Below are 115,343 nucleotides of genomic sequence, written 5' to 3' on the forward strand. Positions count from 1 at the left end.
AGCCCTCAAGAACCTTTTACTTGGGCATCGGGCTGGAAATCACCAATATATTGTGATAACCGTATTATTTTATCCTTTCCGCCAATTCGTAATTACATTCGTGAAATCATGGGTAAACATATTGAAAAAGAATATGGAAAACCTGATGTTATTGCTGGTGTTGCCACAGGCGCTATTGGTATAGGGATGTTGGTCGCTGAATATTTAGGTCTCCCTTTTATTTATGTAAGACCAGATGCTAAAGGTCACGGACGTAAAAACCAAATTGAAGGTTTTATTGAAAGAGGACAAAGTGTTGTTGTAGTTGAAGACTTAATTAGTACTGGAAAAAGCAGCTTGAATGCCGTAAAAGCATTAAAAGAAGCAGGAATTAATGTAAAAGGCATGGTAGCCATTTTTACTTATGGTTTTGATGTATCTGCCAAAAATTTTGAAAAAGAAAATATACGCTTAAATACATTAAGTAATTACAAAAACTTACTTGAAAAAGCTTTAGAAACCAATTATATTTCTGAAAAAGAATTAAAAACATTATTAGAGTGGAACACCAACCCAAGTGAATGGAACACTAATTGATATACTAAACGTAAAGTTGTTTGAGTTGTTAAGACTTTTAGTCGAAAACAACTCAAACAACTTAACAATATATAACTTAACAACATTATGAATTTAGAATCCCCAAAAATTAGCGTTAGTAAATCGCCACAAGACGTTTTTAATTTTTTAGCCGATATAAAAAACTTTGAATCTTTAATGCCTGAAAACATAAGTAAATTTGAAGTTTTAGGCGATGACACATTTCTTTTTGCATTAAAAGGCATGCCTGAAATCATCTTAAAAAAGAAAGAAGTACTACCTCCAAACAAAATTATTTTGGGTGCAGCTGGCGGAAAAATTGATTTTTCGCTTATCGCAAATATTACAGAAATAAACGAGGCTTCAAGCGACGTACAACTTGATTTCACAGGTGATTTCAACCCTATGATGGCCATGATGATAAAAGGTCCAATAACAAAATTTATTGAAACCCTAGCTACTAGTATTCCTAAAGCAATTTAATAAAGTAATGTAATTTCTTTTAAATCGAATGATTTTATAATATTATCTTCCAGTAAAACAAGAAGTTTTCCTGAATCGGAAATCCCCTTTATAAAACCTGAAAACATCAAACCTTCGACATCTTTAAATGTTGAAGGTTTATTTTTTCTAAAAAGATGTGTTTCATATTCCGCTTTTATCAGATCATACTTTCCATCCTTCAATAGTAAAAAATAACCCTTTAAATTGTTTAAAATAACCATTACCAATTCATCCAAATTATAAACTTTTCCAGATAGTATACTTAATGATGATGCTTTAGGCAGATTTTTAAATTCGGTTTGATTCACATTTAAACCAATACCTATAATAGAGGCATTAATCGAGTTCTGTTTTATGACATTTTCGATTAAAATACCACAAATCTTCTTGTCTGCTGACAAAATGTCGTTAGGCCATTTTACACGTAATCGAGAAATTGAAAAAAATTGAAGTGTTTTCAATACAGACAAAGCCGCAACCATACTGATATAAAAAGGGGAATCTAACTGAAAGCCAGATACATCCTTATAAACACTAAACGTTAGGTTTTTAGATGTTTCAGCGTCCCAAACCGTGCCCATTTGCCCCCTGCCCTGGGTTTGTTTTTTTGCAACAACCGTTGTATAATCCTCCACATTTTCTCTAGCACTCAAGGTTCTCAAATAACTATTTGTGGAATCAGTGGCATTAAGTTTGATTATAGACATATTAGAGTTATTGCTGGTCTTTAAAATCTTATGATTATTTTAAAGTATAAAGAACTAAAAAAATAATAACTTTGCACAAATTAAATATAATTAATGGCGAAAGAAAAAATAAGCGCAGACCAACTAATATCTGTTATAATCAGTGGGATTGAAGATGTTAAAGGTAATGAAATAAATATTCTAGATTTAAGAGAGATTGAAAACACGGTTTGTGATTACTTTATTATTTGCGAAGGAACTTCAAACACACAGGTAAATGCCATTGTTAACTCCATACAAAAAAAGGTAAGCAAAACGCTTAAAGACAATCCTTGGCACACTGAAGGTTTAGATAATTCAGAATGGGTATTAATAGATTATGTTAATGTTGTAGTGCATGTGTTTCAAAAACACATTAGAGAATATTACGATATTGAAAGCCTTTGGGGCGATGCAAAAACAACAGTTATAGAAACGAGTTACTAAAAAAACAAAATGGCAAACGATAAAAAGAATATAAAAGATAAAAAACCAAAATTTAGTCCATACTGGATCTATGGTATATTAATAGCAATTTTCTTAGGCTTTCAATTATTTAGTAGCGGAAGTTATCAAGAAGGTAATTTAACTACGCCCTCAGACTTTTTTAAGTATTTGGAAGATGGTGATGTTGAAAAAGTTGATATTGTAAAAAACACCCGTGTTGCAAAAGTATATTTAACAAGAGATGCTGAGGCCAAAGAGATTCATAAAAACTCAAAACCTCAAACATTTATACCTTCTACTACAAAATTACCTAATTATAAATTTGAATTTGGTGACCTTCAAAATTTTGAAAACCAACTCAATGAAACCACTAAAGATTTAGATGTTAAACCTATAGTTAAGTTTGATACTGAGACCAATGATTGGGGGAATTTATTGATGGGAATCTTACCATTTGTACTGTTAATTGGTGTTTGGATTTTTATTATGCGAAGAATGTCTGGAGGTGCTGGCGGTGGTGCTGGAGGACAAATATTTAATATAGGAAAGTCCAAAGCAAAGCTTTTTGACCAAAATACGGAGGTTAAAACAAGTTTTAAAGATGTTGCAGGACTTGAAGGTGCTAAAGAAGAAGTTCAAGAAATAGTTGATTTCCTTAAATTTCCAGAAAAATACACCACCTTAGGTGGAAAGATTCCTAAAGGAGCTTTACTTGTAGGCCCTCCTGGAACCGGTAAAACCTTATTAGCAAAAGCAGTAGCTGGTGAAGCAAAAGTACCTTTCTTTTCATTGTCTGGTTCAGATTTTGTTGAAATGTTTGTTGGTGTGGGTGCTTCGCGTGTTAGGGATTTATTCAAACAAGCAAAAGAAAAATCCCCATCCATCATCTTTATTGATGAAATTGATGCCATTGGTCGCGCTAGAGGTAAAAATGCTATGTCTGGTAGTAATGACGAACGTGAAAACACATTAAATCAATTATTAACTGAAATGGATGGTTTTGGTACAAATACAAACGTTATCGTGATTGCTGCAACCAATAGAGCCGATATTTTAGATAAGGCTTTAATGCGTGCAGGACGTTTTGATAGACAAATTTATGTAGACCTACCCGATGTTCGTGAACGTGAAGAAATATTTGAAGTCCACTTAAGACCGCTTAAAAAAGCTGAAAATTTAGATTTAGATTTCTTATCTAAGCAAACGCCAGGTTTCTCTGGTGCCGATATTGCTAATGTATGTAACGAAGCCGCTTTGATTGCTGCTAGAAATGGAAAAAAGGCAGTTGACAAACAAGATTTTCTCGATGCTGTTGATAGAATTATTGGAGGCTTAGAAAAGAAAAATAAAATTATTACACCAAGCGAGAAAAAAGCTGTTGCTTTTCACGAAGCTGGCCATGCCACTGTAAGTTGGATGTTAGAACATGCTGCACCACTCGTAAAAGTTACCATTGTACCTCGTGGGCGTTCATTAGGAGCTGCATGGTATTTACCTGAAGAACGGCTAATTGTAAGACCCGAACAAATGCTAGACGAAATGTGTGCTGCTCTTGGTGGTCGTGCTGCTGAAAAAGTGATTTTTGATAAAATATCTACTGGGGCATTAAGCGATTTAGAAAAAGTAACTAAACAAGCTAGAGCCATGGTCACTATTTATGGACTTAGTGATAAAATTGGTAATTTAACATATTATGATTCTGGACAAAGTGAATACGGTTTTACTAAACCTTATAGTGAACAAACAGCAGAGTTAATTGATAAGGAAATATCAGATATTATTGAAGAACAATATCAACGTGCAATCAAATTACTTGAAGCCAATAAAGATAAATTAACCCAGCTAGCAGAAGTCCTTCTTGAAAAAGAAGTTATTTTTAAAGATAATCTTGAAAAAATATTCGGTAAACGCGCTTTTGAAAAAGAAGAAGTAGAAAAACCAAAGGAGTCAAGCGAAACTATCGACGAATAAATCTGAAAAGCATATAATTTGTTAAGCTTTTAGTAAAAATCTTAAATTAGTAACAAGGTTAATTTAAGATTTTTTATATTTGATAAAACGCAAAAGAATTCTGTTAATAGCTATAACTTAAATGAGCCTTTTTAGAAAACTATTTGGTTCTAAATCTGTACATTCAGGTAAAGAATTAAAATCTGATGATAGAGGCAAATATATGCCAGAAGTAAAACTGCCAATAGACGAAAGGTTTACTATAAACTTTAAGGCTAATGGTGGTAAATTCTTGTACTGCGAAAACCTAAATGAGGTTTACACAAATTTAAATCATATTATAGACGAAAACAATTGGGAAGAAGAGCAAGTTTTATTACTTGATGATAATTTACAAGATAAATTTAAAAATTCTGATTTATTACCTACTAGAAAGATAAGTGAAGCTACTTTTTTCTTAACCACTTGTGAAAATTTAATTGCTAATGATGGATCCTTGCTAATTTCATCAAAACAAATCTTTGAAAAAAAACTACCGGAACTACCTTTCAACTTTATTGTATTTGCAACAACAAGTCAAATTGTTGAAAACATAGGCGAAGGTTTGCGCGGTATAAAATCTAAAAACAGGCAAAAAATCCCAACTAATATTACAACCATAAAACATTTTAAATCTGGTGATGAAAAAGATTTTCTAAGTTATGGAAGTAGCGCAAAAAACCTATATCTATTACTTTTTGAAGATTTATAGAATGAAAGAAACGTTTATCCGATCACTTTCTGGCTTAGTCTATATTTCATTATTACTTGTTTGTCTATATTTTGAACACTTACTTTTAGCAATTTTTCTTGTGTTTGGCTTAATATGCATGAGTGAATTCAAAAAACTCATTCAACTTAAAAGTAATATCCCTTATTTAATTTTTATTGTATTATATGCCGTTTTTGGCTATTGGCAAACTGTTTTAAACACAAATGCGGGTTTAAGTGAAGCGATACAAATACTTATGGTAATCTCTATTTTTGTAAAGCTATTTTTAGTGAAAGATCTATTTTCAGAAAAGACCATTCCGCTTTTTGTTACTAAACGGTTTTTACTAACAACATTCTATCTATCAAGTGCTTTTGTTTTTTTAATCTTGATAGCTAATTATTATGAAAACTATAATCCTTCTATATTACTCGGTACTTTCATCTTAGTTTGGGTAAATGACTCTTTTGCTTATTTAGTTGGTAAAAACTTTGGTAAACAAAAACTTTTTGAAAAAATTTCACCTAAAAAAACCGTTGAAGGATTCCTTGGCGGTTTGTTTTTTTCATGTATAGCCAGCTATTTTATTGCTACCTTTACTGAAACTTTAAACTTTACGAGCTGGTTAATACTAAGTATTATTATTACTGTTTTTGGTACTTTAGGAGATTTAATCGAATCTAAGTTTAAAAGACAAGCAAATGTTAAAGATAGTGGTGTTATTATGCCAGGTCATGGTGGTTTATTAGATAGACTAGATAGCATTATTTTTGCAGCACCATTTATATATTTATTTTTAAGAATTTTACATTATGTTTCATAAAGAAGGTCATAAAATTATAGTCATAACATTTATTATTGTTGTTGCTGGTATTTTATTAGCTGAAAGTTTTATTAGTATCGTATGGTTAAAAACCGTTATTCTAATTGCTTTATTGGCTTTTTTAATACTTATTCTCCAATTCTTCAGAAATCCAAAACGCCATACCGTTTTAAATAACAAACAAGTCCTATCTCCTGTAGATGGCAAAGTGGTTGTTATTGAAGAAGTTTTTGAAAAAGAATATTTTAAGGAAAAACGTTTGCAAGTTAGCGTATTTATGTCGCCACTAAATGTACATGTTACGCGCTACCCTATTTCTGGAAATGTTATTTTTAGTAAATACCACCCAGGAAAATATTTAGTAGCTTGGCATCCAAAAGCGAGTGAAGAAAACGAACGCACCACCGTTGTTGTAGAAAACGAAACTTACGGCAAGGTGTTACATAGACAAATTGCCGGTGCATTAGCAAAACGTATTGTAAACTATGCAAAGCTTAATGATAAAGCCTCTCAAGGTGGTGAGTCTGGGTTTATAAAATTTGGCTCAAGGGTCGATTTATTCTTACCTTTAGATACTAATATAAAAGTAGCGCTGAATCAAAAAGTTCGTGGAGGCGAAAGTATTATTGCTGAAAATAACAATGGGTAAAAGCAACTTAGACATAGAATTTCAAAAAGCTGTTAATCGGGTAAACGCATACACCGAACCTTTTCCTGCCGATACACTTTTAAAACTTTATGCTTACTATAAAAAAGCAACTAACGATTATAGCAAACCAAAAAGCAAGAAGCCCATTATAAACGCTTTTAAAACCAATGCTTTATTTCAAGTAGAAAATATTAGCGAAGACGGTGCTAAACAAGCTTATATAGACTTGGTCAATAATTACTTTTTATACAGAAAATAATTTTAAATAGTCTGTCACTATTGGTATTACAAGAAAGACACAATGCCTAATTATATCAACTAATCCATATCAAAGCGCACGCCTATAGAAATATTATTTTGATCTACAATTTGGTCTTTAAAAATAGGAGACAAATCATATTTAATATACAGTGCTGTACTATCAAATGCTAAATAGGCACTTAAACCATAAACTAAATTAGAGGTGTTGAAGCCACGCTTTTGTTTATCCTTTATATCTTCACCATCCAATTTGTATTTTAGTTTTTGCCGTGTACCAATATTAAACCCAGCATAACCTCCAATACCAATCTTAAATTTATTATCTGTTGAATACCTAAAATGGGTATCTTTATCAATGCGTTTTGATGGCCCAAATTCAAAATGAATAGGAAGCACCAAATTGGTAATTGAAAGTTTTGATTTTTTAAGATTTTCAGGGAACTCCTCTAAAACCGTTTGATCACCTTGTTGCACAAAATAAGCGTTATTATCAGGCTTTAATCCATTTATTTGAATGGAATACCCATACTTAAAACGTAAAAAATTAGAGTTCTTAAAAACCCGTGTTTTCCAAGCCCATCCTATTTCAAAAAAACGTGAGCCTCCAAATTTGTATGGAGAATCGTCAAATTTTTCACCTTCAATAATGGCATTATTAAAACCAAAGGCTAAAACAAAATCACTTGTAGTTCGTAAATCGTACTTTTTGGGTTTGTTTTTATCTTTAATCTTTATTCCGGCAAAACTACCTTCATCGCCTCCTATACTAAAACCTATTTTAGATAGATCTTCATCGTCAGTATGGTACCCATCTTCATTGCGTTCTAAAAGTGAAATTTTGTTATTAATAATCACTATGCGATTCTCAATATTTAAAGCTCTTTTTTTAGCAACTTCTTTTTTAAGTTTTTCCGCTTCCTCATTTGTTATTTCACCATTTTCTAAACGGAGATTTATAGCCTCTACTTCAGCTTTCAGAAAAGCTTTTTCTTGGTTTTTTATATCTTCTCGCAACTTACTTAACTCTTCTACCTTGTGCTTATTATTTACATTTTGAATGGTGTCTTGTGCACGGATTAATTGCACACTTAAAGCTATTATTAATAGCACTAAATACTTTATAATTGTTTGCATAATTGTTCGTTTTGCCCATAACAGGCTTGATTAATTGATTTGATGATGAATTTATTATTAGTTTTATTCAGTTACCTTAATCTCTAATGGATTTAATCATTACGTTGGACTACTGCTATTTTTACAGAATTATAACTTGCTTTTATCGCTTCAAAAACCTTATTTCTAAAGGATTGGTCTAAATCGGATTCTACCTCTTGTAGCAATATATTTGCATCAACTACTCCTGTAGTTTCATTAATTAATCTATTTAATTGTATTTCTTTTTGCGCTTCAATCAATAAAGCATCGATGTCTTCATCTGTTACATCTTTTTTATCTGCTCTCAATGCTTGTACTTGTGCAACAATATTTTGGATTTCTTGATTTTCGAACGTTAGGTTTTCTTTTGGTAATTCAGGTGAATTCATCTGAATATGTTCTTCTTTTGGATTTGATTTTTCATTAGCAACTATAGCTAGAGGCTTATTTATTCTATTTGTCCTCAGTAATTTTTCTGCTTTAGGGTTGTCTAATGTTTTATCTTTATAAATAACACGTTCATTCTTATTTAAAACTTTGTTTTCAATATCTACAGAAGCAACTTTAATGGTTTCCTTTTTTTCTTGCTGAATAGCTTCTGGCGTTATTACTATTTTTGGGGCCTCTTCAACCACCTTATTAGTATCTGAAAATTGGGTAACCACAAACAAAATTCCAATAACACTGGCTGCTATACCTAACCACCAATAAGGCGTGTTGTTTTTATTTTTGCCTTGATTATCTAATCGCTCTGACAATCTATTCCAAGCATCTGCTGATGGTTGCAAAGTCCTTTTATCAAGCTTTTCCTTTATATGTTCTTCAACTTTAATGGGTTCCATTGCTTGTGATTTTATTTAATTGTTTTAATTTTTCCTGAAGCATTTTGCGTGCTTTAAATAATTGCGATTTTGAGGTTCCTTCATTAATATTGAGAATCTCCGCAATTTCATAATGCTTATACCCTTCAATGGCATACATTACAAATACCATTTTATAACCTTCAGGTAAGGTATCAATTAACTGTTGTATTTCGGCAACTTCAATATTGGTGTTGATATTGTTTACGTAATCCTGGTTAATCGTTATATCTTCAACAGAAAACTCAATATATTTTTGCTGCCTTAAGAACGAAATGGATTCCCTGACCATGATTCGCCTTATCCAACCTTCAAAACAACCTTCATTTTTAAAATGCTTCAAATTTAAAAACACCTTAAAAAACCCATTTAGCATAGCTTCTTCAGCATGATGTAAATCTTTAATATAATATCTACACACACTTAGCATTTTTGGCGCATGCATTTCAAATAACACATGCTGCGCTTCACGATTATTTTTAATCGCTTTTTTTATTAATGCACTTTCGTTTTTATGCAGTTGAATAACTTTCAAAAATGGATTCATTTAAGCTTCTATTTATAAAGACGCAAATTATATGCAAATGGTTGCTTAAGGGGGCATTTATTTTACAACTCCCTTTTAAAAAGTAATACATGAGTGGTGTTTAAAATTAAGGTAACATCCACGTTAAAGTTAAACGGTTATAAAAACCCACTTTATTTCTTCCTATCTATCACATAATTCACCATAAGTTCTAGCGAATTTTTATACTTAGAATCTGGGTAAGTTTTAATGAGCTCTAATGCTTCGGTTTGAAACTCCTTCATTTTAGCAACAGCATAATCTAGACCACCATTATGCTTTACAAAGGCTATCACTTCTTTAACACGTTTGGTATTTTTATTATGGTTTTTAATAGAGTTTATCAACCAGTTTTTATCTTTTTTTGAAGCTTGATTTAACACATAAATTAATGGCAAAGTCATTTTTTGTTCTTTGATATCAATACCTGTTGGTTTTCCTATTTGCGCATCGCCATAATCAAACAAATCATCTTTTATTTGAAATGCCATACCGATAAGCTCACCAAATTTTCGCATAGTTTCAACATGCTGAGATTCAGGTTTTACTGAAGCTGCCCCTAAACTACAACAGGCAGCAATTAGAGTTGCTGTTTTCTGGCGAATAATCTCATAATAAACAACTTCGGTAATATCGAGCTTTCTAGCTTTTTCAATTTGAAGCAACTCACCTTCACTCATTTCCCTTACTGCAATGGATATGATTTTAAGCAAATCAAAATCATTATTATCAATGGATAACAACAAACCTTTTGATAACAAATAATCGCCAATTAAAACCGCTATTTTATTTTTCCAAAGCGCGTTTACTGAAAAGAATCCACGTCGGCGGTTACTATCATCTACCACATCATCATGAACCAATGTTGCTGTATGGATTAATTCGATAACAGATGCGCCTCTGTATGTACGTTCGCTAACCTCCCCATTAGACACCATTTTTGCAACCAAAAACACAAACATAGGTCGCATTTGCTTCCCTTTTCGGTTTACTATATAATGCGTAATCCTATTAAGCAAGGCTACTTTACTCGCCATAGAAAGCTGAAACTTTTGCTCGAAAAGATCCATTTCATAAGCGATGGGTTGCTTTATTTGCTCTACTACTTTCAATTGATTTGTTTAAAGTAATTCAAATATACTATTTCAAGCGGGTTCTATTAAAATTAATCACTATTTAATAAATGGATTTTCTTTACAGAAAAACACTTAAAATGAAACTAAATAAAAATTGTCAAGCCGTCTTTAACTCTTGTTAGCCAACTGCCCACATGCAGCATCAATATCTTTACCTCGGCTTCGTCTAACTGTAACGGTAATATTATTGCTTTCTAGAACTTTAACATACATATCTATTGCTTTTGAATGAGCTTGTTGGAACTCGCCATCATCAATAGGATTATACTCAATAAGATTTACTTTACTAGGTGCAAATTTGCAGAATTCGACTAAGGCATCAACATCTTTTCTTTTATCGTTTATACCATCCCAAACCACATACTCATAGGTTATTCTGTTTTTTGTTTTAACATACCAATGTTGAAGCGCCTCTCTTAAATCGTTAAGTGGGAAGGTGGCGTTGAATGGCATAATAGACGTTCGAACCTCATCTATTGCTGAATGTAATGACACAGCAAGTTTAAATTTAACATCATCATCGGCCATTTTCTTAATCATTTTTGGCACTCCTGATGTGGACACTACTATACGCTTAGGCGACATGCCTAAACCTTCTGGTGATGTTATTTTATCTATGGCTTTAATAACATTATTATAGTTCATAAGCGGTTCGCCCATACCCATAAAAACGATATTACTTAATGGTCTGTTATAGTATAATCTACTTTCATTATCTATGGCTACCACTTGGTCGTAAATCTCGTCAGGATTTAAATTACGCATACGTTTTAAACGTGCCGTTGCACAAAACTTACAATCTAAACTACATCCTACTTGACTGGATACACAGGCGGTAGTTCTGGTTTTGGTTGGAATTAAAACCGATTCTACTATTAAATCATCATGAAGCCTTACTGCATTTTTAATAGTCCCATCACTACTACGTTGCATGGTATCTACTTTTATATGGTTGATAACGAAGTGGTTTTTCAGCATTTGACGTGTTTCTTTTGAAACATTGGTCATATCTTCAAAAGTATGCGCCGATTTTTGCCAAAGCCATTCATAAACTTGATTGCCTCTAAATGCTTTATCGCCTTGCTCTACAAAGAACGCTCTCAATTGCTCTTTGGTTAATGCGCGTATATCTTTTTTTTTGATTTCCATTTGAATGCAGAAAAACAACTAATAAAAAAGCCTCTAATAAAAGAGGCTTATTATTTAAAATATTATATTTATATGATTAGCATGGCATCACCATAACTATAAAACTTGTATCCTTCTTTAATAGCTTCATCATAGGCACGTTTTATGAAGTCGTGACCTGCAAATGCAGAAACCATCATTAACAAAGTTGATTTTGGTGTATGGAAATTGGTAATCATTGAGTTTGCTATACTGAAATCGTAAGGAGGGAAAATAAATTTATTGGTCCATCCATCAATTTCATTTAGTTTTCCGCTTGTTGATACGGCACTTTCTATGGCGCGCATTGCAGTGGTTCCAACAGCACATACTCGCCTTTTTTCCTTTAGGCCTGTATTAACAATCCCTACTGCCTTTTCATCAATTTTTAGCTCTTCGCTATCCATTTTATGCTTAGATAAATCTTCAACCTCAACAGGGTTAAAAGTCCCTAATCCAACATGCAATGTTACTTCTGCAAAATTTACACCTTTTATTTCTAAACGTTTTAATAAATGTTTTGAAAAGTGAAGTCCTGCTGTTGGAGCTGCTACTGCACCTTCATTTTTAGCAAAAATAGTTTGGTAACGATCTTCATCTTCTGGCTCCACATCTCTTTTAATGTATTTAGGAAGTGGTGTTTCGCCTAGCTCATTTAATTTTATACGGAATTCTCTATATGATCCATCGTACAAGAAACGCAATGTACGTCCTCTTGAAGTTGTATTATCTATAACTTCTGCTACTAAAGTATCATCATCGCCAAAATATAATTTGTTACCAATTCTTATTTTACGAGCTGGGTCAACTAAAACATCCCAAAGACGTTGTTCTTCGTTTAATTCTCTTAACAAAAACACTTCAATTCTTGCACCCGTTTTTTCTTTGTTACCGTATAATCTGGCTGGAAAAACTTTGGTATTGTTAAGCACCAAAACATCATCTTCATTAAAATAGTCAATAACGTCCTTAAACATTTTATGCTCGATGGTCTGCTCTTTTCTGTTTAAAACCATTAAGCGAGACTCATCTCTATTTTCTGCTGGGTACTCTGCTAATAATTCTTCTGGTAATTCGAAGCCGAAGTGTGATAATTTCATTTATAGGAGTTTAGTTATTTTTAGAAAGTTGCAAATATACAATCTGCGCATAGGGGTTGTCAAGTAAATACGTGATTATTATTTCTTATACCTAAATAAATCTTAAAATAATCGATGGTTAATTTGATGTTATTTCAAAACCTATGGATTTTAAGTCATCCCAAAAGGTTGGGTAGGACTTTGAAACGACCATAGCATCTTCTATAATTATTGACGTTTTAAGTGCTAACGGCGCAAAGGCCATAGCCATTCTGTGATCGTTATATGTTGCAATAGAAACTAATTCGTTTATTGAATTTGAAGCTGCCAAGTGTAACGATTTATCAGTGATATTGACGTCTCCTCCTAACTTTTCAATTTCTGTTTTTAATGCAACGAGTCTATCTGTTTCTTTAATTTTTAATGTATGAAGCCCTGTTAAATCACATGAAATCCCTAAAGCAAAGCAGGTTACCGCAATGGTTTGAGCAATATCTGGTGCGTTTTTTAAGTCTAGAGATAAGGGGTTTAAACGTAATGTGTCCTTCTTTAAAGTCAGTGCATTATCCTTAAAAACCGTAGACACACCAAAATGCTTATAAATATCCACCAAAGCTGAATCCCCTTGTAATGAATTTTCTTTGTATGATGTTAAGGTGATTTCCGTTCCTATGTCACTTAAAGCTGCTATACTAAAATAATAAGATGCTGAAGACCAATCGGATTCAACTGTAAATGTTGCTGGTTGTTTGTCACGATAGCTATCGGGATTGGTTGTTGGCTTTATTGTAATGGTATTATTTTCAAAAGATGTTTCTACGCCTATTTCGTCCAATAAACTTAAAGTCATATTAATGTACGGAACAGATGTTATTTCGCCTTCCAAAGATAATTCTAAACCGTTTTCAAGTGTTGAAGCTATTAATAGCAAAGCGGAAATATACTGACTACTTACATTCGCTTTTAACGATACTTTATTTTTTGTTAGTTTCTTCCCTTTTATTTTTATTGGCGGAAAACCCTCATGGTCTTCATATTCAATTTCAGCGCCTAAATCTTGTAACGCTTCTACTAAAATTTTAATAGGACGTTCTTTCATGCGCTTTGAACCTGTTAGCGTTACTGTTCTACCTTCTTGAATTGAAAAATAAGCGGTTAGAAACCGCATGGCGGTACCTGCATGATGAATATCTACAATATCAGCTTGAGTGTTTAAGGCATTAGCCATTAAGTTACTATCATCTGAATTTGAAACATTTTCTAGTTTTAAATCTGGATATAGCGCTTGAAGTAATAACAAACGATTGGATTCACTTTTTGAACCTGTTATTGTAACTTTTGATTTACGGTTTACTATTTGTGATTTGTGAAGTGTGATATTCATTGTAAAATTGTCTTGCTTCTTAAAGCATGCAAATTTACTTTAATTTTTCGTTATTATGATGCCTATCGTGGTCTCGTTTTCCTTTCTTATCCATTCTTTTATCAAAAGCTTTTTTCAAATCCACCCCTGTTTGGTTTGCTAAACATAATACTACAAATAGTACATCGGCCAATTCTTCGCCTAAATCTTTATCCTTATCGCTTTCTTTTTCGCTTTGTTCGCCATATCGTCTGGCTATAATTCGAGCCACCTCGCCTACCTCTTCAGTAAGTTGAGCCATATTGGTAAGTTCATTAAAATAACGTACGCCGTGGTCTTTAATCCACTTATCTACTTCTTTTTGTGCGTTTTGAATGTCCATTATATTCTGGTTAAAACAATTTGTTCGGCTTCTTTTTCTATCATTTGATTAAAAAATTCTTTAAGAGCTTCATAATAAACAGGAGAAACTACAGCGCTATTTAAAGTTGAACTTAATGTAAATTGAATCTTGTTTTCTGAGGCAACAATATTATATTTAAACGTCCCTAAATTATCTGGTAAAGATACCACTTTTGGTTTTGGAACCGATTCTATATTATATCCTTCTGGAATACTAATTATAATTCTATTCTGTCCTGATAATGGGTAACCAAAATCTACAGGAAATTCACGCTTTTCTAACTTAAAAGGGTTTTCATTAGTTCTTAAATAAAATAGTGGCGAAAAGTATATTTTATCTCCTATTATATCTGCCTGACTTTCTTTAAAAAATTTATAAGACTCCATAATGGGTTTAGAGAGATTTAACGCATTTGTTACTTTAAAATCTGAAATTTCTAAGCCTTCGTATTTGTTTTCCAGTTTTTCTAAAAAATCATCTTCATTTGCGGTATTGTATTTTTGTCTATACCGCAAAGCATCATGATTGGTTTTTACACTTCTAAATCCGCCTTCAATATCACCATTTTCCAATAAATTTATCATCATTGAAGTTGTGTTTTTTGATTGTTGTTTAGGGTACAAATCTATTGTGGAAAAACTTCCTGATTCTCTAATAATCCTACCTTTCCAATTTAATGTTCTAAAAGGCAAAACATTAATGGTACTGTATGTACTTGTGGCATCCAATAAAATAACATCATCTTTTACTTCTATACCGGTTATGACATAGTTATACCCTTCTCTGGTTGGAAATAGTGGAATTCCGTTATGTCTGGTGCTCACTAAAATAGGGTTAGCATTTAAGCCTGCATATCGTAACATTGAGGTTAACATTAAATTAATTTCCGCAACATTCCCTACTTGGTCTTTATAGGCTTTTTTTACACCATCATTTGTGTATTTACTGTAATACCCATTCCATTTTACTCTTGACTTTACATGATCAAAAATCAAAAACGCTTTTTTCATAGGGTCTGAAACCGAACTTATTAAAGCATCAATATCATTTTCATAATATCCCGATTTTTTCAATTCTCCTCCAAAATTGGAATTTTTGTATATGGTTTTTACAACATCTTCCCATGTTGATGAATAATGCTTGAATGTTGAATTTGGAAACTTTGTGTATGATAACTCATATCTAACAGCTAATCGGTAATTGTTAATATTATTTACATAAGGCTCTTCAATAAGTGCTGGTATGTTTGTTAATTTGTACTCGTAGCATTCCTTGATAAAATCTATTTTATCATTACCTAGATTAAAACTACCGTTTTTATTTACCTTTTTTTGGTTCATTTTTAAAAAACCTCTAACATTTAACTTAAAACTGAAATACTCAGGCGCCTCAAATATTGCTATTAGCTTTTTAATTGGAATATCATTTTGAAAAATAAAATCATCAACATTTGAGAAAAAAGGTGAATATATTTTATATCTGTATTCAATAATTGACCCTTCACTTATTTTAGGCATTGTAAACTTTTCTTCATTTCTATACTTAGATTTTTCTGTTTTAAATATGCCTTGTTTTTCAAGTTTAGTATCTTCTATTTTTCCACCAACTAGATTATAAGTATATGCTTTTAAATTACTCACTTCTTCGTCAGTGCTTCCATTTTTATAAAGACTGATTGTTTTTGTTGCATATTCAAACCCTTCCTGATTATAAATTTTGATGCGTTCATGGATTTCCGTTATTAACTGAAATCCTTCTTGTTCTGAATATTCAAAATGAGTCTTCCTATATTTATATAAATATGTTGCTGATGCTGATGAGTCTATTGGGTTATAGGTTTCCTGCAATTCTTCTTTTGATATTTTTCCAAATTTATAATCTTGGGCTAGTACATTTAAGGAAATACTTAAACTAAGTAATATTGTAACTATTCTCATTCTACTTTTTTTGTATTAATGCTATTTTTGCATGGTCTTGTTTAGACACTTCTTTATAAAAATTTCTGAAACTACTATAATCTTCTTTAGGGAATTCGCCATCGTTAATTATAAATTCTCGTGTATAAACAAGTGTATGTTCATCTTTAACAATAACTTCTGTTTTATAGGTTCCAAACTTATTTTCTATGGTTATGTTTTTTGGCAAAGCTTCGACTTTATAATCTGTTGGTAATTTAATTTCTACTTCATCAAAATCTTTAAACCCCCTCTTTACTTTAAGGGGCAACTTTCTATTTCTGTACCTATCTGGCACGTGTGTGTTTCTATTTAAAACGTTTATGGGTAGCAGCATTCTATTTCCAACTTTTTTAGCATAATGTGTTGCTTGAAAACTCACATCTTCTATAAACTCAATATCGTTTTTATTATTATCAATATGCATAGAGTTAACTGTTATACTGTTAATATATCCCCAACGGTTTTTATAATGTTTATCTAAATCGCGTTCTGTTTCGGTTTCTAACCAATATTTATTATCATATTGAATGCCTTTTGAATTCACATTTACATGAACACTTATATTCCCATCATTTGAAACCTTATAATTACCTTTATTGACTTGTAAGCTTTCTTCTGCGCTATACTTTTTTGTATGCTGGATTTTGCCTCCTTCTGGTGTAATGACCAACACATCTCTATCATCTGTAAAATCGCCAATAAAACCGAAAGGTAATTTTTGACTTGTACATTCTAGCCATATGTTTTCTTCATCAGATGGTATATTGAGGATAACATGGTTACCTTGCACTGCTGCAAAATCTTTTTCTAAATTTCTTTGTGATTTACCAGCATAAACCACAGTGTAATTAGATTCTATATCAGCAGCTTTTAAAAGCGACATCGTATAATTTGTTAACGCTTTACAATCTCCGTATCCTAATTTATCAACTTCGGAAGCATTAAAAGGTTTCCAACCACCAATACCGACTTGCACACTTATATATCTTACTTTATCTTGAACATATTGATATATTTTTTTTGCTTTTGCAATATCATTTGGTTCATCTTTAACCAAATTTTTAATCATATTTATAGTTGTAACTGGTAAATCGTGCGTATTTTTTATTAAATCATGATACATCCATTTTCCAAAATCGTTCCAGTTTTCAACTTTAGATTGTACGCCTTCCAATGTAAACTCATTTGGCACTAGCATAACTTTAGGAATCCTATCTCTAAATAACGGACTATAGGCTTCTGGTTTTATAGCCTCTAAATTTTTTACTTTATAAAAAATTTTATTTGTTGTTTCCTCTTTCTCTAAACTAACACCTGCTATATTTTTTTCCTTCTTCCTTATAGTAATACCTTCTGGACAACTTAAGGTATATATACTTTTTTCAACACTTAAAAAAGTATCATCTATTGGTATAAAGGGTTGTATAAATGCTGTGTTTCTATTTGTAACCTCAACGTTAAATTCAATGGTATACGGATAAGTAATTGGAGTATATTCTAAATATTTTACTCTTGAATCTGAGTACAAAGTCCCTCCGCTAACGGCACTTACATCTTTAAAATCATTTTTTTTTATTTTTTTTATTTCTTTCCCTAAATCATCAAAAACCAACGCTTCTAAATTTTTTATTTTTACATTATTATCATAATGGGCGTAAGCATCAACATTATCATTTCCTTTTTTATTTAATACCGTAATTATTCTTTTTTCAACAATATGCATTTCACTTGATGATTTTAATGTGATTTGCACATCATTCAACCTCACAACCGCATTAGCATGTTGTTTAAGATTTTCTGGAATTGTAATACTTGTATAAAGGTTTTCTTGAGAAAAAGCGGTTGAGACTATAAATAGAATAAATATATTTACAATAAATTTTAATTTCATTTAGCTGTATTTAAATTTGGAAGCGATAAATGCACTTAAACACTAATTTTATAGTTATGAGAAAAATGATAGTCCTAACTAAATCCTGTGTTTTATTTTTATAACTAAAAATCTTACAGCTAATATAAGAAAACAAGGAAAAGTTACATGCTTAATTTCACTAAAAATCACTTTAATTCCCCAAGAGGAAAAAAACTCTTGTATACCTATTGGTGATACCAATATATTTCTACATGGAAAGAAAAAACGCTTATTATCAAAAGGAATTAAAAACCCAACACCTCTTCCTCCGTTAGTCATAGCATCTAAAATACCATGCGACATTGTTGCTAGAAAGATTACTAAAAATCAAATACGCTTATTTTTCCTTCCTAAAGTGGCCATTAAAATGCATCCCCAAATGACTGAAAAAACTATGGAATGGGAGAACCCTCGATGCCCTAATGGATGTTCGTAAGGTATTCCTAACTTAAATGAAACAACATCAAAATCGGGTAAAATTGTAGAAAAGATAGTAGCAATTAATAACCATTTGGTATTTTGATTATCAATGACTTTAGACAATGTATATCCAACAATACTATGTCCAAAAACTGATGCCATTATATTTTATCTTTGGCATCAATAATAATAGTAACTGGTCCGTCATTAAGCAATTCTACTTTCATATCTGCTCCGAACCGTCCTACTTGTACTTTCTTGCCTAAATCGGTTTCTAGTTGGTTTATAAAACATTCATAAATCGGTATGGCTATATCTGGCTTTGCTGCTTTAATATAGCTTGGTCGATTTCCTTTTTTAGTTGACGCGTGAAGTGTGAACTGACTTACTACAATAACATTTCCATCTATATCTTTTATAGAGGTATTCATGATACCGTTTTTATCACCAAAAACACGAAGGTTTACTATTTTATTTGACAACCACTTAATATCATCATCAGTATCATCTTCAACGATTCCTAATAATATTAAAAGTCCGCTTTTTATTGAAGCGACTTTTTTGTCTTCAATAGTTACGCTCGCTTGAGACACTCTTTGGATTACAACTTTCATTCTTTATCCCAAATATCTGTTCGGTAATGTTCATCTTCGCCTTCAATAATCTGTAAGTAACTACGATAACGGGAAAACGCCATCTCATCGTTATCTAAAGCTTTCTTTACAGCACATTGTGGCTCTTTTAGATGCAAACAGTTATTAAACTTACAGTCTTGCTTTAATTTAAAGATTTCAGGAAAATAATCGCCTACTTCCTCTTTATCCATATCAACCACTCCAAAACCTTTTATACCTGGTGTGTCAATAATTTTTGCACCAAAGCTTAAATCGAACATTTCTGCAAAAGTCGTAGTATGCTGCCCTTGGCTATGTTGTATTGAAATTTCTTTTGTCTTGATATTTAATGTTGGCTCAATGGTGTTTATAAGCGTCGATTTACCAACACCCGAATGACCTGAAAACATACTCGTTTTATTATGCATTAGTGCTTTAACCTGGTCTACATTTTTACCTGTTTTTGCTGATACGCCTATACACTCATAGCCTATTTTTCTATACTCATGGGCTAAGTATTTTACTTCATTAAGGGTGTCTTCATCATAAGTATCTACCTTATTAAATAACAATACGGTTTTAATGGAATATGCTTCGGCTGTTACTAAAAACCGATCTATAAAACTAGTTAGTGTTGGTGGATTATTAATGGTAATCATTAAAAAAACCTGATCTAAGTTTGCGGCTATAATATGCGTTTGCTTGGATAGGTTAACCGACTTTCTAACAATGTAATTAGTCCTATCGTGAATGTGATGAATAATACCTGAATCTTGATTATTATCGGCCTCTAATTCAAAATCCACAACATCTCCTACGGCAATTGGGTTTGTACTCTTAATACCTTTTATACGGAATTTACCTTTTATACGGCATTCATAGGTCTCACCCAATTGGGTTTTAACCGTGTACCAACTTCCTGTAGATTTATAAACGTGCCCTGTCATAATGTTTTTCAAAAGTAAAATAAAATAATAGTTTTAATTGTATGAAATATTTTTAAATTAGCCACTTAACCTTAAAATTCTCAACAACATGAAAAAATTATTAATTGTATTAGCTATTTCTTTATTTGCTTTTTTTGAAACAAATGCTCAAGTTGAATACAAAGTAGTAACAAGTGTAGAATCAATTGTTCCTAATGGTTTAGGGCGTTCTAGAATCATTAGTGCTAATGACACTAAAGACTACAAACAATTTACCAGCACGCAAACCGAAGAAGACAATACACGTAATAAATCTAAACGTGGAGAAATTCGAGTTAAAGGTTTTGATGAAACCAAATTATTAAACTTTTATAATATTGGTGGTATTCGTTTTCAAAACATTGCAGCTAATGATGCTATAATAGAATCTAAAATAAATACCATGATTGAAGAAGGCTGGGAACTCGCTTTCGTAACTAGCGGTGTTGAAAGTGAAGGTGGAAAAGGTGATGGCCAAGGTATTTTTATAACACGTTACCTTTTTAAAAGAAATAAGCAATAATTGTTTTTCTTTTTTAAATAAAAATGCCCCACCAAAGTGGGGCATTTTTATTTAAATTATTTATTGAATGGATTTGAATTACCCATTAATAATTTTTTCTTGGTGATTAATGGACTCTTGATGAACAGCCTTAAACATTTTTAAAATAAACTCTTCACTCAACCCATGTTGCTCTCCTTCTAAAACCATTTTTCCTAAAATTTCGTTCCAACGTTTAGATTGTAAAACAGCTACGTTCTTTTGCTTTTTAAGTGCTCCTATACCGTCTGAAGTTTTCATTCGTTTACCTAACAGTTCAATGATTTGGTTATCGACCACATCAATCTGGGCTCTTAAATTATCTAAGGCACTGTTATATTCTGCCTCGGCATTAGACTCTTTTCTGATTTTTAAATCCCTCATAATTTGAACTAAACTTGATGGTGTTACTTGTTGAGCAGCATCACTCCAAGCATTTTCAGGGTCAAAATGGGTTTCAATCATTAAACCATCAAAATTTAAATCTAAAGCAATTTGGGATACATCAAAAATCATATCTCTTTTTCCTGTAATATGCGACGGGTCACTAATTAAAGGAATATCAGGGAATTTATTTTGAAACTCAATAGCTAATTGCCACTCTGGCGTATTTCTGTATTTCGTTTTTTCGTAAGTTGAAAACCCTCTGTGTATAGCTCCAATATTTTTAACACCTGCTTTATATATTCTTTCAATACCACCTAACCATAGCGCTAAATCTGGATTTACTGGATTTTTAATCAATACAGGCTTATCTGTTCCTTGCAAAGCATCTGCAATATCTTGCATTATAAAAGGACTAACAGTAGAACGCGCTCCGATCCATAGTAAATCGACATCATGCTCTAAGGCCAGTTTTACATGTGTAGCATTGGCTACTTCAGTACAGATTTTCATACCTGTTTCTGCTTTTACTTTTTGTAACCATTTTAATCCTAATGCCCCAACACCTTCAAACATACCTGGGCGGGTTCTTGGTTTCCAAATTCCAGCTCTAAAATAGTTTACATCAGTATCTTTTAACTCATGTGCAATTTTTAATACTTGCTCTTCTGTTTCAGCACTACAAGGTCCTGCAATTACCAAAGGATGATCTAAGTTTAAATCATCTAACCAGGTTCTCATTTCTTTTTTGTTTTCCATAATCTTAATCAAATTTCAAAAAAATGAAATTTCAAACTCCAAACTTATACTAATTTATATATCCGGTATTTGAGATTTTATTTTTTGTACTTAGTTTTAATGTATTCCTTTTAAAATATCTTTTATATGATTCGCGCTTTCCATCTCACTGAAAACAGCATCAAAATCATCTGTCTTTATTAATTCTTTAAAATGCGTGAGATTATTAATATACTCTTCTAATGTTTCAATAACATTGGTTTTATTCTGTTTGAAAATGGGTGTCCACATTTCTGGCGAACTTTTTGCTAAACGTACTGTTGAAGCAAATCCACTACCAGCCATATCGAAAATATCACGTTCGTTTTTCTCTTTTTCTATGACTGTTTTCCCTAACATAAAGGAACTGATATGCGATAAATGCGATACGTAAGCAATATGTCGATCATGTTCTACAGGATTCATATAACGAATACGCATACCAATATCAGTAAATAGCTTTAGTGCCTTTTCTTGTAATTTGAAAGTCGTTTTTTCAACTTCGCATACAATATTTGTTTTTCCATTAAACAGCCCTTCAATGGCTGCTGTTGGTCCAGAATGCTCTGTTCCAGCAATAGGGTGCATGGCTAAAAAATTCCTTCGTTTTGGGTGGTTTTCAACAACCTTACAAATATCTTCTTTTGTTGAACCTGCATCGACTACTAAACCTGTATCTGATATTTTATCTAAAATAGTTGGCAATAGTTTTACTGTAGCATCTACAGGAATTGAAATAATGACTAAATCAGCGTTTTTAATATCATCTAAAACAGCTTTTTTATCAATCAGATTTAACTCCAAAGCCTTATTAAGCGTTGAATCCTTTCTACTAATACCATGAATAACCACATCTGGATCATTCTTCTTAATATCAATAGCAAGACTCCCTCCAATCAAACCAACTCCTATGGCATATATATTTTTCATATCAAGCCCCCTATCCCCCAAAGGGGAAACTCTTACTCGGGTGTTTTAAATATTTTATTTACTTTTTAACTTTCATTATTTACTAATCGTAAACTATAGCTTTTACGGTACACTGCAACTACCTACTAAAAACTACTTACTTTATTTCACTCTCGATATAGCTTCTTCTAAAACTTCTGTTGAAGCACATAAAGAAAACCTAATATAACCTTCACCTTTTGTTCCAAAAATGGTTCCTGGTGTTATAAAAATGTGGTTTTCCTTTAACACTAAATCTATAAATTCCTCAGACTTTAGATATGCTGGCAATTTTGCCCAAACAAAAAGTCCTGAGGCCTCTTTATCGTATGTGCAATTTAAAGCGTCTGCTAATTTCCACACTAAATTTCTACGTTGTTGGTATACATTATTTAATGTTGCAAACCACATATTTGAGCATTTTAAAGCTTCTATAGCGCCTTTTTGAATTCCGTAAAACATACCTGAATCCATATTGCTCTTCACTTTTAAAATATTGTTTATATGCTCACTAGCTCCCACAACCATACCTACTCGCCAACCTGCCATATTAAAGGTTTTGCTTAGAGAATTTAATTCTAAACATACATCTTTAGCGCCTTCTACACTTAAAATGCTCTTGGGCGAATCGTTTAGTATAAAACTATATGGATTATCGTTTACAATTAAAATATTATTACGTTTTCCAAAAGCTACCAATTCTTCAAACACAAACTTACTGGGCTTTGCCCCTGTTGGCATGTGTGGATAATTGACCCACATTAATTTTACTTTACTTAAATCTGATTTTTCTAAAGCTTCAAAATCCGGCATCCAATTATTAGCCACATCCAATTCATAAAGCACACCTTTTGCACCAACTAACTTTGTTACAGATTGGTAGGTTGGGTAACCTGGATTGGGAATTAAAACTTCATCACCTTCATTTAAATAGGTCATAGAAATATGCATAATACCTTCTTTACTTCCCATTAATGGCAATATTTCTGTAGACTGGCTTAAGCTTACCGAAAAATGCTCTTTATAAAACCTAGAAATAGTATCTCTAAGTTCGGGAAGCCCTTGATAACTCTGATATTTATGCGCAATAGGATTTTCTAAACTTGCAGAAATAGCTGATAGCACCTTTTTTGGAGGCTGTAGATCTGGGCTACCTATACCCAAATTTATCACTGGTTTTCCGCTAGCTATTAGTAAATTTACTTCTCTTAACTTTTTTGAGAAATAGTATTCTTCAACAGTTTGCAACCTATTTGCTACTTCAATCATAACTTAGCATTTTTATATTCGCCCAATACTTTAAAACCTTCTCCCATTATATCTATAATAGACTTTGCTTTTTTGAAATCTCCATAATCTTCAAAAGTAATGTCAACAAAAAAAGCATACTTCCACGGTGTTTCTACAATTGGCAAGGATTGAATTTTTGTTAAATTCATCTTACAGTCACTCATCACATTCAAAATAGTGGCAAGACTTCCTCGTTTATGGTCTGTTTCAAATTTCACTGAAGCTTTATTAATATGCTGTTCTAGAACTTCAGAATTTATGCGTTTTACGATCACAAAACGAGTTTCGTTATGCTTTATGGTTTGGATACTATGTGCTAAAATATCCAATTCAAAAATTTCAGCAGCCTTAACACTTGCTATTGCTCCAACCCGCTTCAAACTCTTTTTTTGAATACGTTCGGCAACCTCAGCAGTATCTTTATCTTCAATCAGTTTTATATGTGGGTATTGCTTAAAAAATTCCTTGCACTGTAACAATGCCATAGGATGCGAATACACTTCTTCTATATCATCAATAGTTTGATTAGGCCATGCCATTAAATTATGTTGAATGTCTAAATAATGTTCGCCTACTATATGCAAACCATATTTATCAATTAAAGCATAATTAGGAATTATAGACCCCGCTATGGAGTTTTCTAAAGCCATAATTGCAGCATCGCATTCTTTAGTCAACAAAGAATCAACAACCCTATCAAATGTTAAACATTCAATAGAATCAACTGGGCTATCAAAAAATTGCTGTGACACAATATGATGGAAAGACCCTTTAACACCTTGTATGGCTACTGTTTTAATCAAAATTTAGTTTTTAGTTCAAAATTTTTATTGTTCAAAATCAATTTATTAACGCCTAAACAAAAAAAAGTCTCGATTTTCATCGAGACTTATAATGTTAATTTATGTTTTAAATTACACATACAATGCCTCGTTCCTTTTGCTAAAAAAGAAATAAAACCAATTGTTAAAATATGTATAATGTCCTGTCATCGTAATAATTGAGTGGCTAAAGTAATTAATTATTTAAGAAATCAAAATACTATAAAACCTTTTTTTTATTTTTCTGAAAAGTTTTAAAGATTTTATAGTAAATCTTATATTACATTAGATAATCATTTATTTTTGAACAAATTATTTTAGATATGTCTATTGAAGTAGAAGGGATTTCCAAAATTTACGGAAATCAAAAAGCCTTAAACAATATATCGTTTAAAGTTGATAAACCAGAAATTGTTGGTTTTTTGGGACCTAATGGTGCAGGAAAGTCTACGATGATGAAAATTTTAACAACCTACTTACATGCCAATGGAGGTCATGCCAAAGTCAATGGCTTTGATGTAAACAACAACATCAAACAAGTGCAGCAAAGTGTTGGTTATCTTCCAGAGCATAACCCCCTTTACCTAGACCAATATGTAAAAGAGTATTTGGCATTTAATGCTACTATTTATGACATAAGCAAACATCGTATTTCTGAAGTTATTGAATTAACCGGACTAACTCCCGAAGCCCATAAAAAAATAGGGCAACTCTCTAAAGGGTATCGGCAGCGTGTTGGTTTAGCCAATGCCTTATTGCACGACCCAGAGGTTTTAATTTTAGATGAACCTACAACGGGCTTAGACCCTAATCAATTAGTAGATATCAGAAATCTTATTAAAACAATTGGTAAAACCAAAACAGTATTTCTTTCTACACATATTATGCAGGAAGTTGAAGCCATGTGCGATCGTGTTATCATTATTAATAAAGGTGAAATTGTTGCAGACAAGACATTAAAAGACCTTAGAGATGAAAAAGAACAAGTTGTTATTGTTGAATTTGATTATCGTGTAGAGGATGCTTTTTTATTAAAATTACCTAAAGTTAAAAACGTAGTTAATACTTATGATTTTGTTTACGAAATCACATTTAAAACTTCTGAGGATATGCGTTCTTATGTATTTGATTTTGCACATGACAATCAATTGAGAATCCTTCAGCTTAACCAAAAAAACGCAAGTTTAGAATCGCTTTTTAGAGAATTGACTGCCAAATAATTATGGTACGAATTTTTGATTTTTCTAATTTAATTTGAAGTATGACAAATATCATCTTCCCCAAGATATTTGGGTATTAGTTTTGTAGATTAAATAGTCCATATTACTAATTAAATCAAAGAAGTTTCTCGCTTAAAATCAGGCAATAGGCTATCTTTGCATTACCATAAAAACTAAAGATGAGTAAAGGAATTTATGTCGCTACAATCGAGCCTAACAGTGGTAAATCTGTTGTGGTACTTGGTCTTATGCGAATGCTTTTAGGGAAAACTGCCAAAGTAGGGTATTTTAGACCTATTATTGAAGATACCGAAAATAACGAAATGGACAACCATATCCATACCGTCATCTCGCATTTTGAAATTGATATTAACTACAAAAAGACGTTTGCTTATACCCGAAATGAAGTCCTTGATTTATACAACAAAGGGAAATCTGGTGATGTTATTGATGAAATTATTAGGAAGTATAAATACCTTGAAGAGCATTTTGATTTTGTTTTAGTTGAAGGTACTGACTTTTCGCATGAAAATTCCAGCCTAGAATTAGATATCAATATTCTAATTTCCAAAAACTTAGGGTTACCTGTTATTATAGTGTCACAAGGGGATGGTAAAAAATTACCAGAAATTGTTGATAATGTTCAGTTAGCACATGATACATTCAAAGAGGAAGTTGATGTACTTTCCATCATGACAAATAAAATTAATCCTGAGGCTGTATCAAACTTAAAGCAACTTTTAAAAACACGAATTAATGGTGATACCGATATTACCGTGATTCCAAAAATTAAAAGTCTTTCAAGCCCGACTATTAAAGAAATTGTTAGAACTTTAGAAGGCCATTTTCTTTTTGGAAAAGAGATGCTAAATAATCAGGTAGAAAACTTTGGAGTGGGCACCATGCAATTACGTAATTACCTGAACCAATTAAAAGACGACTCATTAGTCATTACAGCTGGCGACCGAGCCGATATTATTTTAGGTGCGCTACAAGCAAATATTTCAAAGAATTATCCTAAAATTTCTGGAATTATTTTAACGGGCGGCCTCATACCAGAAGATTCTATTTTAAAATTAATAGAAGGGCTTTCCAGTGTTGTACCAATCATTAGTGTTAAAGGCGGCACATTTTCAGTTACCAATGATATAGGAAAAATAAAATCTAGAATTTATGCTGAAAATATTGAAAAGATAGAAACTTCTATCGCTACATTTGAAAAGCATGTGAATACTGACAAATTATCAAATGACTTAATTACGTTTCAATCCGATATTTTTACACCAAGGATGTTTCAATACAATTTATTGCAACGTGCTTTAAAGAACAAAAAGCACATTGTTCTGCCAGAGGGTTATGATGAGCGCGTATTACGGGCAGCTGCAAGATTAATTGATGCTCATGTTGTTGAGTTAACTTTAATTGGAGAAAAAGAAAAAATTAGAGAACGTATAGAACGATATGATATTCCTCTAAATATTGATGATATCAATACTGTTTCTCCACAAAAATCACCTCATTTTAAAGATTATGTAAATACATTTTATGAACTCAGAAAACATAAAAATGTAAACCTGGATATGGCAAGGGATGCCATGTCTGACGTCTCCTATTTTGCAACCATGATGATTTACAAAGGCCATGCAGATGGTATGGTTTCTGGTGCAGTACACACTACAGCACATACTTTACGTCCTGCCTTACAATTTATAAAAACCAAACCTGGAGTTAATATTGTGTCATCCGTGTTTTTTATGTGCTTGGAAGATCGTGTATCTATATTTGGCGATTGTGCTATTAACCCAAATCCTAATGCCGAACAATTAGCAGAAATAGCCATTTCATCTGCAAAAACCGCTAAAGATTTTGGTGTTGAACCTAAAGTGGCCATGTTATCCTATTCCTCAGGTGCTTCTGGAAAAGGCGAAGATGTTGATCGTGTTAGAAAAGCTACCGAAATAGCAAAAGCCAAAGTACCAAGCTTAAAAATTGAAGGCCCAATTCAATACGATGCTGCAGTTGATATTCGTATTGGAAAAAGTAAATTACCCGATTCTGAAGTTGCGGGACAGGCCAGTGTCTTAATTTTCCCTGATTTAAATACAGGAAACAATACCTATAAAGCTGTACAACGTGAAACCGGTGCACTTGCTATTGGTCCGATGTTACAAGGACTTAACAAACCTGTAAACGATTTAAGTAGAGGCTGTACTGCAGATGATATTTATAGTACTGTAATTATAACCGCCATCCAAGCTCAAGATCTTTAATCCATGCAAGTATTAGTTTTAAATTCAGGAAGTTCATCATTAAAATTTCAATTATTCTCCATGCCAGAAAAAACAATTCTTTGTTCTGGTTTAATTGAACGTATTGGGTTTAATGATGCTAAATTCAAATTCAAAACGGATACAGAGACTATTGAAGTTATTGAAGCGATACCCGACCATAAATTTGGATTGGAGTTATTATCGAAACAATTATTAAATAAAGATACCGGCATTATAAAAACCGCTAATGCCATTGATATTGTTGGACATCGTGTTGTGCATGGCGGTAAGCATTTTAGTAATACTACTGAAATAACCAAAGCTGTTAAAGAAAAAATAAAAGCATTATCGTCATTGGCACCTTTGCACAATCCTGCTAATTTGGAAGGTATTGAGGTTGCTGAAGCTATTTTTTCAAACGCCAAACAAGTTGCTGTTTTTGATACTGCATTCCACCAAACTATTCCAGAACACGCCTATAAATATGCCATTCCAAATAGGTTTTTAGAGGAACACCATATCCGTTTATACGGATTTCATGGGACGAGTCATAAATATGTTTCAGAAAAAGCTATTGATTTTTTAGGCACAGAACATTCAAAAATCATAACTATTCATTTGGGAAATGGGTGTAGTATGACTGCCATTAAAAACGGAAAAAGCATTGATCATTCTTTAGGGTTTTCTCCAGTAAATGGCTTAATAATGGGGACACGCTCTGGGGATATTGACCAGTCCATCATATTTCATATAGCAAAAAAATTCAATTATAGCCTGGATGAAATCAACTCCCTTTTACAAAAAGAAAGTGGCATGTTGGGTTTAACTGGGTTTAGCGATTTAAGAGATATTCAGGCTGAAGCCGAAAAAGGAAATAAAGCCTGTCAATTAGCATTGCATATGAATGCTTACCGAATTAAGAAATACATTGGCAGTTATGCTGCTATTATGAATGGATTAGATGCTATTGTATTTACTGCTGGTATTGGAGAAAACTCCATTGAAATGCGTGAACGTATTTGTAATGAATTGGACTATCTAGGTATTCTGTTAGATAAAAACAAAAATGATATAAGACCGGATAAGCTTACAGATGTTAGTGCCAAAAATTCTAAAGTTACGGTATTGATAATCCCTACTAATGAGGAGTTAGAAATTGCTAAACAGTCTGTAGCTTTATTCAAAAATTAAACGTCCTTTATAGACTTCTTCAACATCAATAACAGGAGGTTTATTTACTGAAATAACATTTCCTACACCGGATATTTTTCCTTTTATTTCTTGTTGTGGATTTACAATCATATCGTTAGAACTTCTATTGGATATGACAACATTTTCTGCAATTAGGTTTCGTCCTTCAAAACGGGATGTACCTGCTGAAAAGGTAACATTCAAATTATCTGTTTCCCCTGAAATATAACATATGGATATGTTATTAAATACCAAACTAAAATTGGTATTATTAATCTGTAATCTAAAATCGCCAACGTTAAATAATTCTGAATCACTAAAATCTTCTGATAAGACTTTTAAATTTGGATACGTTAAAACTCCATCCGAACTCACCTCATACTGTGTAGAACTTCGTATTTCTGTTATATTTGGTGAGGTTACGTAAACTTTGGTGATCCCATAGTCTCGTATATAGTTGCATGCGTTATTATCAGTTAAAGTTAATTTATCATCCGCTACAATTGCAGTCACATCATTCATTAAATTTTGGCCTGTTTCAATAACGACGCTTTGCATAGCACCTTCTTTAATAATCAATTCTATATCGCGATTTACTAATATTTTATTAAAATCAGAAAGCTCAATTTCTTGTTGAATAATAGGTCCTGCTTTTTGAAAACAATCACCAGAATTTTCACTATCACAGGCTATAATTAAACTAAAAACGATTATGTAAATTATTTTTTTCATGTATTGTTACTCCTAGAATCCCTTAATAATTATCGGTAAAAACATCTATTATTATTTTTAAACTTCAATTCATACGATTTGTGTTTCAACAAGAATGTATATTTACAACCTTACACCTAGTCCAAACTCTACACCCTCTGCTCTTGCTCCATGAGCTTTAAGCGTTAAAGCTGCAAACCACTTTTTAGCAAAATACCGTTTTAAACCTATTCTAACATAAACTCGGCCTTCAAAATCAAAAGGATAATATACATAATACCCCAGTTGTGTTTCTAAAGATGTTTTATTTACAAATAACTCATGCCCTGCAAAAACACCAATACGTTTATGATCTTCATCACCTGATATATTTTCTTCTGGAAACGAAACGCTTTTATAATATATAAGCTCTTTTAAAAAGTTTGAAAAAAACACATCTGCCCCTAATTGAAATGCACTTTTTTTATTAATACGCTTATCAGCATAAGCAGAAATTACATACATGGCATACTGCCCACTACCAACAACATCGCTTTCATTAATACCGGTTCGAAACGCTAAATTGTATTTAATAGGTTCCGAAAATGCTTGGTCTTGCTTTTTATCTATAGTGTGTTGGTATTCTAAATCTTGATTATCTAAACTATAGGTAACGCCCACATTAAAGGTTATGGAATTAGTGCCGTTATTAGGCGATTTAACATTTGCATTGGAGTAATGAATTAATGAAAATCCAGCCTGCAAACCAAATTTATCTATAATACGCTCCTTTTTATAATTAAGCATGACATAGGTGCTACTCCCAAATTTAGATCCAAATGCTACATTTTTGAAATTGGTTTCTTTATGATATGGGTTTGTATTATAGGACAGACCTTGTCCAATCCGAAACATTATATTTCGCTTTAAAAAATAAAAGTTATAATGTGCATAGAGTGCATAGTTGTTCCCTAAAATATCATTCTTCATATTTTGATAAGAAAATGACACACCATAATCGGGATAGTTAAAACGCTGTTCCCAATCTTCAAAACCATAGGTTTTTTTATTCCACGCTAAAATAACACCTTTGGGATGTCCTTTTATTAAATGAAGAATTTCGTTGTTATGTAATGCAATATTTCCTCTGAAGTAATTAACATCAATATAGGATGTATGCGTCTTATCTTGAGCAAAAGAAAAGCTAAAAACTAAACAGAAAACACATAAAAATATTTGGCGCATAAATAGGTCTTACGGCTGCAAAAATAACTTAATTATTAAAACAATGCTGATGCTATGGCTTTTATATTGTCACTTTTACCCATCGAGTAATAATGTAGCACAGGAACACCAGCATCTAATAATTCTTTAGACTGCTGTATACACCACTCAACTCCCACTTGTCGCACTTGCTTATTATCTTTACATTTTTCAACTTCTTGAATTAATGATTCAGGTAAATCAATTTTAAAAACCTGTGGTAATAATTGCAAATGTCGGTTTACGGCAATAGGTTTAATACCTGGAACGATAGGTACATTTATCCCATCTTTTTTTGCTGCTTCAACAAATTCAAAATACTTCTGATTATCAAAAAACATTTGAGTAACTACATAATCTGCACCAGCATCAACCTTTTCTTTTAAGCGTTTTAAATCGGTTTTCATTGATGGCGCTTCTAAATGTTTTTCGGGGTAACCTGCAACGCCTATACAGAAATCGGCTTTATCATCAACATCTAAAACACCGTGTAAATACCGTCCTGAGTTTAAATTCTGAATTTGATTTACGAGTTGTGTGGCATAAGAATGTCCGCCTTTTGTGGCTTTAAAATATTGCTCGCCTTTCATAGCGTCACCACGCAATGCCATAACATTATTTATGCCTAGATAATGGCAATCCACTAATAAATACTCGGTTTCTTCTTTAGTAAAACCACCACATAACACGTGTGGCACGGTATCCACATTGTACTTATGTTTAATAGCTGCGCAAATCCCTAAAGTGCCAGGTCGCATTCTCGTAATTTTCCTATCAAATAGTCCTTCTTTTTCAATATAAATGAACTCCTCTCTCGAGGTTGTTACATCAATAAAAGGTGGATTAAACTCCATTAACGGATCTATATTGTTATAAAGCTCCTGGATATTCTTTCCCTTTTTTGGTGGTATAATTTCAAACGAAAATAATGTTTTCCCGTTAGCGTTTTTTATGTGATCTGTTACTTTCATAAGCCTCTCCAACCCCTCCAAAGTAGGGGCTTTAAATGAGTGTTTTAATTTTTAATACCTTTTTCTATAAATTTATTATCTGCTTTCTATTTCTTCTTCCTTTCGGGTAGGTCAAGCAGTGTTTTTACTCTTCTGCTAGGTTTGGATGCATCCATTTTCTAGCTTTTCCCTTATCAATGTTTTTTCTTCTAGCATAATCTGTTAATTGGTCGTCGGTAATTTTACCTAAACCAAAATACTTAGCTTCAGGATTTCCAAAATAATAACCTGAAACCGCTGCCGCTGGCCACATGGCTAAACTTTCGGTTAATGTTACGCCTATCAATTTTTCCACATCAAGCAACGCCCAAATGGTTTCTTTTTCTAAATGGTCTGGACATGCTGGATAGCCTGGTGCTGGACGAATGCCTTTATAGCTTTCTTTAATTAAATCATCGTTACTTAAATCTTCATTAACAGCATACCCCCAATGTTTGGTTCTTATTTGCTTATGCAAATATTCGGCAAAAGCTTCCGCAAATCTATCGGCTATAGCTTGTGCCATAATGGCGCTATAGTCATCATCTTTTGCTTTGTAACTATCGGCTAATTCTTGTGCTCCAAAAATCCCTACACAAAATGCTCCCATATAATCTATTTTACCAGATGCTTTTGGCGCTATAAAATCTGCTAAAGCATGATTAGGAATTCCATCTCGTTTTTTTAATTGCTGGCGCAAGGTTCTAAAAACAGCTATTTCTTGACCTTTCTTTTGAATAGAAATATCATCTTCGTTAATTGAATTCGCTTCAAACAATCCAAATACAGCTTTTGGCTTTAATAATTGCTTTGCTATTATTTGTTGAATCATCTCTTGAGCATCTTCATACAATTGCCTCGCTTGTTCTCCAACCACCTCATCTTTTAAAATATCTGGATATTTACCATGTAAGTCCCAGCTTCTAAAAAACGGGCTCCAATCAATAAATGGCAATAATTCTTTTAAACTTAATTGCTTTAAAATTTGAACCCCTAACTCTTTAGGTTTTATAATTTCAGAAGTGTGCCAATCTATTTTATATTTCCTATTTCGTGCTTCTTCAATAGATATATATGATTTTTCCTTGCCACGTTTTAAAAACTTGATTCGAAATTCATCATAATCGGTTTTCAGCTTAGCTATATATTCATTTGATGTTTTCTTATTCAATAAATCGCCAACTACGGTTACTGCTCTTGAAGCATCATTGACATGTACTACTGCATTCTTATACTGTGTATCAATCTTAACCGCTGTATGCGCTTTTGATGTGGTTGCACCGCCTATGAGCAATGGCAATTCAAAATTTTGGCGTTGCATTTCTTTTGCTAAATACACCATTTCATCTAATGATGGTGTGATTAGCCCAGATAATCCAATAACATCTACACGTTCTTTTATGGCTGTTTCTATAATTTTTTCAGGTGGTACCATAACCCCTAAATCAACTATTTCATAATTGTTACAGGCCAATACAACACTTACAATATTTTTACCAATATCGTGTACATCGCCTTTTACGGTAGCCATTAATATTTTACCAACGGGTTCTGACTTATCTGATTTTTCAGCTTCTATAAATGGATTCAAATACCCAACAGCCTTTTTCATCACACGAGCTGATTTTACTACCTGTGGTAAAAACATTTTTCCTGCACCAAACAAATCACCGACCACATTCATACCTGCCATTAAATTTCCTTCAATAACGTCTATTGGTTTATTGGCTGCTTGTCTTGCTTCTTCTATGTCTTCAATAATAAAGGCATCGAGCCCTTTAACTAGGGCATGTGTAATTCTATCTTGTAATGGGTTATCTCGCCACGATAAATCCACTGTTTTTTCTACTTTAGTTCCTTTTACGGTTTCTGCAAAATCCAATAAGCGCTCTGTAGCATCATCACGTCTATTGAGTACCACATCTTCAACATATTTCAATAAATCTTTTGGAATATCATCATAAATCTCAAGCATTGCTGGGTTTACAATCCCCATATTCATACCTGCTTGTATGGCGTGATATAAAAACACGGAATGCATCGCCTCTCGGACTGTATTGTTCCCTCTAAATGAAAACGAAACATTACTTACGCCACCACTAACACTAACATTCTCTAGATTTTCTCTAACCCAACGCGTGGCTTCTATAAAATCAATAGCATTTTTACGATGCTCGTCCATTCCTGTAGCCACAGGAAATATATTCAAATCGAAAATAATATCTTCAGACGGAAAACCAACTTTGTTTACCAATACATCATAAGAACGTTTTGCAATTTCTATTCTACGCTCATAATTATCGGCTTGTCCAACCTCATCAAAAGCCATAACAATGACTGCAGCGCCGTATCGTTTTATTTGTGTTGCTTCCCAAATAAACTTTTCTTCGCCTTCTTTTAAGGAAATGGAGTTTACTACACATTTCCCTTGTACTACTTGAAGTCCTGCTTCAATAATTTCCCATTTAGAAGAATCAATCATCATAGGAACACGGCAAATATCTGGCTCAGCAGCAATTAAATTCAGAAAACGCACCATGGCTTCTTTTCCTTCAATTAGGCCATCATCCATGTTAATATCAACAATTTGAGCACCACCATCTACCTGATGTCTTGCAATATCTAAAGCTTCATCAAATTTTTCTTCTTTAATCAATCGTAAAAATTTACGAGACCCAGCGACATTGGTTCGCTCCCCAACATTTATAAAATTGCTGTTTTCGTTTAAAACCAATGGTTCTAAACCTGACAATTTCATATATTTTGTTTGTTTTATTTTCATTATTTATAATGTTCTACTGTTGGAAACGGCTCATAAAAATGATGCAATAAAGCTTTCCATTCTTGATATTCTTTAGACTCTCTGAAACCAACTTCATGGTCTTCTAATGTTTTCCAGTTTACTAATAAAAGGTATTTATCGTTTTCTTCAATACACTTTTTAAGCTGATGTGAAATATAGCCATTCATTGATAAAATAATAGCTTCTGCTTTTTTGAAATTTGTTTCAAATTCTACAGAAAGACCTTTCTTTATGTTTAGTGTGGCTACTTCTAGTATCATGATTCCAAACTCTTTTTTATGAGATTCCTGCCTCCGAAGAAATGACAGTTCTCGGTTTATATTTAGCAGCTATATCAGCAATAAATCGAATGTGCTCTGGTGATGTTCCACAACAACCTCCGATAATATTTATTAAATTCTTTTTTAAATATTCTTCTATCTGAGCACCCATTTCTTCTGGTGTTTCATCATACTCTCCAAAAGCATTTGGCAAGCCTGCATTGGGATGTGCTGAAATTGCAAAATCGGTTTTATTAGCTATGGCTTCTAAATGAGGTTGTAATAAATTGGCTCCTAATGCACAATTAAACCCAATTGATAATAATGGAATATGCGACACAGAAATTAAAAATGCTTCTGCTGTTTGCCCTGATAAAGTTCTTCCAGAGGCATCTGTAATAGTCCCGCTTAACATGATTGGTATATCTATACCTTGCTCAGATTTGACTTGTTCTATAGCAAACAATGCGGCTTTGGCGTTCAATGTATCAAACACGGTTTCTACCAATAATAAATCCACACCGCCATCAACTAAAGCTTCTACTTGTTGTTTATAAGCAATTCTTAATTCATCAAAAGTAACTGCACGATATCCTGGGTCATTTACATCTGGCGACATACTTGCTGTACGATTTGTTGGTCCTATTGAGCCTGCTACAAAACGTGGTTTATGCGGTTCTTTAACTGAAAACTCATCTGCGACTTCTTTGGCGATTTTTGCTGATTCATAGTTAAGTTCATAAACAAATTCTTCCATTTGATAATCTGCCATAGCTATAGTTGTTCCTGAAAATGTATTGGTTTCCACAATATCTGCTCCGGCTTCAAAATATTTAGCGTGAATGGTTTTTATAGCTTCAGGTTGTGTAATTGACAACAAATCGTTATTACCCTGCAATGGTGTTGGATAATCTTTAAAACGCTCGCCTCTAAAATCTTCTTCAGTGAATTTATAAGCTTGTAGCATGGTGCCCATAGCGCCATCTAAAACTAAAATCCGTTCTTTTAATGCTTGTTGTATGTTAGACATTTTGATAATTTATTTTTTTACTGAAACTAATTTTTCAGTATATCTAAATGTCATCAAGAAAAGTTGTTAAACACTTTTCGTTATCTTTCTAATAATCTTTAAAATTATTAGTAGAATTTAGCACCTTCTTTAAAAGATAAAGGGTTGCCAAGGCTTCAACGGGTCTATTCCCTCTACCTTTCTTGATAACACTATTAATACGTTTATGAACTAGTTTACAAAAGTACTAACTATATTTTTTTTATTCAAACAAAGTTGAAGATAAATACCTATCGCCTCTATCGCAAATAATGGCAACAATAACGCCTTCTTCAATTGACTCTGCTATTTGTAATGCACAGTATACGGAACCACCACTACTCATTCCTGCAAAAACACCTTCTTCTTTTGCTAAACGCTGCGTTGTTTCTTTTGCATTTTCAGCGGTAACATCTACTACTATATCTACCTTTTTAGGATCAAAAAACTTTGGCACATATTCTGGCGACCATTTTCTAATCCCAGGAATTCTGGCACCATCTGCTGGTTGTGCTCCTACTATAGTTATGTCTTTATTTTTCTCTTTTAAATATGTTGAAACACCTGTTATAGTTCCTGTAGTCCCCATGGCGGATACAAAATGTGTTACTTTATGTTTTGTCGCGTTCCAAATTTCGGGACCTGTAGTTTTATAATGCGCTTTCCAGTTATCGTGATTCTCAAACTGATTCAACAATGTATAGCCTTTTTCATCTCTGAGTTTAAAAGCCAAATCCCGAGAACCTTCAATACCAATATCTGCTGGTGTTAAAATAACCTCTGCGCCATAGGCTCGCATGGTTTTAACGCGTTCTTCAGTAGAATTCTCAGGCATGATTAATACCATATTCAATCCTAATAATTTAGAGATAAATGCTAATGCAATTCCTGTATTTCCGCTAGTAGCCTCTACTAAGGTTCCGCCTTTTTTTATGTTGCCTCGTTTTAAAGCTTCATTAATCATATTAAAAGCTGGTCTGTCTTTTACACTACCTCCTGGATTATTACCTTCTAATTTAAGAAATAACCTAACGTCTTTTTTTGAAATCAAATGTGTTGCCTCAACTAATGGCGTGTTGCCTATTTGACCAATAATACTATTCTTGAATTCCATTTTTTCTTGGTCTTATTTTAATTTCAGTTTGATAAGTCACTAATGAGTTTTCTGGAACAGATTGGGTAATCCATACGTTAGCTCCAATAATACTATTTGCGCCAATAACTATATTGCCTCCTAAAATGGTTGCGTTAGCGTAGATGCATACATTATCTTCAATTGTGGGATGTCGTTTTGTAGATGCCAAACTTTTAGCAACCGAAATACCACCTAAAGTTACGCCTTGATAAATCTTTACATCCTTACCAATTATTGACGTTTCACCAATTACAATTCCAGTTCCGTGGTCAATATAAAATGATTTTCCAATGGTTGCTCCTGGATGAATATCTATTCCTGTAATCCCATGAATATACTCACTCATCATTCTTGGTAAAATATAAACCCCTAGTTGATGAAGTGCATGGCTTAATCTGTAAATAGAAATAGCATAGAAACCAGGATACGCCATATAAATCTCTGCTAAAGAATGTGAAGCTGGATCATTACTTTCAAATGCAATAGCATCTAAATCAAGTTTTTTTCTAATTTCTGGAAGTTCTGATTTAAATGTTGCCCAAATGGTTTCGCCGTTCTCTATTTCTAATTTTGAAAGTATTTTTAGAAATGTTTTCTCCAAATACGCACTGTGAACCTCTTCTTGTTCGCAATCGAACAACGAATAAAACAATCTTTTAGTAAATGTTTTTGCAGTATCTTTTAAACAAACGTTGTAGCTTTTCATTTATTAAATATGAAATCCTACAAGGTTTTAAATCTCGTAGGATTGTGAGTTTATATATGCAATTTTTCCTTTAAAAAGAGTTTTTCTTCTAGTTTATAGCTTGAACAACCGCTTTAGGAGCTTCTTTACGAGACCCATCAAAACCATCAATACCACTAACTGTTGTGTATTTTAACACTAATCTTTTTCCTGGGTTTATAATTCTGTAAGCTGCTTGACACATTAAAGTTGCCTCGTGGAAACCGCATAAAATTAATTTTAATTTCTCAGGATATGTGTTCACATCGCCAATAGCAAATATCCCGGGTATGTTCGTTTGGTAATTTAATGAATTATCTACTTTAATGGCATTTTTTTCAATCTCTAATCCCCAATTTGCAATAGGCCCTAATTTTGGTGATAGACCAAATAAAGGAATAAAGTGATCGGTTTCAATTTGTGTAGATTCACCATCTTTAACTACGGTGACTGCTTCAATTTTACCATCACCAAGTAACCCTTTAACTTCGGCTGGTGTTATTAAATTGATTTTCCCAAGTTTAGTTAGTTCTCCAACTTTTTCAACAGAATCTAAAGCGCCTCTAAATTCATTTCTTCTATGTATTAAAGTCACTTCTGAAGCTACATCGGTTAAAAAGATACTCCAATCTAAAGCAGAATCACCTCCTCCAGAAATTACCACTTTTTTGTTTCTGTAGAATTCTGGATCTTTAATAATGTATTCTACTCCTTTATCTTCATAATCTGCAATACCTTCAATGGCTGGCTTTCTAGGCTCAAAAGACCCTAATCCTCCTGCTATAGCAACTATTGGTGCTTGATGCTGTGTTCCTTTATTTGTTGTAACAATAAAAGATCCATCGTCTTGCTTTTCTATAGTCTCAGCGCGTTCCCCTAATGTAAATCCTGGCTCAAATTGCTTACCTTGTTCTAGCAAATTTCTTGTTAAATCTCCTGCTAAAATTTCAGGAAATCCAGGGATATCATAAATTGGTTTTTTAGGATAGATCTCTGAACATTGTCCGCCCGGTTGTGGCAATGCATCGATTAAATGGCATTTTAATTTTAACAGTCCTGCTTCAAAAACCGTAAATAATCCTGTTGGTCCGGCACCTATGATAAGTATATCTGTTTTAATCATATTATGATTCTTTTTTTGCAATTAATCCTTTAGTGAATTCGTTTAGGGTCTCCACTTTTTCTTCAAAATCGCCTTTTATTGTTTTTCTATATTCGTTTAAATTCTTAACTAAATCGTCTACATTTTCAGGGATTACATCCTCAAAAAACTGACGTAAACGCTTAGCTGTTGTTGGCGATTTTCCATTAGTACTAATTGCCACTTTTACATGTCCTTTTGTTACAATACCTCCCATATAAAAATCGCAATATGGAGGATTATCGGCAACATTTACCAAAATGCTTCTTTTTCTGCAATGTTTATGAACTTTAACGTTAACTTCAGGAAGATCTGTCGTTGCTACCACGATATGCTTTCCTTTTAAATACTTTTTTTTGTATTTGCCTTTAACTAAAGTTACATCGCCTTTCTTTGACAAAGATAGGGTACCTTTTCGAAACATTGGTGACACCATTGTTACACAGGCATCTGGACTTGACTTTAAAAGAAATGTCAGTTTTTCTTCGGCTACAAAACCACCACCTATAATAAGCACATTTAGGCTTTTGGCTTTTAAAAAAATTGGGTATAAATTATTTCTTTCCATAATTTACTCCTGAATAACTTTTCGTGATATTGAATCTAATACAGTGCGCTCTTTTACAACATCTCCTATAACAATAATTGCTGGTGATGATAATTGCTTTTCTTTTACAACCTGTTGAATATTACGAATGGTCCCTATGCCAACATTTTCATTGTCTCGTGTCCCGTTCTGAATAATAGCTACTGGTATATTTCGTTTATTTTCAGCATAAAACACTTTAACGATATCACTAAGTTTATGCATGCCCATTAGAATAACAACGGTTGCAGTTGATTTTGCCGCTAAAGTAACATCGTTTGATAATGCATGGTCTTTTGTTGTTGCTGTTACAACCCAAAAACTTTCTGATGCTCCTCGTTTTGTTAACGGAATACCTTGATAAGCTGGCACTGCTAATGCCGATGATATTCCTGGTACTAAATAAGTTTCTAAACCAAATGGTCTTACATAATCAATTTCTTCTGCTCCACGTCCAAAGATAAATGGGTCGCCGCCTTTTAAGCGAACGACATGCCCTTTTTCTTTAGCTTTAGTAACTATAAGTTCATTGATTTGCTCTTGCTGAAATGCATAGCACCCTTTTCGTTTCCCTACAAAAATAAGCTCTGTTTCTTCTGAAGCATATTTAAGTAAAGCTTCATTTATAAGTGCATCATAAAGTATCACGTTTGCAGATTCTATAGCCTTAATTGCTTTTAAGGTAATTAAATCTTCATCGCCTGGTCCTGCTCCTACAACCGTTAACTTTGGTGTTTTTAAGCTCATTTCTATTCTTTAAACCGCTTTTTTATTTAGAGCGGTTGTTTCTTCTTCTCTAAAAGTTCTTACTTTTTGTAAAAACTCATTTGCATTTTCTATATACTTTGATGCAAAATCTTCTGTTGGAGCAAATTTATTAATTTGATATATCAATTCAGAAAAAGAGACTCCTAAATCTATTCTTCCACTTGTGATGAACAACTCGTCAAACTGACTAATGATTCCGGCATGTGTATTTGTTTTCTTGTTTTCAGCTAATAACAATGCTTTTGCTGAATTCACTAAAGAACTATAGGCATGATAAATGGCACTTGAATATACTTTGTTATCAAATGCTTCTTTGGCATTATCTATTTTTTCTTCACTTTCTAAAAACAAGGTGGCAATCAAATCAATGACTACACCGGCACATTCTCCAATACCAATTTCTTTTACATACTTGTCTTCTTCGCCCCAATCGATAAAATCGTCTTGAGTTAAATTGGTGACATCTTGTAAATCGTTTAAGAAATCGTAAAAATACTTTTCTCCTTTTTCTTTATAGTAATCAACAAATGGTTTTCCGTTAGCATTGGCTTCAAAATCATTTAATATACGTCTTAAAGCTTCTGGTCCTCTTTTACTTGGCACTTTAACAACTTTATCTGCAAATGCTGCATGTCCATTACCTAAATTCCCACCGCCTAACAAAACTTGTAAAGCTGGGGCTACTAATTTATCTGGTGTACGAACTGACATTCCTTGAAAACCAATGTTTGCCATATTGTGCTGTCCGCAAGCATTCATACAACCACTAATTTTAATGACCAAATCTTCGTTCTTTAAATATTGTGGGTATTCTGCTTTTATAACACGTTCTAATTCGTCTGCAATACCTGTACTACTTGCTATACCTAAATTACATGTATCTGTTCCTGGACATGCTGTAATATCAACTGCTTTGTTATAACCGGCTTCTACAAAACCAAGTTTTTCTAATTCTGTATAGAAAAATGGCACTAATTCTCTTTTCACAAAAGGTATAACGATGTTTTGACGCAATGATAAACGAATTTCTCCTGCTGCATAGTTCTCAACTAAATCGGCCAATAAACGGGCTTTATCTGTATAAAAATCGCCTAAAAGCACTTTAATGCCTATAGCGACATAGCCATCTTGTTTTTGTGGGATGAGGTTTGTTGTCTTCCAAGTCTCAAAAGTTTGTTGATCTTTTATTGTTACTTCCGGAATATCGTTTAACTCTACTGGTACTGATGCTTCGTAAGCTTCTACATCGATTGCAACCGTTTTAAACTCAATTGCATTTTGCTCTTCTTCTACTAAGGTTTTAAAAGCTTCTAAACCTATATCTTTTATTAAGAATTTCATACGGGCTTTGGCACGGCTTTTACGCTCTCCATGACGATCAAAAATTCTTAACGCCCCTTCCATTACTGGAATGATTTTGTTGGTTTCTAAGAAATCGTATAACACATCGGCATGACGTGGTTGAGATCCTAACCCGCCACCAATCATTACTTTAAAACCGCGAACACCATTTTCAACCTTTGCTATAAATCCTAAATCGTGCATATAAGAAAGTCCTGTATCTTCATCTGAAGATGAAAAAGAGACTTTAAACTTACGCCCCATTTCCTGACAGATTGGATTACGTAAAAAGAACTTATACAAAGCATCGGCATAAGGTGATACATCAAACGGTTCATTGATATCAATTCCCGCAGTTTCACTGGCTGTAACGTTACGTACCGTGTTTCCGCAAGCTTCTCTTAATGTAACATCGTCACGTTCTAATTCTGCCCATAATTCTGGGGTTCTGTTTAAATCCACATAGTGAATTTGAATATCTTGACGTGTTGTTATATGTAAACGACCTCTAGAATATTCATCTGATACATCAGAAATTCTACGTAATTGATTACTCTTTACTTTTCCGTAAGGTAATTTTATACGAATCATCTGTACGCCTTCTTGACGCTGACCGTAAACACCTCTTGCTAAACGTAGGCTTCTAAATTTTTCTTCGTCTATTTTTCCGTTATGAAAAAGCTCAATTTTATTAGCTAATTCTATGATATCCTTCTCTACAATTGGATTTTCAAACTCTGTTCTAAAACTTTGCATTTTCTTTTTTTATTGGATGAAGCCCGCTCCTACGGTATTATTATTTTGTGCATCGATTAATATAAATGAACCATTTGTTCTATGGTTTTTAAACTGATCATAAAAAATAGGCTTGTTTAATTTGAAAGTAACCGAAGCAATATCATTGACTCCCAATCCTGAAACATTTTTTTCGATTCCAGAATAATCTGGATTTATTTTATGGTTGATTCTATCGACTTTAGCCAACACTTTGTTTACTCCATGTTGTACTACATATTTTGTTCCTGGTGTTAATTGGTCAGAATCCATCCAACAAATATTTGCTGTAAATTGTTTATCGATAGTCGGCAAATCGCCTTCTTTTACGATCATATCGCCACGGCTTACATTAATATCATTTTCTAAAGTAATGGTTACTGATGATCGTCTTGAAGCCGTTTCGTATTTCTCATCATAGAAATAGATATCTTTTATTTTAGATCTTGTTTTTGATGGCAATACAATAATATCATCGCCTACACTTAAGTTACCTCCGTAAACTTTTCCTGCATAGCCTCTAAAATCATGAAAGTCTTCGGTTTTTGGACGAATTACATATTGTACAGGGAAACGAGGTGTTCCCACATTAAATATATCCGATTTATCCAATTGCTCTAAGTGTTCCAATAAAGCTTCACCTGTATACCAAGGCATTTTATCAGATTTGTTTACAACATTATCGCCTTTTAAAGCGCTTACTGGAATGAATGTAATTTTTTGATCTTGGTAATCTCTTTTACTCATTAATTCAGAGAAATCAGTTTTTATTTTGTTGTATGTCTCCTCAGAATAATCAACTAAGTCCATTTTATTAATGGCAACAACCACATCTTTAATTCTTAATAAATTATTGATAAAAAAGTGACGGTTTGTCTGCTCAATAACACCTTTACGGGCATCAATTAAAATGATAGATGCCTGCGATGTTGATGCTCCTGTTACCATGTTACGTGTATATTCTACATGGCCTGGTGTATCTGCTATGATGTAACTTTTCTTTTTTGTTGAAAAATAAATATGTGCTACATCAATAGTAATACCTTGTTCTCTTTCTGCAACTAAACCATCAGTTGCTAATGAAAAATCCAAATAATCATAACCGCGTTGTTTACTTGTTTTTTCTATGGCTTCTAACTTATCTGTCGTTAAGGATTTTGTATCGTAAAGAATCCGACCTATCAAGGTGCTTTTTCCATCATCTACACTTCCTGCTGTTGCTATTTTTAATACTTCCATTTTTTTTGCTTTATGCTGTAGGCTTTATTTATGCCATAAGCTACCTCACTTAATCTTAATATGTTTTATAAGCTTATGACATATTGCCTAAAGCTCATTTCTAAAAATTTGTTTTACAAATTTTTAGAAATACCCTTGTTGTTTTCGTTTTTCCATGGCTGCTTCCGATCGTTTATCATCAATACGAGCACCACGTTCAGAAATGGTAGAATCTCTAATCTCTTCTACTACTTTAGAAATTGATACAGCTTCTGATAGGACTGCTGCTGTACAACTCATATCGCCTACGGTTCTAAAACGCACCATTTTTTCCAATACTTCTTCACTATCATCTCTATAAACAATACCGTCTTCGGCAGACCAAATCATACCGTCTCTTAAAAAGACTTTACGTTTATGAGCAAAATAGATTGATGGTATTTCAATATTTTCTTTTTCGATATAAGACCAAACGTCTAATTCTGTCCAATTTGAAATTGGAAATACACGTACATTTTGACCATGATCTATATCACCATTCAACATATCAAATAATTCTGGGCGTTGGTTTTTTTCATCCCATTGTCCAAAATCATCACGTACAGAAAAAATACGTTCTTTGGCTCTTGCTTTTTCTTCATCACGACGTGCGCCACCAATACAAGCATCGAATTTAAATTCTTCAATGGCATCTAACAGCGTTGTGGTTTGCAACATATTTCTACTGGCATATCGTCCGGACTCTTCTTTTACTTTACCTTCATCAATAGAGTCTTGAACGTTTCTCACTATAAGTTCTAAACCTAATTCTTTAACCAAACGGTCTCTAAATTCAATCGTTTCAGGAAAATTATGTCCCGTATCTATATGCATTAATGGAAAAGGTATTTTTGCTGGGTAGAATGCTTTCACAGCTAATCTAACTAATGTAATAGAATCTTTTCCTCCTGAAAATAATAACACAGGCTTTTCAAACTGTGCTGCTACTTCTCTCATGATGTAAATCGCTTCGTTTTCTAACGAGTTGATATGTGATGTATCTTTGTTCATAATCTTATTTTTAAGCGTGCAATCCACACTCTCTATTTTCTAATGCTTTTGTTGGGTCGAAATATTTAAACTCATTTGGCAAGTTATTTTCTTCTAAATAGGTATCTAATTTTTTATCAGACCAGAAGTAAAATGGGCTCACTTTTAAAACACCATCTTTACTTAGACTAAAAATTCCGATACTATTTCTAAAAGCCGTTTGCCCTTGACGTAGATTTGTAAACCATATTTTTGGTTTATGCTCCTCCATAGCTCTTGCAAAAGGCTCTAACTTAACTTGTTCTGTAAATAAAGCATGTTCTGGAGCATTTACACTTGGTATCCCCATGACAACATCTCTATGGGATGATGTTTGTTTTGGCACATATAAAAACACGTTTAAGTTTAAGTCTTTAATGACATGTTCCGCGTGTTTATAGGTTTGTGGTGTATTATACCCTGTATCGCACCATATGACTGAAGTTTTAGGTTCTACCGTATTTACCGCATGTAAAATAGCGGCTTCATAAGGCCTGAAATTTGTAGTGACTACAGCTTTATTACTAAGCTGAAATGCTTTTTTGATAATATCAGTAGGCGTCGCATCTCTAAATACGTCGTTTAATTCTTTTATTTGATTTTCTGTAAACATCTTTATCTCTATTTATCTCCCCCATTTAATAGAATTCCAAATTCTTTCATGGGAAAAGTATAATACCATTTTTGTTACCAACTCTATACCTCCAATTGAAAACGCTAAGTCTAACTTCCCAGTTATTACCCATGATATTAGAATAGTATCTAAGGTGCCTATAGTTCTCCAACTTAAAGATTTTACTATACTTCTTAATGGTTTTTCACCAACACTATCTTCTTTATAAGTCGTGTTTTCTTTAGATTTTAATAACATTTGACCAATCATTTGTTCTCGTATTATATTAATCCTATCGATTTAATAGGAAATACAAATGTACTACTTTTTTTTACACTACAAATAACCTTAACTATTTTTTAGAATAATAAATATTTTTAAGATAAATGAAAGAAAATAAATAGTAAACTGAGCTTATTTTAAGAAATTCGTATCACTTTGTACTTGACAAATCTGCTAAAGTTGTATTTCTAAACACTTTAAGTGTGCTATCACGAACCTGCAACATGAGTTTATTAACACTACATTGATGCTCGTCTGGGCAATCTTCACATTTTTCGTAGTAGTTTAAACTTACGCAAGGTACCATAGCAATTGGACCTTCTAAGACACGCATAACATCGGTCATTTTTACTTCCGCAGGGTCTTCTCGCAAATAATACCCACCGTGCTTTCCCTTTTTGGACCCTAAAACGCCGGATTTTCTTAAGGTCAATAAAATACTTTCTAAAAACTTTTGAGGAATGTTTTCGCTTTTAGCAATTTCGCCAACTTGCACAGGACTATCACCTTCACTTCTTGCAATATAAGTCAGTGCTTTGAGTCCGTATTTGGTTTTTTTGGATAGCATATTGCTAAGATACTTAATTTAAGGCTTGCTCCAAATCCTGAATAATATCATTAGGATGTTCCAACCCAACAGACACCCTTACTAATCCATCAGTGATATTGACTACCAATCGATCATCTTCTGCTAAACTACTATGCGTTGTTGATGCAGGGTGGGTTACAATGGTTCTCGTATCTCCTAAATTAGCAGATAGCGAACACATTTTTATAGCATTTAAAAATTTACGTCCTACTTCTATACCACCTTTAACTTCAAAAGCAACAATATTACCTCCAAGTTTCATTTGTTTTTTAGCGACTTTATACTGTGGATGCGATTTTAAAAAAGGGTATTTTACCCAATTTACTTTAGGGTGATTTTCTAAAAATTCAGCAACTTTTAATGCATTCTCGCAATGCCGGTCTACTCTAACTGAAAGTGTTTCTAAGCTTTTAGAAAGTGTCCATGCATTAAATGGCGATAAGGCTGGTCCTGTATTTCTGGCAAATAAATAAATTTCGCGGATTAAATCGGCATTACCAACGGTTACACCTCCTAAAACTCGTCCTTGCCCATCCATTAACTTAGTCGCTGAATGGATGACCAAATGCGCACCATATTTTATAGGTTGTTGTAAATAGGGCGTTGCAAAACAATTATCAATAATTAAAATGAGGTTATGTTTTTTTGCAATATCGCCCAACAATTCTAAATCGATAATATCAATTGCTGGGTTTGTTGGCGATTCTGCATATAATATTTTTGTTTTTGGTGTGATGAAGCTTTCAATGGTCTCTGGCTTATTAATATCGAAATAACTAGTTTCAATATTCCATTTTGGTAAATACTTTGTAAACAAGGTGTGTGTTGAACCAAAAACGGAACGCGCCGACACAATATGATCACCACTATCCAATAAAGCCGCAAAGCTTGAAAAAATAGCAGACATTCCTGTTGCAAAAGCATAGCCTGCTTCTGCACCTTCCATTTTACACACTTTATCAACAAACTCTGAGGTATTGGGATTGGTAAAACGGCTATAAATATTACGCTCTTTTTCTTCTGTGAACGACGCTCGCATATCTTCAGCATCTTCAAACACAAAACTTGATGTTAAGTATAATGGACTTGTATGCTCTAAAAACTCAGTACGCTCTATTTGCGTACGAATGGCTTCGGTTTCGAATTGTTTTTTATTCTTGCTCACTTTTATAACTTAATAGACTTTTATGTATTATTTATATAAATTCCCCACGTTCCTATCTGCCAACAGATGAAAATGACAAAACTATTTAATTGATATGTTTAGACAACCTTAATATGTCTCCAAAAACACCTCTTGCTGTTACTTCTGCTCCGGCACCAGCACCCTGAATAACTATAGGTTGTGTTCCATAAGATTCTGTAAATATTTCAAAAATAGCATCCGATCCTTTTACATGACCTAAGGTACTATCTTCTGGAATGGATACCAATTTTACTTCTAAATGCCCTTTATCTTGCGATAAATCTCCTGATAAATCTCCTACATAACGCAACACATGACTTTCCTTTTGTACCTCTTTTATCTTCTGATATTGGTCGTCTAAAACATCTAACTGTTTTAAAAATTCATCTACAGAAATATTTTGATAGGCTTCTGGAATTAAATTTTGAACGGAAACGTCTTCAAATTCATTTTGCAAATCTAACTCTCTTGCTAGAATTAACAACTTTCTGGCCACATCATTTCCTGAAAAATCCTCACGCGGATCGGGTTCTGTAAAGCCTTTATCGATGGTTTCCTGAATAATTTGGCTAAATGGTTTCTTTTCAACTGAAAAATTATTGAATAAATAACTTAAAGTTCCTGAAAACACCCCGCGAATTCTTGTGATGTTTTCACCTGACTCGTGCAATAATTTAATGGTATCGATTAATGGTAACCCTGCTCCAACTGTTGTTTCGTATAAATATTGCTTGTTGTTTTCTTTTAATTGAATACGCAAATCTTTATAAAAATCGTGCGATACGGTATTGGCTACTTTATTTGATGATACTAAATCAAATCCAGCTTCAACTAAAGGTACATAATTTTTATAGAAACTTGAACTTGCCGTATTATCAACGGCAATTAAGTTTTCTAAATGATGTGCCTTTGCGAAAGTGATGATATCTTCAATGGAACTTTCTTTTGAAGTCGATTTTATAGCTTTTTGCCAATTGGTATCTACGCCGTTTTTGTCTAATAGTAATTTTCTGGAATTCGCTATTGCAAAGACATTAAGGTTAATCCCTTTTCGATTTTCTATATCGTTTTTCGATTTTAAAATCTGATTGATTAATGCGCCTCCAACACCACCGTGACCAAAAATAGCAATATTTATTTTTTTTGAAATTCCAAAAACCTCACCATGAATAACATTCATTGATTTATGAAGTTGTGTCTTTTTTACCACCAAACTGACATTTCTACCTGTAACCGTATTGTTAAATAGCAATGGGGTGATTTGGTTTTTAATCAATGCATTAAATGGTTTATGAAACGAGCTTAACTCAATACCAATAATTGAAATAACAGCAACATCATCAACGACTTCAATTTTATTAACGTCTTGCGAATAAAAATCGCTTTCAAATTCACGTTCTAATGCAATAACAGCTTGGGTCGCTTGATCGGCATCAATAATTAAACCGATGCCGCGTTCTGATGACCCTTGGGAAATGATACTTACACTAATACCATAATCGCTTAATGCTCTAAATATTCTAGCGTCTACGCCTATTTTCCCTAATAATCCACGTCCTTCTAAATTCAATAAAGCCACGTTATCTAAAACAGATAATGAGGTCACTTCTTTTGAACTTGGTTTTGCAGTAATTAAGGTGCCTTCATCATCCGCATTAAAGGTATTTAATATACGAAGGTTGATGTTTTTTTCTACTAAAGGAATAATGGTTTTGGCGTGTAAAACTGTGGTTCCAAAATTAGCCAATTCATTAGCTTCACTAAACGACAATTCTCTAATTTTTTGTGCATCTTCAACCAAATCGGGGTTTGCTGTGTAAATACCACTTACGTGTGTGTAATTTTGCAATTCTTCAGCATCTAAATAATTAGCTATTAAAGCTGCTGTATAATTACTTCCGTTTCTACCTAAGGTTGTGGTTTCATTATTAGAATTTGATGCGATAAAACCTGTAACGACGTTTACGGTATCGTCATTATTCTCTTTAAAGTAGGTTTTAATATTGTCTTTTGAAACTTGCGAATTAGGTTGTGCATTACCAAAAGCACCATCCGTTTTTATTAACTCTCGAGCATCTGTTGCCTTGGCCTTAATTTGCTTTTGATTAAGTAATGCTGAAACCATTTTAACAGACAATAATTCGCCTTGCGCCAAAATTTCGTCTTTGGTTTTCTTACTGTAATCACGCAATAAACTAACCCCTGCAAACAACTTATCTAAGGTTGAAAATTCTTCTAAAAAATCAATTGTTTTAAGCGGCTCTTGTTGGTACTTTTTAAAAGCGTCTAACTGTGCCTTATAATCGACTCCTTTATGGGACATGTTTAAAATAGCTTCAAGCTCATCCGTAGCATTGCCTCGGGCTGAAACTACAACTGTAATTTTATCGCCTGCTTGTACTTTATTTTCAATGATTGAAATCACTTTATTTAGCCCTTCTCCATTGGCCAAAGATTTCCCACCAAACTTTAATACTTTCATTTTTCTATTTTTAGAATCTGGCACAAAAATGCCTTCTATAATTTTCTCCAATTGCTCATACTCCATTAAAAAGGCATCATGTCCGTGTACCGAATTAATTTCATTATAAGTCACATTTGCATGTGTTACAGCCAATTGCTTATGTGTTTGTTTATTTTCTTCTGCTGTAAAAAACAAATCAGAGTCTACACCAATAATGTGAATATTAGCTTCAATGTTTTCTAAAACATTTAAATCTGCTTTTCGATTTTTAGTAACATCTATGGTTTTTAAAAGCTGATTCATTAATTTATAAGCCGACAACTGAAAACGTTCTTGTAACTTTTTACCATGATGCAACAACCAGCTCTCAACATTAAAAATTTCTAAATCTTCGTTTTTTGAACGCTGAAAACGCTCTTTAAAAGATTCTGGTGTTCTGTAACATAACATGGCATGCATTCTGGCATCATGTACTGGATGCTTAGAATTTAAAAGAAACTGTTCTTGAATCTGACAATTGGCAATCAGCCAATCGGTAGATTTCCAGTCGGTTGCAACCACTATTAAATGCTCCGTAAAATTGGGTTTTAAAACAGCCATTTCCCAAGCTATTCCACCGCCTAAAGAGCCTCCAATAGTAGCAAACAACTTTTCTATTTTTAATGTTTCTAGGCCAATTAAAAAGAGATTAGCAATATCTCGAGCTACAAAATCTTTGTAATTATCTATTACAAAACCATCAAAACCATTACCCGGAATATTAAACGCTAAAACGGTGTAGCGTTTGGTATCAATAACCTGGCCACTGCCTACCAAATCTTTCCACCAACCTTCTTTTCCAGCAACATTACTATTTCCTGTTAGGGCATGGTTTACTAGCACTATGGGCGCACTTCCTAAAGGCTTACCAAAGACTTGATAACTTAACTTGATTTCAGAAACAGACAAATTATTCTGTGTAATGAAATCTTTAATAATGGTATGTTGTAATGGATGCTTCAATTACTTTTTTATATAAGTATTAATTATATCGTTTCAAAAGCGGCTTTTAAATCGGCTTTTAAATCATCGATATCTTCTATTCCTACAGACAATCTAATTAAATCTCCTGATACTCCTGCCGATTCTTGTTCAGCTTCATCTAACTGCTGGTGTGTTGTGCTTCCTGGGTGTATAATTAGTGATTTTGTATCTCCAATATTTGCTAATAATGAAAATAGTTTTGTGTTATCTGCTATTTTTTTGGCAGCATCAAAACCACCTTTATGTCCAAAAGTCACAATACCACTTTGTCCTTTTGGCAAATATTTATCGGCTAAAGCTTTGTATTTACTACTTTCCAAACCTGGATAGTTTACCCAAGCTATTTCATCTTGAGCTTCTAACCATTTTGCTATTTCTAAAGCATTCTCACTATGCTGTTTGATTCTAATTGGCAAAGTTTCTAAACCTTGAATAATATTGAATGCATTTGTTGGGCTTAATGCACCTCCTAAATCTCTTAATCCTTCTAATATCAATTTAAATGTATAAGAAGCTGCTCCTAAAGTTTCATGATATTTTAGACCATGATATCCTGCTGAGGGTTCTGTGAATTCTGGGAACTTTCCGTTTGCCCAATCAAAATTACCTCCGTCAATAATGGCGCCTCCTATAGAGTTTCCTTGTCCACCAATATATTTGGTTAGCGAGTGAATTACAATATTTGCACCGTGCTTAATCGGGTTTAACAAGGCTGGTGTTGCCACAGTGTTATCAACTATAAAAGGCACTCCTGCTGCTTTTGATTGTACTGCAATCCCTTCGATATCTAAAACATCTAATTTTGGATTTCCTAAAGACTCCACAAAAAATGCACGTGTATTATCTTGTACGGCAGCTTTGAAATTTTCTGGATTTGAAGCATCTACAAACGTTGTTGTAATACCTAATCGGGGTAATGTTACACTCAGTAAATTATATGTACCACCATATAAACTACTTGAAGCCACGATATGGTCTCCAGCCTTTAATAAGGTTAATAAACCTGTTGAAATGGCTGATGTTCCAGAAGCAAAAACAACGGCACCTATACCACTTTCTAAGGCTGCTAAACGTTCTTGTAAAATCTGATTGGTTGGGTTGTTTAATCGGGTATAAATAAATCCTAATTCTTGTAGGGAAAATAGGTTAGCTGCGTGGTCTGAATTATTAAACACATATGATGTTGTTTGATAAATTGGTACTGCTCTTGTTCCTCCATTTGCCGCTACATCATGCCCAGCGTGTAATGCGTTTGTTGCTAATTTTTGATCGCTCATTTTTCTAATTTTTTTGATTAATAAATTAATTTAAAAGTCAAAATACGCTAACTATAGCGTGCTTAATAGAAAAATGTTAAAAAGAATTTAGAAACTACAGAATTGTAATTTCGTTGGGTTATCTATCTAAAACACTAAATACCTTTTGTAGTTTAAGTAGAATTTAGCACCTTCCCCGAAAATTCGGGAGGTTGCTAAGGCTTCACAGGGTCTATTCCCTCCACCTTTCTTGATAACATTTCAATACCTGTTTGAACTTTGTGAATGCAAATATTCGTTCAGAAAAAGTTAATATCCAAATTTTTTAATGAAAATTTTAGAAAATCTTATTTTCTATTTAAATTGTCTTGAAATTTATTTCTTATGATTAGGCCTATTGGCTTTGTTTGGATTTTTGACTCTAACCAAGAAATAATATCTAAATATAAAAACGCCCGACTTTGATAAGGATCATTTTCAAACTCTTTTAATTTCTTATGCAATTTTATGAATTCATGTTTGACCTCATGCGGATAAATATCACCCAATCTTCTTAAAAACTTAATGAATTCTTTTTGTACTTCATACAAATCTTCCATTTTAATTAAAAACTTATAGGTACTTCTAATTAAAACATCTAAGTTATAATCCAACCCCGCTTCATAATGCGCAACAAGGTTCAAAATCCTGGAAAAACACAATAAATCTTCACGCATTTGCAAGGACTTATTACTTATTATCTTTTCTAAAAACAAAATACACTTCTTGTTTTCGCCAGCACCAAAATACATACTGGCTATCTTATAATAAAACACCATAACATGATGCTCATCAATGCGATCTTTATAATTTTTTAGACGTTCTAAAACCTCTTCTATCAATGGTAAGCCTTCATTAAAACTGCCTTCAATAAAATGCAAATTAAACTTGTTATTATAAATATACAAAAAGGCTAACCCATCAATATTATCATCTATTGGAAACCATTTTTCTTGAGTTACTTCCTCAAATCTAAGTAAGGCCTCTTTAAATTTATCATACTGTCTTAAATAAAATAATGCTTCTAATAGATAATGATTTCCTCTTAAAAAAAACACTGGATTTAAAACAATCATATTCTTATTATCATAGAACAAATCCACCCATTTCGAGGCATATTTATAACAAGACAAAAAATCTTGTGTTAAAAAACTAAACCATAAATGCGCTTTGTATAGCCATAATTTTTCTCTATTACCTAAATCGTTAATGTCATATTTAGGAAGTCTTGCATTAAAATAATCGGTAATTCTTTTGGTTTCAGCTTCATTTTTAACATAGCCGGTTTTTAAAAACTGACCATACAACTGAAGTGATAAATTTGACAATTTACTAGCCAATACATTTTGCCTACTTAAATCTCTAGCTTGTATGGAAAGCTCGTCCGCACGATTATTAAGACTTCGCGTAATATATTGTGACTCAATAATTTTTTCAAGCTCTACAATTTCATAGGCCACATTTTTTTCTTCATGGTTGACAGCTAATGTTTTGGCTTTATCTAAAATTTTTAAGCTTTGTTTATAAAGTCCTTTATGATATAATATGGTTGCAAAATCTAACTGCTCGCGAATTTGGATTCGGATATCTTGATGTGATGGGTTTAATCGTAAACTAATTAATATTTGTTTATATAAATGGGCTTTTAAGTTTGATAGCTGCTGCTTTTTTACAATACCTTTTTTAAGAATTGTGGCTTCATTATAAACAGCAAGTTTATCGAGAATATTAAAAAGCATTAAAAATTTAGAATCCTCATTTACACCTAATCTTCCAACATAAAGCTTAAATTGCCTTTTTTCAGATTTAGATAACGATTTTATCAAAACAAACAAATTATCTTTTTGCTCTCTTGTCATAGGTGTAAAAACAATGCTAATAAATTGATTTAAAGATGTTTATACAAATAATAATTAAGTTAAACATCGTAAATAGCGTATATTGAACGCTCTATTTAAGAAACCAAAATATACATTCGTATAACAATACGAAAATATATTTTAATAAATGTCTGATAATAAAGTCCAAATTTTTGATACAACGCTCAGAGATGGCGAGCAAGTTCCTGGTTGTAAATTGAATACTGAGCAAAAATTAATCATTGCTGAGCAGCTAGATAATTTAGGCGTTGATATCATTGAAGCTGGTTTTCCAGTGTCTAGTCCTGGCGATTTTAAATCTGTTGAGGCCATTTCTAAAATTGTGAAAAATGCGACAGTTTGTGGTTTAACCCGTTCTGTAGAAAACGATATAAAAGTGGCTGGTGAAGCATTAAAATATGCTAAAACTCCAAGAATCCATACGGGTATTGGAACATCTGATTCACATATAAAATTCAAATTTAAATCGACTCAAGAAGCCATTATAGAACGTGCTGTTAAAGCAGTTAGTTATGCCAAATCTTTTGTTGAAGATGTAGAGTTTTATGCCGAAGATGCTGGTAGAACGGATAACGAATATTTGGCTCGGGTTTGTGAAGCAGTCATTAAAGCTGGTGCTACTGTTTTAAATATTCCAGATACAACAGGTTATTGTCTTCCGCATGAATACGGAGCAAAAATCAAATATTTAAAAGAGCATGTAAAAGGTATTGATAAAGCCATTATATCTTGTCACTGCCATAACGATTTAGGTTTAGCTACGGCCAACTCTATTGAAGGTGTTATTAACGGTGCGAGACAAATTGAATGTACCATTAACGGTATTGGTGAGCGTGCTGGGAATACAGCATTAGAGGAAGTTGTTATGATTTTAAAACAACACCCTTATTTAAATCTTGATACTGGAATTCAAACAGAAATGCTTTATGGTATTAGTCAGTTAGTATCTGATAGTATGGGTATTTATACACAACCCAACAAGGCTATTGTAGGTGCTAATGCCTTTGCTCACAGTTCTGGAATTCATCAGGATGGTGTGATTAAAAACCGTGAAACATACGAAATTATGGACCCTAAAGATGTTGGGGTAACTGAATCTGCTATTGTTTTAACAGCAAGAAGCGGTAGAGCTGCCTTAGCGTACAGAGCAAAGAATATTGGATACGAATTAACGAAACTTCAATTGGATGAAATTTATACTAATTTTTTAGATTTTGCTGACAAGAAAAAAGAAGTTGATGATAATGACATACACCAAATTATAGAAAAAAGCAAAGTATATAACGAGATTACTTCCGCTTAAATAAAAAATAAATGAAATTAAATATTGCCGTTTTACCAGGCGATGGTATAGGACCAGAAGTTACTGCTCAAGCCGTTAAGGTTTTGAAAGCTATAGCCATGGAATTTAACCACATATTTACTTTTAAAAAGGGATTGGTTGGTGCTTGTGCCATTGATAAAACCGGAAACCCATTACCAGAAGAGACCATAGACATCTGTAAAAAAGCAGATGCTGTTTTGTTTGGTGCTATTGGCGATACAAAATATGACAATGATCCTAATGCTAAAATACGTCCAGAACAAGGACTTTTAGGTATTCGTCAAGAATTAGGGCTTTATACTAATATACGCCCTATAATTGCTTATGAGGATTTACTTAATAAATCTTCATTAAAAGTAAAGCAAATTAAAGACACTAATATTCTTATTTACCGCGAACTTACTGGGGGTATTTATTTTGGTAAAAGATATCTTAGCGAAGATGGCAATACTGCTTCAGACACTTGTGAATATAATAGGTTTGAAATAGAGCGTATTGCTCATTTGGCATTTAAAGCCGCACAATCTAGAAAACGAAAACTAACCTTAGTAGATAAAGCTAATGTATTAGAAAGTTCTCGTCTTTGGCGACGTGTTGTACAAGATATAGCACCACAATACCCTAATGTTAAGTTAGACTATATGTACATTGATAATGCTGCTATGGAGCTAATTATACGTCCAAGACAGTTTGATGTTATTTTAACTGAAAATATGTTTGGGGATATCCTTTCAGAAGAAGCTAGTGTTATTGTAGGCTCTATTGGTTTATTAGCCTCGGCATCTATTGGCGATAAATATGCCATGTTTGAGCCCATTCACGGGGCATATACCAAAGCTGCAAACAAGGGTATAGCAAACCCTATTGCATCTATTTTATCTGTAGCTATGCTGTTAGACCATTTTGGCCTATATGACGAAGCAGCCCTTGTTAGAGAAGGTGTTGACAAATCATTAAAACTTCACATAACCACACCAGATTTAAATAATAAATATGACAATATTAGCACCACTAAAGTTGGTGATTTTATAGAAGATTTTATACAAAACCCAGAAGAAACAAACTTAAACTTTACAAACATACATTTAGGACAGTCCACAATTATTTAATTATTTGAGTTAGTCACCAAATTAAAATATTGGGATTCTTAAAAGCACATTTAACCGATGTGCTTTTTTAATTATTTACTATTTGCCTGTATACAGGTTAATAAAAATGCTGAGTTACTATAGTCTATCTTGAACTCAGTATAGGATTCTTTTAACTTTAATAAAATTAAAACAAATTGTACCCAGCAATAAAGGAAAGTGTTTTATACTCTGAATTCCAAGCTATAAAATCACCTAAAACATCTCTATTTGTGTGATATCTCAACTCTAAACTGTATTTTTTATTAAAGTTATAACCTATACCTAATGCAATATTACTTGAAGAAGAAATATCTAAAAGTCCAATCTTGGAATCCATAGGCAAATCATAAAGAAATAAACCATTTACAAAGATTTTAGAACTATCATTTAAAAAGAAATAATGCCTAACTCCAACAGGTAGCTCAATTGATTTATAGTCTACATCCTCATCCTTAAAACTTTGATAAGTAGGTTCAATCAATACAGACCATTTATTTTTATTGAATGATAAAATGAATTCTGTTTCTATACCAAGTCTAAAATTAGATGTGTTCCCATAATCTTTATTTCTAGAACTTACCGCACTATTTAATATAGACAAAGAACTACTGTTAATTCCTGGCCTTATGTATAAATTAAATAAACCTTTTTTCTTTTTTTTCTCATATTTGACAACATCTGGATTAATACAATTATTGTATTTCACAAAAAGGCCTATTAGCTCTTTTTTTTTATAGGTTATATTTTCAACTTCTTTTCTTGAAATTAATGAACAATTCAAATCCATCAAAAGTTGTTGTTTAAACCTATTGTTCTTTTTTATTTTATCATATTTATCTAGATAACTTTTATAGACAAGCTGTTTAACCTCTTTAGTATTTGGGATACTATAAAAAAATCGGGTTAATGCACCATCCTTATAATAGTATAAATTAGAATCACCATCAACCAATGATTTTAAGAATAAAGTCTCTTCTTTAAACAAAGGATTTCTATCAATACTTAATTGATTCGTTTTCTCACTTGACCTATCAATGTCAACTAAAAAACGTCTGTATTTTATACCACTTACAGCAAATTCCTTTACTGCTTTTATTGTTTTTTTATTGATTAAAGAAGCTTCATTTTTTTTAAAATCAAATTCTAAAGGATTGTTATACCAATCAATATTTTTAATGAGGCATTCTATTTTCACACCATTATTATCAATAAAATACCCTTTCTCAAATTTTATTTGTGCGTAGTTGTTAAAAGTAAATATTAAGATTAACAGAAATAATAATTTGTTTTTCATTTAAATGATTTTGGTTTTAAGTTAATCAAATGCATCTTTTTTCTTATAAAAAAACTACTTTTTTACCCTATAAATTCGCCAACCAATCTTCCAATCTATCCGTCCAAGATTGCAAATACCCTTTATCAATGGCTAAGGCATAACCATGCCCTCCTGTTGGATAAATATGCATTTCTACTTTAACATCATTATCTTTTAAAGCTTTGTATAGGTTTAAGCTGTTTTCAACTGGCACAGATTTATCATCAGTAGAATGTACTAAAAAAGTAGGCGGTGTGCTTTTAGTAATATGTAATTCATTAGAATATTGTGTTTTTAAAATATCAGTAGTATTATCTCCTAACAAACTTTCTTGTGACCCTTTGTGCGTATAATCTTCTTGCATGGTAACCACAGGATAAATTAAAGCCATAAAATCTGGGCGTGCTGATATCATATCTAAAGGTTGCTCTTTAAAAGTATTTGGCCTATCAAATTGAGTTCCCAAAGTAGATGCTAAATGTCCTCCTGCCGAAAACCCAATAATTCCAATTTTATTTTGGTTTATATTCCATTTTTTTGATTGCGAACGTATTATTCGTATAGCTCGTTGTGCATCTTGCAAAGGTGCTTTATAAGATACCTTTATAGATTTAGAATTTGGTAACCTATATTTTAGCACAAAAGCAGTTATCCCTTTTGAATTAAACCATTTTGCTATATCAGTCCCTTCCCAATCATATGACAGATAATGATAACCACCTCCAGGACATATAATGACTGCTTGACCTGTAGCACTTGGTTCTGCAGGTAAAAAAACCTCTAAAGTGGGGTTTTGTACTAATGAAATTTTAATAATATCGCCGTTTTCAATAACTTCTTGTTCTTCAGTTTTTTGAGCATTAGGAATATCACCATCCCATAAGGGTATGATCTCTTTTTGAGCAAAACTATTAATCATGGTAAAAAACAAACAAAAGGTTACAAAATCATTATTAAACAACATCCTTACTTGTTTTAAAATCAATACTATAAAGGGAACTTCCCTCTAATTTTATCCAAACACAAATTATGAATACTCCCAGCATGCGTATGCTTTTTTGAAGTATCTGGAACATAGGTTCCATCTTGCACTTGCCCACCAATTTTCTGGTAAGCTTCTCTAAAGCTTTGTCCTTCAACTACTAATGTATTGATATTATCTACAGTAAATAAATACTTGTATTTATCATCATATATATCAATGTCTTTTACAATAATCTGTTGAATGGAGTAGTTGAAAATATCTAGAATGTCTTTTATCTCTTCAAAAGCAGCAATCATATTTTCTTTTATTAACTGAAAATCTCTGTGATAACCACTTGGTAAATTATTAGTTATTAAAATCATTTCACTTTGTAAGGCTTGTATTTTATTACATTTTCCACGTATTAATTCAAATACATCGGGATTCTTTTTATGGGGCATAATACTACTGCCTGTTGTTAATTCATCAGGAAATGAAATAAAGTCAAAATTCTGACTCATATACAAGCATACATCCATAGCAAAACGCGCCATAGTATTGCTTAAACCTCCTAATGCGGCTGCAATGGTTCGCTCGTTTTTACCGCGTCCCATTTGTGCCGCAACGACATTATATTTTAGTGTGGCAAAACCCATTTCTTTAGTGGTCATTACTCTATCTATAGGGAATGAACTTCCGTAACCTGCCGCCGAACCCAATGGGTTTTGATCTACCGTTTTGATGGCTGCATCTAATAAAAATACATCGTCAATCATAAGCTCTGCATAGGCAGAAAACCACAACCCAAAAGACGATGGCATAGCCACTTGCAAATGTGTGTAACCTGGCAACACCTTGTCTTTATATCTGTCAGCTAAATCTAAAAGGGTCTTAAAAAGGGCCTGTGTTTTTTTCTTTACAATTCCTAAATGATCTTTATAATATAAATGACAAGCCACTAAAACTTGATCGTTTCTAGAACGTGCAGTATGGATTTTTTTTCCAACGTCGCCTAAACTTTTAGTCAGTTCGAACTCAATTTTAGAATGTACATCTTCAAACTGTTCATCAATTACAAATGTTCCCTCTTCAATTTGTGTTTCTAAAATTTTTAAACCACTTAGTAATTCAACTAATTCTTCAACAGAAATAATTCCAATTTTTTGAAGCATTTTTGCATGTGCTTTTGATGCTATGATATCGTATTTAGCTATATGGATATCTATTTCCCGGTCGTTCCCAACTGTAAATTGTTCTATTTTTTTGTCTATTGAAATACCTTTGTCCCAGAGTTTCATCTTTTAAAAATGTTTATTAGTTTATGCGTTGTTTTGTTTATACAATGACCCGATTCAACAATTCAACATATATTTTAATGCCTTCTTCAATTTCATTTATATAAATAAATTCGTCTGCGGAATGTGAACGGGTACTATCGCCTGGTCCTAATTTTAATGATGGACATGATAATACGGCTTGATCCGATAATGTTGGTGACCCATAGCTTGTTCTTCCCATAGCTAAACCCGCTTTTACTAAATCGTGTTCCATGGGGATGGATGACGAATTTAATCGTAAACTACGTGGTTTTATAGTTGTTACTGGTGCATTTTCTTGTAAAATTTTAGCTATTTCTGCATTGCTATAGGCATCATTCACACGAACATCAATAACCAAATCTACATGTCCAGGAACCACATTGTGTTGTGATCCTGCATTTACTTGGGTAACGGTTAGTTTAACATTACCTAAGGCCTCTGATCTTTTTTCAAATTTAAAACCTTTAAACCATTGCAAGGCTTCTATACTATTGTATATGGCGTTATTGTTATTTGGATGTGCTGCATGACTTGGTGTGCCTTCTATTACGGCATCAAATACCACTAAGCCTTTTTCGGCAACGGCTAAATTCATTAGTGTTGGTTCACCTACTATGGCGACATCTACTTCTGGTATAATGGACAGCATACTGTTTAATCCATCTGGGCCACTGCTTTCTTCTTCTGCTGAAGCGACAATAATTATATTATAGTTTAGGTTTTCCTGATTATAGAAATAAGTAAATGTGGCTATTAATGACACCAAACATCCGCCTGCATCATTACTTCCTAAACCGTATAATTTACCATCTTCAATAATGGCTTTAAAAGGATCTTTGGTATATGCTGAATTTGGCTTTACGGTATCGTGATGCGAGTTTAACAATAACGTTGGTTTGCTTTCATCAAAATATTTATTGACAGCCCATACGTTATTTTTCGTTCGCTTAAAGTCTATATGGTATTGCTTAAACCAATCTTCTATATGTGACGCTGTAACATCTTCTTCTGATGAAAATGATTGTGTTTCTATCAGCTTTTTCAAAAGCGATATTGCATCATTTGTTAAGTCTTGTATCGCCATATTATAAAGTTATGGTTGTAAAATTATCATTTTCTTGGGTTAACATTGATGTGTTTCCCATGTTTATATTCTTTACCCCGCCACGTAAGGCATCAAAACAGTTTTCTAGCTTTGGCAACATCCCATCGGCAATAATGCCTTTATCCAATAAATCTTGATATGTACTAGAGTTGATATGTTTTACTACTGAATTTTTATCGTTTATATTTTCTAAAACCCCATTCAGTTCAAAGCAATAATAGATTGTGGTTTCATATAAATGACTCATCCCAACAGCGACTTGCGATGTTATGGTATCTGCATTGGTGTTTAGCAATTGCCCTTTCCCATCGTGGGTAATGGCACAAAACACTGGTGTAAAATCGGCTTGAATTAATTTATCAATTGAATTATACGCCACTTCCTTTACATCGCCTACAAAACCAAAATCGATTTCTTTTACTGGTCGTTTATCAGATTTGATGCTATTTACATCTGCTCCTGTTAACCCAATGGCATTGGTATGTAAAGCTTGTAATTTTGCAACTATATTCTTGTTTACTAGCCCTCCATAAACCATCGTAATCACTTCTAAGGTTTCAGCATCTGTAATGCGGCGTCCGTTTATCATTTTAGATTCTATACCCAATTTGGACGCTACATGTGTGGCTCGTTTTCCTCCGCCATGCACCAAAATTTTCTTGCCTTCTAAATTAGAAAATAATTTTAGAAAGGCATTCAACGACGCTTCATCTTCAATAATATTTCCTCCTATTTTTACGATGGATAGTTTTTCCATTTTTTAGCTGTTAGACTTTAGTTTTTAGCTTTTAGCACTTAACTGCCAATAGCTAAGTCTAAAATTATAAATTTTCTAATATTTTTTTAAGCACTAATTGCGCTGCATAGGTTCTATTGTTTGCTTGCTCGATAACTAATGAACTTTTGCTGTCTAAAACCGCATCTTCAACAACAACGTTTCTTCTAACGGGTAAACAGTGCATGAATTTAGCATCGCCAATTTTATCTTTGGTTATCATCCAATTCGGGTCAGTATTATTTATTTTCCCGTAATCTTTATAGGAACTCCAGTTTTTTGTATATACAAAATCGGCATCTTTAAAGGCGTCTTCTTGATTATGGTAAATTGTTGTGTTTCCAGTTATTTCAGGATTTAAATCATAACCTTCTGGGTTAGCGATTACAAATTCTACATCCATTTTTTGCATAGCTTGTACAAAGCTATTAGCCACTGCATGCGGTAAGGCTTTTATATGTGGTGCCCAACTTAAAACCACTTTTGGCTTTGATACTTTAGCGTGTTCTGAAATGGTAATGGCATCTGTTAAACCCTGTAATGGGTGACCTGTAGCACTTTCCATGTTTACAATTGGTACGGATGCAAATTTCTTAAAGGCACTTAAAACCTGTTCGCTTTCGTCTTTTGCTTTATCGGTTAACGACGGAAATGCTCTTACCGCTATAATATCACAGTATTGTGATACGACTGCCGCAGCTTCTTTAATATGTTCTGCGGTATTTCCATTCATAACTGTTCCATCTCCAAACTCAATACCCCAAGCATCACCCGATACATTCATGACTATAGGGTTCATTCCTAAATTTAACGCTGCTTTTTGTGTGCTTAAACGTGTTCGTAAACTCGAATTAAAAAACAATAAGCCTAATGTTTTGTTTTTTCCTAAGTTTACATCTTTTAAATGATTTGTTTTCAGCGCTTTAGCTTCGTCAATCCAAGAATTGATGTTATCTATATCGTTTATGGATGTGTAATTCTTCATTCTTTTTTATCTTATTTTGGTAAACGGCACTTTGTTTTCGAAAGCATTTACAATAAAATTATCTTCCAATCCGTTTACAATCCACGTTTCTATATTTGCCTTTTTTGTTACTGATGCGGCTTCAATTTTTGATTGCATGCCTCCACTACCGTGTGATGATTTTGTATTCACCACTTGCTTTTGTAATTCATTAAAATCTGTAACTTCTTCTATGGTTTTCGGCACATGATCTTCCATTGACGCTTTTGTATAAATTCCATTGGTATTGGTGGCTATTATAAACAAATCTACTTCTAAAAGTGATGCTGTTAAAGCGCCTAATTTATCATTATCTCCAAACTTAATTTCATCTGTGGCTACGGTATCGTTTTCATTAATTATTGGAATATAATTATTATTAACTAATACATTTATAGTGTTTACAATATTGATTTTACTCTGCTCCTTTTCAAAATCTGAATAGGACAACAAACATTGTGAGGTTAACAAACCAAGCTCTCTAAAAGTTTCTTGATAAATTCTTATAAGATGCGGCTGACCGATTGATGCCAATGCTTGTTTTACAAAAATCTCTTTACGTTTACTTTCCAATTTAACAAACTGTTTTGCAACGGCTATAGCTCCCGAACTTACAATTATAAACTCGCAGGTATCTTGAAGTTTTGCTATTTGATTAGCTATATCCTCAATCTTACCTCTAGAAATATTATCGGTTTCTTTGGTCAGAGTATTTGAGCCAATTTTAAGTAAAATACGTTTCTTTTTCTGCATTATTATCGTGTTTGTCCATGTCCATGAACGTACCATTTATTTGTTACTAAATGCTGTAAACCTATTGGTCCGCGTTGGTGCAATTTATCTGTACTTATAGCTAACTCGCCACCTAATCCCAACTGACCGCCATCTGTAAAACGTGTTGAGGCGTTATGATATACTGCTGCGGTGTCTACATTTTCCATAAACAACTTGGCTTCCTCTTGATCTATTGTTACAATAACTGATGAATGTCCGCCAGAGTAGGTGTTTATCATAGCAATAGCATCTTGATTAGATGCAATTTCACCAATAAGAATTTTATAATCTAAAAACTCTTCATACCAAATGTCATTGGAGGTAATAGCTTCTACACTATGGTTTTTTGATATGGTTTCATCTCCTAGAACTTCAATTTTAAATGCTTTTAATTTTGAAATTAGCGTTTTTACAAATTCACTTTTATTCGGAAGGTTTTCATCTATTAAAACCTTATCTACCGCATTACATGCCGATATTTTCGACTTTCCGTTCATAATCACATCTATAGCGATATCTATATCGGCGGCCTCGTGCACATACACAAAGTTATTCCCACGACCGCTAATAATTACTGGACATGTGGCGTGTTGCTTTACAAAAGCTATTAAACGCTCGCCACCTCTTGGCACTATTAAATCTACTTTTTGAGATGGTTTTTCTAAGAATGCTTGTGTTTCTGTTCTATTGAATTTTAGATATTCAACCCAATCGGCTGAAGCTTCATGGTCTTTCAATGCTTGATGCCACAATTCAACAATTTTTAAATTTGAACGTAACGATTCTTTACCGCCTTTTAGTAATATTTTATTTCCTGATTTAAAAGCTATACCTGCGGCTTCAACAGTTACATCTGGACGTGATTCATAAATAATCATTACTGTTCCAAACGATGCTGTTTTGTTATACACTTGCATACCGTTGTCGTGGTTAAAACTAAATCGTTCCACACCAACAGGATCTTCTTGCGATGCTAAATGTGTTACGGATGTTATCATTTCATCCACTTTAGAATTATCGACTTTTAAACGATCATACATGGAAATATCATCACCACTATACCCTTCTAAATCTAATTTATTAATATTGATTAGCGCCTGACGTTCTTGTTCTAAAAGAACAGCCATTTTAAGTAAAACCGCATTTCTTTTTTCTATGGATAGTAAAGTATTCATTTTTTTAGTTTTCAATTCGCTATAACATTATTTTCAACCTCGGTTAAAGCTTCAATTAAGGCTTCAAAAAATTGGTTTATATGATCTTTGCCAACTGTTAATGGGGGTAGAATTCTCAATAATTTTTTATTTGATGCGCCTCCTGTAAAAATATGATGATTGTAAATTAATTTCTTTCTGAGTTCACCAACTTCAAAATCAAATTCCAATCCTAACATCAGCCCTCTTCCTTTAATATTTTTTATCTGTGGAATTGTTTTTGCCAACTTGATAAAATACTCAGACATGACATTAACATTGTCCATTAAATGTTGATCTTCTATAACATTTAAAACCGACAATCCTGCTGCACAAGCCAAATGATTTCCGCCAAAGGTTGTTCCCAGCATACCAAATTTGGCTTCTATTTTTGGATGAATTAAAATGCCACCAATCGGAAAACCATTGCCCATGCCTTTAGCTATTGAAATGATATCTGGTGTAACATTATAATGTTGAAAGGCAAAGAATTTGCCTGAACGTCCGTAACCAGATTGTACTTCATCGGCAATAAACATAGTATTGTTGGCTTTGCATAATTTATCAACGGTTTCAAAAAACTCGGTTGTTCCCTGGTCTAAGCCTCCCACACCTTGAATAAACTCAACAATAACAGCACAAACATCACCCTTTTCTAACTCTTTTTTTACGCCTTCAATATCATTCAAAGGCAATATCGTTACTTCTTGTTGCGCATTAATTGGTGCTATTATGTTTTTGTTATCGGTTGCTGCTACTGCGGCTGATGTACGTCCATGAAACCCATTATCGAATGCTACAACACGTGTTTTTCCTGTTTTAAATGATGCTAATTTTAGAGCATTTTCATTAGCTTCAGCACCTGAATTACATAAAAAGAGCTCGTAAGCTGCGCAACCGGAAAGTTGTTCTATTTTATTGGCTAACTCGACTTGTAACGGATTTTGAACGGCATTAGAATAAAACCCTAATACGGCCACTTGATTAGAAACGGCTTCAACATATTTTGGATGTGCATGCCCAATAGAAATTACGGCATGTCCACCATAAAGGTCTAAATATTCGGTTCCTTTATCGTCATAAACATAAATACCTTTACCCGAAACAGGCGTAACATTATATAGTGGATAAACATTAAATAACGGCATGTTAATTCTTTTTTAATTGATTAATTTTTTCAAATGATGCATTAATTCCTTTGATTAATGATGAACTTAAACCTTGGTGTTCCATTTCATTTAAACCTTCAATAGTACAACCACTTGGCGTTGTTACACGGTCAATTTCTTCCTCAGGATGCCTTCCGGATTCTTTTAACAAACTAGCAGCGCCATAACAGGTTTGCAATGCCAATTCATGTGCTTCATGTGCTTCAAAACCTAACTGAATAGCACCTTGTGTTGTTGCTCGGACCAAACGCATCCAAAAAGCTATACCACTGGCACAAATTACGGTGGCTGCTTGTATTTGCTCTTCTGGAATAACCATAGTTGTTCCTAATTGGTTAAAAATATCTTTTGCCAGTTCTATTTTATCTTGCGCTTTATCATTTGCTGCTAAGCATGTCATAGATTTACCTATAGAAATGGCCGTATTTGGCATGACCCTAATGATATTCTTATCGCTACCAATACTATTTTCTATCTTAGAAATTTCAAAACCAGCTGCCACTGACATCACCACATGGGAACTCGTAATTAGGGAAGAAACACTTTCCAAAACTTTATCTATATGTCGCGGTTGCAAGGCAAAAATCACGATGTCTGATGACTCTACCGCTAAAACATTATCGTTAGTAATAGTAACATAATTCTCATTTTCAAAAGCTTTTACTGCCGATGTATTTTTATCACTCAGATATAATGATGTAAATGACTTATTTGCAATAAGACCTTTGGCTATTGAACTTCCTAAATTCCCTGTTCCTATAATGGCTATTCTCATGACTTTGATTTTTTAAAAATAGGTTGCTTTTAATTGTACTCCTGTTGTTTCTTCCAATCCAAACATTAAATTCATGTTTTGAATGGCTTGCCCTGATGCGCCTTTTAAAAGGTTATCTATAACACTTGTAATTAATAATTTACCGTTATGTTTGTGTAAATGCATTAAACATTTATTAGTATTTACGACTTGTTTCATATGTAAGAAATCATCTGATACAAATGTAAATTCAGCGGTTGCATAAAATGCTTTGTAAATGATTTTTGCTTCTTCAACCGTTCCTTCAAAATCGGTGTATATGGTTGCGAATATCCCTCTTGAAAAATTACCTCTATTTGGCATAAAAATAATTTCTGATGAAAAATCATTTTGCAACTGATTTACGGACTGATTGATTTCCCCTAAATGCTGATGTGTAAATGGTTTATAATATGAAAAATTATTATCTCTCCAAGTATAATGTGTTGTTGCTGATAATGATGTTCCGGCTCCAGTTGCTCCGGTTACGGCATTTATATGCACATCGTTTTTCAACAATCCTTTTTCTGCTAAGGGCAATAGCCCTAATTGAATGGCTGTTGCAAAGCAGCCTGGATTAGCAATATAATTAGCCGTTTTAATGGCTTCTCTTTGTAATTCTGGTAAGCCATAAACAAATGTTTTTCCATTAAAAACCTTATCTGCTTCTAACCTAAAATCGTTTCCTAAATCAATGATTTTTGTATGTTCGGAAAAGGTGTTAGCCAATAAAAACTTAACGGAATTCCCATGACCTAAGCATAAAAACAAAACATCTACTTCTGGGTTTACGGTATCGGTAAATTCTAAATCCAAACTTCCCACTAAATCTTGGTGCACTTTACTAATGAGGTTTCCAGCATTGGATGTACTGAATACAAAATTAATTTCAGTCTCAGGGTGGTTAATTAATAATCTAATTAATTCGCCAGCCGTATATCCTGCGCCTCCTATAATTCCAACCTTAATCATATCTTAAGAATTTACTTGTCTATATATTTTATTTTGATTCCCAATAATTTTGATGAATCCTTTAGCATCATCTGCCGTCCATGCTTTGTTTTCTTCACCATAAGTACTAAACTTACTAGACATTAAATCATGGTTAGAAACAATGCCATCTAAAGAAAAATGATAAGGCTTTAAAGTAACTACAACATTACCAGAAACCATCTTTTGAGAACTTTGCAAAAAAGCTTCAATATCTCTCATTACAGGGTCTAAATATTGCCCTTCATGCAAATGCATTCCGTAGAAACTAGACAAATACTCCTTATGCTGTAACTGCCATTTTGTTAAGGTGTGTTTTTCTAATAAATGATGTGCTTTTACTATAATTAAAGCAGCTGCGGCCTCAAAACCAACACGTCCTTTAGTACCAACAATAGTATCACCAACATGTATATCTCTACCAATGGCGTAAGCAGAAGCAATATCATTTAATTTCTCAATATTAACTTCAGGAGCATTTTCTTCACCATTTAAAGCAATAAATTCACCATTTTTAAAAGTCAACGCTACTTTTTCTTCACCATCTTTTTCTAATTGAGATGGATAAGCTTCATTTGGTAAAGGTTTTTCAGACTCTAAAGTTTCAACGCCTCCAACACTTGTTCCCCAAAGGCCTTTATTAATAGAGTATTTTGATTTTTCCCAAGGCATATCAATACCTTCTGATTTTAAATAATCTATTTCTTCTTGCCTTGTTAATTTTTGATCTCTAATTGGTGTAATAATTTTTATGTTTGGCGCCAATGTTTGAAAAATCATATCGAAACGCACCTGATCATTTCCTGCTCCTGTACTGCCGTGTGCAATATATTCTGCATCTATACTTTTAGCATATTCAATAATTTCAATAGCTTGAATAATACGCTCTGCACTAACAGAAAGTGGGTATGTACTGTTTTTCAATACATTTCCAAATATTAAATATTTTACAACTTTTTGGTAAAAGGTTGCAACTGCATCAATGTTTTTATATGTTGAAACACCCATTTTATAGGCATTACTTTCTATATGACCAATTTCTTTTTTAGTAAATCCTCCTGTGTTTACACTTACGGCATGGACATCGTAGGTTTTTGATAAACTTACTGCGCAATATGAGGTGTCTAAACCTCCACTGTATGCTATGACTAACTTTTTCATTCTGACTTATATTATGGCTTCGCTTTGCGAAAATTGTATTATTATTTTTTTTCTTTTTTCAACAACAAAGATTGCTTTATTCGTTTTAAACGTGCAAACACTTTTTCTTTGATTGGCTTTATCTCATCTTTTTTAACTTTAGAATCATATAGCATGCCTGTGCATAAACACATTTTTCTATTGGTTCTCGTTAAAACATCATAGTTTTTACATGTTTGGCAACCATCCCAAAATGTTTGATCATCTGTTAATTCTGAAAATGGGACTGGTTTATAACCTAAGTCACTATTCATCTTCATAACTGCTGGCCCTGTAGTAATACTAAATATTTTAGCATTTGGAAATTTATTTTTAGAATGCTCAAAAACTTTATGCTTAATTTTTTTAGCTAATCCTTTTCCTCTATAGTTTGGATGTACTATTAACCCAGAATTAGCCACAAATTTTCCATGACCCCATTTTTCTATATAACAAAACCCAGCAAAATTATTACCGTCTAAAGCGATAATTGCATTACCGTTTTCTATTTTTTTGGTAATATATTCTGGTGTTCGTCTAGCAATACCAGTACCTCTAACTTGTGCAGACTCAGAAATGACATCACAGATTTCCTGTGCGTACTTAAAATGGTTTTCACCTGCTATTATTACATTTATGTTTTTCATAAACTAAACTAGTTTATAAATAAATTTAAAATTGAATATTTGTTGTCTGTTGTTTGAATCCAGATAATATGACTTTAAACTTTATAAAGTGATGTTTAAAAAAAGTTTAAAATGGATTCTTAGCTCTCGGGGAAGTAGGGCACACCTACTCCAAAAATAAAATTAGACCCCCAAGGGGCGACGAAAGCGACGTGAAGGAATAACAACGTTTTCTAAATTGTTCAAGAATTGAACCTTAACTTCTGTAAAATAATTATTTGCCGTTTTCATAATATTAACTCTAAATCGTCGGCTTTTAGCCCCTTTCGTTAATTAAATAATGCAATATTACACAAAAAATGCCAAGTAGCACAAGAGATGTTTTAAAAAAAAAATTCTTTTGCCTTTTTTTTAAAATTCTTTAGTTTTAATCATTAATATGACAACCTATAAAGGGCATCATATATAATTTATAAAATATAATCGGTACTAATAAAGTTTGATGTTTTCTTTTCTAATAATTCTTCAAGAATAGCATTATTATAGTCATTATCCTTAGAGGCTACAAATGTTCTTATTGAAAACGACCGTAACGCATCATGTACACTTAGTGTTCCAAATGCTGAATCTTTTCGTCCTGTAAAAGGATATACATCGGGCCCACGCTGACAAGAACTGTTTAAATTTACGCGACATACTAAATTAACAAGTGTATCAATTAATGGCGATAAGGTTGTTACATTTTTTCCAAACAAACTGACTTGTTGTCCGTAATTAGATTCTGCCATATCGTCTAATGGTTCTTCAATATCAGAAAAAGAAACCACTGGCACCACAGGTCCAAATTGTTCTTCTTTAAAAACCCGCATATCTTTAGTTACAGGATATAAAACTGCTGGAAATATAAAATTTTCAGATGTTTCGCCTCCTTTTTTATTTAAAACGCTAGCACCTTTTTCTTTGGCATCATCAATTAATTCTTGAATATATGCTGGTTTATCTGCTTCTGGCAAGGGTGTTAATTTAGAACCTGATTCCCACGGGTTTCCAAATTTAAGCTGGTCTACTTTAAAAGCAAATCGTCTGTTAAATTCTTCTACTACAGACTCGTGAACATATAATACTTTTAATGCGGTACAACGTTGTCCGTTAAACGATAAAGATCCTGCAATGCATTCTTCGACTGCTAAATCTAAATCGGCATCTGGCAATACTATTGCTGGGTTTTTAGCTTCTAAACCTAAAACCATACGTAATCTGTTTCCTTTAGGGTGCTGAGCTTGTAATGCATTTGCTGATTTACTATTTCCTATCAAAGCCAAAACATCAATTTTACCTGATTTCATTATTGGTGACGCTAACACACGACCACGACCATAAACAATATTTACCACGCCTTTTGGAAAACTTTTTTGAAAAGCTTCCAATAATGGTGAAATAAGTAAAACACCTATTTTTGCTGGTTTAAAAACAACAGGGTTCCCCATAATTAAAGCCGGAATCAATAAGGTAAAGGTTTCATTTAAAGGGTAGTTATAAGGCCCTAAACACAGCACAACGCCAAGCGGGCCACGACGAATGTGCGCATATACGCCTGAGTTTTTCTCAAACTTAGCGGAACCTCTATCTATTTGCTTGTAGGCTTCAATGGTATCGTTAATATAATCTACGGTTCTATCAAATTCTTTTTCTGAATCTGGAAGGTTTTTTCCAATTTCCCACATAAGAAGTTTAACGACTTCCGCGCGTTTGGTTTTCATTTCTTCCACAAACTTTTCCATACAAGCAATTCTATCAATGACTTTCATGGTAGGCCATAAACCTTGCCCTTTTCCGTAAGCTAAAGTTGCAGAATCCAAAGCGTCTAATGCTTCTTTTTCGCCTAATTGCGGAATGGTTCCTAAGAGTGTTGGTTTATAACTTTTTGTAGATGATATTGTAGAATAAACTTCTGCCGTTTCTCCTTCCCATTGCTTTAACTCACCATCTACTAAATAAGTAGATTGATGTAAAAGTGAATCTATTTTATATGATTTTGGAATTTCGGTAAAGGACTTTTTCATTATGAGAAGGTTTTGGTTAATTCTAATATAGGTGCTTTTTCTATATTTTAGGTTAATTCATTAATATCAAAGTAAAGAAAAATAACCTAGAACTGGTGTATAAAACCCCTTTTAAATTCTAGGGTAAAAACAAAAACGATTTCGCACTAACAAACAAAAAACAGTAAAGACTAAAGAATTTTACATCAAAATCTTAAATAAATCCGGTTTGTTACACAAGGTATCTTAAATAAAAAAACCTGTCAAAATAATACTATCTGACAGGTTTTTAAAAATATAGTTTAGTTTAGTTGTACTTGCTGCTATACTATTGGCTTCATAGCCGTCATAGATGCTCTTAAAAAAGAACCCACTTTTTCAACTTGGTGTTCTCTTAATGCTTTGTTTACTTCAATTAATTTTGCATTATCAACACCTGAGCCGTTATCTTTAGCATATGCTGTTCCTATGATATCAGTATCAACAGTTTTCATAAAATCTGCTAATAAAGGTTTACAGGCATGATCGAATAAATAACATCCGTACTCAGCAGTATCAGAAATTACACTGTTCATTTCATACAATTTACGTCTTGCAATCGTGTTTGCAATAAGAGGTGTTTCATGTAAAGACTCGTAGTATGCTGATGCATCAATAATTCCAGAATCCGTCATAGCCTCAAAAGCAAGTTCTACTCCTGCTCTAACCATAGCTACCATTAAAACACCGTTATCATAATACTCTTGCTCCGAGATTTCAACATCTCCTGCTGGTGTTTTTTCAAAAGCCGTTTCTGCTGTTGCAGCTCTCCATCCTAATAAATTAGCATCATCGTTAGCCCAATCTTCCATCATACCTTGAGAAAAACGCCCCTCAATAATATCATCCATATGCTTTTGGAATAACGGACGCATAATATCTTTTAATTCTTCTGATAATTCAAAAGCTTTAATTTTTGCTGTATTAGAAAGACGATCCATCATGTTGGTTATCCCGCCGTATTTAAGACCTTCTGTAATGGTTTCCCATCCGTATTGAATTAATTTTGAAGCATATCCTGCATCGATTCCTTTTTCAATCATTTTATCGAAACATAAAATAGAACCTGTTTGAAGTAAGCCACATAAAATGGTTTGCTCTCCCATTAAATCCGATTTTACCTCAGCAATAAAAGACGATGCTAAAACACCTGCTCTATCGCCACCTGTTGCAACGGCATATGCTTTTGCTTGTGCCCAACCTTTGCCTTCAGGGTCATTTTCTTCATGAACTGCAATTAATGTTGGCACACCAAATCCTCTTTTATATTCTTCTCTTACTTCAGTACCAGGACATTTAGGCGCTACCATAATAACCGTTAAGTCTTCACGAATTTGCATACCTTCTTCAACAATATTAAATCCATGAGAATATGATAATGTTGCTCCTTTTTTCATTAGAGGCATTACAGCATTTACTGCATTGGTATGCTGTTTGTCTGGTGTTAAGTTTAACACTAAATCAGCTGTTGGAATTAACTCTTGGTAGTTCCCAACTGTAAAACCGTTTTCTGACGCATTTAAAAAAGATTGACGTTTTTCTGCAATTGCAGCATCACGCAATGCATAAGAGATATCTAAACCAGAATCTCTCATGTTAAGTCCTTGGTTTAAACCTTGGGCACCACATCCTACGACAACTATTTTTTTACCTTTTAAAGCGTTTACTCCATCTGTAAATTCTGAAGCGTCCATAAATCTACACTTCGATAACTGATTTAATTTATCTCTTAGTGATAGTGTGTTAAAATAATTTCCCATTTTAATTTAATTGTTATTATTGGTTATTGAATGCTGAAAGCATTTCAGTTATTTTCATTTCATCTTTAGTGACTGCAATACGTCCTGAACGCACAAATTGCATAATGCCAAACATATTCAAATCTCTTCTTAGAGATTCAATTTCGTTTCTCATGCCAGATTTTTCAAGCACAAAAAACTCTTTATTAACGGTAACGATATTAGAGTCGCTTTCCTTTATTATATTCTGAATTTGAGGTTCATTAAATAACAAATCGGATTTTATTTTAAACATACAAGACTCCGTAAATATGGTTTCTTCTTCTGTATGATAATATGCTCTAATCGTTTCAACTTGTTTTTCAATTTGCTTAACAATTTTAATAGCGTTTGTTTCTGTTATTTCTACAACAATAACAAAACGGTTTACACCATCAATCTCCGACTGTGATGTTGTTAAACTTTCAATATTGATATGTCTACGTTGAAATATTGCTGATATCCTGTTTAATAACCCAATGTTATTTTCGGTATAAACAGATATTGTGAATGTCTTTATATCTTCGCTCATTATTTTTAAGATATTAGAGAATCGATTTATATTGATTTAATTATAAATCAACCACATCTGGTTTCTTTTTTCTATTTTGTTAACTTAAACGGATATCCGAAACCGATGCCCCTGAAGGAATCATTGGAAATACGTTATCTTCTTTTTCTACACAAACCTCTAAGAAATAAGATTCTTTTGAAGCCATCATTTCTTTTACTGCTTCTGCTAATTCTTCGCGCTTTGTTACTTTTTTAGCTTTAATGTAATAGCCTTCTGCAATAGCTATAAAATTTGGATTAGTCATTTCGGTAGAGGCGTAACGTTTATCGAAAAACAGTTGTTGCCATTGACGTACCATACCTAAAAACTCATTATTTAACACCACAATTTTAACTGCTGCTTTTTGCTGAAAAATGGTTCCTAATTCTTGAATGTTCATTTGGTAACCACCATCACCAATAATGGCAACCACTTCGCGATTTGGCTCAGCCATTTTAGCGCCTATAGCCGCAGGAAGTGCAAACCCCATGGTGCCTAGTCCACCTGATGTTATATTACTTTTTGTAAGATTAAAATCGGCATATCTACAAGCAATCATTTGATGTTGTCCAACATCGGACACAATTGCTGCATTACCTTCACTTTCAATATTTATTTGTTTTAAAACCTCACCCATAGTCAATCCTTCTTTGGTAGGATTGATATCATCTTTAATGACTTTTTCAAATTCAATGGCGTATAAATCTTTAAATTCCTGTAGCCATGATTCATGTGAGTTTTTATTTAAAGCATCAAAAAGCATGACTAAACTTTCTTTTGAATCTCCTAAAACAGCAACATCTGTTTTAACATTTTTATCAATTTCCGCAGGGTCAATATCAAAATGAATAATTTTAGCTTGCTTTGCATAAGTGTTTAAATCGCCTGTAACACGGTCATCAAAACGCATGCCTATTGCAATTAACACATCACACTCATTGGTTAATTTATTTGGTGCATAATTACCGTGCATACCAACCATACCTATATTTAATGGATGTGATGTTGGTAGTGCAGAAGCCCCTAAAATAGTCCACGAAGCAGGGATTCCAGCTTTTTCTATAATGGCTTTAAGTTCTGCTTCAGCTTGACCTAAGATAATACCTTGTCCCCAAACAATCATGGGTTTTTTAGCCTTATTGATTAATTCTGCAGCAGCATTAATAGATGCTTGGCTTGTCTTAGGTATTGGATTATAACTTCTTACCCCTTTACATTTTTCATATTTATAATCTAACTCAGAAACTTGAGCATCTTTAGTAATATCAACTAACACAGGTCCCGGTCGACCGCTTTTTGCAATATAAAAAGCTTTTGCAATCGCACCTGGAATATCTTCTGCTTTGGTTATCTGGCAATTCCATTTAGTAACTGGTGTTGAGATACCAACAATATCTGTTTCTTGAAATGCATCACTTCCCAATAAATGAGAAAACACTTGACCTGTAATACACACTAATGGTGTAGAATCTATTTGTGCATCTGCTATTCCTGTAATTAAATTAGTTGCTCCTGGTCCTGAAGTTGCCATAGCAACACCTACTTTACCAGAAATACGCGCATAACCTTGAGCCGCGTGTGCCGCACCTTGCTCATGGCGCGTTAATACGTGATGAATTTGATCTTGAAATTTATATAATTCATCATAAACAGGCATTATAGCTCCTCCTGGATATCCATAAAGAATATCAACACCTTCTGCCATCAAACTTCTTACTATAGCTTCGCTACCTGTTATGCGTTGTGTTTTTTCTGCCACGTCTTATTTTTTATTAATTGTTCTTGTTTTCATAATTCTCAATATTTTGAGATTTCTGTCCCAAATACTATGGGATTTCAGAAATGAAAAACCCTAAATTTTATGCATCTGTTACACAGCCTTTTGAAGCCGATGCTACCGATTTTGCATATTTAAATAATATGCCTTTTTTGTGTTTTAACTCTGGTGCAACCCATTGCGATTTTCGTTCTGTTAATTCTTCATCAGAAAGTAATACGTTAATGGAATTATCTTCTGCACTAATTTTAATTTTATCGCCTGTTTTTAGCAATCCTATAGTGCCTCCATCTTGAGCTTCGGGTGTAATGTGTCCCACAACAAAGCCATGTGTTCCTCCAGAAAAACGACCATCGGTAATTAATGCGACTGATTTTCCTAAACCGGCTCCCATGATTAATGAGGTTGGTTTTAACATTTCTGGCATTCCTGGACCACCTTTTGGGCCTACATAACGAATGACGACAACATCACCTTTTTCTACTTCACCGTTTGAAATTCCTGTGTTAGCAGCTTGCTCGCCATCATATACAACAGCTTTGCCTTCAAACAACAAACCTTCATTTCCTGATATTTTTGCAACAGCACCTTCTGTTGCTAAATTTCCATACAAAATCTGTAGATTTCCTGAAGATTTTAAAGCTTTATCTTTTGGATAAATAACATCTTGACTATCTTTTTCAAATACAAGTGGCTCAACATTTTCTAAATTTTCAGCTAATGTTTTCCCTGTTACTGTTAAACAATCGCCATGTAAATAACCATTATCCAATAAATATTTCATTACTGCTGGTGTTCCACCAATACCGTGAACATCTTCCATCAAGTATTTTCCACTCGGTTTCAAATCGGCTATTAAAGGTGTTCTGTCGCTAACACGCTGAAAATCCTCTAATGTAAACTCAATATCTGCTGCATGTGCAATAGCTAAGAAATGCAATACCGCATTTGTAGACCCTCCTAAAGCATTTACAAGTGCAATAGCATTTTCAATAGATTTTTTAGAAATAATATCTAATGGTTTTAAATCTAATTCTAAAAGGTTTTTAATAGCTATAGCTGTTCTTTCGCTTTCTGATAATTTATTTGGATTTTCTGCAGGAATAGATGAATTATAGGGTAATGCAAACCCCATACATTCAATGGCTGAAGCCATAGTATTTGCGGTATACATTCCACCACAAGCACCGGCACCTGGAATGGCGCTTTTTATAATATCTCTATACTCATCCTCATCAATTTCGCCAGCCACTTTTTGGCCTAAAGCTTCAAAAGCAGAAACAATATTTAACTTTCTACCTTTATAATTCCCTGAGGCTATAGTCCCTCCATACATCATAATCGATGGGCGATTTAAACGCAACATAGCAATAACAGCACCTGGCATATTCTTATCACAACCAACTACAGAAATAAGCGCATCATAACTTTGAGCATTCATAACCGTTTCTATAGAATCTGCAATAATATCTCTAGAGGCTAAAGAATAATTCATACCTGAAGTCCCCATTGAAATACCATCACTAACACCAATAGTATTAAATCCTAAACCAACTAAATCAGCTATTTTGCATTCAATCTTAACTTCGGCAGCTAAACCATTTAAATGCATGTTACACGGATTTCCGTCATAGCCCGTACTAGCAATACCTACTTGGGCTTTTTTCATATCCTCATCAGTCAATCCTACAGCGTATAACATGGCTTGAGATGCTGGCTGAGACTCATCTTGTGTTAATCTTTTACTATGTTTATTAAGTTCTTTCATATTTATTACAGAAAAAATCGCTTATCTTTATTATTGATGATTATTTTATTACTTTTTTAAGATTTTTAACAAAAAATCCTCAATTTGCTTAAAATAGGCTTCGAAATTAATTTATTAGGTTTTTATACGGTTTCCTCTTTATTATTTATGGTTAAACTCACAACCATTAAAAACATCATAAACCACTATTTTACAGATATTTAGATTGTTTTTTTTATGATGTTCAAAAATGAAAAAATAATGCATAAAAAAAGCCTTCAGTTTTAAGAAGGCTGTTTTTATTTATTTTTAGTTTAAATATAGCATTCTCTAGCCTTGTGATATATTCACAATGACAATAATAGAAATGATATTTAATAGTTGATGCTTCATTTTGTTATCACAAATATTTATTAATAAAACTTAATACTCAAAATTTTTATTAAAAAAGAAAAAATATATGTGCATACTCTTTTATTTTTTTACTTTTGCCATCACAAATAATAGAGGAAAGATTTGACTGATTGCAACCTCTTCTGAATTGTTTTTTGAATCGAAAGTTCCTGAAACACATTCAGAATTTAAAAAATGCTAAAGGCAGTGTAAACTTCCTTCGACGTTATCGTCAAATCTTACCATAAAATATAAAATATGGCTTATTTATTCACTTCAGAAAGTGTTTCTGAAGGACATCCAGACAAGGTCGCTGACCAAATTAGCGATGCTTTAATTGATAACTTTTTGGCTTTTGATACAGAATCTAAAGTCGCCTGCGAAACTTTGGTTACCACAGGTCAAGTTGTACTTGCTGGCGAGGTAAAATCCAAAACATATTTAGATGTACAAAAAATTGCTAGAGACACTATAAACAAAATTGGCTACACTAAAGGCGAATATATGTTTGACGGCAATTCATGTGGTGTACTGTCTGCTATACACGAACAGTCTGAAGACATCAACCAAGGAGTTGACCGAGGAACTAAAGAACAACAGGGTGCTGGCGACCAAGGTATGATGTTTGGTTATGCCACTAACGAAACTGAAAATTTTATGCCTTTGGCTTTAGATTTATCGCATAGAATTTTAAAGGAACTTGCTGAATTACGTCGCGAAAACCAAGATATCACTTATTTAAGACCGGATTCTAAAAGTCAGGTAACTATCGAATATAGTGATGATAATATTCCACAACGCATTGATGCCATTGTGGTATCAACCCAACATGATGATTTTGCCGATGATGATACCATGCTTGCAAAAATCAGAAAAGATATTGTTGATATTTTAATTCCACGTGTGGTTGCAAAGCTTCCTGAAGCCATCCAAAAACTATTTAACTCAGATATTACATATCATATAAATCCAACCGGAAAGTTTGTTATTGGTGGACCTCATGGAGACACGGGATTGACCGGACGTAAAATTATTGTGGATACTTACGGAGGTAAAGGTGCCCATGGTGGTGGTGCTTTTTCGGGAAAAGACCCTAGTAAAGTTGATAGAAGTGCTGCTTACGCCACACGTCATATTGCTAAAAATTTAGTCGCTGCTGGTGTTGCTGATGAAATTTTAGTACAAGTCAGTTATGCTATTGGTGTGGTTGAGCCTATGGGAATTTTTGTGGACACTTACGGCACCTGTTCGTTTAATATGACAGATGGCGAAATTGCTAAAAAAGTATCTCAGCTTTTTGATATGCGCCCATTCGCTATTGAAGATCGCTTAAAATTACGTTCGCCCATGTATAGCGAAACGGCTGCTTATGGCCATATGGGACGTAATAGCAAAACAGTAACTAAAACATTTTCGCAACCTAATGGCGAAACCAAAACCCTAGATGTTGAATTATTTACTTGGGAGAAATTAGACTATGTTGATAAAGTAAAAGAAGCTTTTGGGTTGTAAATTTAAGCTACAACCTTAAATAAATATTGAAAAGACTGCCTTATATAGGGGCAGTCTTTTTTTTAATGTAATTTAATTTTCATATTATTATAGTAATAAACCATTTTCTATAATAATGAACAGGTCCTTTATCCATTTTACATTTGCCTTTTTTCTCACTTTGCTTTTAAATTTCAATGTAAAAGCCCAAACCACTATTAAGAAAATTGATAATGTTTGGACATTAATGGTCGACGGTAAACCATTTGAAGTCAAAGGTGCGACATTTGGATACGATAAACATGTGGAACATTATGACCGTTATTTTAAAGATTTAAATTTTTTAGGTGTAAACACCATAAGAACGTGGGCAACAGGAAAGAACACATTAAAACTCCTTGATGCAGCCCAGGCTCATGGTATAAAAGTTATGGTAGGTATTTGGATGCGACATGGACGCCCAGGCATGGAAGATGATGATAGTTTTAATTATCTGGAAGATAAAAAAGGCATGGAAGTCATGTATAATGGTGCCATAGAAACCGTAGAAAAGTACAAAGACCATCCTGCTGTACTGACATGGGGTATTGGCAATGAGGTTTACCTAAATATGACTACGGATGAAGAAAAAGAAGCCTACTCTATACTTTTAGAAAAAATTTGCAGTAAGATTAAAACCTTAGACCCTGATCATCCCATTACTTCGGTAGAAGCTTGGACTTTTGGATTAGAGTGGTGGGAAAAATTAGTACCGTCCATTGATATTTATGGTTTAAACAGCTATGGTCCTGGTGCTGGTGTTTTAGCTTCAGAAATAGAAAAAAGAGGCATTGACAAACCTTATGTTATTACTGAATTTGGTATAACTGGCGAATGGGATATCAAACAGACAAAAAACGAGATTAAAGTAGAACCAACAGATCAACAAAAATATGACGCTATTGCAACCGGGTATCATGACTGGATTAAAAACAAACCAGCATGTTTAGGCGTGTATGTGTTTCATTATGCAAGTGGCAATGCTTTTATTTCTCCGTGGTTATTTACCCATCACAAAACCATGTACCGTCCGCAATATTGGGCTATTAGAGAAGCTTATACAGGGCTTAAACCCATTAACAACATCCCTATAATTGAAACTTTTGAGTTTGCCAATTCTAATTACGATAGCGGATTATGGATCCCAGCTATTTTAAAAATATCAGATATTGAAAATGAAAATTTAGATGTCAGTTTCTATTACAACCAACGTACTGGTAGTCGAAAACGACGCGACCAAATCAATCCCCTTAATTATAGAGCTACAGGTAATGGAGGTTATTTAATTCAAGTACCAAAGGAAGATGGCCCCATAAAAATATATGTAAACGTTAAAGACACTTATAACAATGTAGGTATTGCATCCACATCTGTTGTAGCAAGTGACAAAGATGCCAAAAACAGAACCTATTTAGTTCCTAAAGCCCGTTTACCTTTTTATGTGTATAAGGATGGTGATGATTTACCATACTTTCCATCGGCCTATATGGGAAACTACAAAGCTATTAGCGTAGATACCCATAGCAAAAATGATGTGTATTCGGGTTCAGCCTCTTTAAAGATTAGTTATAACCAAGTTTACGATTGGTATGGCCTTGGTCTTGTTGACCCTGCAAATGATTGGGGCGATATTCTTGGTGGTTATGACATTTCTGAAGCCACTACATTTAGTTTTTGGGCCAAAGCAAGTAATAGAAACGTAACTGCTAAAATAGGTTTTGGCTTAATTGGTAAGGATAAACCATATCCAGATTCCGCAAAAAAAACTATAGAGGTTAAACTAACCACAAAGTGGAAAAAATATACCATTAAAACTAAAAATTTAGACCTTAGCTGTATCCGTTCTGGTTTGGTTATTTTTTCGAGTGGTAATCGTGTCGAGCATCAAATTTATTTTGATGATGTTGTTTTTGAATAGACAATTATAATTTTATAAATCTTGAAAAGGCTCCCTTTTTAGGGCCATCTTTTTTTGTTTTTTCAATACTTGAATTTGTCAGAAAAATTAGCTAAATTTGTTTAACATTAAATATAAAGCATTAAAATAATTTTATAATAAGTCGTTAACAATAATTATATAAAATGTCTAAAAAAAGGCAACTAAATCAAAAATAAGCCTGAATTGAACTACAAAGAATCATATACATTAATACTTAATAATATAGCGAGGTTTATTGATTTAACTGAGTTAGAAAAGCAAAAATACCTCTCATTACTTACAGAAATAAAAGTCAAAAAAAAAGCATTTTTGATGCAGGCAGGTGATGTTACTAAGTATGAATATTTTGTTACAAAAGGATGCTTAAAAGTTTACACCATAAATGAAGACGGCGCACCTCATATATCTATGTTTGCCGTAGAAGATTATTGGACAGGTGATATTGCAAGTTTTATGACTAAAGAATCTACACGATATTTCATTACAGCTACAGAGGATTCTGAGTTATTAGGTATTTCGCGGACTAATTATGAATTGCTTTTTCAAGAGATCCCAAAATTTGAAAGGTTTTATCGTATTCTATATCAAAGGTCATTAATTAGTTATATAAGACGTTCAAATCACGGTATTTCATTAACCGCAGAGGAAAGATATATAGAGTTCAAAAAGAAATACCCAAATGTTGTTAATAGAGTTACTCAAAAAGACTTAGCAGGTTATATTGGCATTACACCAGAATTTATGAGTAAGATTATTACAAAAGTCAACCGAAAGCAAAAAGTCTTAAACTAGTTCATTTTTTTTCATGTGTTCCTATCGGAATTTTGAAGCATGAAAAAAATCACAATTATCACTTTTCTTTTAATCATTGGGTCTTCACATTCTTTGCAAGCTCAAATTACTCAAGTAGAACTGTTTTCAGGATTTGATAAAACAGATTTTACATTATTCTCAAGCTATCCTATTAACAAAAGTCAGACGCTTAGTCTAAATACGCTGGCTTTCTTTCAAAAGTTTAAAAAAGAAAATCAAAAATATGATGAGGTTGGTCTACAACCAACATTGTTTTGGAATATTACCAAAAATATTGCTCTAGGACCTTCCACATACTATAACAGCTTTGCAGGCTATTCTGAACGGCTATCAGCAAAGTACACATTGAAAAGTTCACGCCTAGTATTAGTATTGATACCAACAGCTGCGCACTCAGAACAAACTGATACTAGTTATGCTGAAGTATTTGTGCAAATTCAATATAACAAACCTCTAAATAACAATCTATCACTCTGGTTAAACGGTCAGTTCTTAACCATTTGGGATGAGTTTAATATGCATTCAAGAAGTTATCAGCAGTTGAGGTTTGGTGTGTCCTTTTATAACCATCAGGTAGGTATTGGTTTTGATATTGACCAATACGGATTAAAGCCTATAGAAAAAACATCCTTCGGATTTTATTATCGAATAACTATATAATCAATTTTAAATCTTAAACATTATGAAAAATTTAGTAAACCAACTTTTAAAGACAAATCCAATCATTGGATTAAGTATCGCACGCTGGACGCTTGGATTAGTACTATTTCCTCATGGCGCACAAAAATTATTAGGACTCTTTGGTGGATATGGCTATTCCGCAACCATAGAATCATTAACCACCCAAATGGATTTGCCTAGCATCGTCGCTTTCTCAGTGATAATGATTGAGTTTTTCGGCTCTATTTCATTGGTTTTAGGGTTCTTCGCTAGATTTTGGGCAATAGCACTTGTTAGCATGTTTACTGGCATTATTATTACAACACAGCTAGAACACGGCTTTTTTATGAACTGGTTTGGAAATCAAGCAGGTGAAGGTTATGAATATTCACTTTTAGTTATCGGTATTGCTTTAAGTATCGTAATTAATGGAAGTGGGAAATGGTCTATAGATGGTTTAATCTCAAAAAAATAGAAAAATGAAAAAAATAATCACAATAGCAGGAAGTAATAGTCAAAAATCTATCAACAAACAATTGCTATCCTATACATCTGGTTCACTAGAACATGCAGAACTTTTTCCGATTGACTTAAACGATTATGTGCTGCCTATTTATGGTGTTGATTTCGAAGATGAAAATGGCATACCGACAGCCATTAAAAGGCTTAATAAATTATTTGATAAAGCTGATGGATTTATAATCGCATTAGCAGAACACAATGGAACTTACACCGCAGTATTTAAAAACATTTTAGACTGGTTGTCTCGCGCTAATATAAAAGTATGGCGAGATAAGCCCATGCTCTTAATGGCTACCTCACCTGGTGGTCGCGGTGGAGCTAATGTATTACAGGCTGCCGTTAACTATTTTCCTTTTTTAGGCGCTAATGTGGTAGCAGATTTTTTCTTGCCCAGTTTCTTTGACAATTTCACAGAGAATGGTATTTCAAATGCTGATTTAAAGGAAGAATTAACTCAAAAAGTTCAACTTTTCGAACAAATCATAATTCTTTTGGAATAAGTGATTCACACAAAGCAACTTTAGATTTGTGTCATAATTTAAAAACAATCAAACATGGAAATTAAAATAAGACTCATCGTATTAATGCTAAGTATACTATTTACAGGTATCACCGCTGGATTATGTTTTACATGGTCCAATGCCATTACACCTGGTATTGGTAGATTAGATGACTTAGGCTTCTTACAATCCTTTCAGGCTATGAATCGTACTATTCTCAATGGTAGTTTTCTTACGGTGTTTTTTGGTCCTGTGATACTCTTATTCATTAATACTATTTTACATCGTCATGCACATCCTACAACATTGATGTTATTTTTCATAGCAGCTATTTTATACTTCGTAGGCATAGGCATTATAACTGTTTTTAAAAATGTACCGCTCAATGAGATGCTAGATAAAACAGTATTAGAAAACCTCTCTGCATTTGAGCTTAAAGATTTGCGAACAAAATTTGAGCAACCATGGAATCGCTGGCACATTCAGCGAACAATTGCATCGTTTACATCGTTTTCATTCTTATTAGTTGGACTGATTTATTCGAAATAAGAATCTATAAATCAATTCGGGAAAATAGAAAATAATAAACATCAATTAAGAATAAACAAAAATGCTTCAGGTTTCTGAAGTGAAGTATTAATCAAATAATAAAAATCAAATTATGAACTCTAACATTTTAGTCATCGGCGGAACAGGAAAGACAGGTCGCCGAGTAGTAGAACAATTACAAAACAAAGGAATTGAACCTAGAATTGGTTCAAGAAACGCATCACCAGGCTTTGATTGGGACAATAAAGACACTTGGGTAAATGCTTTAAACGGCATCGAAAAAATGTATGTTACTTATTATCCAGACTTGGCAGTTCCTGGAGCCAAAGAAGCCATACAGAGTTTAACTTATTTGGCTAAAGAATTAGAAGTAAAAAAAATGGTTTTGCTTTCTGGAAAAGGTGAAACCGAAGCGGAAGCTTGCGAAAAAATTGTCATGGATTCTGGTATCGATTACACGATAGTTAGAGCATCTTGGTTTAACCAAAATTGGAGTGAAAGTTTCTTTTTAGAGCCGATTCTATCGGGTGAAGTAGCACTACCAATGTCTGATGTCTTAATTCCGTTTGTAGATGCCAATGATATTGCCGAAGTTGCTGCCACTGTTTTACTGGATGATTCTTATAATGGAAAAATCATTGAAGTAACAGGTCCAGAATTAATTACTTTTAAGGATATCATTAATATCATTTCAAAGACCAGTAAAAGACATTTAAACTTTTACGACATCACATTGGAACAGTATATCGATGGTATGAAAAAAATGCAAATACCTAATGACGTTGTTTGGTTAATCGAGTATTTATTTAGCCATGTTTTAACTAATCCAAAAAATCAACAGGTTGTTAATGATATTGAGCAAGTTTTAGGTAGAAAAGCAAAAACATTCTTAGAATATGCAGAAGAAACTGCTAAAACAGGAATTTGGAGTCCAGTTAAAATCTAATAACTATTGGCAACACCAGCAATCGTTGCAAAAGGTTCTAAAAAACAGATATACTAACTCAAAAGCTTCTATTTAAGAAGCTTTTGTTTTTTCAATAATTAATTTTATAAGAAAAGTAACTAAATTTGTTTAGCATTAGACACAAAACATTAAAACGATTTCATATCAAGTCGTTAAACAAACCATCCCAAAAAAACCTAAAAATAAAACCCAAAACTTCCTGTAATCCCAAATTTTCTGGCATCAGGATACATGACCTCATCTTTATAATTCCCTCTAAAATTAAAGTCTAATCGAAACACTTTAAATATATTACCAACACCAAAGCTGTATTCATAATAAGGATCCTTTGATGGCGCTACCAAAGGAATAGCATTTTGTAAACCCGTATCGTTAAGTCTTAAGTTTTCATCTGAAATGTCGCCCCAAACACCTCTTATGCTTACAATTTCACGAAGATTAAGTTTTCGTAAGAAAGGAATTCTTGAAAATAGACGTCCGTTAAAATTATGTTCAAAATGGAAAGAGGTGTACGTATCAGATACAAACTCGTAAAAATCCAATTGTGAGAAGGTATTATAAATTGAAAAGTAGGATTGGTTTCCTGGAATAACACTCAATAAACCCAAGGGCACCTCGCCAAAGGTTTTACCAGCTTCAATACTAGTGGTTAATCTTCCAAAACCACCCATCTGCCAAGGCTGTATGTATGAAAACTGAACTTTGGTGTAATCGAAATCGCTATCAAACACACCTTTATCACCGCGAGTCACTTGTGCAAAAAGACGCGCGAAATCATCATTTGCCGTTCGACGTTCCACACCAAAACCGGTCATTTTTCGCTTTGGAAAATAGGACAATGACAATGTCGATTCAAACTGTTTAATTTCCGACGAAAGTCCCGTTGGCGAATCATCATCGACATAATCCAGACTAAAGGTTGGCGATGCCGATTCCAAAGTACGGTAGTTTCCACCCAATCTTAAAATAACATTTCGTAAAGGTTCAGCCTGAATAGCTAAACTGGTTAAGTTTATAGACGTCAACTTATCATTTGCACTGGTACCAACCACAGAAGAGGATGCTAAACTTCGTCCTAAAACATCTGTAGAATTGGTTAAACTGGCGCCTATTTGCTCAACATCCCGCCTATTGCCACCAGAAATAATTAAACGACTCTTTTTATCTAGTAACCATTTAGCTGAAATACCATATTTAAACTTATCATCTCTAAAACCATAAGCCAAAAACCCTTCCAATCGCCATAGGTCATTCCTACCAAAATAGGTTCGACCGCCGGCACGTAAGCGCAAACCTTCTACTTCATTAAACCCAAAGGTTGAAAAAATAGGACCATAATCCAAAGGTAAAGTGTTAAACTCAATATAACCCGATGATAAAATACTTCCTATATTATACAAACGCTTAAACTTCTTTACCGTTTTTAAAGTATCCAACATCTTATAAACCCCTAGTTCATCTTTATTTAGAGCTTCTAATCGGTTGTCATTCCAAAAGGCATCATCTCTATCATAAACATCCTTATCATAATTATAAACTTCGGCTTCATAGAATTTTTTGTCTTTTTCTATATCGAATTCATAATTATTGTACAAGGTGGTTCGTTTACCATAAACACCTCTAGATTTTTCCTTTTTACTAAACGCAAAATCGGACATCATATAGTCTCGTTTTACAAGAAATAATGAATCGTTTAACACATCAAACTCTTGCTCTATGTAAATTTCTTTTACCCAGTTTATATTGGCACTTTTTGAAGCTTGAAGATTAATTTCCTTAATCGCATAGGTGGTATCAGCTACCCAAAAATCACCTTTAAAAGTCAGTTCATTTTTTCGTCTTGGATAATAAATAACATTGTAACACCACTTATTATCTATAAACGCACTATCGGACAATACATAATTATAAGTATTAATTCCTGTTTTTGACAAGGGACTTACAAAGCTTTTATCGAAGAACTTTAAATAGTTATCATAAACATTAAAATCGGAATACAAATCATCTACAAAATCGATAATGGTTTGATTATCACTAAACCCTGAGTTTTTATTTCCTTTTAAAACTTCTTTGTTTTTATTGACAACATTATCACCATAAACCTTTGAAACGGCTTCATTAATAAACATCGGCAAATAGGTTTTACCCGTTACTCTTGAGGTATCAACTTCATTAAACACAAATTCCATACCTCTAAAAAGCTTACTTTTTATAAGTGCACTATCAATGGTATTGAGGTCGAATTCTACTTTTTCATATTTATCGTATTCGTATTGCTTAAACTGTTTTAAACCATTGCTCCGTTTATTGGCCCAGATTTTTCTGAGTAAGTCTATAGCTGGATTATTCTTTTTCGATTGTTTTCCTGAAATAATAACCACAGCATCTAATGCTGCTGCTTCCTCTTTAAGTATGAATTTTAGGTTATAGTTTACTTTTTTATCGAGTGGTATATTTAACGTTTCATACCCAATAAAAGACACATTTAAAGCCTCCCAGGTTTCAGGAGATTCTAAATAAAATTTTCCGTTTTCGTTAGTAATGGTCCCTTGTGTAGATCCTTTAAATATTATGGTTGCAAACGATACAGGTTCATTAAATTCATCAAACACATAACCACTAACTTTAGTTTGTGCGACTATGGAAAAAATTCCGAGAAAGAAAAGGGCAATAAGTAATCTTATATTCATAACACAAAAAAACTTCATCAACAATCGCTAATGAAGTCTATATAACGTAAAAAATATTAATTTATTTGTACAACACTTTTTTTACAGCTTTAATAACCTCGTCCTTATTTGGCAACCATTCTTCTAATAAAACTGGAGAGTATGGTGCAGGCGTATCTGCTGTATTTATTTTTACAACTGGCGCATCTAAATAATCAAATGCTTCAGATTGTACCAAATAAGTAATTTCAGTAGCCACATTTCCAAAAGGCCAGGCTTCTTCTAAAACTACTAATCTGTTAGTTTTTTTAACCGATTCTAAAATAGCTTTTCTATCTAAAGGACGAACAGTACGTAAATCGATAATTTCACAAGAAATACCTTCCTGTTCTAATTCGTCTGCAGCTTTATAAGCTTCTTTTATTATTTTACCGAACGATATAATGGTTACATCGGTACCTTCTCTTTTGGTTTCTGCTACGCCTAATGGAATAATATATTCGCCTTCTGGCACTTCGCCTTTATCGCCATACATTTGCTCACTTTCCATAAAGATAACCGGGTCATCATCACGAATGGATGCTTTTAACAAGCCTTTAGCATCATATGGATTTGATGGCACAACCACTTTTAAACCAGGTGTATTAGCAAACCAATTTTCAAAAGCTTGGGAGTGTGTTGCTCCTAATTGACCTGCAGAACCTGTAGGGCCACGAAATACAATTGGACACTTAAACTGCCCGCCAGACATTTGTCTGATTTTTGCAGCATTATTTATAATTTGATCAATTCCAACTAATGAGAAATTAAAGGTCATATATTCCACAATAGGTCTATTACCAGTCATGGTAGAACCAATAGCTACTCCAGCAAAACCTAGTTCTGCAATAGGTGTATCAATAACACGCTTTTCACCAAATTCATCTAACATGCCTTTTGATGCTTTATAAGCACCGTTATACTCTGCTACTTCCTCACCCATTAAATAAACGCTTTCATCTCTGCGCATTTCTTCGCTCATCGCTTCGCAAATAGCTTCTCTAAATTGAATTGTCTTCATTAAATATATTTTAATTCGAATTGCAAAAATAACAATAAATGAGATACCTTTTTACAAGATTTTTTAAAATTTACTATGCACGCATAGTAAATATATAGAATAAAATAATTAACTTCGTTGCTTGAAAAAATTAAGACATTTTAATATATAAAAAAATGAAAATATTAGTATGTATAAGTCATGTGCCAGACACAACTTCGAAGATTAATTTTAGTGATGATAACACTAAATTTGATACTAATGGCGTGCAGTTTGTTATAAATCCAAATGACGAATTTGGGTTAACCCGTGCCATGTGGTTTAAAGAAAAAGAAGGCGCCCAAGTTACCGTAGTAAATGTTGGTGGTACAGAAACCGAACCTACAATGCGTAAAGCCTTGGCTATTGGTGCAGATGCCGCTATTCGTGTGAATACCCCTGCTACTGATGGTTTTTCGGTAGCCAAACAACTTGCCAACGTTATTAATGATGGCGGGTATGATTTGGTTATTGCTGGTCGTGAATCTATTGACTACAATGGCGGTATGGTTCCGGGTATGATTGCCGGCCTAACCCATGCTAACTTTGTAAATAACTGTATTGGCCTTGAAATTGATGGTACTAAAGCTACAGCCGTAAGAGAAATTGATGGCGGTAAAGAAACTGTTTCTACAGCATTACCATTAATTATTGGCGGGCAAAAAGGATTGGTTGAAGAAAGTGATTTACGTATTCCTAATATGAGAGGTATTATGATGGCTCGTAAAAAACCTTTAACGGTTGTTGAGCCTATAGATACTAATGCTGAAACCACATCGGTTTCATTTGAAAAACCTGCTCCTAAAGGTGCGGTTACTTTAGTATCTCCAGATAATTTAGACGAATTGGTAAACCTACTTCATAATGAAGCCAAGGTGATTTAATAACCAAATTTCAAATACTAGATTCCAACATTTTGATATTTGGAATTTATATTTTGGGATTTATATTTTTGAAAAATATTATGTCAGTTTTAGTATATACAGAATCAGAACAAGGATTATTTAAAAAAACAGCTTTAGAAGTTGCTTCATATGCCAAAGCAGTTGCAAATCAATTAGGAACAACCGTTACCGCTATTGCTATTAACGCAAATGATGTATCCGCTTTAGGAAACTACGGTGTTAATAAAGTTCTAAGTGTAAAAAATGCACAATTAGATGCTTTTAATGCAGACGCTTATGCAGCAAGTATTAAACAAGCTGCAGAACAAGAAGGCGCTAAAGTTGTTGTAGTGAGCTCAAGTGCAGACAGTAAATATTTAGCCCCGCTTTTAGCAGTTGGCTTAAATGCTGGTTATGCATCTAATGTGGTAGAAGCCCCCTCAAATACGAGTCCGTTTACAGTAAAACGTACCGCATTTACCAATAAGGCTTTTGAAACGATTCAAATAAATACCGATGTAAAAATTATTGGTGTTTCCAATAATGCTTTCGGATTGGTTGAAAATACAGGTAACGCTTCCGCTGAAGAATTCACACCTACCATTCCAGAATTGGGCGTTACTTTAGCATCTGTGGATAAAGCAACAGATAAAGTCACCATTGCTGATGCCGAAATCGTAGTTTCTGCAGGTCGTGGTTTAAAAGGCCCAGAAAACTGGGGCATGGTTGAAGAACTTGCTGATGTTTTAGGTGCAGCCACCGCTTGCTCCAAACCCGTTTCCGATTTGGGCTGGAGACCTCATAGTGAACACGTAGGGCAAACTGGTAAGCCTGTAGCTTCAAACTTATATATTGCCATAGGAATTTCAGGAGCCATTCAACATTTAGCAGGTATTAATGCCTCAAAGGTAAAAGTTGTTATTAATACAGACCCAGAAGCACCCTTCTTTAAAGCTGCCGATTACGGTGTTGTTGGCGATGCTTTTCAAGTCGTTCCAGAACTCATTGAAAAATTAAGAACATTTAAAGGGCAACAATAAATAAATTTTTATAAATTGTATAGTAGTTTAGAACTGCTTAAATTAGCATTTTATGCTTAAATCTGTTTAAAACAGTTTGGTAAAGTTCTAATTTAAACAGTTCTTTGCGTTTTTTATAAATTATGAGTTTAGTAAGATTAAATATAAAAGGGATATCCTATAGCCAAACCCAAAACGGTGCTTATGCATTAATTTTGAATGAAGTAGATGGCGATCGTAAACTTCCTATTGTTATTGGTGCTTTTGAAGCTCAGTCTATTGCCATTGCTTTAGAAAAGGAAATTAGTCCACCAAGACCATTAACACACGATTTATTTAAAAATTTTGCAGATCGATTTGATATTGTTGTCAAACAAGTTATTATTCACAAACTTGTTGATGGTGTTTTCTATTCAAGTTTAATTTGCGAACGCGATAAAATCGAAGAAATTATTGACGCCAGAACAAGTGATGCCATAGCATTGGCCCTTCGTTTTCAAGCGCCAATATTTACTTATAAAAATATTCTTGATAAAGCTGGTATTTACTTAAAAGTAAGTCCTAAAAAAGAAGACGAAGATGAAGAAAATCAAGATAGTATTTTAATGGATGAGTTAGTAGCCAATGAATTAGAAGTAAGCGAACCTCGCGAAAATTTTAAAGGAAAAACGTTAGAAGAACTCCAAACGTTGTTAGAAGAAGCCGTTACTAATGAAGATTACGAAAAAGCAGCACATATTCGTGATGAAATCTCAAAACGAGAATAATACCAATAATTAAATTATGAGAAAGTTGTTTTTGTCTATTGTTGCTCTATTTTTATTTTTTACTTCAACAAGCATAGCACAAAATTCAGACAAAACAGAACAGCTTGAAAATATTGAAACCGTTTCGGAAACAGAAACCATATTGGTAGACTCAACGACCATTAATTTTTCTGAAACGGACACTTCAAACACCACCAAAACATCCGCTTTAAACAAACCAAAAGATACTATAATACCAAGTCAAGGGTTCTCTATAAGTAGCTTATGGCGTGGTGTTCTAGGAATGGTGACTTTAATTGTAGTCGCTTTTCTTTTTAGTAGTAACAGAAGAGCCATTGATTGGAAAATTGTGGGTATTGGATTAGCCTTTCAATTACTTATAGCCATTGGTGTTCTAAAAGTTGAATTTATTAAAACCATTTTTGAATTTATTGGTGGGCTTTTTGTAAGCGTTTTAGATTTTACAAGAGCAGGAAGCAAGTTTTTATTTGAAGGTTTGGTCGTAGATATGGATACTTTCGGATTCATTTTTGCATTTCAGGTCTTACCAACCATTATATTCTTTTCAGCTTTAACATCGGTTTTATTCTATTTGGGCATCATCCAAAAAGTAGTAAAAGCTATGGCATGGTTACTGTCAAAAGCTTTAAAAATATCGGGAGCAGAAAGTTTAAGTGTAGCCGGAAATATCTTTTTAGGTCAAACAGAAGCACCACTTTTAATAAAAGCCTATTTAGAAAAAATGAACAAATCAGAAATGCTTTTGGTCATGATTGGAGGCATGGCAACTGTTGCAGGTGCTGTATTAGCTGCGTATATTGGATTTTTGGGAGGTGATGACCCCGTTTTAAGATTGTTTTATGCCAAACACCTTTTAGCAGCATCGGTTATGGCAGCTCCTGGCGCTATAGTTATTTCAAAAATATTGTATCCGCAGACTGAAAATGTTAATACCGATGTATCCGTTTCACAAGAAAAAATAGGGTCTAATTTTTTAGACGCTATTGCTAACGGAACTACTGAAGGCTTAAAACTAGCCGTTAATGTTGGCGCTATGCTTTTAGTATTTGTAGCGTTCATTGCTATGTTTAATGGCATTTTAGGATGGATTGGCGATGTATCGTCTATAAATAAATGGATAGCAACTAATACGGCTTATGACAGTTTATCACTTGAACTTATTTTAGGTTATGCTTTTGCACCACTCATGTGGCTTATTGGTGTTGCTAAAGAGGATATGGCGCTTATGGGTCAACTTTTAGGTATCAAATTAGCCGCAAGCGAATTTATAGGTTATATCCAATTAAGAGATTTAAAAAATGTTGCCAGTACAATACATCTTAGCTACGAAAAATCAATAATTATGGCTACTTATATGCTTTGTGGTTTTGCAAATTTTGCATCCATAGGCATACAAATTGGCGGCATAGGATCATTAGCTCCAGGACAACGCAAAACCCTATCCAAATTTGGAATGAAAGCCCTCATAGGCGGCACCATTGCTTCATTAATTTCAGCAACTATTGCGGGAATGATTATTGGATAATCGAATACTTGCTTTTGCAGGAATCTCATTTTGTATAGTTAATAACTTTATAATATATATTAAAACATCTGGTATTAAAACTTGATGCTTTTCTTTATTTTTAAACCAAGAAAATTTAAGTTCAATTTAAAGAGATTCTCCCTTTTGCGGGAAAGTTTATGAAACAATATCACGACTTAGTAAAACACGTTTTAGAGAACGGCAACGAAAAAGGAGACCGTACAGGTACAGGTACAAAAAGTGTTTTTGGGCACCAAATGCGATTTGATTTAAGTGAAGGTTTCCCAATGGTTACCACAAAAAAACTGCACTTAAAATCTATTGTCTATGAGCTGCTTTGGTTTTTAAAAGGTGACACCAACACAAAATACCTTACCGAAAACGGCGTGCGTATTTGGAATGAATGGGCGGACGACAATGGCGATTTAGGCCCCGTTTACGGCCACCAATGGCGCAACTGGAACAATGATGACATTGACCAAATTAAAGAGGTTATACATGCGCTAAAAAACAACCCCAATAGTCGCCGTATGTTGGTTTCTGCTTGGAACCCTTCGGTGTTACCAGATACTTCAAAATCATTTAGCGAAAATGTAGCTAACGGCAAAGCAGCTTTACCGCCATGTCATGCCTTTTTTCAATTTTATGTCGCTAATGGAAAGTTATCTTGCCAATTGTATCAACGAAGTGCAGATATATTTTTAGGTGTTCCTTTTAATATTGCATCCTATGCCCTATTCACCATGATGATGGCTCAGGTTTGTGGCTATGAAGCTGGGGAGTTTATCCATACGTTTGGCGATGCTCATATTTACAGCAATCATTATGAACAATTAGAATTGCAATTGTCAAGAGACGTAAGACCACTACCAAAAATGATATTAAACCCAGAAATCAAGGATATATTCGATTTTGATTTTGAAGATTTCACTTTGGTAGACTATAATCCGCATCCACATATTAAAGGGATTGTAGCTGTATAAAATTTTATGAATAAAATATTCTTATTGCTTTTTGTTATTTCCAATTTGTGCTTTTCACAAAAAGAGGAATTTAACTTTAGAATTCCCAGATTTAAAGATAGCCCTAAAAACATGAATGTTAATTTAAAAAGGCTTGATTTAAAACAACGTGTTCACAAACACATAGCACAAAACGTTAACAAAGATTTTATTAAAACCTATTTTAAGGAAAATGATATTATTGAATTTAAAATGGACTTTGTTATTGAAGCCAATGGGGGAATCGACTCAAACAAAGTCAATATTTATACTAATTCTGAAATTTTCAACAATCAAATTAAGTCTGTAATTTTAATGCTTCCTCAATTTATTCCAGCTGTAGGAACTATAAATAAACGCCCTTTTCCTTTTACACTAAATTTTTCGCCCGAATTTTACGTAAATCCTTTTAACGAACTAGTTCCTATATTTAGAGATGACTTACCATCAACTAGACTCAATCTTTACAAAGAAGATATCAAAGCAGAATTAGAGCAAAATAACATAAAAAAGACTAACGGATATTACAAAAGTATTAGCGCACTAGCCTACTTTTCAACATCCGAAAATAAATCAATTGAAAATATCCGTGTGTTTTCAGATTACAATTTTACCACAAATGAAGTTTTAAAACATATTAAATCTTTTAGTAGAGATTCGACACTTTATCCACTTGAAAATTTACGAGAAAACAAAAACTATACATTGCCCGTCTATGTTTACATTCAAGATAGTAAAAAGCACAGCCTAAAAGGAGCTAACCAAAAATTTAAAAAACCTGACCAAGTTGCTATTTATCCAGGCTGTGAAAAGAAAAAGACTAACCAAGAAAAAACAGCTTGTATGTCTAAAAAGATAAGTCAGTTTATAAGTCATGAATTTAATATGCATTCTATCGAAAAGTTAGGTTTGAGTGGTAGGCAAAGAATGAATGTCATTTTTAAAATAAATACAAAAGGGAAAATAGTAGACATTAGATCTCGAGCACCGCATCCAGCTCTTGAGAAAGAAGCTGAGCGTATCATAGCTCTATTACCGAAAATGATAGCACCAGCAAAGCTTAAAGAAAAGCCAGTTGTTGTTCCCTATTCACTACCTATTATATTTGAAATTACTGAAGGAAATAACAAAAGAACTAAACCTTTTGAAATATTCTTCAGAGATGGGGAATTGAACATTAAAAACAATTATTAATACCGCCTAATAAAAAAAGCACCTCAAACGAGGTGCTTTTAAACTTTTATATAGCAGTAATTATACGTTTACAACACTATTGTCTGCACCAGCATAATCATTCCATGCGTAAGCATCAGCGGCATCATCGTTAACGTAAACACCGTCAACAACATATTTAAACTCGTAAGAGCTACCAGATTCTAAATCAACAGTCCCTTTAAAGGTTCCATTCTTTAATTTTTTAAGTTGTGCTTTTTTTGCATTCCAATTATTGAAAGAGCCAACAACAGATACTTTTTTTGCTTCTTTAGCAGGTAAAGAAAACGTAACTTTACATACTGGTTTACTTTTTAAGAATTGTTTTTTAATTGCCATAATTTTAATATTTAGATAGGTTTTTCTCTGTTTTTTAAGTCGCATTGACATTGCAAATTTAAAAACAATTTATAACCCGTAACTATTTAATACGCTTAACTGTTGAAGAATTATCAATTTGACAATTTGTGTTCAAAAAAAAATTAAAGTAGGCAAAATTTTAATATAAATTTTATATTATTAACAACGCTAAATTACCGTTTCAACCTGATTATCAGTTACTTTTGACACTAAAACGTTTTCGTGATGTCCATATTTTTAAGTGTTCAGATATCCTCTTTAATTTCATTAAAAAACTTTAACTTTACAGTCGTTATTTCATCAATATGTTCGGAAAAAAGAAACCCATACCACAAATAGATAAAGATCAATTAGAGTTGATTGAAAATGCTCAAAAACGCATTAAACAAAAAAAGCGTTTATACATTCATTTTGTCATCTTTTTAATAGGCGCGATCTTTTTAATAGCTGCTAACACGGTTTTGGGTATCGGTAAGGATTTTAAATTGTTTGGAAAAGAATGGTTTTTATTTGCCATTCTTATTTGGCTTTTCTTTTTTCTCTACCATCTATTTAATGTATTTATTACTCATAAATTCATGGGTGAAACATGGGAAAAAGAGCAGTTAGAAAAATTGGTTGCTAAACAGCAAGAACGTATTGATAAACTTAAAGCTGGTTTTGTTAAGGAAGAAACCCTTATAGCGCAAAGCGAAGTTTATGCAGAAGCAAATCCCAAAATACAAAGTCCAAAATCTAAAAAAACGCAATCTGAGTTGACTATTATTGTTGCTGCTGCAGAAAACGATGCTATTGGAAAAGGCAACAAACTCATTTGGCATTTAAGTAATGATTTAAAACGTTTTAAAAACTTAACAAACGGTCACCATATCATTATGGGTCGAAAAACGTTTGAAAGCTTCCCAAAACCCCTACCGAACAGAACCCACATTGTAATTACCAGACAAAACGATTATAAAGTACCCGATGGTGTTATTGTGGTTAACAGCTTAGAAGATGCTATTGATGCTGCCAAAAGCGACCCACAACCTTTTATTATTGGTGGTGGCGAAATTTATAAACAAGCCTTGTTATTAGCCGATAAAATAGAATTGACTCGCGTTCATGAAGACTTTGAAGCGGACACTTATTTTCCAAAAATTGATACTTCAGTTTGGAAAGAAATCGCAAATACATTTCACACCAAAGACGAAAAGCATAAACATGAGTTTTCATTTTTAACTTATGAAAGAATATAGATTGATTTAATCTTAGCAAAAATTTATCGCGTAGCATGGTAAAAGAAATACAATTACGTATTACACTCAAAGAAGAAGAACGCGACGGTATTTTAGTTTTAAAATCGGCACTAAAACTCGATATTGACAGAGAAGATATAACTGGTATTAAAATCCTCAGAAAATCTATTGATGCCAGAAAACCTAAAATCATATTAAATTACAAAGTTGCTGTTTATATTCGAGAGCCATTACCAAAACACTCCGAATACAAATTCAACTACAAAGACGTTTCAAAAGCTAAACCCATTCATATTATTGGTTTTGGTCCAGCAGGTATGTATGCTGCTTTACGCTGTATAGAACTTGGCTTTAAACCCATTATTTTAGAGCGTGGCAAAAAAGTACAAGACCGCCGACGTGATTTAAAAGCCATAAATCAAGACCATTTTGTTAATGAAGATTCCAATTACTGTTTTGGAGAAGGTGGTGCTGGAACCTATAGCGATGGGAAGTTATACACTAGAAGCTTAAAACGTGGTGATGTTCGTCGTATTTTTGAGAACCTCGTCTTTCATGGTGCTACCGACCAAATTTTGGTTGATGCACACCCACACATTGGGACTAACAAGCTTCCAAAAGTGGTACAAAACATACGCGAAACCATTTTAAATTATGGTGGTAAAATTCATTTTGAAGCTCGAGTTATCGATTTTACCATAAAAAATAATAGCATACAAGCCATTCAACTTCAAAACAAGAAAAACCTACCTGTTGAAAAAGTCATTCTAGCCACTGGGCATTCAGCTCGTGATATCTTTTACCTACTTCATAAAAAACAAATAGCTTTAGAGGCTAAATCTTTTGCTATGGGTGTTCGGGTAGAACATCCGCAACATATTATAGATACCATTCAGTATCATTGTTCTGGTGAGCGCCATGAATTACTTCCTGCGGCTTCTTACAGTTTGGTTGAACAAGTTAAAGACCGAGGCGTCTATTCCTTTTGTATGTGCCCCGGTGGGTTTATTGTACCCGCAGCTACAGCAAATGGTGAAGTGGTTGTAAATGGTATGTCGCCTTCAAAACGAAATAATCTATTTGCTAATTCAGGTATCGTAGTAGAAATTGATATCAATAAAGATTTACCTAAATATGAATCATTCGGCGCATTAAAAGGCTTAGAATATCAGAAAAATTTAGAGCGATTAGCCTACACAGCTGGCGGGAGAAGTCAAGTAGCTCCTGCGCAACGCTTAACTGATTTTGTTGAAGGAAAGCTATCATCAGACTTAAACCCAACATCCTATCAACCTGGATTAAAATCAGCGCCTTTACATTCTTTATTACCTAAATTAGTTGGAAGCCGATTACGAAAAGGTTTTCAGGCTTTTGGACAAAAAATGAAAGGCTATTATACTGAAGAAGCTAATATTGTGGGTGTCGAATCCAGAACCTCATCACCGGTTTCTATACCAAGAACAGAGACTTTAGAACATCCTCAAATTTCAAATTTATATCCTTGTGGCGAGGGTGGAGGTTATGCTGGCGGCATTGTTTCGGCTGCTATGGATGGTGAACGTTGTGCCGAAGCTGCAACTAATAGCCTATAGTTACAATTTTATTATTATTTTTGCCACTCTAAAAATTAACCAATTATGAACGCATATATTTTCCCAGGACAAGGGGCACAATTTTCAGGAATGGGTTTAGACCTTTATGAAAACTCACCTTTAGCTCAAGAATTATTTGAAAAAGCTAATGATATTTTAGGTTTTAACATTACCGATATTATGTTTGAAGGCTCTGCTGAAGCCCTAAAAGAAACCAAAGTAACACAACCTGCTATATTTTTACACTCCGTAATTTTAGCTAAAACCTTAGGTGATAGTTTTAAACCAGATATGGTTGCCGGACACTCGCTTGGAGAATTTTCAGCTTTAGTGGCCAACGGGACATTAAATTTTGAAGATGGTCTAAAATTAGTATCCCAACGTGCTATGGCCATGCAAAAAGCATGTGAATTACAACCAAGTACTATGGCAGCTGTTTTAGGTCTGGATGATGATATCGTAGAAAAAATATGTGCTACTACCGAGGGTGTTGTCGTTGCAGCAAACTATAATTGCCCAGGGCAATTAGTGATTTCTGGAGAGATTGACGCTATAAACAAAGCTTGTGATAGCCTAAAAGAAGAAGGTGCTCGACGCGCCTTAGTATTACCTGTTGGTGGCGCATTTCATTCGCCATTAATGGAACCTGCTCGTGAAGAATTAGCTGCAGCTATTGAAAATACAACATTTAGCAAACCAAACTGTCCGATTTACCAAAATGTAACGGCTAATGCCGTTATTAATGAATCTGAAATAAAAGCAAATTTAATTTCGCAACTTACGGCTCCTGTTCTTTGGACACAGTCAGTACAACAAATGGTAACAGATGGTGCTACGTTATTTACCGAAGTAGGCCCCGGTAAAGTTTTACAAGGTTTAGTAAAGAAAATAAACAGAGATTCTGAAACCGCTTCTGCAACTTTATAAAATACTTATAGTTAAATGAAATTATCAAAACGCTCCATCTACATCTTTTTGGTTATTATTTTAACTATTGCTGTCGATCAAATTTCAAAAGTATTGGTTAGAACCCATATAATTGGCAGAACAGACATTCACCCTGGTGAAAGAATTCCATTAATTGGTGATGCATTTATTATGATGAATGTAGAGAATACAGGGGCTTTTTTAGGTATAGGTAGCGACTTAAACCCTACGCTTAGAATTATTCTACTGCTTATTCTACCCATTCTTGTTTTAGGCTTTGTATTACATCATATTTTAAAAGACAGAACCTTGGACAATTGGTCGCTTTTTGCATTTGCCAGTATTATTGGTGGTGGCATTGCCAATGTTTATGATAGAATAGTTTATGGCTCTGTTACCGATTTCTTCTTTATAGATTTGGGTGGTGTTTTTAGAACGGGTATTTTTAATATGGCAGACCTATCTGTTACTACCGGTATGATCATACTGGTGTTTGTTACTTTTCTTAAAAAGAAGCCTAATACCTAATGAATATATAAATTTATGTAAAAAGGTAATACACGATAATAGTTTTACCTATGTTAAATAACCAGTGTAAAAAAATCATCAAAAAAGGCGTTAATTTTTATTAACGCCTTTTTTGTGTATTAAATTCTAATTAAATATTTAATTATTGCCTCTTACTTTTTGCTCCCATTTCCATGCAGAACGCATAGCATCATCTAACGATAATTCTGTTTTCCACCCCAATTCACTATTGGCTTTATTTGTGTCAGCATAAGCCGAAATAATATCGCCTGCTCTTCTACCAACTATTTTATAATTCAATTTTTGACCAGATACTTTTTCAAAGGATTTAACAACCTCTAATACCGAACTTCCTTTTCCTGTCCCTAAATTAAACGTCTCATAATTGGCTTTGTTTTTATTTTTAAGCAATCGCTCTAAAGCAATAACATGTGCTTTAGCCAAATCTACCACGTGAATATAATCACGAATACAAGTGCCATCTGGTGTTGGATAGTCCTCACCAAAAACAGATAACTGCTCACGCAATCCAATTGCTGTTTGTGTAATGAACGGCACTAAATTTTGAGGCACGCCAATGGGTAATTCACCAATTTCAACAGATTCATGCGCTCCAACAGGGTTAAAGTAGCGCAATGCAATAGCTTTTAAATTTTGAGCTACTTTACAGGTATCCTGGATTATTTCTTCGCCAATTTGCTTTGTATTCCCGTAAGGTGACTCCGCTTGTTTTACAGGAGCATTTTCAGTAATTGGTAATTCATCGGCTTGGCCATAAACCGTGCATGACGAACTAAAAATAAATCCTGCCGATGGCAATTTCTGAAGTTCTTTAAGGATATAAACCAACGTGCTAATATTATTTTCGTAGTAAAGTAATGGCTCTTTAACGCTTTCTCCAACAGCTTTGCTTGCCGCAAAATGAATAACCCCTTTTATATCGTTATGGGTTTTAAAAAAAACTTCAACTTTACCCTTTTCTTTAAGATCTAATTTTTCAAAAATCGGCGTTTTTCCAGTAATTGCTGTAATCCCATCTAAAACCTTTACTGAAGAATTTGACAAATCATCTATTATAACAACCTCATAGCCTTCTTGTTGCAATTCTACTACGGTATGCGACCCAATAAACCCTAAGCCTCCAGTAACTAATATTTTATCCATTAATAAATTTTATAATTGTTGATGTTATATATTCTATTTGTTCATCATCCAATTCGGTATGCATTGGTAATGAAATAACATCTTGTACCAATTGATTGGTGACTTTAAAATCAGCTTCATTATAACGCTCATCCAAATATGCTTTTTGTTTGTGAAGTGGTATGGGATAATAGACTCCGCAAGGAATACCTTTTTCGTTTAAATGCTTTACTAAAGCATCTCTATCTATCCCTTTTAATCGTAATGTATATTGATGGAATACATGGCAATCGCAAGTCTCACATATACCGTCACAGCCATTTACTGTTTTTGGTGTTGTAATACCTTTAATAGCCTTGAAGGCTTTGTTATATTTTTTTGCAGCATGTTGTCGCGCTTTATTATACTCATCTAAAAGTGGTAATTTAGCATCTAATACAGCTGCCTGAATACTATCTAAGCGTGAATTTACCCCAACAACATCATGATGATAACGCTCGTACATCCCATGATTTACAATACCTCTAATAGTATGAGCTAAATGGTCATCATTAGTAAAAATAGCACCACCATCACCATAACACCCTAAATTTTTAGATGGAAAAAACGAGGTAGCTCCAACATGGCCAATGGTTCCTGCTTTTACTTTTGCACCGTCTTTATAGGTGTAATTTGCACCTATAGCCTGTGCATTATCTTCAATAACAAACAGGTTGTGTGTTTTTGCAAGGGCCATAACAGCCTCCATATTGGCACATTGTCCAAACAAATGCACTGGTACAATGGCTTTGGTTTTAGGTGTAATGGCTTTTTTTATGGCTTCAATATTAATATTGAAATCATCTTCATTAACATCTACTAAAACTGGTGTTAATTGCAATAACGCAATCACCTCAACAGTGGCAGCAAATGTAAAATCTGCTGTAATGACCTCATCGCCGGGTTTTAAACCTAAGCCCATCATAGCAATCTGTAAAGCATCAGTTCCATTGGCACATGGAATAACATGCTTAACACCTAAATATTGCTCTAAATGCTTTTGAAAATCATGAACTTTAGGACCGTTTATAAATGCGGTGGTTTCAATGACTTCTTGGATAGAAGGGTTAACGACATTTTTAATAGCATTATATTGACCTTTAAGGTCTACCATTTGAATTTTCTTCATCTAAAAAAAATTATAGCCTGTTCTGTTTTGAGAAAACAGCAACGACCAATTTTAAGGAACACCCTTTATGGGTTAACAAGTAACAAAATTACAAAAATCATAAACGTTAACCAATGAATTTACTTCAAAGAAATGTATTTTAGCCATAAAGAAAGAATATTGCGTTTTATTTATAACATAGGAATTTATCTAACACTTGTTGTCCTAAAATGTGCAGCGCTATTTAATAAAAAAATTAAAAGCGGGGTTGTTGGTCGAAAAAACACGTTTCGGGTTTTAGAAAACAAGCTTGAAAAAGACGATAAAACCCTATGGTTTCATTGTGCTTCTTTAGGGGAATATGAACAAGGACTTCCTGTTTTTAAAAAACTTAGAGCCCATTATTCCAAACATAAAATTGTACTCAGCTTTTTTTCACCTTCTGGATATGATATTCGTAAAAACACACCAATTGCCGATATTGTCATTTATTTGCCTTTAGACACAAAACTAAATGCCAAACGTTTTTTAGATATTGTAAATCCAGAACTCACCATTTTTGTTAAGTATGATATTTGGCCTAATTTTTTAAATGAAGTAAAACGAAGACACTTACACGCCCTATTAATTTCTGCAGCATTTAGAAAAGACCAGTCCTATTTTAAGTTCTATGGAAAGCCCTTAAGAGAGGCATTGTTTTCTTTTAATCATATTTTTACTCAAAATAATGTTTCAAAAGACTTGCTCCATTCTATAAATTACAATCACGTTACTGTTTCTGGCGACACCCGTTTTGACCGTGTTTACAGTCAGTTAAAACTCAATAACAGCCTAGATTTTATTGACACCTTTAAAAACAACAAGCTCTGTGTTGTAGCTGGTAGCACCTGGCCAGAAGGTGAGGCATTATTTATTGATTTTATTAATTCTGAAGCTTCAAAAGATGTGAAATTTATTATTGCTCCCCATAATATTAAACAAGCTCAAATAAAAAGTTTTCGCGATAAGCTCATTAGTCCTAGTGTTTTGTTTTCCGAAAAAGACACCAAACAACTTGTAGATTTTCAAGTTTTTATAATTGATACCATTGGGATGCTTTCAAAAATTTATAGCTATGCCGATATTGCTTATGTTGGTGGTGCCATAGGGCATACAGGCCTACACAATACTTTAGAACCTGCTGTGTTTGGTATTCCTATTATTATTGGACCAAATCATAATAAATTCCCTGAGGCCAAAGCCATGATTAATAACGGAGGCATGTTTTCGGTTTCAAACCAAAAAACGTTTCATTCTGTTTTAAATGAACTTATTGAAAATCCCGAAAAAAGATTGCAATCCGGAGATAAAAATAAGACGTACATTAAAAAAAATAAGGGTGCTGTCATCCAAATACTAGACTATCTACGTATATAGGGTGTTTCTATTAAGAATAGTTTAAAAATTCTTGATTTTTAATAAAAAGTCATTAAATTGGCATTTAACTAAAAAATAATTAACACTAAAACACAAACCGATGAAAAAATCATTTTTAAGTATTGCACTTGTATTGACATTAGCATTATCTTTTACTTCATGTAGAGATACAAAAAAAGCGGATTCTGTAGAAGATGCAGTTGAAAACGCAACCGAAGCAGCAGGTGATGCTGTTGAAGCAGCTGCAGAAGTTACTGGTGATGCCGTTGAAAGCGCTGTAGATGCCGCTGGCGACGCTGTAGACAGTGCCGTTGACGCAGCAGGTGATGCTGTTGATGCTGCTGGTGATGCCGTTGAAAATGCTGCCGATGCAGCTGGCGATGCTGTAGATAGCGCTTTAGATAATGCTGCTGATGCTGTTAAAAAAGAAGCAGATAAAATTAAAGCAGATCACTAGATTATAAATTTGTTTTACGATTTAAAAACCACCTTTTGGTGGTTTTTTTGTTTTTTGCTTATTTGTGTTTGAGGTATTACTTATAAAACTTTACAAAAGTTTTATAAGTATTTAATAAAATTATATACTTAATTTTTATTTTGTGATTTGCAAAACACGAATTTAATTTTTTTCAAATGTATTGATATTTATAGTAAAATGAATTGATTTGAAGTTGACAGTTATTATGGAATACTTTTCCAGAAAATGTAATTTTACTAAAACACATAAAAAAGCCTCTACAAGATTTCTTGTAGAGGCTTAGTACTGAAGACGGGACTTGAACCCGTACGTCCTAATGGACATTGGATTTTAAGTCCAACGTGTCTACCAATTCCACCACTTCAGCATTGGTATATTTTAAGAAAGTTTCAGAGCGAAAGACGGGATTTGAACCCGCGACCCCCACCTTGGCAAGGTGATGCTCTACCCCTGAGCTACTTTCGCAGTCTTTTAATGAACATACAATATTGCTATTGCGGATGCAAATTTAAAATATTTCTAGGAATTCCAAAGCCTTTTGGTAAAATAAATAAAAATAATTTTAGGCTTGTTTTTTCTTGACTAACATACGCTTAATTTCATTCAGTTTCATAAGAGCTTCTACAGGTGTAAGTGTATCAATATCAATGTGTAAAATCTCTTCCTTGATATTTTCGAGTAAAGGATCATCTAAATTGAAAAAACTCAATTGCATATCGTCATGCAAGGTTTTTACTTGGTCTGTTAGTTCTTCACTAGAGTGTGATTGCTCTAACTTCTTCAATATTTTATTGGCTCGATGTAAAACTTGCTTCGGCATACCTGCCATTTTAGCCACGTGGATTCCAAAACTATGGGCACTCCCTCCTTCTACCAATTTTCTTAAAAACAGGACATTGTCTTTTAACTCTTTTACAGAAACATTAAAATTTTTTATACGCCCGAAAGTTTCACTCATTTCATTAAGCTCATGATAGTGCGTTGCAAATAATGTTTTAGGTTTTGCAGGGTGTTCATGTAAGTATTCACTAATCGCCCAAGCAATTGAAATACCATCATAGGTACTTGTACCGCGACCTATTTCATCAAGTAGCACTAAACTTCTGTCTGATATATTGTTCAAAATAGAAGCGGTTTCATTCATTTCTACCATAAAAGTTGACTCGCCCATTGAAATATTATCACTAGCACCTACTCTTGTAAATATCTTATCAACCAAACCAATTCTAGCTTCTTTGGCTGGTACAAAACTTCCTATCTGTGCCAATAGAACGATGAGTGCTGTTTGCCTTAAAATAGCAGATTTACCAGACATATTTGGCCCTGTAATCATAATTATTTGCTGTTCTTTTCTATCAAGAAAAACATCATTATCAATAAAAGCTTCACCAATAGGTAATTGCTTTTCTATAACAGGATGTCGTCCTCCTTTTATTTCTAAATCAAAGGAATCATCAAGTCTGGGGTAAATGTATTTATTATCGTTTGCTAATTGCGCAAACCCACACAAACAATCTATTTGCCCTACCAAATAGGCATTTTGCTGCACTGGTTTTATATATTGATTTAACCAAGTCACTAACTCTGTAAACAACTGCTGTTCTATGGTTTGAATTTTATCTTCTGCGCCTAATATTTTAGCTTCATATTCTTTAAGTTCTTCGGTTATGTATCGTTCTGCACTAACCAAGGTTTGCTTTCTAATCCAGTCTTCAGGAACTTTATCCTTATGCGTATTTCGTACTTCAATATAATATCCAAATACGTTATTAGATGCTATTTTAAGAGACGTAATACCTGTACGTTCACTTTCTCGTTCTAGCATCTTATCTAGATAATCTTTACCAGATTTGGATAAGCTTCTTAATTCATCTAATTCAGAAGAAAAACCAGCAGCTATACTACCCCCTTTCAATACATTTACTGGGGCATCTTCATTTAAGGTTTCTTTTATTTTTTTGCGAAGTACATCGCAACTTTGAAGTTTATCGCCTATAATTTTTAAGGATTCATTATCACAATTATCAGCTAATGATTTAATAGGCACAATAGCTTCCAATGAATTTTTAAGTTGAATAACCTCTCGTGGGTTTACCTTTCCTGTTGCTGTTTTAGAAATCAAACGTTCCAAATCTCCTATATGCTTAATATGGTTTTGGATCTTTTGAAGCACTTTGCTGTCTTTCATTAGAAAATCGACCACGTCATGACGCTCTTTAATCTTATCAACGTTTTTTAGTGGCAAAGCCAACCAACGCTTTAACAACCTTCCACCCATCGGCGAAATGGTTTTATCGATGACATTTAAAAGCGTTACAGCGTTATTGTTTGTTGAATTATAAAGTTCTAGATTCCTAATGGTGAATTTATCCATCCACACATAATCATTTTCAGCAATTCTAGCAATAGACGTTATATGTTGCAATTTATGGTGCTGTGTTTGTGCTAAATAATGAAGAATAGAGCCCGAAGCAATAATACCTTCATATAAATCTTCTATACCAAAACCTTTTAAAGTTTTTGTATCGAAATGCTTAGTAAGTGTTTCATAGGTATAGTCGGTTTGATAGACCCAATCTTCCATATAAAAGGTATGGAAATCATCACCAAACGTCTGGTTAAAAAGTGTCCGCTTTTGTTTAGAAACGAGTACTTCACTTGGATTAAAATTCTGAAGCAATTTATCGATGTATTCCGCATTCCCTTGGGAAGTTAAAAACTCACCTGTAGAAATATCTAAAAACGAAATACCTATATATTTTTTATCGAAGTATACCGAACATAAAAAATTATTAGATTTCGACACCAACACCTCATCATTTAGGGCAACTCCTGGCGTTACCAATTCTGTAACTCCACGCTTTACAATAGTTTTGGTTTGTTTTGGGTCTTCCAGCTGGTCGCAAATAGCAACACGCTCACCTGCTTTTACCAATTTAGGCAAATACGTGTTTATAGAATGGTGAGGAAATCCTGCCAATTCAATTTCATTCTCACTGCCAGCACCACGTTTGGTTAAAATAATACCTAAAATACCTGCGGTTTTTATGGCATCTTCTCCAAAGGTTTCATAAAAATCGCCTACACGAAACAACAGCAATGCATCCGGGTACTTTACCTTAATAGTATTATATTGCTTCATTAACGGGGTTTCTTTTTTTGCTTTTTTAGCCAATGAAAAGTGGTTTTTAAATGTTATTTTTGACAAAATTGTAGCATGCAATGTACTATTAATTTCATGTTTTTTGAAGTTGATTTTTCAGAAGTTATCTACAAATTAGAATGAGATTTCAACAATAAACATTTCCCCCATAGCAGAAATAAAAAAATATTCTCAATGCGCAAACTAAAAAACAGCGAATTAGACAGGTTAAGTATTGATGGGTTTAAAGCCGCAAAAAAAACACCTATCATTATTATTCTGGATAATATTAGAAGTTTAAATAATATTGGTTCGGTTTTTAGAACTAGTGATGCCTTTTTAATTGAAAAAATTTACCTCTGTGGTATTACTGCCAAGCCACCACACAAAGATATTCATAAAACGGCCTTAGGAAGTACCGATACCGTAGATTGGGAATATGTTGAAAGCACGCTAGATTTAGTTAAAAAACTTCAAGCAGAACATGTAAAAGTCTGTGCAATTGAACAAGCCGAAAACACTACTATGCTTAATGATTTTAAGGTTGCTCCCAGTACCAAATATGCTTTAGTTTTTGGTAATGAAGTAAAGGGCGTAGCACAAGATGTGGTTAGTGCAAGTGATGTGGTTATTGAAATCCCTCAATTTGGGACGAAACATTCTTTAAATATTTCGGTGAGTTGTGGGGTAGTCGTTTGGGATGTTTTCAGTAAATTTAAACACGTATAAATTCTGGAATCTTTAGTCTATTAAAGAAACACTAATGATTAGAAATACAATAAATCAAATTTTTTCAAGAAAAAAAATACAAAATATCCTTGTTTTTGCTATTGTGCCTTCTTTTTTATTTTATTCTATTACTATTCTTGGATTTCATACTAATGGTTTTAAAATTATAGAAATTATAAGGGACCCCGCTCAACTAAGTGGTGCTTCAAGTTTTATTGGTTTTCTATCAAACATTGGTAGTTGGCTTTGGATAGCCTCAGCATCAATTTGTTTCTTTTCAATCACAAAAATGTCATCATTGCTTGAAAAAAACCAAAAAGAACTACTTACCCTAACAGGTATATTTTCTCTTTTTTTAGCGGTTGATGATTTTTTTATGTTACATGACCGTTATATAAACCAAAATTTATGCTACTTAACTTATGCCATTCTAGCTGTAATTATACTAGTAAAACATTATAAATTAATCATTAAAATTGATGGTATTGCTTTTTTAGCAGCAGGATCCGCACTTGCTTTATCTATTTTAACGGATTTAATTCAATCTAAAATTCCATTTGACTATAGTCATTCACAAATTATTGAAGAGGGGTTTAAATTTGTTGGAATAGCAACTTGGCTTTATTTTAATATAAATTTGGCTTCCTATAATTGTAACAACGCAAAAGCTTGGTTTTAAATTTAACTAAAAACAATATTAAGCAAATAAAAAAAGTGATTAAAAAAAGGCCTTGGCCCACCAAAGACGTGATGAACCAGATTTATGACATGAATCTTTGGGGAGGCACAACATTCGATTTCTATTCTGGAATTGGCTCACATGACCCAAAAATTATAAACCCTTATCTAGAACACTTAATTGTGTTTTTAGAATCTCATAATAATTCCTTAGTAGTTTGCGATTTAGGTTGTGGCGATTTTAACATTGGAAAACACCTCGCTAAATACACTAAAAAATATATTGCTATAGATATTGTTGAAAAGCTAATTAATAGAAACAAAAAAATATTCGAAGAAGATAACCTAGAATTTTATTGTTTGGATATTGCAAAAGACAAACTCCCTTCTGCTGACTGCATTATAATACGACAAGTTTTACAGCATTTATCTAACTCAGAAATACAAAGCATTATTAAAAAATTAGTCAATTATAAATACATTATTCTTACTGAACATATACCATTAGGTCACTTTATTCCTAACAAAGACATTATTTCTGGTCAAGGTATTCGATTAAAAGAAAATAGTGGGGTTGATTTATTAGTTTTGCCTTTTAAGTTAAAAGTAAAAGACCAAAAAATACTTGATGAGCATATTTTGGAAAATAATAAAGGACGGATTCTAACAACTTTATATGAAGTGTTTTAATTAGTTCTTTTGTCATTCCGCACTTAATGCGGAATCCATTATAAAAACAAAACTTAAAAATCATTTACAAATCTCCCCCAAAACCCATAAATAATCAGCTCTATTCTCCACAAAATCTCTATCAGAAACATCTATGATTTTTACATTAAAATCTTTTTGAGTTTTTAGGAAGTCTAAATAACCAGCATTAATTTTTTCTAAATAATCATCAGCAATATTCTGCTCATAATCACGCCCGCGTTTTTTAATATTTTGCTGTAAGCGTTCGGTGTTTTGATACAAATAGACATACAGTTCGGGTTTAGCAATATCTTTATACATTAAGTAAAATAGTTTTCGATATAAATTAAACTCGTCTTCTGCTAAAGTGATTTTTGAGAAAATCAACGATTTAAACACATCGTAATCACTCACAATAAAATCTTTAAATAAATCGAGTTGCGATAAGTCATCCGAAATTTGCTGATAACGATCTGCTAAAAACGACATTTCTAAAGTAAAGGCATATCGATTTGCATCTTCATAAAACTTTGGTAAAAATGGATTATCAGCAAAACGCTCTAAAATGAGTTTCGCATTAAAATCGCGAGCCATTTTTGTCGCTAAGCTGGTTTTTCCAGCGCCAATATTGCCTTCAATAGCTATGTAATTATATTTTGAAAAATCGTATTGTTTGCTCGGGTTTTGCAGCCAAAGCTTAATAGGCTCTAAAACAGAATCGTCTTCACATTCATCTAATAACACCGACACGTTTTTATTAAATTCAGGATGCTTTATTTTTGCTCCTACATCGTTAAGTGGCAATAACACAAACTTACGCTTACTCATTTCTGGATGCGGCACTTGTAGGGTCTTGGTATTGGTAATCTCATCTTCTGCTAAAACAATATCTAAATCTATGGTTCGGGCTTTGTAGGTTTTGGTTTTTGTTCTGGTTCTTCCTAAAGTCGTTTCAATATCCAATAGGGTTTCTAAAACATTTTGGGGTCTTAAATAGCTTTCTAAAACCAAACAGCCATTCAAGAAATCATCACTTTCAAACCCAAATGCTGGTGATTTATACACTTTGGAAATCCGTTTTATATTCCCAATCCGTTCATGCATCAAGTTAACAGCGTCTTGGAGGTTTTTAAATTTATCGCCTTTATTACTCCCTAAAGCAATATGATATGTTATGGGTTCTAGCATAGGGAGCAAAATAATAAAAAGTAAATGGTTTAACTTATATTTACAGAACCTATTTATTCACAATTATAAATGACATTAAAAGACAAACTGACCGCCCAACGTATTTATATCCTTTTAGGAGCGCTTTTTATAACCTCTCTAGTTGTTTCCAATCTTATATTTCAGAAGTTTTTTTATTGGTATCCATTTGATATCGAAATTTTTGGAAGTAAACTTTTTGAAATCTCAGTAGGTATTTTACCTTATCCAATTACTTTTTTAATCACAGATTTAATTAGTGAAATTTATGGTAAAAAACGCGCTAATGATGTGGTTGTAGTTGGTATTTTTGCGTCGATATTTTCGTTGTTAATCATTTTTGCTGCGGATGCTGTTCCAGCAACTTCCTGGTCTTATGTTAAAGATGATATGTTTAAAACTGTATTTGGAAACTCCATGATTGCTGTTTTTGCAAGCATGCTCACCTATTTATTTGCGCAGTTTGTTGATATTCAAATCTATCATTTCTGGAAACGATTAACTAAAGGTAAACACTTATGGATACGGAATAATTTCTCAACTTGGTTTTCGCAATTTGTGGACACCTTTACTATTGTGTTTTTATTATGTTCTTTCGGCATTATAGACTGGGTGAATTTTAAAGGCTTGCTGGTCAGTGGGTTTTTATTTAAAGTTATTGTTGCAGCCTGCGATACACCATTTCTATATTTAGGTGTGTATTTATTTAGAAAACGCTTTAATTTAAAAGTGAATGAGGAAATTGATTTGCTTTAAAAAGCAGTTAAAATTTCAGAAAGAATTAACACTAATAAAAAGCCCTTTTCATCTTTTAGCATCATTTTTGCGTATATATCCAAGGAGAGTTTATTTAAGTAAGATTCCCACCTTCGTGGGAATGACAAATTATGGTTTATGAAAAAAGCATTTAAAATTATTGGAATCACTTTATTAATCCTCATCGCACTTTTAATCGCTATTCCATTTGCATTTCAAGGACAAATAAAGAATATGGTTAAGCAGTTTATTAATCAAAATGCAAATGCAAAAGTGGAATTTAATGATGTAAGCCTTAGTTTTATAAAAAGTTTTCCCGAAGCACATGTTAATGTAAACACTTTGGTCATTAGCAATTTTGAGCCTTTTAAAGATGAAACTTTTGCTACAGTTAAAGATATTTCGTTTACCATGTCGATTAAAGAATTATTTAAAACTGCTAATGAATCCCCAATAGTTATAAATTCCATAAACATAGAAGAAGCCCTAATAACTTTAAAAACTGATAAATTCGGAAATAATAATTACGACATTACTAAAGAAGACACCAATAACACTTCCGCAGAAAATGAAGCTGATAGTTTTGTGTTTAGTATTGAAGACTATCAAATAAAAAACAGCGCCTTAACGTATATTGATGAGCTTTCTAAAATCGTAGTTCATGTGACTGAATTAAACCACGAAGGCCATGGCACCTTTTCATTTGAAACTTCAGAATTAGACACTAAAAGTGAAGCCAATGTGAGTTTTACTTTAGATAGCACCAATTATTTAAGCAATAATCCTATAAAACTAGACGCCTTAATTGGTTTAGATCTAGAACATAGTAAATATATTTTTAAAGAAAACAAAGGTTTTATCAATGATTTACCATTAGAGTTTCAAGGCTATGTACAGCAACTTGAACACGGACAAGACATTAATATTTCATTTAAAAATCCAGAATCCAATTTTAAAAGCTTTTTGGCCGTTATTCCAAAAGCCTATTCTAAAAATATTGAGGATGTACAAACCACTGGTGATTTTAAAGTAAAAGGTACTATTAAAGGATTAAGCAGCGATGAAACTATTCCAAATCTTGATATTAGCATCACGTCTAATAATGCTTCATTTAAGTATCCTGATTTACCAAAACGTGTTCAAAATATTGTTATAAATACAGAAATTAAAAACACAACGGGAAAAGTAGATGATACTTATATTGATATTAAAACTCTTAATTTTAAAATTGACGATGATGTATTTAAATCGTCTGCAACTATAAAAAACATCGCAAAAAATATGTTTGTAAATGCTAATGTTGACGGCGTTTTAAACTTAGCAAACATCACAAAAGCCTACCCTGTTCAATTAGACAACGCGCTTACAGGTATTTTAAAAGCAAACTTAAATACAGCTTTTGATATGAATGCCATTGAAACCAATGCGTATAACCGAATTAAAAATAGCGGCTCAGCAAGTATTCGTGATTTTGTATTCTCATCGGAAGATATTGTAAACCCCATTCATATCGCACAAGCCCATCTATCATTTAATCCAGGAACGGTATCTCTTAATAGTTTTAAAGCTAAAACAGGTGACAGTGATTTAGACGCTACTGGAACCATTAATAATTTACTTGGGTTTCTATTAAGCGACAACACCCTTAAAGGTAACTTTAATGTGAGTTCCAATCTTTTTAAGGTAAGTGATTTTATGACTGAAGATGACCCGTCTGCAGACAATAAAACCACAAGCGATTCAGAATCTTTAAAAATTCCAGCTTTTTTAGATTGCACAATACATGCAGATGCTAAAACAGTAATTTATGATAATTTAAATTTGAAAAACGTTACGGGTAAACTGCATATACAAAACCAACAAGTTGCGCTTCAAAATATGAAATCGAGCATTTTTGATGGTGCTTTGGCTATTTCTGGAGATGTTTCTACAAAAGAAGATACCCCAACATTTAATTTGAATTTGGGAGCTGATGGTTTTGATATTTCAAAATCATTTAAAAATCTAGATTTACTTAAAAACTTAGCACCTGTTGCAAAGTTACTTAATGGCAAACTCAATACAACCATTAACCTTTCAGGGAAATTAGACCAAGAGTTCTCGCCAGATTTATCTACCGTTTCTGGTGATGCGTTAGCAGAATTGCTAACGACTAAAATAAACACGAATAAAGGTGAATTATTTAACCAACTTGAAGGCGCATTAGGGTTTATAAACTTTAACAAACTTGATTTAAAAGATGTAAAAACCCAATTGGATTTTGCTAATGGAAAAGTAAGTGTAAAACCTTTCGATTTAGTTTATGATGATATAGCCATAACAGTTTCTGGCGCTCATGGGTTTGACAAAACTATAGATTACAGTGCTGTTTTCAATGTGCCTGCAAAATATTTGGGTAGCGAAGTCAATCAGCTTATTGGAAAAATTAATACCGAAGAAGCTAAAAATATTACCATCCCCGTTACTGCCAATATTGGCGGAAACTTTACAAGTCCAACAGTTAAAACCGATTTAACCAGTGGTGTTTCAAACTTAACAAAACAACTTATAGAAATTGAAAAACAAAAGTTACTTAATCAAGGTAAAGACCAGGTTAAGAAATTAATTAGCGATGTTATTGGCGATAATAAAAAGAAAACAGATTCTACCAAACAACAACAAAATGATGTTATAAATGATGTTTTGGGTGGCTTACTTGGCGACAGTAAAAAGGCAGACTCCACAACAACAAATACTCCTGAAAACACAGTTAAAGATGTGCTTAGCGGGCTATTAGGGAATAAAAAAAAGAAACAAGACACAAT

At 33.3% G+C, this 115,343-nt stretch carries 102 protein-coding genes, 2 tRNA genes, 1 pseudogene and 2 riboswitches (2 of these 107 cut by a window edge); of the genes and pseudogenes, 39 read left to right on the forward strand and 66 right to left on the reverse strand.

Annotated features, from left to right (window positions below):
- Positions 1-576, forward strand: partial view of an orotate phosphoribosyltransferase gene (pyrE, locus tag ABD941_RS08875; RefSeq protein WP_345273778.1) — the 3' portion only. The gene continues 69 nt to the left of window position 1, outside the view; 576 of the gene's 645 nt are visible here — the last part of the coding sequence; its start codon lies off the left edge, out of view; its stop codon occupies positions 574-576.
- A gap of 87 nt (positions 577-663) precedes the next feature.
- Complete coding sequence (locus ABD941_RS08880) at positions 664-1,059, forward strand: SRPBCC family protein (RefSeq protein WP_345273779.1); 396 nt, start codon at positions 664-666, stop codon at positions 1,057-1,059.
- Here ABD941_RS08880 and ABD941_RS08885 read toward each other — a convergent pair.
- Positions 1,056-1,787, reverse strand: coding sequence for a biotin--[acetyl-CoA-carboxylase] ligase (locus ABD941_RS08885; RefSeq protein WP_345273780.1), 732 nt, complete (start codon positions 1,785-1,787; stop codon positions 1,056-1,058). The genes ABD941_RS08880 and ABD941_RS08885 overlap by 4 nt on opposite strands.
- Positions 1,788-1,880: 93 nt before the next feature.
- On the opposite strand from ABD941_RS08885, the gene rsfS reads away from it, so the two are divergent.
- From rsfS to ABD941_RS08915, 6 genes are all read left to right on the forward strand, one after another.
- Positions 1,881-2,252: a ribosome silencing factor gene (gene rsfS / locus ABD941_RS08890; protein WP_345273781.1), complete on the forward strand. Its 372-nt coding sequence runs from the start codon at positions 1,881-1,883 to the stop codon at positions 2,250-2,252.
- A 9-nt stretch (positions 2,253-2,261) separates the two neighbouring features.
- Positions 2,262-4,223: an ATP-dependent zinc metalloprotease FtsH gene (gene ftsH / locus ABD941_RS08895; protein ID WP_345273782.1), complete on the forward strand. Its 1,962-nt coding sequence runs from the start codon at positions 2,262-2,264 to the stop codon at positions 4,221-4,223.
- 121 nt (positions 4,224-4,344) lie between these two features.
- Entirely contained in the window at positions 4,345-4,953 is a 609-nt protein-coding gene (locus ABD941_RS08900) for an LUD domain-containing protein (protein ID WP_345273783.1), read from the forward strand.
- A gap of 1 nt (position 4,954) precedes the next feature.
- Positions 4,955-5,776 (forward strand): phosphatidate cytidylyltransferase, encoded by an 822-nt coding sequence (locus tag ABD941_RS08905; RefSeq protein ID WP_345273784.1) that lies wholly within the window; start codon positions 4,955-4,957, stop codon positions 5,774-5,776.
- Positions 5,766-6,425, forward strand: coding sequence for a phosphatidylserine decarboxylase family protein (locus ABD941_RS08910; protein WP_345273785.1), 660 nt, complete (start codon positions 5,766-5,768; stop codon positions 6,423-6,425). Before ABD941_RS08905 ends, ABD941_RS08910 begins: the two co-directional genes overlap by 11 nt.
- Positions 6,418-6,684 (forward strand): acyl-CoA-binding protein, encoded by a 267-nt coding sequence (locus tag ABD941_RS08915; RefSeq protein ID WP_345273786.1) that lies wholly within the window; start codon positions 6,418-6,420, stop codon positions 6,682-6,684. Before ABD941_RS08910 ends, ABD941_RS08915 begins: the two co-directional genes overlap by 8 nt.
- Before the next feature lie 59 nt (positions 6,685-6,743).
- Here the strand turns inward: ABD941_RS08915 and ABD941_RS08920 are convergent, their stop codons facing one another.
- The 13 genes and pseudogenes from ABD941_RS08920 to rsgA form a co-directional block, all read right to left on the reverse strand.
- Positions 6,744-7,820 (reverse strand): coiled-coil domain-containing protein, encoded by a 1,077-nt coding sequence (locus tag ABD941_RS08920; RefSeq protein WP_345273787.1) that lies wholly within the window; start codon positions 7,818-7,820, stop codon positions 6,744-6,746.
- A 92-nt stretch (positions 7,821-7,912) separates the two neighbouring features.
- A complete protein-coding gene (locus tag ABD941_RS08925; RefSeq protein ID WP_345273788.1) occupies positions 7,913-8,683 on the reverse strand; it encodes a hypothetical protein in 771 nt (256 codons plus the stop codon).
- Positions 8,670-9,248, reverse strand: coding sequence for an RNA polymerase sigma factor (locus tag ABD941_RS08930; protein WP_345273789.1), 579 nt, complete (start codon positions 9,246-9,248; stop codon positions 8,670-8,672). Before ABD941_RS08930 ends, ABD941_RS08925 begins: the two co-directional genes overlap by 14 nt.
- 152 nt (positions 9,249-9,400) lie before the next feature.
- Positions 9,401-10,378 carry a polyprenyl synthetase family protein gene (locus ABD941_RS08935; RefSeq protein ID WP_345273790.1) on the reverse strand — a complete coding sequence of 326 codons (978 nt, stop codon included), beginning with the start codon at positions 10,376-10,378 and terminating at the stop codon, positions 9,401-9,403.
- Positions 10,379-10,510: 132 nt separating this feature from the next.
- Positions 10,511-11,551, reverse strand: a complete 1,041-nt coding sequence (gene rlmN, locus ABD941_RS08940; protein ID WP_345273791.1) for a dual-specificity RNA methyltransferase RlmN — start codon at positions 11,549-11,551, stop codon at positions 10,511-10,513.
- A 68-nt stretch (positions 11,552-11,619) separates the two neighbouring features.
- Positions 11,620-12,669: a tRNA preQ1(34) S-adenosylmethionine ribosyltransferase-isomerase QueA gene (gene queA, locus ABD941_RS08945; protein ID WP_345273792.1), complete on the reverse strand. Its 1,050-nt coding sequence runs from the start codon at positions 12,667-12,669 to the stop codon at positions 11,620-11,622.
- Between the two features lie 118 nt (positions 12,670-12,787).
- On the reverse strand, positions 12,788-14,032 hold the full coding sequence (locus tag ABD941_RS08950) for a 3-phosphoshikimate 1-carboxyvinyltransferase (RefSeq protein WP_345273793.1): 1,245 nt from the start codon (positions 14,030-14,032) through the stop codon (positions 12,788-12,790).
- A gap of 34 nt (positions 14,033-14,066) precedes the next feature.
- The gene (locus ABD941_RS08955) at positions 14,067-14,393 is read right to left on the reverse strand and encodes a nucleotide pyrophosphohydrolase (protein ID WP_345273794.1); all 327 of its coding nucleotides are present in this window, start codon (positions 14,391-14,393) and stop codon (positions 14,067-14,069) included.
- Entirely contained in the window at positions 14,393-16,351 is a 1,959-nt protein-coding gene (locus ABD941_RS08960) for a DUF3857 domain-containing protein (protein ID WP_345273795.1), read from the reverse strand. The genes ABD941_RS08955 and ABD941_RS08960 overlap by 1 nt, the downstream gene beginning before the upstream one ends.
- 1 nt (position 16,352) lies before the next feature.
- A complete protein-coding gene (locus tag ABD941_RS08965) occupies positions 16,353-18,263 on the reverse strand; it encodes a DUF3857 domain-containing transglutaminase family protein (RefSeq protein ID WP_345273796.1) in 1,911 nt (636 codons plus the stop codon).
- Between the two features lie 78 nt (positions 18,264-18,341).
- Positions 18,342-18,866: pseudogene (locus tag ABD941_RS08970) on the reverse strand (metal-dependent hydrolase).
- Entirely contained in the window at positions 18,866-19,318 is a 453-nt protein-coding gene (gene dtd / locus ABD941_RS08975; protein WP_345273797.1) for a D-aminoacyl-tRNA deacylase, read from the reverse strand. Before dtd ends, ABD941_RS08970 begins: the two are co-directional and overlap by 1 nt.
- Positions 19,315-20,265, reverse strand: a complete 951-nt coding sequence (rsgA, locus tag ABD941_RS08980; protein ID WP_345273798.1) for a ribosome small subunit-dependent GTPase A — start codon at positions 20,263-20,265, stop codon at positions 19,315-19,317. Before rsgA ends, dtd begins: the two co-directional genes overlap by 4 nt.
- Positions 20,266-20,353: 88 nt before the next feature.
- On the opposite strand from rsgA, the gene ABD941_RS08985 reads away from it, so the two are divergent.
- The gene (locus ABD941_RS08985; RefSeq protein WP_345273799.1) at positions 20,354-20,806 is read left to right on the forward strand and encodes a hypothetical protein; all 453 of its coding nucleotides are present in this window, start codon (positions 20,354-20,356) and stop codon (positions 20,804-20,806) included.
- 78 nt (positions 20,807-20,884) lie between these two features.
- On the opposite strand, the gene ABD941_RS08990 is transcribed toward ABD941_RS08985, so the two are convergent.
- The 4 genes from ABD941_RS08990 to ABD941_RS09005 form a co-directional block, all read right to left on the reverse strand.
- Positions 20,885-21,967, reverse strand: coding sequence for a chorismate mutase (locus ABD941_RS08990; protein WP_345273800.1), 1,083 nt, complete (start codon positions 21,965-21,967; stop codon positions 20,885-20,887).
- Positions 21,968-22,063: 96 nt separating this feature from the next.
- Entirely contained in the window at positions 22,064-22,915 is an 852-nt protein-coding gene (locus tag ABD941_RS08995) for a prephenate dehydrogenase (protein WP_345273801.1), read from the reverse strand.
- 141 nt (positions 22,916-23,056) lie between these two features.
- On the reverse strand, positions 23,057-24,202 hold the full coding sequence (locus ABD941_RS09000) for a pyridoxal phosphate-dependent aminotransferase (protein WP_345273802.1): 1,146 nt from the start codon (positions 24,200-24,202) through the stop codon (positions 23,057-23,059).
- A complete protein-coding gene (locus ABD941_RS09005) occupies positions 24,199-25,026 on the reverse strand; it encodes a prephenate dehydratase (protein WP_345273803.1) in 828 nt (275 codons plus the stop codon). Before ABD941_RS09005 ends, ABD941_RS09000 begins: the two co-directional genes overlap by 4 nt.
- A gap of 341 nt (positions 25,027-25,367) precedes the next feature.
- Here ABD941_RS09005 and gldA point away from each other — a divergent pair, with 341 nt between their 5' ends.
- From gldA to ABD941_RS09020, 3 genes are all read left to right on the forward strand, one after another.
- Positions 25,368-26,264 (forward strand): gliding motility-associated ABC transporter ATP-binding subunit GldA, encoded by an 897-nt coding sequence (gene gldA / locus ABD941_RS09010; RefSeq protein ID WP_345273804.1) that lies wholly within the window; start codon positions 25,368-25,370, stop codon positions 26,262-26,264.
- A gap of 179 nt (positions 26,265-26,443) precedes the next feature.
- Complete coding sequence (pta, locus tag ABD941_RS09015; RefSeq protein WP_345273805.1) at positions 26,444-28,534, forward strand: phosphate acetyltransferase; 2,091 nt, start codon at positions 26,444-26,446, stop codon at positions 28,532-28,534.
- A gap of 3 nt (positions 28,535-28,537) precedes the next feature.
- Positions 28,538-29,725, forward strand: coding sequence for an acetate/propionate family kinase (locus tag ABD941_RS09020; RefSeq protein ID WP_345273806.1), 1,188 nt, complete (start codon positions 28,538-28,540; stop codon positions 29,723-29,725).
- Here the strand turns inward: ABD941_RS09020 and ABD941_RS09025 are convergent.
- The 21 genes from ABD941_RS09025 to ABD941_RS09125 form a co-directional block, all read right to left on the reverse strand.
- The gene (locus ABD941_RS09025; RefSeq protein ID WP_345273807.1) at positions 29,711-30,457 is read right to left on the reverse strand and encodes a head GIN domain-containing protein; all 747 of its coding nucleotides are present in this window, start codon (positions 30,455-30,457) and stop codon (positions 29,711-29,713) included. The two genes, ABD941_RS09020 and ABD941_RS09025, sit on opposite strands and share 15 nt — an antisense overlap.
- 102 nt (positions 30,458-30,559) lie before the next feature.
- Positions 30,560-31,660, reverse strand: a complete 1,101-nt coding sequence (locus ABD941_RS09030; RefSeq protein ID WP_345273808.1) for an acyloxyacyl hydrolase — start codon at positions 31,658-31,660, stop codon at positions 30,560-30,562.
- A gap of 35 nt (positions 31,661-31,695) precedes the next feature.
- Complete coding sequence (metF, locus tag ABD941_RS09035) at positions 31,696-32,649, reverse strand: methylenetetrahydrofolate reductase [NAD(P)H] (RefSeq protein ID WP_345273809.1); 954 nt, start codon at positions 32,647-32,649, stop codon at positions 31,696-31,698.
- Between the two features lie 124 nt (positions 32,650-32,773).
- Entirely contained in the window at positions 32,774-35,449 is a 2,676-nt protein-coding gene (metH, locus tag ABD941_RS09040; RefSeq protein WP_345273810.1) for a methionine synthase, read from the reverse strand.
- Positions 35,449-35,730: an antibiotic biosynthesis monooxygenase family protein gene (locus ABD941_RS09045; RefSeq protein ID WP_345273811.1), complete on the reverse strand. Its 282-nt coding sequence runs from the start codon at positions 35,728-35,730 to the stop codon at positions 35,449-35,451. The genes metH and ABD941_RS09045 overlap by 1 nt, the downstream gene beginning before the upstream one ends.
- A gap of 16 nt (positions 35,731-35,746) precedes the next feature.
- The gene (locus tag ABD941_RS09050; RefSeq protein WP_345273812.1) at positions 35,747-36,760 is read right to left on the reverse strand and encodes a homocysteine S-methyltransferase family protein; all 1,014 of its coding nucleotides are present in this window, start codon (positions 36,758-36,760) and stop codon (positions 35,747-35,749) included.
- Between the two features lie 77 nt (positions 36,761-36,837).
- Positions 36,838-36,952: riboswitch (SAM riboswitch) on the reverse strand.
- Between the two features lie 49 nt (positions 36,953-37,001).
- On the reverse strand, positions 37,002-37,892 hold the full coding sequence (gene cysM, locus ABD941_RS09055; RefSeq protein ID WP_345273813.1) for a cysteine synthase CysM: 891 nt from the start codon (positions 37,890-37,892) through the stop codon (positions 37,002-37,004).
- A complete protein-coding gene (gene epsC / locus ABD941_RS09060; protein WP_345273814.1) occupies positions 37,876-38,619 on the reverse strand; it encodes a serine O-acetyltransferase EpsC in 744 nt (247 codons plus the stop codon). Before epsC ends, cysM begins: the two co-directional genes overlap by 17 nt.
- 88 nt (positions 38,620-38,707) lie before the next feature.
- Complete coding sequence (locus ABD941_RS09065; protein WP_345273815.1) at positions 38,708-39,760, reverse strand: NAD(P)/FAD-dependent oxidoreductase; 1,053 nt, start codon at positions 39,758-39,760, stop codon at positions 38,708-38,710.
- Position 39,761: 1 nt separating this feature from the next.
- A complete protein-coding gene (locus ABD941_RS09070; protein ID WP_345273816.1) occupies positions 39,762-40,346 on the reverse strand; it encodes a precorrin-2 dehydrogenase/sirohydrochlorin ferrochelatase family protein in 585 nt (194 codons plus the stop codon).
- A gap of 3 nt (positions 40,347-40,349) precedes the next feature.
- Complete coding sequence (cobA, locus tag ABD941_RS09075) at positions 40,350-41,111, reverse strand: uroporphyrinogen-III C-methyltransferase (protein WP_345273817.1); 762 nt, start codon at positions 41,109-41,111, stop codon at positions 40,350-40,352.
- Positions 41,112-41,120: 9 nt separating this feature from the next.
- Positions 41,121-43,229 (reverse strand): HEPN domain-containing protein, encoded by a 2,109-nt coding sequence (locus ABD941_RS09080; protein WP_345273818.1) that lies wholly within the window; start codon positions 43,227-43,229, stop codon positions 41,121-41,123.
- Between the two features lie 9 nt (positions 43,230-43,238).
- Complete coding sequence (locus tag ABD941_RS09085; RefSeq protein ID WP_345273819.1) at positions 43,239-44,486, reverse strand: sulfate adenylyltransferase subunit 1; 1,248 nt, start codon at positions 44,484-44,486, stop codon at positions 43,239-43,241.
- A gap of 123 nt (positions 44,487-44,609) precedes the next feature.
- Positions 44,610-45,515 (reverse strand): sulfate adenylyltransferase subunit CysD, encoded by a 906-nt coding sequence (cysD, locus tag ABD941_RS09090; protein ID WP_345273820.1) that lies wholly within the window; start codon positions 45,513-45,515, stop codon positions 44,610-44,612.
- 10 nt (positions 45,516-45,525) lie between these two features.
- Entirely contained in the window at positions 45,526-46,146 is a 621-nt protein-coding gene (locus tag ABD941_RS09095) for a phosphoadenosine phosphosulfate reductase domain-containing protein (RefSeq protein WP_345273821.1), read from the reverse strand.
- A gap of 12 nt (positions 46,147-46,158) precedes the next feature.
- Entirely contained in the window at positions 46,159-46,416 is a 258-nt protein-coding gene (locus ABD941_RS09100; protein WP_345273822.1) for a DUF2061 domain-containing protein, read from the reverse strand.
- A gap of 163 nt (positions 46,417-46,579) precedes the next feature.
- The gene (locus ABD941_RS09105) at positions 46,580-46,996 is read right to left on the reverse strand and encodes an RrF2 family transcriptional regulator (RefSeq protein ID WP_345273823.1); all 417 of its coding nucleotides are present in this window, start codon (positions 46,994-46,996) and stop codon (positions 46,580-46,582) included.
- 13 nt (positions 46,997-47,009) lie between these two features.
- Positions 47,010-48,182, reverse strand: a complete 1,173-nt coding sequence (locus ABD941_RS09110) for a trans-sulfuration enzyme family protein (protein ID WP_345273824.1) — start codon at positions 48,180-48,182, stop codon at positions 47,010-47,012.
- Positions 48,183-48,267: 85 nt separating this feature from the next.
- The gene (gene thrA, locus ABD941_RS09115) at positions 48,268-51,669 is read right to left on the reverse strand and encodes a bifunctional aspartate kinase/homoserine dehydrogenase I (protein ID WP_345273825.1); all 3,402 of its coding nucleotides are present in this window, start codon (positions 51,667-51,669) and stop codon (positions 48,268-48,270) included.
- A gap of 23 nt (positions 51,670-51,692) precedes the next feature.
- Positions 51,693-52,967 carry an O-acetylhomoserine aminocarboxypropyltransferase/cysteine synthase family protein gene (locus ABD941_RS09120; RefSeq protein WP_345273826.1) on the reverse strand — a complete coding sequence of 425 codons (1,275 nt, stop codon included), beginning with the start codon at positions 52,965-52,967 and terminating at the stop codon, positions 51,693-51,695.
- 115 nt (positions 52,968-53,082) lie between these two features.
- Positions 53,083-53,206, reverse strand: a riboswitch (SAM riboswitch).
- 87 nt (positions 53,207-53,293) lie between these two features.
- On the reverse strand, positions 53,294-54,844 hold the full coding sequence (locus ABD941_RS09125; protein ID WP_345273827.1) for a metallophosphoesterase: 1,551 nt from the start codon (positions 54,842-54,844) through the stop codon (positions 53,294-53,296).
- Between the two features lie 148 nt (positions 54,845-54,992).
- On the opposite strand from ABD941_RS09125, the gene ABD941_RS09130 reads away from it, so the two are divergent.
- Complete coding sequence (locus ABD941_RS09130; protein ID WP_345273828.1) at positions 54,993-56,168, forward strand: 2-isopropylmalate synthase; 1,176 nt, start codon at positions 54,993-54,995, stop codon at positions 56,166-56,168.
- A gap of 11 nt (positions 56,169-56,179) precedes the next feature.
- Entirely contained in the window at positions 56,180-57,298 is a 1,119-nt protein-coding gene (gene leuB, locus ABD941_RS09135) for a 3-isopropylmalate dehydrogenase (protein WP_345273829.1), read from the forward strand.
- A 166-nt stretch (positions 57,299-57,464) separates the two neighbouring features.
- On the opposite strand, the gene ABD941_RS09140 is transcribed toward leuB, so the two are convergent.
- From ABD941_RS09140 to ilvD, 18 genes are all read right to left on the reverse strand, one after another.
- A complete protein-coding gene (locus ABD941_RS09140; RefSeq protein ID WP_345273830.1) occupies positions 57,465-58,613 on the reverse strand; it encodes a tRNA modification GTPase in 1,149 nt (382 codons plus the stop codon).
- Between the two features lie 67 nt (positions 58,614-58,680).
- A complete protein-coding gene (locus ABD941_RS09145; protein WP_345273831.1) occupies positions 58,681-59,598 on the reverse strand; it encodes an alpha/beta hydrolase in 918 nt (305 codons plus the stop codon).
- A gap of 23 nt (positions 59,599-59,621) precedes the next feature.
- Complete coding sequence (gene argH, locus ABD941_RS09150) at positions 59,622-60,896, reverse strand: argininosuccinate lyase (RefSeq protein ID WP_345273832.1); 1,275 nt, start codon at positions 60,894-60,896, stop codon at positions 59,622-59,624.
- Positions 60,897-60,933: 37 nt separating this feature from the next.
- Positions 60,934-62,001, reverse strand: a complete 1,068-nt coding sequence (locus tag ABD941_RS09155) for a M20 family metallo-hydrolase (RefSeq protein ID WP_345273833.1) — start codon at positions 61,999-62,001, stop codon at positions 60,934-60,936.
- Position 62,002: 1 nt separating this feature from the next.
- Positions 62,003-62,779 carry an acetylglutamate kinase gene (argB, locus tag ABD941_RS09160; RefSeq protein WP_345273834.1) on the reverse strand — a complete coding sequence of 259 codons (777 nt, stop codon included), beginning with the start codon at positions 62,777-62,779 and terminating at the stop codon, positions 62,003-62,005.
- A 64-nt stretch (positions 62,780-62,843) separates the two neighbouring features.
- Positions 62,844-63,782 carry an N-acetylornithine carbamoyltransferase gene (locus tag ABD941_RS09165; RefSeq protein WP_345273835.1) on the reverse strand — a complete coding sequence of 313 codons (939 nt, stop codon included), beginning with the start codon at positions 63,780-63,782 and terminating at the stop codon, positions 62,844-62,846.
- A 6-nt stretch (positions 63,783-63,788) separates the two neighbouring features.
- Positions 63,789-64,553 carry a glutamate 5-kinase gene (proB, locus tag ABD941_RS09170; protein WP_345273836.1) on the reverse strand — a complete coding sequence of 255 codons (765 nt, stop codon included), beginning with the start codon at positions 64,551-64,553 and terminating at the stop codon, positions 63,789-63,791.
- A 2-nt stretch (positions 64,554-64,555) separates the two neighbouring features.
- On the reverse strand, positions 64,556-65,749 hold the full coding sequence (locus tag ABD941_RS09175; RefSeq protein WP_345273837.1) for a glutamate-5-semialdehyde dehydrogenase: 1,194 nt from the start codon (positions 65,747-65,749) through the stop codon (positions 64,556-64,558).
- An 11-nt stretch (positions 65,750-65,760) separates the two neighbouring features.
- Positions 65,761-66,915, reverse strand: coding sequence for an aspartate aminotransferase family protein (locus ABD941_RS09180; RefSeq protein WP_345273838.1), 1,155 nt, complete (start codon positions 66,913-66,915; stop codon positions 65,761-65,763).
- A 1-nt stretch (position 66,916) separates the two neighbouring features.
- A complete protein-coding gene (proC, locus tag ABD941_RS09185; RefSeq protein ID WP_345273839.1) occupies positions 66,917-67,711 on the reverse strand; it encodes a pyrroline-5-carboxylate reductase in 795 nt (264 codons plus the stop codon).
- Between the two features lie 12 nt (positions 67,712-67,723).
- Positions 67,724-68,701: an N-acetyl-gamma-glutamyl-phosphate reductase gene (argC, locus tag ABD941_RS09190; RefSeq protein WP_345273840.1), complete on the reverse strand. Its 978-nt coding sequence runs from the start codon at positions 68,699-68,701 to the stop codon at positions 67,724-67,726.
- A gap of 3 nt (positions 68,702-68,704) precedes the next feature.
- Positions 68,705-69,880: an argininosuccinate synthase gene (locus ABD941_RS09195; protein ID WP_345273841.1), complete on the reverse strand. Its 1,176-nt coding sequence runs from the start codon at positions 69,878-69,880 to the stop codon at positions 68,705-68,707.
- A 41-nt stretch (positions 69,881-69,921) separates the two neighbouring features.
- A complete protein-coding gene (locus tag ABD941_RS09200; RefSeq protein WP_425557103.1) occupies positions 69,922-70,545 on the reverse strand; it encodes a GNAT family N-acetyltransferase in 624 nt (207 codons plus the stop codon).
- Between the two features lie 449 nt (positions 70,546-70,994).
- Positions 70,995-72,587, reverse strand: coding sequence for an NADP-dependent glyceraldehyde-3-phosphate dehydrogenase (locus ABD941_RS09205; RefSeq protein WP_345273842.1), 1,593 nt, complete (start codon positions 72,585-72,587; stop codon positions 70,995-70,997).
- A gap of 302 nt (positions 72,588-72,889) precedes the next feature.
- Positions 72,890-74,365: a ketol-acid reductoisomerase gene (gene ilvC, locus ABD941_RS09210; RefSeq protein WP_345273843.1), complete on the reverse strand. Its 1,476-nt coding sequence runs from the start codon at positions 74,363-74,365 to the stop codon at positions 72,890-72,892.
- 16 nt (positions 74,366-74,381) lie between these two features.
- Positions 74,382-74,915 (reverse strand): acetolactate synthase small subunit, encoded by a 534-nt coding sequence (gene ilvN / locus ABD941_RS09215; RefSeq protein ID WP_345273844.1) that lies wholly within the window; start codon positions 74,913-74,915, stop codon positions 74,382-74,384.
- A 79-nt stretch (positions 74,916-74,994) separates the two neighbouring features.
- Entirely contained in the window at positions 74,995-76,695 is a 1,701-nt protein-coding gene (gene ilvB / locus ABD941_RS09220; RefSeq protein WP_345273845.1) for a biosynthetic-type acetolactate synthase large subunit, read from the reverse strand.
- 100 nt (positions 76,696-76,795) lie between these two features.
- Positions 76,796-78,481, reverse strand: a complete 1,686-nt coding sequence (gene ilvD / locus ABD941_RS09225; RefSeq protein WP_345273846.1) for a dihydroxy-acid dehydratase — start codon at positions 78,479-78,481, stop codon at positions 76,796-76,798.
- Between the two features lie 630 nt (positions 78,482-79,111).
- Here ilvD and metK point away from each other — a divergent pair.
- The 8 genes from metK to ABD941_RS09265 all read left to right on the forward strand — a co-directional run bounded on the left by metK (position 79,112) and on the right by ABD941_RS09265 (position 86,312).
- The gene (gene metK, locus ABD941_RS09230; RefSeq protein WP_345273847.1) at positions 79,112-80,365 is read left to right on the forward strand and encodes a methionine adenosyltransferase; all 1,254 of its coding nucleotides are present in this window, start codon (positions 79,112-79,114) and stop codon (positions 80,363-80,365) included.
- A gap of 115 nt (positions 80,366-80,480) precedes the next feature.
- Positions 80,481-82,301 carry a glycoside hydrolase family 2 TIM barrel-domain containing protein gene (locus ABD941_RS09235; protein ID WP_345273848.1) on the forward strand — a complete coding sequence of 607 codons (1,821 nt, stop codon included), beginning with the start codon at positions 80,481-80,483 and terminating at the stop codon, positions 82,299-82,301.
- A gap of 204 nt (positions 82,302-82,505) precedes the next feature.
- The gene (locus tag ABD941_RS09240; RefSeq protein ID WP_345273849.1) at positions 82,506-83,114 is read left to right on the forward strand and encodes a Crp/Fnr family transcriptional regulator; all 609 of its coding nucleotides are present in this window, start codon (positions 82,506-82,508) and stop codon (positions 83,112-83,114) included.
- A gap of 39 nt (positions 83,115-83,153) precedes the next feature.
- Positions 83,154-83,795: a hypothetical protein gene (locus tag ABD941_RS09245; protein WP_345273850.1), complete on the forward strand. Its 642-nt coding sequence runs from the start codon at positions 83,154-83,156 to the stop codon at positions 83,793-83,795.
- Between the two features lie 22 nt (positions 83,796-83,817).
- Complete coding sequence (locus ABD941_RS09250) at positions 83,818-84,270, forward strand: DoxX family protein (RefSeq protein ID WP_345273851.1); 453 nt, start codon at positions 83,818-83,820, stop codon at positions 84,268-84,270.
- A gap of 4 nt (positions 84,271-84,274) precedes the next feature.
- Positions 84,275-84,817, forward strand: a complete 543-nt coding sequence (locus ABD941_RS09255; RefSeq protein ID WP_345273852.1) for an NADPH-dependent FMN reductase — start codon at positions 84,275-84,277, stop codon at positions 84,815-84,817.
- A 54-nt stretch (positions 84,818-84,871) separates the two neighbouring features.
- Positions 84,872-85,366, forward strand: coding sequence for an anthrone oxygenase family protein (locus ABD941_RS09260; RefSeq protein ID WP_345273853.1), 495 nt, complete (start codon positions 84,872-84,874; stop codon positions 85,364-85,366).
- Positions 85,367-85,478: 112 nt separating this feature from the next.
- On the forward strand, positions 85,479-86,312 hold the full coding sequence (locus tag ABD941_RS09265; RefSeq protein WP_345273854.1) for an SDR family oxidoreductase: 834 nt from the start codon (positions 85,479-85,481) through the stop codon (positions 86,310-86,312).
- Positions 86,313-86,509: 197 nt separating this feature from the next.
- Here ABD941_RS09265 and ABD941_RS09270 read toward each other — a convergent pair whose 3' ends face one another.
- Positions 86,510-89,023 carry a DUF5686 and carboxypeptidase-like regulatory domain-containing protein gene (locus ABD941_RS09270; protein ID WP_345273855.1) on the reverse strand — a complete coding sequence of 838 codons (2,514 nt, stop codon included), beginning with the start codon at positions 89,021-89,023 and terminating at the stop codon, positions 86,510-86,512.
- A 61-nt stretch (positions 89,024-89,084) separates the two neighbouring features.
- Entirely contained in the window at positions 89,085-90,062 is a 978-nt protein-coding gene (locus tag ABD941_RS09275) for a pyruvate dehydrogenase complex E1 component subunit beta (RefSeq protein WP_345273856.1), read from the reverse strand.
- A gap of 155 nt (positions 90,063-90,217) precedes the next feature.
- Between ABD941_RS09275 and ABD941_RS09280 the strand changes: the two genes are divergently transcribed.
- The 6 genes from ABD941_RS09280 to ABD941_RS09305 all read left to right on the forward strand — a co-directional run bounded on the left by ABD941_RS09280 (position 90,218) and on the right by ABD941_RS09305 (position 96,491).
- Positions 90,218-90,964, forward strand: coding sequence for an electron transfer flavoprotein subunit beta/FixA family protein (locus tag ABD941_RS09280; RefSeq protein ID WP_345273857.1), 747 nt, complete (start codon positions 90,218-90,220; stop codon positions 90,962-90,964).
- Positions 90,965-91,044: 80 nt separating this feature from the next.
- Entirely contained in the window at positions 91,045-92,004 is a 960-nt protein-coding gene (locus ABD941_RS09285; protein ID WP_345273858.1) for an electron transfer flavoprotein subunit alpha/FixB family protein, read from the forward strand.
- Between the two features lie 122 nt (positions 92,005-92,126).
- On the forward strand, positions 92,127-92,750 hold the full coding sequence (locus ABD941_RS09290; protein ID WP_345273859.1) for a bifunctional nuclease family protein: 624 nt from the start codon (positions 92,127-92,129) through the stop codon (positions 92,748-92,750).
- 16 nt (positions 92,751-92,766) lie between these two features.
- Positions 92,767-94,296, forward strand: a complete 1,530-nt coding sequence (locus ABD941_RS09295; protein WP_345273860.1) for a NupC/NupG family nucleoside CNT transporter — start codon at positions 92,767-92,769, stop codon at positions 94,294-94,296.
- Positions 94,297-94,454: 158 nt separating this feature from the next.
- Complete coding sequence (locus ABD941_RS09300; RefSeq protein WP_345273861.1) at positions 94,455-95,279, forward strand: thymidylate synthase; 825 nt, start codon at positions 94,455-94,457, stop codon at positions 95,277-95,279.
- A gap of 6 nt (positions 95,280-95,285) precedes the next feature.
- Positions 95,286-96,491 (forward strand): energy transducer TonB, encoded by a 1,206-nt coding sequence (locus ABD941_RS09305; protein ID WP_345273862.1) that lies wholly within the window; start codon positions 95,286-95,288, stop codon positions 96,489-96,491.
- Positions 96,492-96,551: 60 nt separating this feature from the next.
- Here ABD941_RS09305 and ABD941_RS09310 read toward each other — a convergent pair whose 3' ends face one another.
- Positions 96,552-96,848: an isoamylase early set domain-containing protein gene (locus ABD941_RS09310; protein WP_345273863.1), complete on the reverse strand. Its 297-nt coding sequence runs from the start codon at positions 96,846-96,848 to the stop codon at positions 96,552-96,554.
- A 326-nt stretch (positions 96,849-97,174) separates the two neighbouring features.
- Here ABD941_RS09310 and ABD941_RS09315 point away from each other — a divergent pair, with 326 nt between their 5' ends.
- From ABD941_RS09315 to lspA, 4 genes are read left to right on the forward strand one after another with little or no spacing between them, the layout of a single operon-like run.
- Positions 97,175-98,107, forward strand: coding sequence for a dihydrofolate reductase (locus ABD941_RS09315; protein WP_345273864.1), 933 nt, complete (start codon positions 97,175-97,177; stop codon positions 98,105-98,107).
- A gap of 35 nt (positions 98,108-98,142) precedes the next feature.
- Positions 98,143-99,699, forward strand: a complete 1,557-nt coding sequence (locus ABD941_RS09320; protein WP_345273865.1) for an NAD(P)/FAD-dependent oxidoreductase — start codon at positions 98,143-98,145, stop codon at positions 99,697-99,699.
- Between the two features lie 45 nt (positions 99,700-99,744).
- Complete coding sequence (fabD, locus tag ABD941_RS09325) at positions 99,745-100,626, forward strand: ACP S-malonyltransferase (protein WP_345273866.1); 882 nt, start codon at positions 99,745-99,747, stop codon at positions 100,624-100,626.
- Between the two features lie 15 nt (positions 100,627-100,641).
- On the forward strand, positions 100,642-101,154 hold the full coding sequence (gene lspA / locus ABD941_RS09330; RefSeq protein WP_345273867.1) for a signal peptidase II: 513 nt from the start codon (positions 100,642-100,644) through the stop codon (positions 101,152-101,154).
- 138 nt (positions 101,155-101,292) lie between these two features.
- Here the strand turns inward: lspA and galE are convergent, their stop codons facing one another.
- On the reverse strand, positions 101,293-102,318 hold the full coding sequence (gene galE, locus ABD941_RS09335) for a UDP-glucose 4-epimerase GalE (protein ID WP_345273868.1): 1,026 nt from the start codon (positions 102,316-102,318) through the stop codon (positions 101,293-101,295).
- A complete protein-coding gene (locus ABD941_RS09340) occupies positions 102,311-103,465 on the reverse strand; it encodes a DegT/DnrJ/EryC1/StrS family aminotransferase (RefSeq protein WP_345273869.1) in 1,155 nt (384 codons plus the stop codon). The genes galE and ABD941_RS09340 overlap by 8 nt, the downstream gene beginning before the upstream one ends.
- A gap of 132 nt (positions 103,466-103,597) precedes the next feature.
- On the opposite strand from ABD941_RS09340, the gene ABD941_RS09345 reads away from it, so the two are divergent.
- Both ABD941_RS09345 and ABD941_RS09350 read left to right on the forward strand, forming a co-directional pair.
- A complete protein-coding gene (locus ABD941_RS09345) occupies positions 103,598-104,860 on the forward strand; it encodes a 3-deoxy-D-manno-octulosonic acid transferase (RefSeq protein ID WP_345273870.1) in 1,263 nt (420 codons plus the stop codon).
- Between the two features lie 100 nt (positions 104,861-104,960).
- Positions 104,961-105,317 carry a hypothetical protein gene (locus ABD941_RS09350; protein ID WP_345273871.1) on the forward strand — a complete coding sequence of 119 codons (357 nt, stop codon included), beginning with the start codon at positions 104,961-104,963 and terminating at the stop codon, positions 105,315-105,317.
- Between the two features lie 304 nt (positions 105,318-105,621).
- Here ABD941_RS09350 and ABD941_RS09355 read toward each other — a convergent pair.
- From ABD941_RS09355 to mutS, 3 genes are all read right to left on the reverse strand, one after another.
- A tRNA-Leu gene (locus ABD941_RS09355) sits at positions 105,622-105,705 on the reverse strand.
- A gap of 26 nt (positions 105,706-105,731) precedes the next feature.
- A tRNA-Gly gene (locus ABD941_RS09360) sits at positions 105,732-105,803 on the reverse strand.
- Between the two features lie 97 nt (positions 105,804-105,900).
- Positions 105,901-108,513 carry a DNA mismatch repair protein MutS gene (gene mutS, locus ABD941_RS09365; RefSeq protein WP_345273872.1) on the reverse strand — a complete coding sequence of 871 codons (2,613 nt, stop codon included), beginning with the start codon at positions 108,511-108,513 and terminating at the stop codon, positions 105,901-105,903.
- A 162-nt stretch (positions 108,514-108,675) separates the two neighbouring features.
- Between mutS and ABD941_RS09370 the strand changes: the two genes are divergently transcribed.
- The 3 genes from ABD941_RS09370 to ABD941_RS09380 all read left to right on the forward strand — a co-directional run bounded on the left by ABD941_RS09370 (position 108,676) and on the right by ABD941_RS09380 (position 110,577).
- A complete protein-coding gene (locus ABD941_RS09370; RefSeq protein ID WP_345273873.1) occupies positions 108,676-109,209 on the forward strand; it encodes an RNA methyltransferase in 534 nt (177 codons plus the stop codon).
- Positions 109,210-109,243: 34 nt separating this feature from the next.
- Positions 109,244-109,888: a hypothetical protein gene (locus ABD941_RS09375; RefSeq protein WP_345273874.1), complete on the forward strand. Its 645-nt coding sequence runs from the start codon at positions 109,244-109,246 to the stop codon at positions 109,886-109,888.
- A 71-nt stretch (positions 109,889-109,959) separates the two neighbouring features.
- Positions 109,960-110,577 carry a class I SAM-dependent methyltransferase gene (locus ABD941_RS09380; RefSeq protein ID WP_345274115.1) on the forward strand — a complete coding sequence of 206 codons (618 nt, stop codon included), beginning with the start codon at positions 109,960-109,962 and terminating at the stop codon, positions 110,575-110,577.
- Between the two features lie 60 nt (positions 110,578-110,637).
- On the opposite strand, the gene folK is transcribed toward ABD941_RS09380, so the two are convergent.
- A complete protein-coding gene (gene folK / locus ABD941_RS09385; protein WP_345273875.1) occupies positions 110,638-111,765 on the reverse strand; it encodes a 2-amino-4-hydroxy-6-hydroxymethyldihydropteridine diphosphokinase in 1,128 nt (375 codons plus the stop codon).
- Between the two features lie 69 nt (positions 111,766-111,834).
- Here folK and ABD941_RS09390 point away from each other — a divergent pair, with 69 nt between their 5' ends.
- Positions 111,835-112,539 (forward strand): queuosine precursor transporter, encoded by a 705-nt coding sequence (locus ABD941_RS09390; protein ID WP_345273876.1) that lies wholly within the window; start codon positions 111,835-111,837, stop codon positions 112,537-112,539.
- 138 nt (positions 112,540-112,677) lie between these two features.
- Positions 112,678-115,343 carry the 5' portion of an AsmA-like C-terminal region-containing protein gene (locus tag ABD941_RS09395; RefSeq protein WP_345273877.1) on the forward strand. Its footprint extends 7 nt past the window's final position, so the window shows 2,666 of its 2,673 coding nt (coding positions 1-2,666); its start codon is at positions 112,678-112,680; its stop codon lies off the right edge, out of view.

The sequence above is a fragment of the Flaviramulus aquimarinus genome (assembly GCF_039543205.1).
Taxonomy (GTDB): domain Bacteria; phylum Bacteroidota; class Bacteroidia; order Flavobacteriales; family Flavobacteriaceae; genus Flaviramulus_B; species Flaviramulus_B aquimarinus.

Coding starts and splice junctions, on each gene's coding strand:
- ABD941_RS08880 (WP_345273779.1), top strand. CDS start 664: ATGAATTTAGAATCCCCAAAAATTAGCGTTAGTAAATCGCCACAAGAC.
- ABD941_RS08885 (WP_345273780.1), bottom strand. CDS start 1,787: ATGTCTATAATCAAACTTAATGCCACTGATTCCACAAATAGTTATTTG.
- rsfS (WP_345273781.1), top strand. CDS start 1,881: ATGGCGAAAGAAAAAATAAGCGCAGACCAACTAATATCTGTTATAATC.
- ftsH (WP_345273782.1), top strand. CDS start 2,262: ATGGCAAACGATAAAAAGAATATAAAAGATAAAAAACCAAAATTTAGT.
- ABD941_RS08900 (WP_345273783.1), top strand. CDS start 4,345: ATGAGCCTTTTTAGAAAACTATTTGGTTCTAAATCTGTACATTCAGGT.
- ABD941_RS08905 (WP_345273784.1), top strand. CDS start 4,955: ATGAAAGAAACGTTTATCCGATCACTTTCTGGCTTAGTCTATATTTCA.
- ABD941_RS08910 (WP_345273785.1), top strand. CDS start 5,766: ATGTTTCATAAAGAAGGTCATAAAATTATAGTCATAACATTTATTATT.
- ABD941_RS08915 (WP_345273786.1), top strand. CDS start 6,418: ATGGGTAAAAGCAACTTAGACATAGAATTTCAAAAAGCTGTTAATCGG.
- ABD941_RS08920 (WP_345273787.1), bottom strand. CDS start 7,820: ATGCAAACAATTATAAAGTATTTAGTGCTATTAATAATAGCTTTAAGT.
- ABD941_RS08925 (WP_345273788.1), bottom strand. CDS start 8,683: ATGGAACCCATTAAAGTTGAAGAACATATAAAGGAAAAGCTTGATAAA.
- ABD941_RS08930 (WP_345273789.1), bottom strand. CDS start 9,248: ATGAATCCATTTTTGAAAGTTATTCAACTGCATAAAAACGAAAGTGCA.
- rlmN (WP_345273791.1), bottom strand. CDS start 11,551: ATGGAAATCAAAAAAAAAGATATACGCGCATTAACCAAAGAGCAATTG.
- queA (WP_345273792.1), bottom strand. CDS start 12,669: ATGAAATTATCACACTTCGGCTTCGAATTACCAGAAGAATTATTAGCA.
- ABD941_RS08950 (WP_345273793.1), bottom strand. CDS start 14,032: ATGAATATCACACTTCACAAATCACAAATAGTAAACCGTAAATCAAAA.
- ABD941_RS08955 (WP_345273794.1), bottom strand. CDS start 14,393: ATGGACATTCAAAACGCACAAAAAGAAGTAGATAAGTGGATTAAAGAC.
- ABD941_RS08960 (WP_345273795.1), bottom strand. CDS start 16,351: ATGAGAATAGTTACAATATTACTTAGTTTAAGTATTTCCTTAAATGTA.
- ABD941_RS08965 (WP_345273796.1), bottom strand. CDS start 18,263: ATGAAATTAAAATTTATTGTAAATATATTTATTCTATTTATAGTCTCA.
- dtd (WP_345273797.1), bottom strand. CDS start 19,318: ATGAAAGTTGTAATCCAAAGAGTGTCTCAAGCGAGCGTAACTATTGAA.
- rsgA (WP_345273798.1), bottom strand. CDS start 20,265: ATGACAGGGCACGTTTATAAATCTACAGGAAGTTGGTACACGGTTAAA.
- ABD941_RS08985 (WP_345273799.1), top strand. CDS start 20,354: ATGAAAAAATTATTAATTGTATTAGCTATTTCTTTATTTGCTTTTTTT.
- ABD941_RS08990 (WP_345273800.1), bottom strand. CDS start 21,967: ATGGAAAACAAAAAAGAAATGAGAACCTGGTTAGATGATTTAAACTTA.
- ABD941_RS08995 (WP_345273801.1), bottom strand. CDS start 22,915: ATGAAAAATATATATGCCATAGGAGTTGGTTTGATTGGAGGGAGTCTT.
- ABD941_RS09000 (WP_345273802.1), bottom strand. CDS start 24,202: ATGATTGAAGTAGCAAATAGGTTGCAAACTGTTGAAGAATACTATTTC.
- gldA (WP_345273804.1), top strand. CDS start 25,368: ATGTCTATTGAAGTAGAAGGGATTTCCAAAATTTACGGAAATCAAAAA.
- pta (WP_345273805.1), top strand. CDS start 26,444: ATGAGTAAAGGAATTTATGTCGCTACAATCGAGCCTAACAGTGGTAAA.
- ABD941_RS09020 (WP_345273806.1), top strand. CDS start 28,538: ATGCAAGTATTAGTTTTAAATTCAGGAAGTTCATCATTAAAATTTCAA.
- ABD941_RS09025 (WP_345273807.1), bottom strand. CDS start 30,457: ATGAAAAAAATAATTTACATAATCGTTTTTAGTTTAATTATAGCCTGT.
- ABD941_RS09030 (WP_345273808.1), bottom strand. CDS start 31,660: ATGCGCCAAATATTTTTATGTGTTTTCTGTTTAGTTTTTAGCTTTTCT.
- metF (WP_345273809.1), bottom strand. CDS start 32,649: ATGAAAGTAACAGATCACATAAAAAACGCTAACGGGAAAACATTATTT.
- metH (WP_345273810.1), bottom strand. CDS start 35,449: ATGAAAATAAAACAAACAAAATATATGAAATTGTCAGGTTTAGAACCA.
- ABD941_RS09045 (WP_345273811.1), bottom strand. CDS start 35,730: ATGATACTAGAAGTAGCCACACTAAACATAAAGAAAGGTCTTTCTGTA.
- ABD941_RS09050 (WP_345273812.1), bottom strand. CDS start 36,760: ATGTCTAACATACAACAAGCATTAAAAGAACGGATTTTAGTTTTAGAT.
- cysM (WP_345273813.1), bottom strand. CDS start 37,892: ATGGAATTCAAGAATAGTATTATTGGTCAAATAGGCAACACGCCATTA.
- epsC (WP_345273814.1), bottom strand. CDS start 38,619: ATGAAAAGCTACAACGTTTGTTTAAAAGATACTGCAAAAACATTTACT.
- ABD941_RS09065 (WP_345273815.1), bottom strand. CDS start 39,760: ATGATTAAAACAGATATACTTATCATAGGTGCCGGACCAACAGGATTA.
- ABD941_RS09070 (WP_345273816.1), bottom strand. CDS start 40,346: ATGGAAAGAAATAATTTATACCCAATTTTTTTAAAAGCCAAAAGCCTA.
- cobA (WP_345273817.1), bottom strand. CDS start 41,111: ATGAGCTTAAAAACACCAAAGTTAACGGTTGTAGGAGCAGGACCAGGC.
- ABD941_RS09080 (WP_345273818.1), bottom strand. CDS start 43,229: ATGCAAAGTTTTAGAACAGAGTTTGAAAATCCAATTGTAGAGAAGGAT.
- ABD941_RS09085 (WP_345273819.1), bottom strand. CDS start 44,486: ATGGAAGTATTAAAAATAGCAACAGCAGGAAGTGTAGATGATGGAAAA.
- cysD (WP_345273820.1), bottom strand. CDS start 45,515: ATGAACAAAGATACATCACATATCAACTCGTTAGAAAACGAAGCGATT.
- ABD941_RS09095 (WP_345273821.1), bottom strand. CDS start 46,146: ATGTTTACAGAAAATCAAATAAAAGAATTAAACGACGTATTTAGAGAT.
- ABD941_RS09100 (WP_345273822.1), bottom strand. CDS start 46,416: ATGATTGGTCAAATGTTATTAAAATCTAAAGAAAACACGACTTATAAA.
- ABD941_RS09105 (WP_345273823.1), bottom strand. CDS start 46,996: ATGCTATCCAAAAAAACCAAATACGGACTCAAAGCACTGACTTATATT.
- ABD941_RS09120 (WP_345273826.1), bottom strand. CDS start 52,967: ATGAGCGATCAAAAATTAGCAACAAACGCATTACACGCTGGGCATGAT.
- ABD941_RS09125 (WP_345273827.1), bottom strand. CDS start 54,844: ATGACAAGAGAGCAAAAAGATAATTTGTTTGTTTTGATAAAATCGTTA.
- ABD941_RS09130 (WP_345273828.1), top strand. CDS start 54,993: ATGTCTGATAATAAAGTCCAAATTTTTGATACAACGCTCAGAGATGGC.
- leuB (WP_345273829.1), top strand. CDS start 56,180: ATGAAATTAAATATTGCCGTTTTACCAGGCGATGGTATAGGACCAGAA.
- ABD941_RS09140 (WP_345273830.1), bottom strand. CDS start 58,613: ATGAAAAACAAATTATTATTTCTGTTAATCTTAATATTTACTTTTAAC.
- ABD941_RS09145 (WP_345273831.1), bottom strand. CDS start 59,598: ATGTTGTTTAATAATGATTTTGTAACCTTTTGTTTGTTTTTTACCATG.
- argH (WP_345273832.1), bottom strand. CDS start 60,896: ATGAAACTCTGGGACAAAGGTATTTCAATAGACAAAAAAATAGAACAA.
- ABD941_RS09155 (WP_345273833.1), bottom strand. CDS start 62,001: ATGGCGATACAAGACTTAACAAATGATGCAATATCGCTTTTGAAAAAG.
- argB (WP_345273834.1), bottom strand. CDS start 62,779: ATGGAAAAACTATCCATCGTAAAAATAGGAGGAAATATTATTGAAGAT.
- ABD941_RS09165 (WP_345273835.1), bottom strand. CDS start 63,782: ATGAAGAATTACACATCCATAAACGATATAGATAACATCAATTCTTGG.
- proB (WP_345273836.1), bottom strand. CDS start 64,553: ATGCAGAAAAAGAAACGTATTTTACTTAAAATTGGCTCAAATACTCTG.
- ABD941_RS09175 (WP_345273837.1), bottom strand. CDS start 65,749: ATGAATACTTTACTATCCATAGAAAAAAGAAATGCGGTTTTACTTAAA.
- ABD941_RS09180 (WP_345273838.1), bottom strand. CDS start 66,915: ATGCCGTTATTTAATGTTTATCCACTATATAATGTTACGCCTGTTTCG.
- proC (WP_345273839.1), bottom strand. CDS start 67,711: ATGAGAATAGCCATTATAGGAACAGGGAATTTAGGAAGTTCAATAGCC.
- argC (WP_345273840.1), bottom strand. CDS start 68,701: ATGATTAAGGTTGGAATTATAGGAGGCGCAGGATATACGGCTGGCGAA.
- ABD941_RS09195 (WP_345273841.1), bottom strand. CDS start 69,880: ATGAAAAAGTTAGTCATAGCATACAGTGGAGGTTTAGACACCTCATAT.
- ABD941_RS09200 (WP_425557103.1), bottom strand. CDS start 70,545: ATGAAAAACATAAATGTAATAATAGCAGGTGAAAACCATTTTAAGTAC.
- ABD941_RS09205 (WP_345273842.1), bottom strand. CDS start 72,587: ATGAAAAAGTCCTTTACCGAAATTCCAAAATCATATAAAATAGATTCA.
- ilvC (WP_345273843.1), bottom strand. CDS start 74,365: ATGGGAAATTATTTTAACACACTATCACTAAGAGATAAATTAAATCAG.
- ilvN (WP_345273844.1), bottom strand. CDS start 74,915: ATGAGCGAAGATATAAAGACATTCACAATATCTGTTTATACCGAAAAT.
- ilvD (WP_345273846.1), bottom strand. CDS start 78,481: ATGAAAGAACTTAATAAACATAGTAAAAGATTAACACAAGATGAGTCT.
- metK (WP_345273847.1), top strand. CDS start 79,112: ATGGCTTATTTATTCACTTCAGAAAGTGTTTCTGAAGGACATCCAGAC.
- ABD941_RS09235 (WP_345273848.1), top strand. CDS start 80,481: ATGAACAGGTCCTTTATCCATTTTACATTTGCCTTTTTTCTCACTTTG.
- ABD941_RS09245 (WP_345273850.1), top strand. CDS start 83,154: ATGAAAAAAATCACAATTATCACTTTTCTTTTAATCATTGGGTCTTCA.
- ABD941_RS09250 (WP_345273851.1), top strand. CDS start 83,818: ATGAAAAATTTAGTAAACCAACTTTTAAAGACAAATCCAATCATTGGA.
- ABD941_RS09255 (WP_345273852.1), top strand. CDS start 84,275: ATGAAAAAAATAATCACAATAGCAGGAAGTAATAGTCAAAAATCTATC.
- ABD941_RS09260 (WP_345273853.1), top strand. CDS start 84,872: ATGGAAATTAAAATAAGACTCATCGTATTAATGCTAAGTATACTATTT.
- ABD941_RS09265 (WP_345273854.1), top strand. CDS start 85,479: ATGAACTCTAACATTTTAGTCATCGGCGGAACAGGAAAGACAGGTCGC.
- ABD941_RS09270 (WP_345273855.1), bottom strand. CDS start 89,023: ATGAATATAAGATTACTTATTGCCCTTTTCTTTCTCGGAATTTTTTCC.
- ABD941_RS09275 (WP_345273856.1), bottom strand. CDS start 90,062: ATGAAGACAATTCAATTTAGAGAAGCTATTTGCGAAGCGATGAGCGAA.
- ABD941_RS09280 (WP_345273857.1), top strand. CDS start 90,218: ATGAAAATATTAGTATGTATAAGTCATGTGCCAGACACAACTTCGAAG.
- ABD941_RS09285 (WP_345273858.1), top strand. CDS start 91,045: ATGTCAGTTTTAGTATATACAGAATCAGAACAAGGATTATTTAAAAAA.
- ABD941_RS09290 (WP_345273859.1), top strand. CDS start 92,127: ATGAGTTTAGTAAGATTAAATATAAAAGGGATATCCTATAGCCAAACC.
- ABD941_RS09295 (WP_345273860.1), top strand. CDS start 92,767: ATGAGAAAGTTGTTTTTGTCTATTGTTGCTCTATTTTTATTTTTTACT.
- ABD941_RS09300 (WP_345273861.1), top strand. CDS start 94,455: ATGAAACAATATCACGACTTAGTAAAACACGTTTTAGAGAACGGCAAC.
- ABD941_RS09305 (WP_345273862.1), top strand. CDS start 95,286: ATGAATAAAATATTCTTATTGCTTTTTGTTATTTCCAATTTGTGCTTT.
- ABD941_RS09310 (WP_345273863.1), bottom strand. CDS start 96,848: ATGGCAATTAAAAAACAATTCTTAAAAAGTAAACCAGTATGTAAAGTT.
- ABD941_RS09315 (WP_345273864.1), top strand. CDS start 97,175: ATGTTCGGAAAAAAGAAACCCATACCACAAATAGATAAAGATCAATTA.
- ABD941_RS09320 (WP_345273865.1), top strand. CDS start 98,143: ATGGTAAAAGAAATACAATTACGTATTACACTCAAAGAAGAAGAACGC.
- fabD (WP_345273866.1), top strand. CDS start 99,745: ATGAACGCATATATTTTCCCAGGACAAGGGGCACAATTTTCAGGAATG.
- lspA (WP_345273867.1), top strand. CDS start 100,642: ATGAAATTATCAAAACGCTCCATCTACATCTTTTTGGTTATTATTTTA.
- galE (WP_345273868.1), bottom strand. CDS start 102,318: ATGGATAAAATATTAGTTACTGGAGGCTTAGGGTTTATTGGGTCGCAT.
- ABD941_RS09340 (WP_345273869.1), bottom strand. CDS start 103,465: ATGAAGAAAATTCAAATGGTAGACCTTAAAGGTCAATATAATGCTATT.
- ABD941_RS09345 (WP_345273870.1), top strand. CDS start 103,598: ATGTATTTTAGCCATAAAGAAAGAATATTGCGTTTTATTTATAACATA.
- ABD941_RS09350 (WP_345273871.1), top strand. CDS start 104,961: ATGAAAAAATCATTTTTAAGTATTGCACTTGTATTGACATTAGCATTA.
- ABD941_RS09370 (WP_345273873.1), top strand. CDS start 108,676: ATGCGCAAACTAAAAAACAGCGAATTAGACAGGTTAAGTATTGATGGG.
- ABD941_RS09375 (WP_345273874.1), top strand. CDS start 109,244: ATGATTAGAAATACAATAAATCAAATTTTTTCAAGAAAAAAAATACAA.
- ABD941_RS09380 (WP_345274115.1), top strand. CDS start 109,960: ATGAACCAGATTTATGACATGAATCTTTGGGGAGGCACAACATTCGAT.
- folK (WP_345273875.1), bottom strand. CDS start 111,765: ATGCTAGAACCCATAACATATCATATTGCTTTAGGGAGTAATAAAGGC.
- ABD941_RS09390 (WP_345273876.1), top strand. CDS start 111,835: ATGACATTAAAAGACAAACTGACCGCCCAACGTATTTATATCCTTTTA.